Here is a 114496-nt window from a genome sequence, read left to right on the forward strand (position 1 = left end):
GTGTCAGTGGAACTTTGGCAGCAGTGCGTGGAGCTTTTGCGCGAAGAGCTGCCTGCCCAACAATTCAACACTTGGATCCGTCCACTACAGGTCGAAGCCGAAGGCGACGAGTTGCGTGTCTATGCACCGAACCGTTTCGTTCTCGACTGGGTCAACGAAAAGTACCTGGGTCGGGTCATGGAACTGCTCGACGAGCATGGCAATGGCATGGCGCCCGCGTTGTCCTTATTAATAGGCAGCAAACGCAGTTCGGCTCCACGGGCCGCGCCCAATGCGCCGCTGGCTGCCGCCGCGTCACAGGCCCAGCAGGTTGCCTCGGCGCCGGTTAACAACCATGTCGCGCCAGCGCCGGCGCCCGCCCCGAGCAAACGTAATGCGCAAAAAGTGGCTGAGGTCAGCGAAGAACCGTCCCGGGACAGCTTCGACCCCATGGCCGGGGCCAGCTCCCAGCAGGCCCCGGTGCGCGCCGAACAGCGTACGGTTCAGGTCGAGGGTGCGCTCAAGCACACCAGTTACCTGAACCGGACCTTTACCTTCGAGAATTTCGTCGAAGGCAAGTCCAACCAGTTGGCCCGGGCGGCAGCCTGGCAGGTCGCGGATAACCCCAAGCATGGTTATAACCCGCTCTTCCTTTATGGCGGCGTGGGCCTGGGTAAAACCCACTTGATGCACGCTGTGGGTAACCATCTATTAAAGAAGAACCCGAATGCCAAGGTCGTGTACCTGCATTCCGAGCGTTTCGTGGCCGACATGGTCAAGGCGCTGCAACTGAACGCGATCAACGAGTTCAAGCGTTTCTACCGTTCGGTGGACGCCTTGCTGATCGATGACATTCAGTTCTTCGCTCGCAAGGAACGTTCCCAGGAAGAGTTTTTCCACACCTTCAACGCATTGCTGGAAGGCGGGCAGCAGGTCATTCTCACCAGCGACCGCTACCCGAAAGAAATTGAAGGCCTGGAAGAACGTCTCAAGTCACGTTTCGGCTGGGGCCTGACGGTGGCCGTCGAGCCCCCGGAGCTGGAAACCCGGGTCGCGATCCTGATGAAGAAGGCCGACCAGGCCAAGGTCGAGTTGCCTCACGACGCGGCGTTTTTCATTGCCCAGCGTATCCGCTCCAACGTGCGCGAGCTCGAAGGCGCCCTCAAGCGGGTGATCGCTCACTCGCACTTCATGGGCCGCGACATCACCATCGAGCTGATTCGCGAATCGTTGAAGGATCTTCTGGCGCTCCAGGACAAGCTGGTATCTGTGGATAACATTCAGCGCACCGTTGCTGAATACTACAAAATCAAGATTTCCGATCTGCTGTCCAAACGTCGTTCGCGCTCGGTGGCACGTCCGCGCCAGGTGGCCATGGCCCTGTCCAAGGAACTGACCAACCACAGCCTGCCGGAAATCGGCGATGTGTTTGGCGGGCGCGATCACACCACCGTGTTGCACGCCTGCCGCAAGATCAATGAACTTAAGGAATCCGACGCGGACATCCGCGAGGACTACAAGAACCTGCTGCGTACACTGACCACTTGATGACCACCAGCGCAGCTTATTAAGGCAAGGGACTAGACCATGCATTTCACCATTCAACGCGAAGCCCTGTTGAAACCCCTGCAACTGGTCGCAGGCGTCGTCGAACGCCGCCAGACCTTGCCGGTACTTTCCAACGTGTTGCTGGTTGTCGAAGGCCAGCAATTGTCGCTGACCGGTACCGACCTGGAAGTCGAGCTGGTCGGTCGTGTGCAACTTGAAGAGCCGGCCGATCCGGGTTCCATTACCGTGCCGGCGCGCAAGCTGATGGACATCTGCAAAAGCCTGCCCAACGACGCGCTGATCGACATCAAGGTCGATGAGCAGAAGCTCGTGGTCAAGGCCGGCCGCAGCCGTTTCACCTTGTCTACCCTGCCTGCCAACGATTTCCCGACGGTAGAAGAAGGCCCGGGTTCGCTGACCTGCAGCCTCGAGCAAAGCAAATTGCGCCGTTTGATCGAGCGCACCAGTTTCGCCATGGCTCAGCAGGATGTGCGTTATTACCTCAACGGCATGCTCCTGGAAGTGTCTGCCGGCATCATTCGCGCTGTTGCAACTGACGGTCACCGTCTGGCGATGTGCTCGATGCAGGCCGATATCGGTCAACCGGATCGCCATCAGGTGATCGTGCCGCGCAAAGGCATCCTGGAGTTGGCCCGCCTGCTGACCGAACCGGACGGTAACGTCAGCATCGTGCTGGGCCAGCATCACATCCGCGCCACCACCGGTGAGTTCACCTTCACTTCGAAACTGGTGGATGGCAAATTCCCTGATTACGAGCGTGTGCTGCCTAAAGGCGGCGACAAACTGGTATTGGGCGACCGTCAGGCGCTGCGCGAAGCGTTCAGCCGGACCGCGATCCTGTCCAACGAGAAGTACCGTGGTATCCGCCTGCAACTGGCCAATGGTCAGCTGAAAATCCAGGCGAACAACCCGGAGCAGGAAGAAGCGGAAGAAGAAGTGGGCGTTGAGTACAACGGTGGTTCCCTGGAAATCGGCTTCAACGTCAGCTACTTGCTCGACGTGTTGGGCGTGATGACCACTGAGCAAGTGCGTCTGATCCTGTCTGACTCCAACAGCAGCGCGCTGGTGCAGGAGTCCGATAACGACGATTCGGCTTACGTTGTCATGCCGATGCGTCTGTAATCATGCTCAGCAGAAGCTAGATGTCCTTAAGTCGCGTCTCGGTCACCGCGGTGCGCAATCTGCACCCGGTGACCTTCTCCCCTTCCCCCCGCATAAATATCCTTTACGGCGCCAACGGCAGCGGCAAAACCAGCGTCCTGGAAGCCGTTCATTTGTTGGGGCTTGCCCGTTCGTTCCGCAGCAGCCGTCTGTTGCCGGTCATCCAGTACGATCAACTGGCCTGTACGGTGTTCGGGCAGGTGGAACTGGCAGAAGGCGGCCATAGCGCGCTGGGGATATCGCGGGACCGGCAAGGCGAGTTCCAGATCCGCATCGATGGGCAGAACGCTCGGAGCGCGGCACAGTTGGCCGAGATCCTGCCATTGCAGTTGATCAACCCGGATAGCTTCCGCTTGCTGGAGGGCGCACCGAAGATTCGCCGGCAATTTCTCGACTGGGGCGTGTTCCACGTGGAACCGCGCTTCATGACCACTTGGCAACGCCTGCAGAAGGCGCTGCGCCAGAGAAACTCTTGGCTGCGACATGGTACACTTGACGCCGTTTCGCAAGCGGTTTGGGACAGGGAACTGTGCCAGGCCAGCGCTGAAATTGATGAATACCGCCGCGCTTACATCAAAGCCTTGAAACCGGTCTTCGAGCAGACCTTGAGCGAGCTGGTTGAGCTTGAGGGCCTGACGCTCAGCTATTACCGAGGCTGGGACAAAGACCGGGAATTGAGCACCGTACTGGCTGGCTCGCTGCAGCGGGACCAGCAGATGGGCCATACCCAGGCCGGACCACAACGTGCTGACTTGCGTCTCAGATTGGGCGCACATAACGCCGCGGACATCTTGTCCCGGGGGCAGCAGAAGTTGGTGGTGTGTGCCTTGCGTATTGCCCAGGGGCACCTGGTCAGCCAGGCCCGTCGCGGGCAGTGTATTTATCTGGTGGATGACTTGCCGTCCGAGCTGGACGAAGCCCACCGCCGCGCGCTATGCCGCTTGCTGGAAGACTTACGCTGCCAGGTTTTCATCACCTGTGTAGACCACGAATTATTGAGGGAAGGCTGGCAGACGGAAACGCCAGTCGCCCTGTTCCACGTGGAACAGGGCCGTATCACCCAGACCCACGACCATCGGGAGTGAAGGCATTGAGCGAAGAAAATACGTACGACTCAACGAGCATTAAAGTGCTGAAAGGCCTGGATGCCGTACGCAAACGTCCCGGTATGTACATTGGTGACACCGACGATGGCAGCGGCCTGCACCACATGGTGTTCGAGGTGGTCGACAACTCCATCGACGAAGCCCTCGCCGGCCATTGCGACGACATCAGCATCATCATCCACCCGGATGAGTCCATCACCGTTCGCGACAACGGCCGTGGCATCCCGGTAGACGTACACAAAGAGGAAGGCGTTTCCGCCGCTGAGGTCATCATGACCGTCCTCCACGCTGGCGGTAAGTTCGACGATAACTCCTACAAAGTATCCGGCGGCCTGCACGGCGTAGGTGTGTCGGTGGTGAACGCGCTGTCCGAACAGCTTGTTCTCACGGTTCGCCGCAGTGGCAAGATCTGGGAACAGACCTACATTCACGGCGTGCCCCAGGCACCGATGGCGATCGTTGGCGACAGCGAAAGCACCGGCACCCAGATCCACTTCAAGGCTTCCAGCGAAACCTTCAAGAACATCCACTTCAGCTGGGACATCCTGGCCAAGCGGATTCGTGAGCTGTCCTTCCTGAACTCCGGTGTCGGCATCGTCCTCAAAGACGAGCGCAGCGGCAAGGAAGAGCTGTTCAAGTACGAAGGTGGCCTGCGTGCGTTCGTTGAGTACCTGAACACCAACAAGACCCCGGTCAACCAGGTGTTCCACTTCAACGTGCAGCGTGAAGACGGTATCGGCGTGGAAATCGCCCTGCAGTGGAACGACAGCTTCAACGAGAACCTGCTGTGCTTCACCAATAACATTCCGCAGCGCGATGGCGGTACTCACCTGGTGGGTTTCCGTTCGGCGCTGACCCGTAACCTGAACAACTACATCGAACAGGAAGGCCTGGCGAAGAAGCACAAAGTCGCCACCACCGGTGATGATGCCCGTGAAGGCCTGACCGCGATTATCTCGGTGAAGGTGCCGGATCCGAAGTTCAGCTCCCAGACCAAAGACAAGCTGGTCTCTTCCGAAGTGAAGACCGCGGTCGAGCAGGAAATGGGCAAGTACTTCTCCGACTTCCTGTTGGAAAACCCGAACGAAGCCAAGCTGGTCGTCGGCAAGATGATCGACGCCGCTCGTGCCCGTGAAGCAGCGCGCAAGGCCCGTGAGATGACTCGCCGCAAAGGCGCGCTGGACATCGCCGGCCTGCCGGGCAAACTGGCCGACTGCCAGGAAAAGGACCCTGCCCTGTCCGAACTGTACCTGGTGGAAGGTGACTCTGCTGGCGGTTCCGCCAAGCAGGGACGCAACCGCCGTACCCAGGCCATCCTGCCGCTCAAGGGTAAGATCCTGAACGTCGAGAAGGCGCGCTTCGACAAGATGATCTCTTCGCAGGAGGTCGGCACGCTGATCACTGCGCTGGGCTGTGGCATCGGCCGCGAAGAGTACAACATCGACAAGCTGCGTTATCACAACATCATCATCATGACCGATGCTGACGTCGACGGTTCGCACATCCGCACCCTGCTGCTGACGTTCTTCTTCCGTCAGTTGCCGGAGCTGATCGAGCGTGGCTACATCTATATCGCCCAGCCGCCGCTGTACAAGGTCAAGAAAGGCAAGCAAGAGCAATACATCAAAGACGACGACGCCATGGAAGAGTACATGACGCAGTCGGCCCTGGAAGATGCGAGCCTGCACCTGAACGAAGAAGCCCCTGGCATCTCCGGCGAAGCCCTTGAGCGCCTGGTCAACGATTTCCGCCTGGTGATGAAGACCCTCAAGCGCCTGTCGCGCCTGTACCCGCAGGAACTGACCGAGCACTTCATCTACCTGCCGGCCGTCAGCCTGGAGCAATTGTCCGATCACGCCGCGATGCAGGATTGGCTGGCCCAGTACGAAGTTCGCCTGCGCACTGTCGAGAAGTCCGGCCTGGTCTATAAAGCCAGCCTGCGCGAAGACCGTGAACGTAACGTCTGGCTGCCAGAGGTCGAACTGATCTCCCATGGCCTGTCGAACTACGTCACCTTCAACCGCGACTTCTTCGGCAGCAACGACTACAAGACCGTCGTCTCCCTTGGCGCGCAATTGAGCACGCTGTTGGACGAAGGCGCTTACATCCAGCGTGGCGAGCGCAAGAAAGCCGTGACCGAGTTCAAGGAAGCCCTTGAATGGCTGATGGCCGAAAGCACCAAGCGCCATACCATCCAGCGCTATAAAGGTCTGGGTGAAATGAACCCGGATCAGCTGTGGGAAACCACCATGGACCCAAGCTCGCGCCGGATGCTGAAAGTCACCATCGAAGACGCCATTGGCGCGGACCAGATCTTCAACACCCTGATGGGTGATGCGGTCGAGCCTCGTCGTGACTTCATCGAGAGCAATGCGTTGGCGGTGTCTAACCTGGATTTCTGATCCAGCCACCCTGCCCCAACGAAAAAGGCCAACGCATATGCGTTGGCCTTTTTTTATATGTGTAAAAAATCAGCAACGTTCTCTGTCAGACCTGTTGCTCAAAAAAACGGGTAACCCAGTAACACTTCTAGCAAAAGCTTTTAACCCCAATGAGTTGGGAAATGGATAAGACCCCCGGGAAACGGGGGGCAGAGAAACCCTGGCGCAGAACTTGCGTGTTAAATAACTTACACATCGTTTTTTTAAATTTACAGAAAACGATGGGACGAGGTGGTACGAATAAATCCAAATACCAAGGGTAGTCTCAATGAGCGGTACGCAAACTTCCAATCATCTGGAGCAAGGGCTTAAGCCCCGTCATGTGACGATGCTCTCCATCGCCGGCGTGATTGGCGCCGGCCTGTTCGTCGGCTCCGGCCACGCTATCGCCGCAGCCGGTCCGGCCGTGCTGCTGGCTTACGCCGCTGCCGGTGCCTTGGTGGTATTGGTGATGCGGATGCTGGGCGAAATGGCGGTGGCGTCGCCGGACACTGGCTCCTTCTCGACCTACGCCGACCGTGCGATCGGTCATTGGGCCGGTTTCACCATCGGCTGGCTCTACTGGTGGTTCTGGGTCTTGGTCATTCCGCTGGAGGCCAACGCCGCCGCGACCATCCTGCATGCCTGGTTCCCGAACGTGGCCATCTGGGCCTTCACCCTGGTCATCACCCTGCTGCTGACGGTCACCAACCTGTTCAGCGTGAAAAATTACGGGGAGTTTGAGTTCTGGTTCGCCCTGGTCAAGGTTGTAGCGATCATTGGCTTCATTGGTCTTGGCGTGATGGCGATCTTCGGCTTGCTACCCACCAGCCAGGTCAGTGGTGTTTCGCATCTGTTCGACACGCAAGGCTTCCTGCCAAACGGCATGGGCGCGGTGCTGGGGGCAATCCTGACCACCATGTTCTCGTTCATGGGTACTGAGATCGTCACCATCGCCGCCGCTGAATCGAAGAACCCTGGCCAGCAGATATCCAAGGCGACCAACTCGGTGATCTGGCGAATTGGCTTGTTCTATCTCGTCTCCATCTTCATCGTCGTTGCCTTGGTGCCCTGGAATGACCCGCTGCTCGCCAGCGTAGGTTCTTACCAGACTGTGTTGGAGCGCATGGGTATTCCCAATGCCAAGCTGATCGTCGACATTGTCGTCCTGGTGGCGGTCACCAGTTGCCTCAACTCAGCGCTTTATACGGCCTCGCGAATGATGTTCTCGTTGGGCAAGCGCGGTGATGCACCGGCCGTTTCCCAGCGCACCAACAAGAGCGGCACACCTTACTGGGCGGTGATGCTCTCGACTGGGGCCGCCTTCCTCGCTGTGTTCGCCAACTATGTGGCCCCAGCCGCGGTTTTCGAGTTTCTGCTGGCCAGTTCTGGCGCCATCGCACTGTTGGTATACCTGGTCATTGCGATTTCGCAACTGCGTATGCGCAAACAGCGCATGGCTCGCGGTGAAAACGTCGCCTTCAGTATGTGGTTGTTTCCGGGCCTGACCTACGCGGTGATCGTATTCATCGTCGGTGCCCTGACCATCATGCTGTTCCAGGAGGCCCATCGGGTGGAGATCCTCGCGACGGGTCTGTTGAGTGTGTTGGTGGTGATATCCGGTGTGCTGATACAGCGTCGTCGGATCGCAAAAGCAGGAAGCTTGGTGCCGACGATCGGGTGATATCCATCGTGGCGAGGGGATGAATTCCCTCGCCACGATGCATCCATACCTATCGGTTTTTTAACTTGCCACCGACGCCTCACTCCCTGCCGCTACACTCTCCAACCGATACCCATACCCATAAATGGTCAGCAACTGCCAACCTCGGTCCGCCGTCAGCCCGAGCTTGTTGCGCAGGCGATAGATATGGGTGTCGAGCGGACGGGACGAGGTCATTTCCTCGTGGGTCCAGAAGCGCTCGTAGAAGTACTCCCGGGACAGTGGGCGGCCCAGGTTGGCGAACAGGCAGCGGGCCAGGCGGTATTCCCGTTCGGTCAGGCTGATGGGGATACCGGCGCGAGTGACCGTCAGCTCAGCGTCGTCGAACTCCAGATCGTTGAACACCAGCACATCGCTGGCCGGGGTCCGTTGCAGGTTGTGGCGACGCAGCACGGCGGTGACCCGGGCCTTGAGTTCGTTGGGCCGGAAGGGTTTGCTTACATAATCGTCGGCACCAGCGTTGAGGGCCTGGACGATGTCGTGCTCGCCGTCGCGACTGGTGAGCATGATGGCGGCCGGTGGCGAGTCCATGTGCTCGCGTGTCCAGCGCAGCAGCGACAAGCCACTGATATCGGGCAGTTGCCAGTCGAGGACCAACAGATCGAAGGTTTCCCGGCGCAGTTGCCGCAACAGGTCTTCGCCGCGTTCAAAGCTGTGCAGGGTCCAGGCTTGCTCGCCCTTGCCGGGGATTTGTTGCAGTGTCTGTTCCACCCGGCGCAGTTCGGCCGGTTCGTCATCCAGTATGGCGACACGCATGGGACGCGATTCCTTGATCTCGGAAGTAACGGACATCTCAGGTGGCCATGCAGTGCAATGCCCCCTGTCGCTGGTTGCGACAATACCGGCTCGCAGTGCAGAGGGAAAGGCAGCAGCACGCCAACCAGCGAGTCCGTTATAGTCTTGGGCTTTGCGCCCGGCGGTTTGACGCATAACCCATGAAAAAGATCCCCGCTTCCAATCTTCAGTCAGAGTGCTTATGAGCAACCAGCGTCGCCGTGAAAGCCGTGAACCGACCCAGGTCCAGCGATTGTTTCGACAATTGGTGCGGGAATGGTTGTGGATAAGTCTTTTGCTGTTACCGCTCACTGCCCTGCTCTCGTTCAGCGCCCAGATGACTGCCAACGGCCCAGGCGCTGCGTTGTTGTCGGTGTGCCTGGTGGCTTGCGTGCTGGGGCTGCTGTTGCTGCGTCCGCGCCTGGCCTTATGGACGACGGTGGGCGGCATGAGCCTGGCACTGTTGCTCAGCGCGGTGCTGGGCGCGCGGGGCTGGTGGTGGTCGCCGATGGCCAGTGTCTTGGGCATGCTGTTTGGCTACCTGATCTGGAACTGGCGACGGCTGAGTGTGGTGTTGGCCTATTTCGGCTGGGAGTTGGCACGTTTGGACTCTGAGCCGAAGGTGTTCCCGGAACGTCGTCGGTCCCCGTACACCGGCAGTGACCGCTTGCAGGGCCAGATCATGGCGTTGGAACAAGCCATGAGTCGAACGCGTGATACTCGCCGCTTCATCGCCGATGGCCTGGAATACCTGCCCGTGGCAACGATGATCAGTGACCCCCAAGGCAAGCTGTTGCTCGGTAACCGCAAGGCCCGTGATCTGTTCGGCCATGGCCTGGCAGGCGGGGATGTGCTGGAACATCTCGCGCAACTGGGTTATCCAGGGTTGGCCGGTGGTGCGCAGCAGTGCTTATCCACATTGCCATTGGTGGAGTTTCGCGATGCCCGGGAACGCAGCTTGCGCTTGGAACGGGCCTCCCTATTACCGGTCGACGGCGACGCGCCAATTGGTTGGCTGCTGAGCCTGATTGACCTGAGCGCGGAGCGTGAAGCCGAGGAGCAGCGCAGCGTCATGTTGCGTTTTTTGTCCCATGATTTGCGCGCCCCTCACTCGGCGATCCTCGCGTTGCTCGATGTGCAGCGGCATGAGGCGGGCGGAAATAACCCCGTGTTTGACCAGATCGAGCGTCAGGTACGTCGCGCCCTGGACCTGACTGACGGCTTCGTACAATTAGCCAAGGCTGAATCCGAGGCTTATCAATTTCAGCCAACGTTGTTCGCCATGCTGGTTCTGGACGTGATCGACCAGGCATTACCCATCGCGCAGGCCAAGCGCATCCAGCTCACTCACGAAATACACCATGAAGAAGCGATGGTGAAAGCAGATCAATCTTTGCTGACCCGTGCGCTGTTCAATTTGCTGGAAAATGCCATCAAGTACAGCTCGCCCGACTCCTGTATCTCGCTGCAGGTTCATTGCACGGCGGGTTGGTTGACCTGCAATGTCGCTGACCAAGGCAAGGGTATCAGCGCTGAAGAATTGCCGGAGCTGTTCAGTCAGTACCGACGGTTTTCATCAGCACAAGGGGTGGATGGCATTGGCTTGGGACTGTCGATGGTCAAGGCGGTGGTTGACCATCATGGCGGGAAAATCGAGTGTCATAGCGTGGTGGGTAAAGGCACAACGTTTAGCTTGGGATTCCCCTTGCTGGAAGATTAAAAAAGACCGCAGCCTTCTGCAGGAGTTACCAAAGGCTGCGCTCTTCTTTGGACCGCTATAAAAACTTATGCACCTTTCTGAGCGTTTTATGTGTTTATGAAATATGTATAAAAAACATAGACCTACAACATAAAAGCAACGGTTTCAGGGAAAACGGTACACAGGTTATCCACAGATCTCAAACAGCGAGTTTATCCGTGGCGGCCGGCGCTGCGGGAAGCGAACCCATCTCCCGTTGTGCCTGCTCATTCCAGGCTTGTACACGGTCGTTAAGCTCGGCAATGGCGCGCGGCCCAGTCCCTTCGGCGTACATCGGTGCGCCGATCACCACGGTGATGACACCTGGCTTTCTGATCCAGCCCGCCTTAGGCCAGAATTTGCCGGCATTGTGTGCAATCGGCAGTACGGGTAGCTCCGCGTTCACCGCCAATGCGGTACCGCCCCGGGAGAACTTGCCGATCGTTCCGTAAGGAACACGGGTGCCTTCGGGAAAGATCAGTACCCATACGTTGTCCTTGAGCAGCTCGTCGCCCTTCTTCGCCACATGCTTGAGCGCAGCCTTGGGGTTGTCACGATCGATAGCGATCGGGCGCAGCATCGCCATGGCCCAGCCGAAGAACGGCACGAACAACAGTTCACGCTTGAGCACTTGGCTCAAGGGCTCGAAATAGGCCGAGAGAAAGAATGTCTCCCAGGTGCTCTGGTGGTTGGACTGGATCACGCAGGGCCGGTCAGGCACGTTCTCGGCACCTTTGACTTCATAGCTGATGCCCAGGAACACCTTGCTCAACCACAGTGCGCAACGGCACCAGTACACATTGATGAAACGGTAGCGCGCCCTGAACGGCAGAAAAGGCGCGATAAAAAAACTCAGGGAGCACCACAACAAAGAACTGGTACCCAGCAGCAGGTAAAAGAGAAAGGCTCTGATGGCCCGCAATATCGACATAGCGGCATTTACCGTTGCGGGCTATGCCCGCCTGTTCAAGCGCTTCCCGAACAATCCTTGATCAGGTTGTCTTGGGAGCTCTAATTGTGGATAAGTTCAGCGGCAATCGCCGCCAAGTCGTCAAAAATCAAGGTGCCCACCGGCAGGGTCTTGCCCAGAGTCTTTTCGCCTTTCCCGGTCTTTACCAAAACTGGCTGACAATCGACGGCCTTGGCCGCCTCCAGGTCACCGAGGCTGTCGCCCACGAACCATACGCCCGCCAGCGCGACGTGGTAATGCGCGGCGATGGTTTTCAACATGCCCGGCTTGGGCTTGCGGCAATCGCAGCCTTCGTCCGGCCCGTGTGGACAATAGACGATCAGCCCGACTTCGCCGCCCTGCTCGGCCACCAATTCGCGTAAACGCTCATGCATGGCCTCCAGAACAGCGACGCCGTAGTAACCGCGAGCAATGCCCGACTGGTTGGTGGCGACCGCCACCGTCCAGCCGGCCTTGCTCAACTGCGCGATAGCTTCGATCGAACCCGGGAGCGGCAACCACTCCTCCACCGATTTGATGTAAGCGTCGGAGTCGTGATTGATCACCCCATCCCGATCGAGAATCAGCAGTTTCAACAGCAGCTCCTCAACCCAGCACGGAAATGTCGGCAATATTGAGGAACAGGCTGCGCAGGCGTGCCAGCAATGCATAGCGATTCTTGCGAACGTCTTCGTTATCCGCATTCACCATCACGGCTTCAAAGAACGCATCGACAGGCTCGCGCAGCGCTGCCAGGCGCGCCAGTGCTTCGGCATACTCGCGCTTTTCCATGAGCGGTTGCACCGACGCATGGGCCTGTTGAATCGCCGAGTGGAGCGAAAACTCTGCAGCGTTATCAAAGTAACGTGCTTCCACAGCCTTGACCGAAGGCTCGGCCTTGCTCAGCAGGTTCGACACACGCTTGTTCACCGCCGCCAGCGCTGCCGCTTGCGGCAGTTGGCGGAAAGCCTGCACCGCTTGAACGCGCTGGTCGAAGTCCAGGGCCGAACCCGGCTTCAGTGCTCGCACCGACAGATAGGTGGCGACGTCGACGCCTTCGTCTTCATAACGCGCACGCAGGCGGTCGAAGATGAACTCCAGCACCGTATCGGCCAGGCCGGCAGCCTTGACCTTGCTGCCGAACGCGTTGACGGCGAATGCCACGGCGTCGTTCAGGTCCAGGTCCAATTGCTTGTCGATCAGGATCCGCAGCACACCCAGCGCCGCGCGACGCAAGGCATACGGGTCTTTGCTGCCGGTGGGCAGCATGCCGATGCCGAAAATACCCACCAGAGTGTCGAGCTTGTCGGCGATAGCCACTGCCGCACCGGTCAGGGTGGTCGGCAGTTCAGCGCCGGCACCACGGGGCATGTACTGCTCGTTCAGCGCCAGGGCCACGTCTCGCGGCTCGCCGTCGTTGAGGGCGTAGTAGTAACCGGCGACACCTTGCATCTCCGGGAACTCACCGACCATTTCTGTGGCCAGGTCGCACTTGGACAGGATGCCGGCACGGGCCGCACGCTGGGCGTCGCCGCCGATGCGCGGAGCGATGAACGCCGCCAGTTTCGACACGCGCTCGGCCTTGTCGTAGACACTGCCGAGTTTTTCCTGGAACACCACGTTTTGCAGGCGTTCGTTGAAGCTTGCCAGCGGCTGTTTCTTGTCTTGCTTGAAGAAGAACTCGGCATCGGTCAGGCGCGGGCGAACGACTTTCTCGTTACCGGCGATGATCTGCTGTGGGTCCTTGCTTTCGATGTTGGCCACCGTGATGAAGCGCGGCAGCAACTTGCCTTCGGCGTCCAGCAGGCAGAAGTACTTCTGGTTGTCCTGCATGGTGGTGATCAGCGCTTCCTGCGGCACTTCAAGGAAACGTTCCTCGAACGAGCACACCAGCGGCACCGGCCACTCCACCAACGCGGTCACTTCGTCCAACAGGTTAGGCGGCACGATGGCGGTGCCTTCCTGTTGGGTAGCCAGTTCTTCGGTGCGCTTGCTGATCAGCTCGCGGCGTTCGTTGGCATCGGCCAGTACGTAGGCGGCACGCAGGTCGGCCAGGTAGTTGGCCGGTGAGGTGATGCGCACGCTCTGCGGATGATGGAAGCGGTGACCGCGGGAATCGCGACCGGCTTTCTGGGCCAGGATCGTGCAGTCGATGACCTGGTCACCGAGCAGCATCACCAGCCATTGGGTCGGACGCACGAACTCTTCCTTGCGTGCAGCCCAGCGCATGCGCTTGGGAATCGGCAAGTCATTGAGGGAGTCTTCGACGATGGTCGGCAGCAGGCTGGCGGTCGGCTTGCCCTTGATGCTCTGGCTGTAGCGCAGCTTCGGGCCGCTCTGGTCGATTTCGCTCAGGTCTACGCCACACTTCTTGGCGAAACCGAGGGCGGCTTGGGTCGGGTTGCCGTCGGCATCGAATGCAGCCTGGCGTGGCGGGCCGTCGAGGTTGATGCTGCGGTCCGGCTGCTGGGTCGCCAGGGCGGTGATCAGCACGGCCAAGCGGCGCGGCGCGGCGTAGACGTGCTTGGCTTCGAAGTTCAGGCCAGCGGCTTGCAGGCCTTTCTCGATACCAGCCAGGAACGCATCAGCCAGGGTGTTCAGGGCTTTGGGTGGCAGTTCTTCGGTGCCCAGTTCAACCAGAAAATCTTGAGCACTCATTGTGCAGCCTCCAGCTTAGCCAACACTTCATCACGCAAATCCGGGGTCGCCATCGGGAAGCCCAGCTTGGCACGGGCCAGCAGGTAGGCTTGCGCAACGGAACGCGCCAGGGTGCGCACACGCAGGATGTATTGCTGGCGCGCGGTCACGGAAATCGCCCGGCGTGCGTCCAGCAGGTTGAAGGTATGGGAAGCCTTCAACACCATTTCATAGCTCGGCAGCGGCAGCGGCTGGTCCAGTTCGATCAGGCGCTTGGCTTCGCTTTCATAGAAATCGAACAGTTCGAACAGCTTCTCGACGTTGGCGTGTTCGAAGTTGTAGGTCGACTGCTCCACTTCGTTCTGGTGGAACACATCGCCATAGGTCACTTTGCCGAACGGGCCGTCGGCCCATACCAGGTCGTAGACCGAATCCACGCCTTGCAGGTACATCGCCAGGCGCTCGAGGCCGTAGGTGATTTCACCGGTCACCGGGTAGCACTCGATGCCACCCGCTTGCTGGAAGTAAGTGAACTGAGTCACTTCCATGCCATTGAGCCAGACTTCCCAGCCCAGGCCCCAGGCGCCCAGAGTCGGCGATTCCCAGTTGTCTTCGACGAAACGAATGTCGTGCACCAGTGGGTCCAGACCCACGTGTTTGAGGGAGCCGAGGTACAGCTCCTGGAAATTTTCCGGGTTCGGTTTCAGCACCACCTGGAACTGGTAGTAGTGCTGCAGACGGTTCGGGTTTTCGCCATAGCGGCCGTCAGTCGGGCGGCGGCTGGGCTGCACATAAGCGGCGTTCCAGGTTTCCGGGCCGATGGCGCGCAGAAACGTGGCAGTGTGGAAAGTGCCGGCGCCTACTTCCATATCGTAGGGCTGAAGTACCACGCAACCTTGCTCGGCCCAGTATTGCTGGAGGGCGAGGATCAAGTCTTGGAAGGTACGCACGGCTGGCGTAGGCTGGCTCACGAAATTCACCTGTTTCTTGGGCTGCGATTTAAAGAGCGGGAGTATACCCGATTCGTTCGTGCGCACGCCCCCTGGAGCCTTATGCCACGCTGCTTTTGGTGTTCCGAAGATCCTTTGTACATGGCTTATCACGACCAGGAGTGGGGCACGCCGCTGCGCGATGCGCAGGGTTTGTTCGAGTTGCTTTTGCTCGAAGGGTTCCAGGCCGGGCTGTCCTGGATCACCGTTTTGCGCAAACGTGAGCACTACCGGGAAGTGTTGTACGGCTTTGATGTGCAGCGCGTGGCGCAGATGAGCGACGCCGAAATCGAAGACCTGATGCTCGACCCCGGCATCATCCGCAACCGTCTCAAGCTCAAGGCCGCCCGGCGCAACGCCCAAGCCTGGCTGGCCCTGGAAGATCCGGTGGCGTTCCTCTGGTCGTTCGTCGGTGACAAACCCATCATCAACCATTTCAAGGACCGCACCGAAGTGCCGGCCATCACGCCCGAAGCCCTGGCGATGAGCAAAGGCCTGAAAAAAGCCGGCTTCACTTTCGTCGGCCCGACCATTTGCTACGCCTTGATGCAGGCCTCGGGGATGGTCATGGACCACACCCAGGACTGCGACCGCTACGCCGAGCTGGCAAACGGCGGTTAGAATAGCCGGCTCGCAACACGGCCCATACATTCAGGAGTGACCTGTGGATAAGTTGAAAGGCGCCTTGCTGGTCGGCGCTCTGCGGTTGTTTGCGCTGCTGCCCTGGCGCGCGGTGCAAGCGGTGGGCGCGGCCATTGGCTGGTTCATGTGGAAACTGCCCAACCGCTCCCGCGATGTGGTGCGGATCAACCTCGCCAAATGTTTTCCCGAGATGGACCCTGCCGAGCGCGAGCGCCTGGTGTGCCAAAGCCTCAAGGACATCGGCAAATCCCTGACCGAAAGCGCCTGCGCCTGGATCTGGCCGGCCCAGCGCTCCATCGAACTGGTGCGTGAAGTCGAAGGCCTGGAAGTATTAAAAGAAGCGCTGGCCTCCGGTAAAGGCGTGGTGGGCATCACCAGCCACCTGGGCAACTGGGAAGTGCTCAACCACTTCTATTGCAGTCAGTGCAAGCCGATCATTTTCTACCGTCCGCCCAAGCTCAAGGCGGTGGATGACCTGCTGCGCAAACAGCGCGTGCAACTGGGCAACAAAGTCGCCGCGTCGACCAAAGAAGGCATCCTCAGCGTCATCAAGGAAGTGCGCAAGGGCGGTCAAGTGGGCATCCCCGCCGACCCGGAACCGGCCGAATCCGCCGGCATCTTCGTGCCCTTCTTCGCCACCCAGGCCCTGACCAGCAAGTTTGTGCCGAACATGCTCGCCGGCGGCAAAGCGGTCGGCGTCTTCCTTCACGCCCTGCGCCTACCGGACGGCTCCGGCTACAAAGTCATCCTCGAAGCCGCCCCGGACGCGATGTACAGCACCGACACCGAAACCGCCTGCGCGGCCATGAGCCAAGTGGTGGAGCGCTATGTGCGGGCCTACCCGAGCCAGTACATGTGGAGCATGAAACGCTTCAAGAAACGCCCGCCGGGTGAGGCGCGGTGGTATTGAAGGCCTGTTGCTTGGGTGTGGTGAATGCAGGATCGTGAACACCCAAGAACCCCTGTGGGAGCCGAGCTTGCTCGCGATAGCGCCCTGACAGCCGCCACATAACTAACTGACTCCACCCTCCTGTGGCGAGAGAGTGGCCGTCGCGTCTTCGACGCTGCGCTGTCGCGCAGTGAACTAGGCCCTGTGGCGAGGGGATTTAACCCCGCTGGGCTGCAAAGCAGCCCCAACCGGGCTAACGTATTCCCCCAGGCAAACCCAACGGAGGCCGAATGGATAACGGTCCAGGCAAACGCGTCATCGTCGTTGGAGCGGGCATCGTAGGCGCGTCCCTGGCCTACCACCTGGCGACCAAAGGCGCGAAAGTCACGGTAGTCGAGGCCGAAGGCATCGCGTCAGGCGTGACCGGCAACTCATTCGCCTGGATCAACACCACACACGGTGAACCCGACCCCATCGCGCCATTGCGCGGTGCTGCCATCCAGGAATACCGCCGACTCGAAACGCAACTGCCCGGTCTGAAGATCCAATGGAGCGGCGCGCTGTCTTACGGTGCGAGCTCAGAAGCTTCGGCAAACCGGATACTTCAATCACAGATCCGTGAGCTTGAGCCAAATCTCAGGAACCCTCCTCAATCCGCTTCGTATGCAGCAGAAGAAGGAGCACTGGACGCCATAGCAACAACCCATGCGTTGATTGCCGGAGCTCAGGCGAGCGGTGCGAAAGTGCTCACCCAAACGCCGGTTCTCGGCTTTAGAACCCATGGTTCCACCGTGTTGGGTGTCGAAACCGCCGCAGGCGTCATCGAAGCCGATGTCGTTGTATTGGCAGCCGGCACAGGCGTCGCGAAGCTAGCAGACCTGCTTAAAATTTCTCTGCCGATAGAAGCCTCCCCGGCGATTTTCATCCGCTATGAATCACAGCCCAACCTGGTACGCACCCTCATCTCCAACCCCGAAATGGAAGTGAGGCAAACCCCGGAAGGTGCGTTGCTGGCGGCCGAAGACTACCTGGACGATACCCTGGAAAACCAACCAGCGGCGATAGCACTGCGAACGGCCAACGCCATCAAGAACGAACTCCAAGGCGTAGTCTCCCTGGATCTGCAATCGGCTCGAGTCGGATTCAGGCCCATGCCCGCCGATGGCATCCCCATCATTGGTTATCCTGCGCAGGTCGGCGGCGTCTACGTGTGCGTCATGCACCCCGGAGTGACCCTGGCGGCGATTGTGGGCCGTCTTGCCAGTGAAGAGATCGTCGGCGACAAGGCTTGCTCTGCCCTCAACTCCTGCCGTCCGGATCGTTTTTTTCAAGCTCCGTGAGGGTTGAATGGCCTAAGCTCGCCTACTCCCCCAATCAGCCAAGGAAGCGTCAAATTCCTGAAAGCGTTGACCAAAACCTTTCGTTCATTAGACTGGGCATCATTGATGTACTTTAATTCGCGTTCAATTGACTCCCGTAAATTCGTGTATTCCCGCCATAGCTGCTAACTCTTCTTGTGAAAGATTAATAAGTTTCGTTGACGACCGGCCTTGAATGCAGGTCCGCCATGCTCACCCTCACCATAAAGCAGTCAGTAATTAAAGCGTCATAAGCGTAATGAATAACTACTGCCAAGAGCAGTCTATTTTTGCGCTGTCTTGCTAGCCATAAGTCGAATACAGCCTTCATAAACTGAGCCTTATAGTGCGCGACGCAAAACAATCTCGATCTTGAATTAGTCCTGGATGGTTTATGTCGCTAAAAAGAGTTAAGACTAAAGCGCTTCCAATCACTGAGGAGTTATTGCAATTGCTACGTGCCACACAACACGCTCAGGTTGTATGGAGCGTCGCCGTCAATGATATTGACGCGTCATGTGATGAGGTATGGCTTGCTCGAATGTGGGAGGTCGAGGGCCTCGAAGCCCGATACAGAGCCTGCCAAGACCGGCTATTTTTTTACCTTAAGCAAGCCATCGAGATTTAAACCTTCCGTCACACACTGCACTGTTTCCGTGCTTGCACTATAAGTATGGGCCCACCAGAACCGAACGAGCATGAACATTCGACTAAAGAACTAGACAGTTTATGGGTGTTTGAAAATGCTCCCTTAGTTCGGAACAAACCTCTTCTGGAATGGCCGGCAGGCTGGGCGCTGTATCCTTTCAGCCACGCCTTAACCGGGTAGCCCCGCACAACAATATTTTTTCACGTATGAGGCTAATTGCCCTCCAGAGTACTTTTGTTGCCACTCTAAAACTAAAGCATTCAGGCTCTTGGTCGACATTCCGGACGCCATGTTCAATCAATCTGAGTTACAACTGGAGTCTCTATGTTTGGCTGGATCAGCAACATCCGTGTCAGCGCGAAATTAAGCTTGGGCTTCGGCCTGGTACTAGGGCTTGCGTTGTTACTCGCTTCGACGGGTTGGTACGCCATTACGACGTTGACCGACCGCGGGGTTAAAATCGAGAAAATTGCTCAAGTCAGCGATTACACCAAAGACCTGCGAATCAGCCGTTTACGTCTAGGTGCAAACCCTCAACCGGATGCCTATCAACCGCTGCAGAAAATTCTGGACAATCTGGCAGCCCACTTGCAAAACATCAGCACCCAGTTCACTGCCCCGATTGACCAGCAACTGATTCAACAACAGAACACATCCGTCAGAGAATACGGACAACTGCTGCTTGATCTGGCCAAACCCAATGCTGACCAAGTGTCCATCTATAAACGCATGGGGCAACTCGGTGATCTACTGCTTGATACGACGCAAAAACTCATTGATTCGCAAAATACCAAGCGCGATGCCGACGCCGCGTCTGCCAAGGTTCTGCTGGGGCTTGTCGCCGCCTTGACGTTGCTACTGGGCGCACTTGCTGCGTGGATTATTACCCAACAAATCGTTAACCCACTGCAGTACACGCTACAGGCCGTGAATCGTATTGCCCGGGGTGATTTGAGTGAGCCTGTGCAGGTCAATCGGCGTGATGAGTTGGGTCAGCTGCAATCAGGCCTTCAGCAGATGATGCTCAATCTTCATGAGCTGATCGAGGGCATTCGATCCGGCGTCATTCAGGTCGCCAGTGCTGCCGAGCAGCTGTCGGCGGTCACCGAGCAAACCAATGCGGGCGTCAATAATCAGAAAACCGAAACGGATCATGTCGCCACCGCGATGAGTGAAATGACCGCAACGGTTCAAAACGTCGCACGCAATGCTGAAGAGGCCTCAACTGCCGCGTCTGCCGCGGATCAGCAAGCCTCTGAGGGAGAGCAAATCGTGAATGAGGCCATAGTGCAGATCAAGCGCTTGGCCGAAGAGCTCAATCAGTCGGCCGATGCTGTACGTCATCTCCAGGAACAAAGTGAAAAAATCGGTGGGGTACTCGATGTGATAAAGGCGGTGGCCCAGCAAACCAATCTGCTGGCGCTGAACGCAGCCATTGAAGCTGCACGCGCCGGCGAGGCTGGCCGTGGCTTTGCGGTGGTAGCAGACGAGGTGCGCAGTCTTGCCTTACGCACCCAGCGTTCCACTGAAGAAATTGAAAGTCTGGTGGCCGGTGTACAGAGTGGTACTCATGCCGTTGCCTCAGGCATGGAAAGCAGCCAGCTGTTGAGCGAAAGCAGCGTGGAATTTACCCACCGCGCGGTAAGCGCCCTGGAAAACATCACGAGTAAAGTATCGATCATCCAGACCATGAATCAGCAAATCGCCACCGCAGCGGAGCAGCAAAGCGCAGTCGCCGAGGAAATCAATCGCAGTGTCATCAACGTTCGCGACATCTCCGAGCAGACGGCAAACACCTGCGAGGAAACAGCTTCTTCAAGTACCGAACTCGCACGGCTGGGTCATGAACTGGAAAGGCTGGTAGGACGCTTTAAAGTGTAGACGTGGCAGAGGCGGCGCCGTTTTGCACCCGCAATGCCTCAGGTATCACGGGCACCGGCGCCGGCTGTGTTCCTCGAGCTGGCGGTGAGGTCGGCTTCCTGATGGTTGATTGATCACCAGAAGGCGCAAAGCCTCAATCGTGTCCATGATTAAGGGTCTGCGATATCGACGACGTTGGGATGCAAAGCTATCCCTAAATCCGTCGGACTACCCTCCAGTCAGAAATATCGCACTTTCTTTGATTCATTCATCAAGGAGTCCCCTCATGAACATCGACTTCACCGGACGCCACGTCTTAGTCACCGGCTCCACCAGCGGTATCGGTTTTGCCACAGCCAAAGGCTTCCTTGAAGCCGGCGCCAACGTGGTCATCAACGGTCGCAGCGAGAGCAGCGTGGAGGACGCGTTGCAGCGCTTGGGCGCCCTTGCTTCAAGGGCTGATGGCTTTGTTGGCGATCTCAGCAACGCGTCTGGCTGCCAGGCTCTGATCGCCAAGTACCCACGCTTCGATATCGTCATCAACAACCTGGGCATTTTCAAACTGGAAGACTTTTTCGAAACGCCGGACAGCGAATGGCAGCGCTTCTTCGAAACCAACGTGATGTCGGGTGTGCGGGTTTCCAGGGCCTACGCGCCGGGCATGGTCGAGCGCGGTTGGGGGCGGATTGTGTTTGTCTCGTCGGAATCGGGCGTGAACATCCCCGCGGACATGATCCACTACGGCTTCACCAAGACCGCCCAGCTTTCAATCGCTCGCGGCCTGGCCAAGCGTCTCGCCGGCACGGGGGTGACGGTGAACTCGGTGCTGCCCGGGCCGACGCTTTCCGAAGGTGTTGCCCAGATGCTCCAGGCAGACGTCGAGCGCACGGGGGACAGTCTGGAAAAGGTGGCAGCGGATTTCGTCAATCAGCACCGCAGTACCTCGATCATCCAGCGCGCGGCGCGTGTCGAGGAAGTCGCCAACATGATCATCTATGCCAGCTCGGAACAAGCCTCGGCCACCACGGGAGCGGCGCTGCGTGTTGATGGTGGTGTAGTGGATAGCATCGTTTAGGATCTTATGACACGTTGCAAAAACGCCGCTTCCTCATGAGAGATAAGCGGCGTTTTTTCTTTTGGAAGCAACATGGGTTGATTCGACCGGCTTTGGAGTGGTGAAGGGATTGTTCAGCCCACCCTGTTTTCCATCAGGCGATCAGAACCGCCTTCGGCTACACGGTTTTCGATCAGTCGATCCGAGCCGCCTTCGGCTACGCGGTTTTCGATGAGTCGATCCGAGCCGCCTTCGGCTACGCGGTTTTCGATGAGTCGATCCGAGCCGCCTTCCGCTACACGGTTCTCGATCAAGCGATCGGAGCCGCCTTCGGCTACGCGGTTTTCGATCAAGCGATCGGAGCCGCCTTCGGCTACGCGGTTTTCGATCAGTCGATCCGAGCCGCCTTCCGCTACACGGTTCTCGATCAAGCGATCCGAGCCCCCTTCGGCTACGCGGTTTTCGATCAAGCGATCGGAGCCGCCTTCAGCGACACGGTTTTCGATGAGTCGATCGGAGCCGCCTTCGGCTACACGGCTCTCGATCAGGCGATCCGAACCGCCCTCAGCGAACGTAGGTTGAACAAAAGAAGTTGCGAACGCATTGCCGAGCGACAGAGCCAGAAGCGAGCCAACGAGAGTTTTGCTGAAAGTGTTCATGTCCTGATCCTTTTTATTCGTGGATGAAGTGAGTTAGACGGTGACGTGCAAACGGACGTCGACGTTGCCGCGTGTCGCGTTGGAGTACGGGCAAACCTGGTGAGCCGCGTCGACCAGCGCTTGAGCATCGGCTTGATCCAGACCTGGCAGGTCGATGTGCAGGTCGATGTCCAGACCGAAACCACCAGGGATCTGGCCGATGCCGACGTGTGCCGTGATCGAGGCGTCAGCAGGGATGCTGCGTTTGCTCTGGCTGGCGACAAACTTCAATGCGCCGATGAAGCAGGCCGAGTAGCCAGCTGCGAACAACTGCTCAGGGTTGGTGGCTTCACCACCAGCGCCGCCCAAGGCTTTTGGAGTGGCCAGTTTCACGTCGAGAATCTTGTCGCTGGAAACAGCACGGCCATCACGGCCACCGGTGGAGGTTGCGACTGCGGTATAGAGAACGTTCATGGTATTTCCTCTCTTGCTGATGGTCTGATCGAGTTTGTTTTGGTTTGCGCTAAATGTTTGCGCGCTAACCAGTTGCGATAAAGTTAACGGACAAGTAGTTAGTGCGCAAGATAAATTTTTGAAAATTTACCGATTAAGATTTAACTAATTGATATAAAAGGAAATTTATTTTTAGGCGTCGGAATGCTGCCAACCAGCGTGGGCCGCGCGGTGAGCCAAGGGGAAGGAGGTGCTAGGGGATCAGCAGGGGCAGCGCAGTTGCTGCCCTCGGGGGAGAGGGTGTTCACCAGCAGGTGATGGGGTTCTCGATCATTTCCATGAACGTGGGGGCGATCAAATTCCGACTGATGATGCAAAGCCCGCGACAGCCACTCGATTACGCCCCAACGCCTTCGCTCGATACAGGGCTTTATCTGCATCGTTCATCAAGCTGTGAAGGTCCTTATTGCAGGCCTCCGTAGACGCGACGCCGAGGCTGGCGGTTATGCAATGAACAGGTTCGATGATCAAACCCGCAATCGTATCGACGAGCCGTTCTGCAATCTGGGTGGCGACTTCGATGGAGGTGTTGGGCAGCAGAATGGCGAATTCTTCACCACCTAGGCGGCCATGGATGTCCGTTGCCCGAAACGACGAACTGATGACCTCTCCCATTTGGCGCAAAACCTGATCCCCGACCTGATGGCCATAGGTGTCGTTGATGTGCTTGAAGTGATCCATGTCCAACATGACCGCACATAACCCTTGCCGCTTGGCCTTACATTCGTTGTAAAGCTGCTGGGCATGCTCGAAGAAAGCCCGCCGACTCTTCAAACCGGTCAGCTCATCGGTTTGAGCGGCGCGGGTTGAAATGCTGTTCGCCTGTTCCATTTCACGGGTGAGTCGGAAGGCGGTTTCCAGTGCCTGGGACATTTTGTGCGTAGCGCGGGCAGCAAATGCCGCGAACACCAAAATCGAGAGGGCCATGCCGACTTGGATCGGGGATGGTTGAAACAGCAGCCAGACGGTGCACGGCAACAGCACCAAGCCGATGGATACGAGTGTCATATCACGGTAGGCCGAGTAGCACGACACCGCGCTGACAGACATCCCGACAGCAAAGAGCATGACCAGTGCCTGCGTCAAAAGATCGTCTGCCGGCATGACAGCCAATGCGCCTCCCCCCCAGATGCTGGCGGACGACACCAGCGTGATCCAGTACTTGCGCTCCCAATGTTGAGGCGTGCGCTGACTTTCGTCGCTGCGGAAATAGGCCACAAATAACGCGATACGCAACAACGTCGAAGCGGTCAGGATGGCCAGCCACCAAAGAATGACGCTGTGCTCAAACCGATCCCAGCATAGCCAACTCAGCATGATGGCCGCGAGGTAACTACCGAAAACCGCAGAAACGGATTGGCGAAACAGTTGCTGCAAGCGGTCAGTTCGCACTTGCTCGGCTATTACAAAATCCTGGCCATTGCGCAATCTTGGGCCATCCATTTGAACCACCTGGTTATAACGCAACAAAAAAACGATTGTGGCACCCTGCCATTAGCGCAAACAACTGAATTACGCTCTTGGCTCCAACCAGATCCCGATATCTCCACTGAAATTGAACCCCGTGGTGAGGGAGCTTGCTCTCGCGGGCATTGCGCATCTTCTGTTTACAAGAAATAAGCAATCAGACTGGAATCAATCCCGTCTCCTGATAGCTCAAAATCAGATCATCGAACAGACTGACATCCGCCCGTGTTCGCGCGATCAACTGAGCACCCGCAACCGCAGTGTAAATGGCGCGGGCTCGACGTTCAGACTGTTCTGTACTGCCCACTCCGGCATCTGCCAACACCTGGGCGAGCCACGTCACGTTAACGTCCGCAAACGCCCTGATCTCTCGCGACACCTCTTCGGGAAGGTCTTCGTATTCGGCTGCCATGAAGCTGGACAGACACAGCCTGTTGCCGTCCTCGAGCGACTTTCGAAAAATCGACGGGTATAGCCGCAGGCAGCGCTTCGGATCGGTATTGGCGGCCCGTATATCCTCCAACACCCGCAGCGCGTCCTGCCAGTAGCGTTCGGCGACTGCGGCACCCAGGCCTGCCTTGCTCGGAAAGTGGTAGTAAATGCTCGCATTCTTGATGCCCACTTCTTCGGCAATGCTACGGAAATTGATCCCGCTGTAACCGTGCAGCTGAGCAGCGGATTTCGCCGCCGCCAATATGGCCTCCCGAGCATTTTCGTTCACGTTGCCCCCCTCGCTTCGAGTCTTCGACTGATTCATACGCGCGGATTCTACTCACAGATCCGTTTACCTGCCAATTGACAGGTAGGGGATTGACAGCGCAAAAACATCGGCCCAGTCTTTACCTACCAATTGACAGGCAGGTGATCGGATCATGACCTCTTCGCAGCAGCACGTTGACGTTTCCACTGTTCCTTCGATGAAAATCTACGATTGGTTCAACGGCCCTTACCCCGCCCGAGTGCGCATTGCGTTGGCGGAAAAGGGCTTGCTACCGAAAATCGAATTCGTGTCGGTGAATCTCTGGACCGGTGAGCACAAGCAACCCGAGTTCCTGGCCATCAATTACCCCGGGACATTGCCTGTGCTGGAGCTGAACGATGGGACGCGGATCGCGGAGTGCACGGCGATCACCCAGTACTTGGATAGCTTGGTCGGTGAGCCGACGCTGACGGGCGAAACGCCTCTGGAAAAGGGCCTCATCCATATGATGACCAAGCGTGCCGAGAACGAGTTTCTCGATGCGGTCAGCGTGTACTTTCACCATGCAACGCCGGGCCTCGGGCCCAAGGTCGAGCTGTATCAGAATGCGGAATGGGGTCGCCGGATGGGCGACAAGGCGATCAGGGGCATGGGCTATTTCGACAACCTGCTCAAAGACCAGCCCTTTGTCGCGGGCGACAAATTCTCGATGGCCGACATTGCGGTGCTGGGCGGCATGATCTTCGCCTCGCTGGTGCAGCTCCCCGTGCCTGAAGAGTGCGTGGCGCTTCGAGCATGGCACGCCAGGATGCAGGAGCGCCCCAGCGTCCAGGCATGGCGTGCCATGGTGGAGCGTGGTGTTGAGCCGCGATAGCGAGTAACCCGCCAAAGAAAAACCCGACGCGTTACGTCGGGTTTTTCCTGGATATTCCGACCCGCAAATGAGTCACGGGGTGCAAAAGGGATGGAGCGCAATGTTGAATGAGCGCGAACAAGCCCGATGTGCTGATTGTTTACGGGTTACTCGACTTGCGACAGCTTGGCGTCGTCGCAACCGGCAGCACGGCACTCGCGCTCGACAGCTTTGAGTATGACGATACGCGCCTCGGTCTTCTCATTGGCACAGTCCAGGTAGAGCAGGCCATCGTTGGAACAGGCGCTGTCACGATTTTTGATCCACTGGATTTGAGCAGCTTTTACTTTTTTCTTTTGCTCCGGGTTCAGAGCACCCATCGTCTTCTTGTATTGCTCGTTGATTTCCTGATCCGACTGAACCATTTTCAGCGACGCGCAATAGGTTCTGTCATAGGCGTTTCTAGGGTTATCGCAACTCATCGCAAATGCCGATGCTGATGCCATTGCCAGCAATGTCCCAACCAACAAAGACTTGATCACTCACTTCTCTCCCTGAATGCCCTCTATTCATTAGAGGTCGCGGCGGGGAATTTATCATGAGGGTTGTAGAACAATGAAGCGGATCCTACCGCCTTCATGTTTTCCATGGCCCACAATCGGACGTGACTGCCTTTCGATGCAACTTTGACTTTCTCGACCAAAGATCAAGGTCGCTGCCGCACGCCGCAACGATGTAGTTCCCACGCAAGAGAATCCGAACGCCCTCACGTGGTCCGTGTAGATCACCGTGCAATCTGCTTGATGACCCTCAATCAGTGCATTTTTTAAGGGTTTGCTCAGAATAAGGCATTTCCGAGCATAAAAAACGGGGCTGCATTCACATGCAGCCCCGTTTTTTTATCACCCGATCAGATCAAAACGCCGGCAAAACCGCCCCTTTGTACTTCTCAAGAATAAAAGCCTTCACTTCCGGCGTATGCAGCGCCGCCACCAGCTTTTTCATCGCCTCACTGTCTTTGTCATCCTCACGAGCCACCAGGATGTTCACATAAGGCGAGTCGCTACCTTCAATCACCAGCGCATCCTTGGAAGGATCAAGCTTGGCCTCCAACGCATAGTTGGTATTGATCAGCGCCAGATCCACCTGAGTCAGCACCCGCGGAATGGTCGCGGCTTCCAGTTCACGGAATTTCAGATCCTTCGGGTTCTCAACAATGTCCTTGGTAGTGGACAGGATGTTGTTCGAATCCTTGAGCTTGATCACCCCAGCCTTCGCCAGCAGCAACAACGCACGACCGCCGTTGGTGGCGTCGTTCGGGATCACCACGTTGGCGCCGCCCGGCAGTTCTGTAAGGGCCTTGTACTTGCTGGAATACGCACCCAGGGGTTCCAGGTGCACGCCGGCCACGCTCACCAGGTGCGTGCCCTTGGCCTTGTTGAACTCATCCAGGTACGGCTGGTGCTGGAAGAAGTTGGCGTCCAGGCGTTTTTCCGCAACTTGTACGTTCGGCTGGATGTAGTCGGTGAAGACTTTGACCTTGAGGTCCACGCCTTCTTTGGCCAGGGCCGGTTTGACGAATTCGAGGATTTCCGCGTGCGGCACCGGGGTTGCCGCGACGGTCAGGGTGTCGGCGGCGTGGGCGGAAAACGCTGCGGCGGCAGCGAAGGCAACCAGTAGTTTCTTCATTCAGCTAACTCCTTTTGAAGCGCCTGCTCTCGGCGCCTGCCAGCGAATGGCCGGCTCATGGTTTATTGGCCGCGAGGCCTTATTTTCTAGAAAAATGCACAACCAGTTTGTCGCCCACGGTTTGCAGGACCTGAACCAGCACCAGCAGCAATACCACCGTGACTACCATCACATCGGTCTGGAAACGCTGGTAACCGAAGCGGATCGCCAGGTCGCCCAAACCACCGGCACCGACCACACCGGCCATGGCCGTGTAGGACACCAGCGTAATCGCGGTCACCGTAATCGCTGCAAAAATGCCCGGGCGGGCTTCCGGCAGCAAGGCGTTGATGATGATCTGCCGAGTCGTCGCGCCCATGGCCTGGGTGGCTTCGATGATGCCGCGATCGACTTCACGCAGGGCGGTTTCCACTAGGCGGGCGAAGAACGGCGTCGCGCCGACCACCAGCGGTGGGATCGCGCCGGCCACGCCCAGCGAAGTGCCGGTAATCAAAACCGTGAACGGAATCATCACGATCAACAGGATGATGAATGGCAGTGAACGCAGGATGTTGACGATCAGCGACAGCAGCGCATAAACGCCGCGGGCTTCGAGCAACTGACGCGGGCTGCACAGGAATAGCAGTACACCCAGCGGCAGGCCGAGCAGCACGGTAAACAACAGCGAACCGAACAGCATCAGGAAGGTGTCGCCTGTCGCCAGCCATATTTCCAGCCAGTCGATGTTGGAGAAGAACGAACTCAACAGTTCCATTAGCGCAGCACCTCCATATGGACATCGGCCGCGGTGAAGCGGGCAAACGCCGCGTCCATGTCACCGCCGGTGATGGCGAGGGTCAGTTGCCCGTAGGGGGTGTCTTTGATGCGGTCGATACGGCCGGCAAGTATGCTGTAGTCCACACCGGTTTCCCGGGCGACGGTGCCGAGCAGTGGCGCGTAGGTCGCTTCGCCCTGGAAGGTCAGACGCACGATGCGCCCGGGTACGTGGGCAAAATCGTCGCGTTGTTCGCTTTCGTCGATCTGCTCGTCTTCCTGGACGAAACGCTTGGTGGTCGCGTGCTTGGGGTGCAGGAACACCTCGGCCACCGGGCCTTGCTCGACGATCACGCCAGCGTCCATCACGGCGACTTGATCGCATACGCGGCGGATCACGTCCATTTCATGGGTGATCAGCACGATAGTCAGCTTCAGTTCGCGGTTGATCTCCGCCAGTAGTTGCAGCACCGAGGCGGTGGTCTGTGGGTCGAGCGCGCTGGTGGCCTCGTCGCACAGCAGGATCTTGGGTTTGGTCGCCAGGGCGCGGGCGATGCCGACGCGCTGCTTCTGGCCGCCGGACAGTTGCGCCGGGTATTTCCTGGCGTGGTCGGACAAGCCCACCCGCGCCAGCAATTCGGCGACGCGCTGGTCGATTTCGCTGCGGGACAATTCGCCCGCCAAGGCCAGCGGCAGCGCGACGTTGTCGGCCACGGTCTTGGAGGCCAGCAGGTTGAAGTGCTGGAAAATCATCCCGACCTGCTGCCGGAAGCGCCGTAGGCCGCTGGCGTCCAGGGCGGTGACTTCCTCGCCGTCGACGATGATCTTGCCGCCGCTGGAATCTTCCAGGCGATTGATCAGGCGCAGCAGGGTACTTTTTCCCGCACCGGAATGGCCGATCAGGCCGAAGACCTGACCGTTCTCAATCGTCAGACTGGTCGGGTGCAGGGCGGGGATATCCCTACCGGCAACCCGGTAGGTTTTATAAACGTTTTGAAACTCGATCACGTAGCGAACCTTGTGGGGCGCGTTGGAAAAGGATCAGCGGTTAGCCGGGCGCGCATTTTAGCCTGTCCGTATAGAGGTTCTTAGCATTTATTTGCGATCAGACCTGTCATTTGGCAATAACGCGATCAAAGGCCATAAAAAAGGAACACAGCCAAACGGCATCGGTCACTCATTAAGCAACTCGAAAATGCCCAGGTATCGACCTGCGGTATCGAACTCAAGAGTCCTGGCCACGGCGGGGATCGTAAAGAGGAGTTATGCCTGATGAGTATCGAAAAGCCCACGGTCAACAAGAGCCAACTGGCCGGGACCGACACGCTGGATCGCGGCAACACCAACGCCAAGCTCGAGAGCCTGGAACAGTTCCGTTCCGACGCCACTGAACAAGCGTTGCGCACCAACCAAGGCGTGAAAATCGCCGATAACCAGAACACCCTTCGCGTCGGCGCCCGCGGCCCCTCGTTGCTGGAAGACTTCATCATGCGTGAAAAAATCACGCATTTTGACCATGAACGTATCCCGGAACGTATCGTCCACGCTCGCGGTACCGGGGCTCATGGTTATTTTCAGAGCTATGATGCGCACTCGGCCTTGACCAAAGCCGGTTTCCTACAAGATCCGAGTAAGAAAACCCCGGTATTCGTGCGTTTTTCCACCGTGCAAGGTCCACGGGGTTCCGGCGACACCGTGCGGGACGTGCGTGGCTTTGCGGTGAAGTTCTTTACCGACGAAGGCAACTTCGACCTGGTGGGCAACAACATGCCGGTGTTTTTCATCCAGGACGCGATCAAGTTTCCAGACTTCGTCCACGCGGTAAAACCCGAACCCCATAACGAAATACCTACCGGCGGTTCGGCCCACGATACGTTCTGGGATTTCGTCTCGCTGGTGCCGGAATCGGCGCACATGGTGATTTGGGCGATGTCCGACCGGGCCATTCCGAAAAGCTTGCGCAGTATGCAAGGCTTCGGTGTGCACACCTTCCGCATGATCAACGCCGAAGGCAAAAGCAGCTTCGTCAAATTCCACTGGCGCCCTACGGTCGGCACCTGCTCATTGGTCTGGGACGAAGCCCAGAAACTCGCGGGTAAAGATACCGACTACCACCGTCGCGATCTCTGGGAATCGATCGAGATGGGCGACTACCCGGAATGGGAATTTGGCGTACAGATCGTCGCCGAGGAAGACGAGCATAAATTCGACTTCGACCTGCTCGACCCGACCAAGATCATCCCTGAAGAACTGGTCCCCATCACGCCCTTGGGCAAAATGGTGCTGAACCGCAACCCGGACAACTTCTTCGCCGAAGTCGAGCAGGTTGCGTTCTGCCCTGGGCATATCGTGCCGGGTATCGACTTTTCCAACGACCCGTTGCTGCAGGGTCGGCTGTTTTCCTACACCGATACGCAAATCAGCCGACTCGGTGGGCCGAATTTTCATGAGCTGCCGATCAACCGGGCGATTACCCCGGTGCACAACGGCCAGCGTGACGGCATGCATCGCAGCACCATCGACAAGGGGCGCACGTCCTACGAGCCGAACTCCATCGATGGCGGCTGGCCGAAGGAAACCCCGCCCGGCCCTGAGGACGGTGGCTTCGAAAGCTATCCAGAGCGCATCGACGCGCACAAGATCCGCCAGCGCAGCGAATCGTTTGGCGATCATTTCTCCCAGGCCCGGCTGTTCTACAACAGCATGAGCGCCCACGAGCAGGAGCACATCATCGCCGCCTACAGCTTCGAACTGGGCAAGGTGGAGCGGGAGTTCATCCGGAAACGGCAGGTCAATGAGATCCTCGCCAACATCGACTTGGATCTGGCTGGGCGAGTCGCGAAAAACCTCGGCTTGCCGGCACCGACTGCGGGTACTGTCGATGTTCCGACGCCTTCGCTGGAGCAATCCCCGGCCTTGAGCCAGGCGAACCTGCTGTCTGGCGACATCAAGACCCGGAAAGTGGCGGTGCTGGTGGCCAACGGTGTCGATGGGGCGATCATCGACGCCCTCAAACAGGCCCTGAAGGCCGAGGGCGCCCATGCCAAAGTGCTGGGGCCGACTTCGGCACCGGTGACTACGGCCGCTGGGCAAAAGCTAGCGGTGGATGCGTCCATGGAAGGCCTGCCGTCGATTGCCTTCGACGCGGTGTTCGTACCGGGCGGTGCGGAGTCGATCAAGGCCTTGAGTCGCGATGGAGTTGCGTTGCATTACGTGCTGGAGGCCTACAAGCATCTGAAAGCCATTGGGCTTCATGGTGAGGCCCGGCAGTTGTTGGTGGAGTTGAAGCTGGAGGTGGATGCGGGGTTGATCGAAGACGCGGAGGCGAGCGGTTTTTCGCGGTTTTTTGCGGCGATTGCTCAGCATCGGGTTTGGGCGCGGGAGCCTAAGGCCAAGGCGGTTCCGGCTTGAGGGTTGTCTGAAAGAGATTGTTTGCTGGTAGGACGCTATCGCGAGCAGGCTCGCTCCCACATGGGGTTTTGTGATCGACACAAAATCACTGTGGGAGCGAGCCTGCTCGCGATGCTTTTTAAGGCTTACGCGGAGTTAGAACCATCTGCGCCGGCACGCTGCGCAAAATCTGCTTTTGCAACTTCAGGTCAAACCCAGGATCAAGTTTCTTGACCCGCTTGGTCAGCAGCGTTGCCAACCACGGATAATCATCGGTACGCGGCGCCTGAATGCTGACGTCACATTGAAAATTCACCACATCAGCAGCGATGGCGTCCAGTTGACGACGCATTTGCTGTATATCGCCGATATTGAGCGCCACCGTGGTGCTTTCGCTACTCGGATCAATCACTTTGGCGACCGGTTTGGCTTCGGCGGCCTGGAGGGCGGCCTCGGCTTTTTCCAGCTCGGCCTTGCGGGCTTCGGCAATCGCGCTGTTGACCTCACCGGAAAGTGCCGGCGCCTTGGGCATCAAGGCTCGGGCGCGGCTCAGCGCGGTGGTGGCGGCGTTGACATCGCCTTTTTGCAGGTCGATCTGGCTGCGGCGCAAATACGCCTCGGCCAGTTGCCGTTGATAGGGTTCCAGCGAGGGATCGTCAGGCGTCTGGGCCTGCAAGGCGGCCAACTGATCTTCAGCGGTGGCCAGTTCATTGCTGGCCAGGCTTTGTTCAAGCTGCGCGATGGCCGGGCCCCGCGTATCGGGGGCCTCGATGACCGGCGGCGAACTCTGGCAAGCGCCCAGTAGCAGGGAAAATGCGACAAGGAGCAGATAACGGGAGGCGAACGGCTTCATTCCTGCGACTCTCTATTTGCGCAAAAAGCGAGCAAGTCTACACCCCTCGGCGGGGCAGGACAAAACTCAGCAGAAACAGCGCTGCGGCGCTGACCACGATCGACGGCCCTGCCGGAGTGTCCTTGAACCACGACAACGCCAGCCCACCGCACACCGCGAGCATGCCCAGCAGGCTCGCGCCCAGGGCCATCTGCTCCGGGGAGCGGGCGTGACGTTGTGCCGCAGCCGCCGGAATGATCAGCAATGAGGTAATCAGCAACACCCCGACGATCTTCATCGCCACGGCGATGACCACCGCAATCAGCAACATCAGCGCCAGCCGCAAACCCACCACAGGCAGGCCCTCGACGCGCGCCAGTTCCTCGTGCACGGTGACGGCCAGCAGTGGCCGCCAGAGCGCAACCAGCAACAGCAGCACCGCCGCGCTGCCGCCCAGGATCCACGACAGGTCCGCAGGGCTGATGGCCAACAAATCACCGAACAGGTAGGCCATCAGGTCAATCCGCACGTCATGCATGAAGCTTAGTACCACCAGCCCGAGGGAAAGGGTACTGGGTGCGAGAATTCCCAGCAGCGTGTCGGACGCCAGCGGTTGGCGCTGTTGCAATGTCACCAATAGCACCGCCAACAACAGGCAGCCAACGGTCACCGCCACCGCCGGGCTGACGTCCAGCAGAAACCCCAGGGCCACGCCGAGCAACGCCGCGTGGGACAAGGTGTCGCCGAAATAGGCCATGCGCCGCCAGACCACGAACGAACCCAGGGGGCCGGCCACCAGCGCGAGGGCCAGACCTGCGAGCAGGGCGTACAACAGAAAGTCAGCCATGCTTGCAGCCATCTCCATGAACATGGGTAGAAACAGACGAGTCGCTGACCACTGAACCATGCAGGTCATGGGCGTGGTCATGATGGTGGTGATAAATCGCCAGGCTTTGTGCGTTCTTTCCGAACAGCTCGACGAAGGCCGGATCGCCACTGACCTGCTCAGGATGCCCGGAACAGCAGACGTGGCGGTTGAGGCAGACCACTTGGTCGGTGGTGCTCATTACCAGGTGCAAATCGTGGGACACCATCAGCACGCCGCAACCATGACGGTCGCGCAAGCGCGTGATCAGGCTGTACAGCTCGGCCTGCCCCGCTACATCGACGCCTTGCACCGGCTCGTCGAGCACCAGCAGTTCAGGCTCGCGCAGCAGGGCGCGGGCCAGCAGCACGCGCTGCATTTCGCCACCGGAAACACTTTGGACCGGGCTATCGATCACCTGTTCGGCGCCGACTTCGTTGAGCGCCGCCAAGGCCCGTGCGCGGTCCACGCCAGGCACCAGGCGCAGGAAGCGCAACACCGACAACGGTAGGGTCGGGTCTACGTGGAGTTTTTGCGGCATGTAGCCGATCCGCAGCTTTGGCTTGCGCCAGACACTGCCGCTGTCCGGCTTGAGCAAACCCAGCACGGCACGCACCAGGGTGGTCTTGCCGGCGCCGTTGGGGCCGATCAAGGTAACGATCTGCCCCGGCTCGACGCTTAGTTGGATGTTATCCAGCACGCTTTGCCCGGCAAACGTCACGGCCACCTGTTCGAGGCGGATCAACGCGTTGCTCATCAAGCCCCCTGGCAGCCGGAGCAGAGACCGACCACTTCGACGGTCTGGCTGTCGACCACGAAGCCCACCTCTTTGGCGCTGGCGATGATCGCATCGCTGATGGACTTCTGTTCCAGCTCGATGGCGGCGTGGCATTCGCGACAGATCAGGAACTGGCCCTGATGAGCGTGCTCCGGATGGTTGCAGCCGACGAACGCGTTCAGCGACGAAATGCGATGCACCAGGCCGTTTTCCAAGAGGAAATCCAGCGCCCGATAGACCGTCGGCGGCGCCGCGCGGCGGCCATCCTGCTCGCTGAGCACGGCCAGGATGTCGTAGGCGCCCAGCGGCTTGTGGCTTTGCCAGACCAGCTCGAGCACGCGTCGACGCAAGGCGGTCAGGCGCAACCCCTGGCGTGCGCAGATGGCATCGGCCTCGGACAGCGCGCTGTGCACGCAGTGGGAGTGATCGTGGGGGCGACTGGCAAGGGGTGTGATAGGCATGGGCAGCGACGAGTTCAGTGAGAGACGTTATTATGTTACCCGTTCTCGCCTCTTCGAGTGGTCATCGTGTCCCGAATTTTTTCGCTCTTTGTCGCTTTTGTCGCAAGTTTCCTACTGATCGGCCCGGCCCAGGCCGAAGTCAAAGTCCTGACCAGCATCAAGCCATTGCAGCTGATTGCCGCTGCGGTGCAGGACGGCGTGGCAGTTCCCGAAGTGTTGCTGCCTCCCGGCGCATCGCCGCATCACTATGCCTTGCGGCCATCCGACGTACGGAAGGTGCAAGCCGTGGATCTGCTGTATTGGATCGGCCCGGACATGGAAAGCTTCCTACCGCGGGTGCTGAACGGTCGTACGTTACCTTCTGTCGCCGTACAGGATTTGCCAGGGCTCAAGCTTCGTCACTTCGCCCAGGACAGCCAGTCCCACGAGGATGAGCACGATGGCGACGAGCATGATCATGACCACCGCCCCGGCTCTGTCGACGCCCATCTATGGCTTTCGCCGGCCAACGCGCGGGTGATCGCCGCGAAGATGGCGGCTGACCTGAGCGCGGCCGACCCCGCCAATGCCGCCCGTTATCAAAGCAACCTAAAGGGTTTCAACCAGCGTCTGGACGCCTTGGATACACGCTTGAAGGCGCGCCTGGCCGGGGTCGCGGGCAAGCCGTATTTCGTGTTCCACGAAGCGTTCGACTATTTCGAAGACAACTACGGCCTCAAGCACGCCGGCGTGTTCGCCGTGGCCGCCGAAGTCCAGCCCGGTGCCCAGCATGTGGCGGCGATGCGCACGCGCTTGCAGGCCGTGGGCAAGACCTGCGTGTTCAGTGAACCGCCCCTGCGCCCGCGCCTGGCCGAAACCCTGGTGGCCGGGTTGCCGGTGAAGCTGGCGGAGCTGGATGCACTGGGCGGCTATACCCCGGCGACGGCGCAAGGGTATGAGCAGTTGTTGGAAAAGTTGGGGAATGATTTGGCGGGTTGCCTGGAGTCACTGTAACGCTTGGATTGGCGGCGTTCCCATCGCGGGCAAGCCTTGCACCCACAGAAAAATCGCTTACACCTGTGGGAGCAAGGCTTGCCCGCGATGCTGTTTAAAGGGCGAAAGGCAACGGAGTGTGGACTGTCTGCCGCTGCGCCAAGCGCTGCTGGAACTCCATCGGATCGTGGATCAACACATCCTGCCCGGCGAAGGATTCGGCGGCGATCAACCGCGATAGCCAGAACCGTACGCACGCCACGCGCAGCATGGTTGGCCATAGCTCGGCCTCGGCGGGAGTGAACGGTCGCAGCGCCGCATAGGCCCCCAACAACGCCCGCGCCCGCGCGCCATCAAGCACACCGTCGTCGTCCGAGCACCAGTCGTTCAAGGCAATGGCAACGTCATACAGCATCGGCCCGGAGCAGGCATTGTAGAAGTCGATCAGCCCGGTCAGGTGCGTGCCTTCGAACATCGCGTTGTCGCGGAACAGATCCGCGTGGATATTGGCCCGGGGCAGCGCCAGGATGCCCACCTTCTGCAGGGCAATCTCATCCAGCGCGGCCTCAAGCAGCCGGCGGGGCTCGGTGTCGAGGTGCGACAGCAGCTTGGCGCCCTCCTCCTGCATCCAGTCCAGGCCGCGGTCGGTCTTGCGCTTGATCATCTTGTCCCGGGTCGCCAGGTGCAGGTGCGCCAGCAACTCGCCGACCTGGGCGCAATGTTGCGCGTTGGCCTGCTTGATGTGCTTGCCCGCCAGGCGCGGTTGCAACAGTGCCGGCTTGCCCGCCAGTTCCCGCAGCGCCACGCCATCGGTGGTGCGCAAGGCGTAAGGTATCGGCAGGTCGGCGTCATGCAGCACGTCCAGCAGTTCGATGAAGAACGGCATTTCCTGCACCGGGCCGCGTTCGACCAGGGTCAGGACGAACTCGCCCTGCTCCAGGCTGATGAAGAAATTGGTGTTTTCGCTGCCAGCGGCGATCCCCTGGAAATCAAGCAGACGGCCAAGCCCATAAGGGGCGAGAAAGGTTTCCAGCTCGGGCCGAGCCAGGGGGGTGAACACAGACATGGTTAAAACTGCCAGTACGGGCGCCCTTCAGCGGGCGCCGGTTGAAGTGCAGAGCGGTATTACCACTCAAAGATTTTCCACGACGGAATCAGCATATCCGGCTGGTCCGAGCGGATGAAGTTTGCATCGCTACCATCGGCGCGCACCAGGAAATAAGGCTTGCCGTGCTTGGGCGTGACCTTGATCGCGTACAAGAAGCCGTTTTGCCGGTACTCCTGAATGGTTTTATCACCTTCGGTGCGGATGGTGACATCCGGGTCCGCCGAGGGCGCGTCGTCCGCCGCCATGACGGCCAACGGGGTGATTGCAAACAAGCCAGCCAGTAACAGGCGATTTAGTGTACGCATGATAACCTTGTCCCTTTGTCGTCAACGGTCCCGCTATTCTAGCCCCGGACCCGCCGAAAAGGTTGATCCTGCTCATGAGCCAAGCCCCCCTCGTCCTGGTGGACGGTTCTTCTTATCTGTACCGCGCCTTTCACGCGCTGCCACCGCTGACCACCTCCAAAGGCCTGCCGACCGGTGCGGTCAAGGGCGTGCTGAACATGCTCAAGAGCCTGCGCAAGCAGTATCCGGACAGTCCATTCGCCGTGGTATTCGACGCCAAGGGTGGGACTTTTCGCGATGCGCTGTATGCCGAATACAAGGCTAACCGCCCGAGCATGCCCGATGACATGCGCGTGCAGATCGAGCCGCTGCATGCCAGCGTCAAGGCCCTGGGCTTCCCGCTGCTGTGCGTGGACAACGTCGAGGCCGATGACGTGATCGGCACCCTGGCCCGCAGCAGCGCCGCGGCCGACCGTCCGGTGGTGATCTCCACCGGCGACAAAGACATGGCGCAACTGGTCGACGGTCACATTACCTTGGTCAATACCATGACCGGTAGTGCACTGGACGTGGCTGGCGTGAAGGAGAAGTTTGGCGTCGCTCCGGAGCAGATCATCGATTACCTGGCATTGATGGGCGATTCATCCGACAACATTCCGGGTGTTCCGGGCATCGGACCGAAGACCGCGTCCGGCTTGCTGGTGGGTGTCAATGGCGGCCTGACCGAGCTGTATGCGCAATTGGACATCGTTGCCACCTTGCCCATCCGTGGCGCCAAGACCCTGGCCGCCAAGCTCGAAGAGCACAAGGAAATGGCGCTGCTTTCCTATGAGCTGGCGACCATCAAGACGGACGTACCTTTGGAGATCGGCCTCGACGATCTGAAAATGGGCGCGCCGGACCACGAGAAACTCGCCGAACTGTACACACTGCTGGAATTCAAAAGCTGGTTTGAAGAAAACCAGCGTGACGCCAAACGTGCGGGCCAGGAGATCGTCGAAGTCAGCGACGAACAACCCGGCGCTGTCGAGGCCAAGTATGAAGTCATCCTCGATCAGGCGCGCTTCGATGCCTGGCTGGCCAAACTCGACAAAGCGCCGCTGTTTGCCTTCGTCACCGAAACCAACGGTGGCGACGCCCAGCATTCGCAACTGGTGGGATTGTCGTTCGCCGTTGCGCCGTTCGAGGCCGCCTACATCCCGTTGACCCATTCCTACATGGGCGTGCCGGAGCAGTTGGACCGCGATACGGTGCTCAAGGCCCTCAAGCCCCTGCTGGAAAACCCGAACAAGCTCAAGGTCGGCCAGCACGCCAAGTTCGAAACCAACATCCTGGCCAACTGCGCCATCGGTGGCGACCAGGACAATGGCATCCTGGTCCAGGGCATCGCCTTCGACACCATGCTTGAATCCTATGTGCTGGATTCCACGGCGACCCGCCATGACATGGACAGCCTGGCGCTCAAGTACCTGGGCCAAAGCAAGACCGATTTCCAGGATATCGCTGGAAAAGGTGTTAAACAGCTGACTTTTGATCAAATCTCCCTGGAACTGGCCGGTCCTTACGCCGCCGAAGATGCAGACGTGACCTTGCGCCTGCACCAGGCCTTGCAGGAAAAGCTGGCCGCCACGCCAAGCCTGGGCAAAGTGCTCACGGAAATTGAAATGCCGTTGATGCCGGTCCTGGCGCGCATCGAACGCCAGGGTGCGCTGGTCGATGCCAACCTGCTGGGCGTGCAGAGTGTCGAGTTGGGCGAGAAACTGGTGGCGCTGGAGCGTGAGGCGTTTGCGATCGCCGGTGAGGAATTCAACCTGGGTTCGCCGAAACAATTGGGCGTGATCCTGTACGAAAAACTCGGCTTGCCGGTGCTCAGCAAAACGGCCAAGGGCCAGGCGTCCACCGCCGAGGCGGTGCTCGCCGAACTGGCGGAGCAGGATTACCCGTTGCCCAAGGTGCTGATGCAATACCGCTCGCTGAGCAAGCTCAAGAGCACCTACACCGATCGGCTGCCGGAGCAGATCAACAGCCGCACGGGCCGCGTCCATACCAATTATCAGCAAGCTGTCGCCGCTACCGGACGCCTGTCCTCGATCGACCCGAACCTGCAGAACATTCCGATTCGTACCGCCGAAGGCCGGCGGATTCGTCAGGCCTTCATCGCGCCGAAAGGCTACAAGCTGTTGGCGGCGGACTACTCGCAGATCGAATTGCGGATCATGGCGCACCTGGCCAAGGATGAGGGCCTGCTCTACGCGTTTCGCCATAATCTGGACGTGCACCGGGCTACGGCCGCCGAGGTTTTCGGGGTCGAGCTGGAGGCGGTCACTCATGATCAGCGCCGCAGTGCCAAAGCGATCAACTTCGGTTTGATCTATGGCATGAGTGCATTTGGCCTGGCCAAGCAGATTGGCGTCGATCGCAAGCAGTCCCAGGCTTACATCGACCGCTACTTCGCCCGTTACCCAGGTGTGCTGGCGTATATGGAGCGCACCCGTGCCCAGGCGGCCGAGCAGGGTTTCGTCGAAACCATTTTCGGCCGCCGGTTGTACCTGCCGGACATCAATGCGAAAAACCCTGCGTTGCGCAAAGGTGCCGAGCGCACGGCGATCAACGCGCCGATGCAAGGCACGGCCGCAGACATCATCAAGAAAGCCATGGTGGCAGTGGATCGCTGGCTGAGCGCATCAGGGCTGGATGCCAAGGTCATCCTGCAGGTACACGACGAATTGGTGCTGGAGGTGCGTGAAGACCTGGTCGACCAGGTGCGCGAGGAAATTCGCCAGCACATGAGCGCCGCCGCCACCCTGGACGTGCCGCTGCTGGTGGAAGTGGGCGTGGGCAATAACTGGGATGAGGCGCACTGATTCCCAAACCCCGAGGCTCAAGGGTTTTTTGTGGCGAGGGAGCTTGCTCCCTCGCCACAGTGCATCACCGCACGTCTTGGGCGGCCTTCTAATTAGTTCGGAAAATTCCTAAGGCTATTTCCAAAAATAATCTGAACTAAACCGGTGAATTGCTACTCAGAGATTCTGAATGGCTGGTGAAGCCCTTCAATGCTCCTATGTTGTGTTAAGTGTTGGCAGATATCTGGACCCCGCCCTAGCGGTCCGGAACTTGGACCCCGAACTTCCCCCTCCCCATACGAAGTCCGGGGTTTTTTTTGCCTGCGATTTGGCTTATTCCGCCTGTTCGCTGCCCTTGTCTGCCAATTCCATCCAGTCGGCCAATACAGTGTAGGCCTCTTCCAGGCCCATGCGCTTGGGGGCCGAGAACAGCTGGATGGTGATCGTATCGCCCCACCCTTTGCGAATTTCCGACTGCACTTTGAGCAGGGTGTTCTTGGCCGCGCCGTAGGTGAGCTTGTCCGCCTTGGTCAGCAGGATGTGCATCGGCATGCCGCTGGCGACAGCCCAGTCGAGCATCAGCAGGTCGAAGTCGGTCATCGGATGCCGGATGTCCATCATCAGAATCAGGCCTTTCAAACTCTCGCGGCTGCCCAGGTAGGCTTCCAGATGGCGCTGCCAGTGTTGCTTGAGCGGGATCGGTACTTTCGCGTAGCCGTAACCGGGCAGGTCGACCAAACGGCGTTCATCGTCTAGCTTGAAGAAGTTCAAGAGCTGCGTGCGACCCGGGGTTTTCGAGGTGCGTGCCAGGCTGGCATGGGTCAAGGTGTTCAGCGCGCTGGATTTACCGGCATTGGAACGCCCGGCGAAAGCCACTTCAAAGCCTTCATCGTCGGGGCATTGATCGACTTTGGCGGCGCTGAGCATGAAGGTGGACTGTTGGCACAGGCCAAGGATGGGGTTCTTCAGTTGCATGGGATTTCCGATGTGGGCGGCGTCGGGAATGGACGCGGCAAGCTGTGTCGTTTCCGTTTCAGTGACGCCAGTATATAATGCCGCAGATTTTGTGTGCGCTTTGTCCCAGCGTAGGATGAAGCTCACGGGAGCGATCGACCGAAATTGCGCACTAGAACGCAGCTCGCTCCCAACCCTGAAAAGGTCGTTTTATGACGAAATGGCTGCTAGCTGCCGGTGTCTTGATGCCGCTTTACAGCGCTCAGGCTACACAGGATCCGGAAGCTGTGTACAACCGTGTTTGTGGTGCCTGTCATTCCGGCCAACTCCCCATGGCGCCCCGCAAGGGCGATCAGGAAGCTTGGACGCCGAGGTTGGCGAAAGGTATGGAGACGCTGGTGCAACACGTGACCCAGGGTTTCAAGGCGATGCCGCCGCGTGGTTTGTGCATGGACTGCAGTGCCGAGGATTACCGAGCCATCATCCAGTGGATGAGCGAGTAAACCCGGTCCATAACTCTTTAACCCTTAGCCGTAGTTGGATTAGCTGATGAACAAACTGATCGTGAGTCTGCTGTTGACCTTGGGGATATCCGGCGTAGCCCACGCCGCTGGCGATGCCGCTGCCGGTCAGGCGAAAGCGGCCGTATGCGGGGCCTGCCATGGCCCAGATGGCAATAGCATGGCGCCCAACTTTCCGAAACTGGCGGGCCAGGGCGAACGTTATCTGAACAAGCAGTTGCACGACATCAAGTCCAATAAGCGCACGGTGCTGGAAATGACCGGCCTGCTGACCAACCTGAGCGATCAGGACCTGGCGGACATCGCGGCTTATTTCGCCAGCCAGAAGGGCAGCGTCGGCGCTGCCGATCCGAAGCTCGTGGCCCGTGGTGAAGCACTGTTCCGTGGTGGCGACCTGAACAAGGGGCTTCCAGCCTGCACCGGTTGCCACTCGCCTGACGGCAAAGGCAACGCTGCAGCCGGCTTCCCGCACTTGGGCGGCCAGCATGCCCAGTACGTAGGCAAGCAATTGACCGAATTCAGAAAGGAAGAAGGTGGCCGGACCAACGACGGCGATACCAAGCCGATGCAGAGCATTGCGAAAAAGCTGAGCGACGAAGATATCGCGGCGGTATCCAGCTACATCCAAGGCCTGCACTGAGGCCTTTGGCTGGCGTCGCGAGGGATGTACATCCCTTGCAACGTTAACGCTCGATTAATCTCTCGATGCGAGCATCAAAAGGGTGGCTTTGGCCGCCCTTTTTTGTGGCCGCTGCCGTTACACTAGCGAACTAGAACCCGCCACGATCTGTCCTAGAAGCAGGTCTTGCGAGGCCACCTCATTGTCCAGGAGTAAAGCATGCGTAATCTGATCATCAGCGCCGCGCTCGTCGCCGCCAGCCTGTTCGGCGTGACTGCCCAAGCGGCTGAAAAGCCCGCCGCACCCTATGTCGAATTGACCAACCCCGTTGCGGTGGCGGTGCCTGGCAAGATCGAAGTGGTGGAACTGTTCTGGTACGGCTGCCCGCATTGCTACGCTTTTGAGCCGGTTATCAACCCATGGGTCGAGAAACTGCCTTCGGACGTTAACTTCGTACGCATCCCCGCCATGTTCGGCGGCCCATGGGACGCCCACGGCCAGATGTTCCTGACCCTCGAAGCCATGGGCGTCGAGCACAAGGTTCACGCCGCCGTTTTCAACGCGATCCAGAAAGAACACAAGAAGCTGACCGACAAGGAAGACATGGCGGACTTCCTGGCGACCCAGGGTGTGGACAAGGATAAATTCCTAGCCACCTTCGACTCCTTCGCCATCAAGGGCCAGATCAACAAGGCCAAGGAACTGGCAAAGAAATATGAGATCACTGGCGTACCGACCATGATCGTCAACGGTAAATACCGCTTTGACATCGGTTCCGCCGGCGGTGCCGAACAAGCGCTGCAACTGGCCGACCAACTGATCGCCAAAGAGCGAGCGGCCACCAAGGCTGCCGCCAACTAAGCGCGGCTCACGGCCATGGCCCGCTGGAGTACCGAACGCATCGTTGGCCTGCATGAGCCGCGGGTCAACGAGCACCACGTCATGTCCACGGGCTTGCCTGCCGATAACCGCCTGCGGCTGCTCAGCTTCAATATCCAGGTGGGTATCAGCACCGAGCGCTACCGGCATTACCTGACCCGGGGCTGGCAACATTTGCTGCCGCACACCGGACGCGCCGATAACCTGCAAAAAATCGGCGACCTGCTGAAGGATTTCGACCTGGTGGCCCTGCAAGAGGCTGATGGCGGGAGCCTGCGGTCAGGTTACGTCAATCAGGTGGAACATCTGGCCCAACTGGGCGCCTTTCCCTACTGGTACCAGCAACTCAACCGTAACCTCGGTCGTCTCGGCCAACACAGCAATGGCGTGTTGAGTCGCTTGCGACCGTGGGCGATCGAAGACCATCCGCTGCCGGGGCCCAAGGGGCGCGGGGCGATCCTCGCGCGTTTTGGCGAGGGGCCGGAGGCTTTGGTCGTGGTCATGATGCACCTGGCTCTCGGCGCGCGTACCCGGACCATGCAGTTGGCCTACATCCGCGAGCTGATCGGCGGCTACAAGCATCAGGTACTGATGGGCGACATGAACACTCACGCCAATGATTTGCTGCAAACTTCGCCCCTGCGTGACCTGGGTCTGCTCGCGCCGCAACTGGAAGCGACGTTTCCCAGCTGGCGCCCCCAGCGTTGCCTGGACCATATCCTGCTGAGCCCGACCCTGACCCTCGAACGCGTCGAGGTGCTGGCCCAGCCCATTTCCGATCACCTGCCGGTCGCGGTCGAAATTCGTTTGCCGGGTTCGCTCACGGCTGATGCCTTTCCCGCGCTGAGTCCTGCCCCTCGCGGATCCGATGAATGAGCGACGAAGCCGAACGCTGGAGAGAGAAGTACCTCAAGAGTATCGAACAGCAGGAAAAGCTCGAGCGCCGTTGGGATGCCCGGCTCGACTTGCTGCGTCGGGGCCTGGTGCGCAGCACCCTGGCTGCCGAGGGCACTGACCGGGCGGTTGATCAATGCATGAAAGAGATGCGCGAGGTGGTGCGTACCGATGACATGGATGCCGGCCTCGCCGCACTGCTGCCGCGCCTGGAGAAAGCCGTACTCGATTCCGAGCAGCGCCGCGAGACCCGGATCGAACAGATGAGCAGCGCCTTGACGGCCCTGGTCGCCCAGTTGCAAACCCTGCCGCTGCCAAAGGAAGTCAGCCGGCCGCTGAAGAAATTTTCCAAGCAGTTGGAGGACCGTGTCAGCCAGGCCCGGGAGATTCCACTGCTGCTCAGCGAGCTGAGCAGCTTGCAGGGCAAAGCGTTGAGTGCGCTGGATGCACCTGCCGAAGCGCATCGTCCAGGCTTGCTGCAACGATTGTTCGGCGGACATGGCCACGAAGAAGCGCCGCAGTCGCCCGATCCGGCTCAGGGTCAGGGTAGCGCGGCGCCTGTGTCAGAAACGATCTTGCCGGCTCCCACAGCGGTGGCAATTGAAGCAGCATCTGTCGCACCGGCACCGGCACCGGCACCGGCACCGGCACCGGCACCGGAGCAAGTGCCTGAGCGGGATCGGGAGCAAGCCCAGGCCCAGCCCCAGCCCCAGGCATTGGAGACAGCGCCTGACCCAGATGCCGTCCTGGTGCCGATGGTCGCACCCGATCCGGCGCCCGCGCCGACACTGGTATCCCAAGCGCCTCCCTCCGTCATCGAACTGAGTGAAGCCGCCGAGCCGGCAGTGATCGCCGATGAGCTTACGAAACCGGAGCCCACGCTCGAAAATCCCGACGAATTGCAATCAAAAGAGCCGGCGAAGACGCTGTCCGAAGCACCGCTCCCTGCTGTCGAGGCAGATGAGCCAGCAGAACCAACTGACCCGACCGAGGCCCTGGTTACTGTCGATCCGGTCACCACCGACCCGGATGAAGCCCACTACGCCCTGCCCGACTCGCCGGAGCCCTCCTACAGCTCGGTGGCCAGGCATATCGAAGACACGCTGCTGGGGCTGTTGGGCGACCTGACCCTGCCCGAGCGTCATAGACCCCAAGCCGAGGCCATGCGTGAGCGCCTGCAAAATGGCTTGAACTGGTATGAGTTGCTGCCGATCCTCGATGATCTGGCGGTACTCATGCTGGCAATCACTGACAGCGGTCAACATGAGTTCGAGGCTTACCTGCAGCGGCTCAACGATCGGCTTGAGTCATTCCAGAACAGCCTGCGGGCCGCCAGTGAAGACCATGCCGATAATCAGTCGGCCTCCAGGGAAATGGACACCCAGATTCGTGAACAGGTTGATGGCCTGCAAAGCAGCGTCCAGCAAGCCGATGACCTGGAAGGTCTCAAGCAAGTGCTGGAAAACCACCTGGAAGGCCTGCTCGGCACAATGGACCTGCACCAGAAGCAGCGCGATCTGCGCGAGCAGGAAGTCTCGGCGCGTCTGAAAAGCCTCGCCGAGCGTGTCGCGTTGATGGAGCAGGATGCCCAGGTCGTGCGCGATAATCTCGAAGAGCAGCGGCAAAAAGCGCTCGTCGATCCGCTCACCGGGTTACCTAACCGTGCCGCCTGGTCCGAGCGCCTCGATCATGAGGTTTCCCAGTGGCAGCAGCGCGGTAATAGCCTGTTACTGGCTATGCTCGACCTCGATCATTTCAAGCGAATCAACGATAACTACGGCCATTTGGCTGGTGACCGAGTATTGAAGCTCATCGCCTCGGTACTGCGTAGACGCCTGCGCGGTGGTGACTTCATTGCCCGCTTTGGCGGCGAGGAGTTTGTCCTGTTGGTGCCCGACACCTCCCTGGCCGCGGGCGCCAAGTTGGCAGAGGCCTTGCGCGCTGCCATCGAAGTCTGTCCGTTCCACTTCAAAGGTGAGCCGGTGACGGTCACGGTGTCCATAGGCATGACGGCATTCAAACCCGGAGAACGCAGCGATCTTGTCATCAAAAGAGCCGACCAGGCGCTATATCGGGCGAAAAACTCCGGACGCAATCGCGTGGAGCTGGGCTGAAACCCAATTGTTCCATTTTGTTTAATATCGGTGCGTGAGCCCGATCATTCGCGAGGCGATACGTTACACTGTTGCATTACTTCCAGCGCGTAATGCATTCCGCCATGAAATTGTTTTCGCTCATTGTCTCCTTACTGGTTCTGGCCGGTTGCACCAGCGGCCCCCGGTTAGATACCCGTCACCCTTCTGTCAATCAGGACAGCCGAATCCAATTCGTGGTGGTGCATTACACTTCGGCCTCCCTCGAGCGATCCCTGGCGCTGCTGACTCATGGTGAAGTCAGCGCCCATTACCTGATTGGCGACGATAAACCCGCGACCATCTATAAGCTGGTGGATGAAAACCGTCGCGCCTGGCACGCCGGGGAGAGCGAATGGCAAGGTCGGACCTGGCTCAACTCCAGCTCCATCGGCATTGAGATCGTCAATCCAGGCTTCATCGACACGCCCACAGGGCGCCTTTGGTATCCCTACAGCGAAGCCCAGGTCCAAGCCCTGATCGTATTGCTCAAGGACATCATCCAGCGTAACGCGATCAGCCCGCGCAACATCATCGGGCACAGCGATATCGCGCCTTTGCGCAAGCTCGATCCGGGGCCGTTGTTCCCTTGGAAGCGCCTGGCCGAAGCGGGCCTGGGCTTCTGGCCAGACGAACAGGCCGTGGCCCGCCAGCAAGCGATATTCGCCGCCGCGCAGTTACCGAGCGCCAGCTGGTTCCAGGCCGAGCTGGCCCGCCTCGGCTACCCGACGCCCCAGACGGGCGAATGGGACGTGGCCACCCACCATGTGCTGGCCGCCTTCCAGCTGCACTACCGGCCGACGCGGTTCGATGGCACACCGGATGCGCAAAGCGCGGCGATTCTGCAGGTGCTCAACCAGACAAAATAATGACGCCCGTCTGACTAGCAGCGCTAAATCCAAATCAGAAGCTATAACTCATTGGTAACTTTCGGATTGCCCATGATGACGGCTGCCCGCGAAACCCTGCAGAGCTGGCTCCATCGCCCTCTTTTCCTGGCGATGATGGCGGCTGCCTTGAGTACGGTGCTGTTGCTGGCGGGGAGTCTGGCTGTGGTGATGCAGCAGATCCAGCAGCGTGAAAGCGATCAGATGAATGCCCAGGGCGAGCGCTTTCTGCAACGCTTGGAGCAGCTTTTCGGCCAACTGCGCGAAAGTCTCGATGATCTGCAAAACCAGCCGTTGCGCGGATGTGACGATGACATGATCGCGACATTGCGTCAGGTCAGCTTCAACTACCGTTTCGTCTACGAGGCGGTGTATATCGATGGCAGCGGCGTCTGTTCCAACCGTCCACGCCAGAGCGGGTTGTCGGTGACCCGCCCGCCCGACATCCGCGGGCCGACCTACAATTACTGGCTCAACACCACCACAGAACCCGATGAAGACCGCGCGGCATTGATGCTGGGGCGCGGCAACTTTCGGGTGGCTACGTCTCGCGGGCATTTGACCGATGTGGTCGATTTGCCACCGGGCAGCAGCCTGCTGGTCGTCCTGGATCACGGCGAGCGGGCCATTCCGGTGCTCGGGACTGACCAATACTGGCCGCCAACCGAGCCCTGGCCGCCAAAAAGCCACAATGCCTTGCAAGTGACGCAGAACCGCTTGATCTATCGGATGCCGACCGACAGTCCGGAATATCAGTTAGTGCTGATCGCTCAGCGCAACGGTTTTCAGGTTCCAGCCAATGCCTGGTGGATGCTGCCCATCAGTCTGATGCTGGGCGTGGGTATCGGGTTCCAGGTGTTTCTGCTGGCACGCCAGCGTCAATCCATGGATGCCGAATTGCACGGAGCCATCCGGCGTGGTGAGTTGCAGGTGCTGTACCAGCCGATTTTCGACCTGAGCAGCCGCAACTGCGTGGGTGCCGAAGCCTTGCTGCGCTGGCGACGACCGGACGGCACCCTGACCAGTCCGGATTTGTTTATCCCGATGGCGGAAAACACCGGGCAGATCCGCCAGATCACCGATTTCGTGCTGCAGCGGCTGTTTGATCAATTGGGCCAGCTGTTGCGGGCTAATCCGCAACTGTACATCTCAGTAAATCTGGCGGCGTGCGATGTGATGGTGCCGCGTATCGGCGAAGTGATTGCCCGCCTGCTGGCGCTGCATCGGGTATCCGCCCGGCAGATTGCCTTCGAAGTGACCGAGCGCGGACTGATCGATGTATTGGTTGCCCGGGATAACCTACAGTCGTTGCGCGACGTCGGGCATCAGGTGTTGATCGACGATTTCGGCACCGGTTATTGCAGCCTGGCCTACCTGCAGACCCTGCCGGTGGATTGCCTGAAAATCGACAAGGCGTTCATTGATGCCTTGGGCCATGATGCCGCCAGCAGCGGTGTGGCCCCGCACATCATTCGCATGGCTCACGCGCTGGAGCTCAAGGTGATCGCCGAAGGTATCGAGCATGAAGCCCAAGCCTCCTATTTGAGTAGCGAAGGCGTGAAGTTCGGTCAGGGCTGGCTGTTTGCCCATGCACTCAGTGCGGTGCAGCTCATCGAACTGATTACCCGCGGTCGGCGCCTGCTCAGCCGACGCCTGGACGATGAAGCCTGAGCCTCCTCAGACCGCCAGCGCCATGTAGAACTGTGTGCCCTGCCCCGGCCTTGAATAGACACCCATGCGCCCGCCATGGAGCTGGACGATCTCCTTGCACAACGCCAGGCCAAGGCCAGCACCGCCCTTCTTGCGTCCGACCTGGACGAAAGGTTCGAAGATCCGTCCCTGCTGACTGTAGGCAATGCCTTCACCGTTGTCTTCGACGCTGATGATCACTCGCTCGCCGTGGCGCCGGGCCTGCAGGCGGATCTGGCCGTTGTTGCCAGTGTGACGCAAGGCATTGTCGATCAGGTTATCCAGCACCCGATCCAATTGCGCAGCGTCGGCATGCAGGTGTGGCAGCGGGCCCTGGATCGCCACGAGCAATTCGATGCCCTTGGCCTCGGCCTGCGCGGCGAACCGCAATCGGGCCGCTTCGAGTAAATCTTCGATGGAACAAGGTCCCAGGGTCAGCTTTTGCAGACCATTCTGGTAGCGAGAGAAGTTCAGCAAGTCATTGATGAGTTGCATCAGCCGCTGCATTTCTTCATTGACGGTGTTGAGCAGGTCGGCCTCGCGGGAGTCTTCAGCGAAATGCACACGCTCCTGCAACAGGCCGAATGCCATGTGCATGCCGGTGACGGGGGTGCGCAGTTCGTGGGAAGCGCGCAACACGAATTCACTGCGCACCCGCTCAAAAGCGCGCTGTTCGGTGACATCGTGCAGCACCATCACCGCTCCGAGGATGTGACCCTGGGTATGGCTGACCGGTGTGAGGCTGTAAGTCAGCACCCGCGACTCACCGTCTACCTCGATGCTCAGGTCGTCTGGCGCCCGCTCCTGGGTTCCGCCGCGCAGGACCACGTGCAGCTCTTCATCCAGTTCAAGGCGTCCCAGCGCCTCGCCCAAGCCCAGGCCCAGGCGTTCCTCATCCCAGCCCAGTTGACGCTGGGCCACGGGGTTGAGGTGCTCCAGCCGGCCCTGGCGGTCGATCATAAGCAGGCCGTCGTCAATGCTGTCCAGTACGGCTTGCAAACGTTGTTGGCCGGCGAGCAGTTCATCGACGTTGGTGGCCTGATGTTCGCGCAACGCCTGGGCCATGATTCCGAAGCGACGTGTCAGAAGATTCAACTCGGCGGCGGAAGAAATGGGCAACGTCACCTCGAAATTGCCCTGGCCGATGTCATCCGCTGCTGCCGCCAGCGCCTCGATCGGCGCCCCGAAACGCCGGGCGATACCGTGGGCCGTGATAAAACCGATGATCAGCACCGCCAACCCCACCAGCCCCAGCAGTCCGGAAATCAACAGCGCACGTTCGCGGGCGCGGTTCTGGGTTTCGCTGATGTTGTTCAAGGCTTGCCGATATCCCTCGATCAAGCCACTGCGCAGCACATTGAATTTTTCGGTGAGGTCCTGGATGGCGGTAATTTGGGCCGGTTGTTGGCGAGACGCGGTAAAGGCTTCAAGAAAACGGATGTAGTCGGCTTTGGCCTTGGTGAAGTTGTCGATCGAGCTGGCCAGCCCCTGTTCATGGGCGATGCCCTCTTCGAGTAAACCGAAATATTGCCGCTTGGACGCTTCCAGCGCAGCCAGATCGGGTTTGTCGTCGAGCATGATCATCAACTGGTCGCCCAGTGTCTGGCGCAGCTTGAGGCCCAGGTCCAGCAAGATGAAGTTGTCGCGTACCGATTGTTCCTGGGTGTTGGCCATTTGCATCACGCTGACCAGGCCGAGCACCAGTCCCAGCAATGCCACGGTAATCAGGGCCGAGATGCTCAGAAACAGTCGGGTGCGCAGCTTCATCGCCAGCTTCATAAGGTATCGCTCACAGGTTGTACTGCTTGCGTTTGCGATACAGCGTGGAAGCATCGATCCCCAGGGTCTTGGCCGCCTGGTCGAGGGTGTCGGCGGTGGCCAGTACTGCGCCGATGTGAGCCTTCTCCAATTCGTCGAGACTCAGCGCGGCGCCGATTCGTGGCGCATTGTTGACCGGTTGCTCGGCCATGCCCAAGTGACTGATCTCGACTTTTTCCTGTGGGCAGATAATGCTGGCGCGCTCGACCACGTTACGCAGTTCCCGGATATTGCCTGGCCATCGATAGCTTAGCAGCGCTTCGCGCGCCTCGTCGCTGAAGCCCCGGGCCGGGCGCGCGTATTCCTTGACGAAGCGCGCCAGGAAGCGGTCGGCCAGGGTCAGGATGTCTTCGGCACGCTCACGCAGCGGTGGTAGATGCAGGGTAATGACGTTCAGGCGATACAGCAGGTCTTCGCGAAAGCGCCCGTCGCGCACCATGTCTTCGAGGTTGAGGTTGGTCGCGGCGAGAATCCGTACGTCGGCGCGGCGTGTCACCGGGTCCCCTACCCGTTCATATTCTTTATCTTGGATGAATCGCAGCAACTTGGGTTGCAATGTCAGGGGAAAATCGCCGATCTCGTCGAGAAACAGCGTCCCGCCGTCAGCCTGGTTGACGCGTCCCAAGGTGCTCTCGCTGGCGCCGGTGAACGCGCCGCGGCTGTGACCGAACAATTCGCTTTCCATCAACTCAGTGGTCAGCGACGGGCAGTTGATGGTCACGCAGGACTTCTTCGCACGCTTGCTCCAGCCGTGGATCGCCCGGGCCAACTCACCCTTACCCGTGCCGGACTCGCCAAGAATCAGGATGTTGGCGTCGGTGTTGGCGACCTGGCGGGCTGTTTCCAGAACGACTTTCATCGCCGGACTGTGGGAATCGAGGCCGTCCTTGGGTTTGCGCACTTCCCCTTCGAGGGCTTCGAGCCTTGCCGATAATTGGCGCACTTCCAGTTGCTTGGCGGTGGCCAGCCGTAATTGATCCGGGCTGCACGGCTTGACCAGATAATCGGCGGCACCGGCCTGGATCGCGTCGACGGCGGTGTCGACCGCCGAGTGGGCGGTGACAATCACCACTCGCATCCAGGGCGCCTGAATACGCATTTGCGCCAGGACGTCGAGGCCGTTGTCCTCGCCCAGGCGCAGGTCGAGAAAGCACAGGTCGAACACCTGGCGCTGCAACAGGGTGTCGGCCTGGGCGGCGCTGTTGGCGGTCGCGACGGTATAGCCTTCGTCTTCCAGGCAGTAACGGAACGTACGCAGGATGGCGGACTCATCGTCTACCAGCAGAATGCGGCCTTGATGCTCAGTGGCGGATTCCATTTTCCTACGCTCCTTAATGAATGATGTTGGTTAGTGTCAGAAAAATCGGGCAAGTTGCATGGTCGTTTCTGAGGGGATATTACCCACCGAGAGTGGCCCTGTGGACGTCTGACTCCTAAAAGATTGATTTGGGTTCCTTTTTTTGTCTGACATCCGTCTCGGACGGTTCGGCTTGCTCATTCCGACATCTGTTTTCGACGGGCAATTCAAAAAGAATCTAACCCCCCCTTCGCTTCGTTCGTGCAATACGCACGACTCTCTGTGGCGGCATCGTGCAGGATGCGCCCTGGATGTTTTGCGTACCAGATATAACTATTTGATTTTAAATGGATTTTTTTTGACAAAATTCTGGCACGCCGACTGCAATGGTCCGATCAAGCGTGGCGCTAAGGGCGCCTCAACCAGATCACCACTCGGGTGGGGAGGAATTTCAGGATGAATCGTCAAAGTGCCGCCCAGTTTCGAATCTCTTCCCTGCACGTTCAGCAGATTCTGTGGGGTGTTGTAGCCCTGCTGATCACCCTAGTGGCAGGCCAGCAATGGCTGTTCTGGCAGCAGAGCCAACAACCGGAGGCGCCGCTGGTTTCCATTCAGCGCGCCCCTCAAACCCATTTCAGCGCCGTTGGCAGCCTCTCGGAAGTTTCCGCTTCCATGCGAATGATGGACGTCGACCAGGCACAGCCTGCCGCCGAACTACCTCGCCAGGAGCGCTGGGTGTTTTAACTGATGGACCGGTCGTCCACCGCGCCGGAACCATCGCCGTCAGACCCTAACTAAATAGAAAAGCGTAAGGAGAATCACCATGTTGAGCTGGGCAATTACTTTCCTGATCATTGCCATCATCGCCGCAGTACTGGGTTTTGGTGGTATCGCAGGCACCGCCACGGGCATCGCCAAGATTCTCTTTGTCGTATTCCTGGTGATGTTCATCGCTTCCTTCTTCTTTGGTCGTCGCGGTCGAGGCTGACCATGAGCGCTTCCTTCAAGGGACTGGCCGCCGCCCTGCTGTTGGGCGGCAGTGCCATGGCAATGGCTGCCAATGATGGACAGATGCGGGCCAATGAATTGCTTGAAGCAGACCCGCAGTACCGCGAAACGTGGCAGCACGTTGTCAAAAAAGCAGAGCGCCTGCCGGAGTGGGTGATGAACCTGTCTGGCGATGCTGAGCAGATGAACGCCGTCGAGGAAGATGGCGACAAGTATCTGGTCGGTCCGCTGTGCGAAACCCAGGCTACGTGCCGCAGCAAACGCCTGATCGTCGCCTTCAGTTTCGATAAGGACGAGGCCTACGCCATGTTGGTCGAGGTCCCCGCCGGGCTACCCGCCGACAAGTCGCCGACCCGTCACGCTGACTACCGTTTCCTCGGCAATCCCGATGAAGGTATGCAGAAACTGTTAATGGAACAACTCAAGAAAGATCCCAACTGGTATTGAGTTTTGAAAATGAGAAAAGCAGCCCTGTTTTTCTCTTCTGCACCGCCCGAGGAGGGCCGATGCATGACCAGGGGGCCGGGACGTTCTGACCATTGAGGGTCGGAGTGACCTACGGGCACAAGGAGTGCCTGCGAAAGGGCCGGGTCAGGTAAAAGCTGCGACGCAGGTTCGCAAAGTCGTCAAGGCTTGGCGAACTTGCGCAGCGCTTATGCCCGAAAGGCCTATGCCAGAGCGGCTTGTTGATTTGGCGCGGTGGGCAGGCCCATGGATGCGGCATTTTGTCTCCTTTGCATAACTTATCCCCCCTTGCCTGACCGTATATCGGAGAATGCCCACACGAATTTCCTCGTGGGTCGCGATTCGAATCGCCGCCGTTGCATCGCTTGCACCTGCTTGTGAGAGCAAGCCCGGCTACGCTGAAATGGCCGGTTCACGGCACTTATGCCTGCCGAAATGTCGTATTCGAACCGGCTGTGACGTGCATTTGTTTTTCAAAATCTCATGCCGATTCGGCATGGGGTAGGCGTTTACGGCATTAGACGGGCTTCCCTCGCATCGCAATAGTTGCGCCTTTTTTCGCCTGCCAGTAAGCCGCAAGCGCGTGCTCGGGGTGACCTTATACGGGGGCAGAGGTGCGATTTCGCAGCGTCGTTGGCGTTTCGGTTCGTGCCTCTGTCCGAGTCCAACTGAAGTAAGGGTAACGATATGAAGAAGGCAAAACTAAGCCTCGCCTGGCAGATCCTCATCGGTCTGGTGCTCGGGATTGCATTGGGCGCGCTGCTCAACCATTTCAGTGCCGAGAAGGCCTGGTGGATCAGCAACGTGCTGCAACCGGCGGGCGATATCTTTATCCGTCTGATCAAGATGATCGTGATCCCGATCGTGATTTCTTCGCTGATCGTCGGCATTGCCGGGGTCGGTGACGCCAAGAAGCTGGGGCGTATCGGTCTCAAGACCATCCTTTACTTCGAAATCGTCACCACCATCGCCATCGTCGTCGGCCTGTTGCTGGCCAACTTCTTCCAGCCGGGCAGCGGCATCGACATGAGCACCCTGGGCACCGTGGATATTTCCAAGTACCAGGCCACCGCCGCTGAAGTCCAGCATGAACACGCCTTCGTCCAGACCATCCTGAACCTGATCCCGTCCAACATCTTTGCAGCGGTCGCCCGTGGCGAGATGCTGCCGATCATTTTCTTCTCCGTGCTGTTTGGCCTCGGTCTGTCCAGCCTGCAATCGGACCTGCGCGAACCGCTGGTGAAAATGTTCCAGGGCGTGTCGGAAAGCATGTTCAAGGTCACCCACATGATCATGCAATACGCCCCGATTGGCGTGTTCGCGCTGATCGCGGTGACGGTCGCCAACTTCGGTTTCGCGTCGCTGCTGCCGCTGGCAAAACTGGTGATCCTGGTTTACGTCGCCATCGCCTTCTTCGCCTTTGTGGTGCTGGGCCTGATCGCGCGGCTGTTTGGCTTCTCGGTGCTCAAGCTGATGCGCATCTTCAAGGACGAGCTGGTGCTGGCCTACTCCACCGCCAGCTCCGAAACCGTGCTGCCGCGCGTGATCGAGAAGATGGAAGCCTACGGCGCACCAAAAGCCATTTGCAGTTTCGTAGTGCCCACCGGTTACTCGTTCAACCTTGATGGCTCAACCCTGTACCAGAGCATCGCGGCGATTTTCATCGCCCAGCTGTACGGCATCGACCTGTCCATCAGCCAGCAATTGCTGCTGGTGCTGACCCTGATGGTCACCTCCAAAGGCATCGCCGGTGTGCCGGGCGTATCCTTCGTGGTGTTGCTGGCCACCCTGGGCAGTGTGGGTATTCCGCTGGAAGGCCTGGCCTTCATCGCCGGTGTCGACCGCATCATGGACATGGCCCGTACCGCGCTGAACGTGATCGGTAACGCCTTGGCCGTGCTGGTCATCTCCCGCTGGGAAGGCATGTACGACGATGCCAAGGGCCAGCGCTACTGGAACTCCCTGCCGCACTGGCGCAGCAAAGAACCGCTGCCGGCGGGGGAAGTTTCCAGCCGCTGACACACATGACCCCTGTGGGAGCGAGCTTGCTCGCGATTGCGATATGTCAGCCAACATCAATGCTGATTGATCCGACGCCATCGCGAGCAAGCTCGCTCCCACATTCATCACCTGTGCAGTGACTAGCGAACCCCGGAGAAATCCGGGGTTTGTCGTTTCTGCCAGCCCCGCTATCATTCGCCGCATCTTCCGGGGGATTTAACCGATGCTCAATGGCCTGTGGCTTGGCTTCTTTATCGTGGCAGCCGTGTCGGCGCTGGCGCAGTGGTTGATCGGCGGCAACGCCGGGATCTTCGCGACCATGGTGGAAAGCATTTTCGCCATGGCCAAGCTGTCGGTGGAGGTGATGGTCCTGTTGTTCGGCACCTTGACCCTGTGGCTGGGCTTCCTGCGCATCGCCGAAAAGGCTGGCATCGTCGATTGGCTGGCCAAGGCACTCGGCCCGCTGTTCTTGCGCCTGATGCCGGAAGTCCCGGCCGGCCATCCGGCAATTGGCCTGATCACCCTCAACTTCGCCGCCAACGGCCTAGGGCTGGATAACGCCGCTACGCCCATCGGCCTGAAGGCCATGCGTGCCCTGCAGGACCTCAATCCCAGCACGACCATCGCCAGCAATGCGCAAATTCTGTTTCTGGTGCTCAACGCTTCGTCGCTGACGCTGCTGCCGGTGACGATCTTCATGTACCGCGCGCAGCAAGGCGCGCCGGACCCGACCCTGGTGTTCCTGCCGATCCTGCTTGCCACCAGCGCCTCGACCTTGATGGGGCTGCTGTCGGTGGCGTTCATGCAGCGCCTGCGGTTGTGGGACCCGGTCGTGCTGGCTTATCTGATCCCGGGTGCGTTGGTGCTGGGTGGCTTCATGGCCCTGCTGGCAACGCTCTCGGCCACGGCTCTGGCGGGGCTGTCATCGATCCTCGGCAATCTGACGCTGTTCGGCTTGATCATTGTGTTCCTGGTGGTGGGCGCCCTGCGCAAGGTCAAGGTGTATGAAGCCTTCATCGAGGGCGCCAAGGAAGGTTTCGACGTGGCCAAGACATTACTGCCGTATTTGGTGGCGATGTTGTGCGCCGTGGGGGTGTTGCGGGCCTCGGGGGCATTGGATTTTGGCCTCGACGGTATTCGGCACCTGGTGCAGTGGGCCGGTTGGGACACGCGTTTTGTCGATGCCTTGCCGACCGCCATGGTCAAGCCATTCTCCGGCAGCGCCGCCCGGGCGATGTTGATCGAGACCATGAAGACCTCTGGCGTGGACAGTTTCCCGGCGTTGGTGGCAGCGACCATCCAGGGCAGCACCGAAACCACGTTCTATGTGTTGGCGGTGTATTTCGGTGCGGTGGGCATCCAGCGGGCGCGGCATGCGGTGGGCTGTGCGCTGCTGGCCGAATTCTCCGGAGTCGTGGCGGCGATCGGGGTGTGCTACTGGTTCTTTGGCTGAACCAGAGTTCCACCCCCAGAAGCCGTCAGAGGGGTGGGGGCGTAGCGAAGCGCTGGCCTTGCTCCAGGGTCCAGTTCACTACCTCAGCCGTCAGCCGATCACTGGCGTGGCCAAAACCTTCCACCACCGCCGGCACTTTCACGTCGTTCAGCGGCTGGCGTACTTCAAAGCGGCGACTGGCCAGGATGCGTTGGTCGAAGCCGCGCACCAGCAGCGCATCCAGGCGGATCACCACGCTGGCCGCGCTACCTTGGTACTCGGTCTGGAAGGCCTGTAGTTGGCCGCCCAGCTCCAGGTCCGCCTGCAAATTGCTGTCGGTGACACTCAACAACCCGACGCGTCGATCCTGGGCGAAGCCATCGAGCAAGCGGTTACGCAACAGCACCGGCGCCGGATCGCTCCAGCGCGAGGCGGCGTAGCTGCTGAGCAGGTTGCCGTGGGGAATGACCGCGATGTTCGGGCTGTTGAGCACCTCGCTGGCCTGGGGGCTGGCCAGGCGCAGCGACCAGCTCACTGCCGTGCCCGCAGATGCCGGGGCCTGGGTGACGGGCAAGCGGTACACATCCGAAGGCTCAGCCTTGGGCAAAATCGAGCAACCGCCCACCAGGAGCAATCCTGCCAGCAAGAGGATAGGGCGGATAAACCGGTTGCACGGCTTCATGGCGTGAACTCCTTGTTCTTGTCATTGCCCAGCAAATAGCCGCTGGGGTTGGCATCCAGGCGTCGGGAGATCCCCCGCAGGGCGCTCAGGGTTTCGCGCAGCTCACGCACGGCTGGCGCCAGGGCATTGAGGCCCTGCATGCCGTTATTCAACGAGTCGCGGTTGTCGTTCAACAGTTTGTCCAGGGTCGCGGTACTGCGAGCCAGGGACTGCATAGCCAGGCCGGCGCTGCCGAACGCCTGTTTGCCCTGGTCGTTGAGCAAACCATTGGCGTTGCGCATCAGCGCGGTGGTCTGTTCCAACGTGGCGCTGGCCTGTTTGCCGATGGCCGCCAGTTGCTGCATGGCCTGGCGAATGTCGCCGCGCTGCTCGGCAATGACCCCGGTGGTCTGTTCCAGGTGTTCGAGGGTCTTGCCCAGGCGCTGGACGTTGTCCGAGGAAAACACTTCATTGGCGTTGTGCAGCAGCAGGTTGATGCTGGTCATCAAGTCATCGCTGTTGTTCAGCAGGCGGGCGATAGGCGAGGGCGCGGCGACAATCACCGGCGGCTCACCATCGTGCCCGGTCAGCGGCGGGCTCTGGGGGGTGCCACCGCTGAGCTGGATAATCGAGGTGCCGGTGATGCCGGTCAGGGCCAACTTGGCCTGGGTGTCCTGCTTGATCGGTGTTTCACCGCTCAAGCGCACCCGCGCCAGCACCCGGCGCGGGTCGTTCGGGTCCAGGCGCAGATTGACCACATCCCCGACCTTGATGCCGCTGTACTCCACCGAACTGCCCCTGGACAGCCCACTGACCGCCTCGTTGAACACCACTTCGTAATACTTGAATTCGCTGTCCACGCTGGACTTGGCCAGCCACAGGCCAAACAGCAGGGCGCCGACCACCACGATTACGGTGAACAGGCCGATCAATACATGATGGGCTCGGGTTTCCATGTCAGACCTCGTTCAATTGTGTAGCGGCCGATAACGCCGCGCGACCGCGTGGGCCATGGAAGTATTGGTGAATCCAGGCATCGTCGGTTTCCGACACCTTATCGATGACATCGGCCACCAATACTTTTTTCTGGGCCAGTACCGCCACCCGATCGGTAATGGTGTAGAGGGTGTCCAGGTCATGGGTGACCAGGAACACGCTCAAGCCCAGGGCATCGCGCAACGTCAGGATCAATTGGTCGAACGCTGCCGCGCCGATGGGGTCGAGACCGGCGGTGGGTTCATCGAGAAACAGAATGTCCGGGTCCAGGGCCAGCGCCCGGGCCAAGGCTGCACGCTTGATCATGCCGCCGGACAGCGAGGCGGGGTATTTGTCGGCGGCCGATAGCGGCAGCCCGGCCAGCGCCAGTTTGACTGCGGCCAGATGCTCGGCATCGGCTCGGCTGAGCCCGGCGTGTTCGATCAGCGGCAGGGCGACATTTTCTGTCACGGTCAGGGACGAAAACAGCGCGCCTTTCTGGAACAACACGCCAAAGCGCCGCTCCACCCGCGAGCGTTGCGCCGGCGGCAGGCTTGGCAAGTCCTGGCCGAACACCCGCACTGACCCTTCGCTGGGCCGGCGCAAGCCGACGATGCTGCGCAACAGCACTGATTTGCCGCTGCCGGAGCCGCCGACCACGGCGAGAATCTCGCCCTTGTACACGTCCAGGTCGAGGTTTTCATGCACGCTCTGGCGGCCAAAGCGATTGCACAAACCGCGCACTTGAATCACCGCCTCGGTGGGCGGCCTTGAGGGTCGGCTCACCATTTCATCTCCATGAAGAACAGCGCGGCCACGGCATCGAGCACGATCACCACGAAAATCGACTGCACCACACTGGAGGTGGTGTGAGCCCCGACCGACTCGGCGCTGCCACTGACCTTGAAGCCTTCCAGGCAACCCACGGCGGCGATCAGAAAGGCAAAGATCGGCGCCTTGACCATCCCCACCACGAAATGCTGCACGCCGATGTCCGACTGCAACAGCGTCAGGAACATGGCCGGGGAAATACCCAGCGACAAGGCGCACACGACACCGCCACCGACAATGCCCGAGAGCATCGCCACAAAGGTCAGCATCGGCAGGGCCACCAGCAACGCCAGCACCCGCGGCACCACCAGCAACTCGACGGGATCGAGGCCAAGGGTGCGGATCGCGTCGATTTCTTCGTTGGCCTTCATCGAGCCGATTTGCGCGGTGAACGCGCTGGCGGTGCGGCCCGCCATGAGAATCGCCGTCAGCAACACGCCGAATTCGCGCAAAAACGAGAACGCCACCAGGTCCACGGTGAAGATACTGGCGCCGAAATCGGCCAGTACCGTCGCCCCTAGGAACGCCACTACCGCACCCACCAGGAACGTCAGCAAGGCGACGATGGGCGCCGCATCCAGGCCGGTCTGTTCGATGTGAACGACCATCGGGGTAATGCGCCAACGCCTGGGGTGGAACAGGCCGCGGCCCAGGGTTTCCAGGATCAAGCCGACAAAGCCCAACAGTTGCAGGGTGTCCTGCCAGACCTTCTCCACGGCGCGACCAATGCGCGTGAGCAACTGAGTCACGACGCTGACGCTCGGCTCTTTGTCCGGTACGCAGAAGTCCGTCAACGAGCAATAGACGGTCTGCAACAGCGCTCGCTCGGCGGCCGGCAGACTGCAATCGGGGTGCTCAGTGGTCTTGCCCAGCCGTTCGGAGCCCAGCAGTTCCACCAGCAACGAGGCCCCAGCGGTGTCGAGGGCGCCGAGACCGTTGAGGTCGATCTGGGTGTTCTCATCGTACTGACCGCGCAACGAGTCGCTCAAGCGCTTGAGTTGCGTGTAATGGGCCAGGGTCCAGTCGCCGCTGACCAACAGCTTCGCCGCAGAGTCGGACGTATCCAGTCGGGCAGTGCCAGTGTGGGGGCTAGGGGTCATAAGCTCCATGCTCGTTGGGTTTCAACCAGCGCTACCTAATACCACGACCGCAATCATTTTGCTTGGGCCGCAGCGGCGCTCACATTGAAACGCAGCACCCCGATCATCTGGCCGTTTTCCGTCAGCACCCGTACCTGCCATTTGCCTGTCGGGTCGTCCGGGAAATTCTGTTTGTGAGTCCAGGCGCGATAGCCTTCCTTGCGTCCGCCATGGATGTCCAGGGCGATGCGGTCGACTTCTTTGCCGTTGAACTGCCAGACATGGTAGATCCGCTCATCGAGCCCCCGTGGCGCGTTGATGGCGGTGTAGGCGTACAGGCCGTTGCTGCGAATCTGCGCGGCGCTGACTTCCTTGAGGCTGGCGCCCGGCGTGCGGTCCTCCAGTTGGGTGCTGATCGCCACTTCGGTCATCCACAGCGTCGCGGGCGGCACCCAGGAGCGCAGCACCCAGCCGGCGGCGCCAATCCCTGCGGTGATGCATAAAATCGCCAGGGCGTTGCGCACGGTGCGGATTGGAAAGATCGACGCCAGGCTCGGGAACGACAGCAGCATGGCAGTGCCCAGCGCCAGCTTGAAGCTTTGGTCGGTGGTCAGGTGCAGGATGACGGGCAGTGCGGTGAGCAGGGCGGCGAACAGCGTCAGCGTGTGCAGTGCCAGGAACGCCCAGCGCCGGGGGGCCAGCCATTTGTAGTACAAAGGGTCGATGATCGAGATCAGCGCCGCCGCTGTGAGCAGGCCGGTGAAAATCAGCTGGCTGCTGTTCCAGGTGGTGGTGATGAAGAAAAACGGCAGGACGAAAAACAGGCTTTCCTGATGAATCATCTGCGTGGCGTAACGCAACAGCGGCTGGGGGATTTCCCGTTTGAAAATCCGCGTGAACAGCCGGGTCATGCTGTTCTCGACCATCAGCCAGAGCCAGCTCACCAACATCATGATGGCGATCCAGGTCGCCAGGCCCTGCTGGCGGTCCACCAGCATGAAGCTGCCGAGCCCGGAAATGAAGCCTCCAAGCGCAATGACCCCTGGATAGCGCTTCATCAATTCAAGGAGGCGCTGGATGTAGAGAGTCAGCTTCTGCATTCGGTGGTTTCACAGTAAGTCGTAGGAAATATCCCTGACAGAGTATCGCCAGGACAACGATGTGACGAGTGCTCTTGTGGCGAGGGGATTTATCCCCGCTGGGCTGCGAAGCAGCCCCACAGACCCCTTGAGTGAAATCGAACCGCCTTTGATCGCGACTGCTTCGCAGTCGAACGGGGATAAATCCCCTTGCCACAAAGTGCCACCACAAGATCATTCTTCGTTCGGTCGGGCCCTGCGGCGCACCTGCCACACTACCAACCCGAGCAACAACAACCCCAGCGCACCGCCCAATCCCCACACGAGCTCATCATCGCTGAGCAACGGTTTCTCGATGCGCAGGTAACCCGGGTCCTTGAGCAGCTCGCGCAGGGCCTGGTTTGCCTGTTCCAGGCTCACCCCCTGCAAGCGCAGAGCCGGGTTGGCGAAGCGGCCGTCTTCATAATCGCCCAGGGCACCCCAATAGTAATCGGCCAGGGCACTGTTACCTTGAACCGCCCAGGTCTGATGCGCGATGGCCGCGCGTTTGATGCGCATGAAACTGTCGGGGTCGAGGCCATCCTTGAGCAGCGTATTACGCAGTTCCTCGAGCGCCTGTTCCGCTTGGGGTAGATCCTCGCGGGCCAGGTCCGCGTTCAGGCTGAAGAAGCCGACGCCACCGAACACTTCCCGCTCTGTCCACGGCCCATAGGACAGGCCGCGGGCCAGGCGCAACTGGCGATACAGCGCCCAGTCCAGGTAATCCTTGAGCAGGTCGAAGGTTTCATCGTGTTGCTGTTCCAGCACCGGCTCCGGAAACAACCAATGAAGCTTGGCGCCATTGCCGACCAGGCCTCGGATGAGGTTGCGCTTGGTGACCGCGCTGTAGCGGATCTGCGGCAGCGGTTCGTGCGTACTGGGTTCCACCGCTTCGAGTTCGCCAAAGGTGCGTTCCAGGTAGGCCGGCAGCAACCGGTCAAGATCGCCGACCACGATCAGCGTCATGTTGTTCGGCGCGTACCAGGCCTCGCGCACATGTTCGATCTTGGCGAGGGTGAGGCGTTCGACCTCGGCCCGTTCCGCACAACGCAAGCCCAACTCCACCGCCAGTTGATTGCTGGCCTTGTGGCTCAGGTCCTGGCGGTCGAGCCAGCGTTGCAGGTGCGTGTAGTGGCCGCCGTCTTCGCGTTCGACCACTCGTTTGGCCGCCTCCAGGGCTTTGTCGTCGATGCGGGTGCGGGTCAACAGCGCCAGCAGCAGGTCCAGGACCTTGCGTTGATTGCTGGCCGGCGCCTCGATGACGAACGTGGTGTCGGCATTGCTGGTAAAGGCGTTCCACTCGCCGCCTAGCGCCTGCATGCGTTCTTCCAGGCCGCCTTCGCCGCTGTCATCGACACCACTGAACAGCAAGTGCTCGAGCAAATGCGGCAGCTCTTTGTCGGCGCAGTTGAAATCGTCCAGGCCCACGCCAACCACCAAGCGGATCGCCACATGCCCGCGTTCACTGCCGGGTTTGAGCAATAGCTGCATACCGTTGGGCAGCGTATAGCCTTCGACCTGGAATCGATCCAGAGCGACCACTGGCAGCGAGCCGAGCAAAAGAAAGGCGAACAACAGACAACGCATAAGGGCTTCCTGGCGGCTGAGGGGAGGTCCATGGTGCCGGGCAGGCCGTCACCGTTGGATCGCCGCCCGGAGCAAACGCGCTCCCACCTCGAATCTATGCAGTTTTCATGACAGTGGGAGCAGGGCGGCTCGCGAATGACTTCAAGCCCAAGCCTTTGTTACTGACTGACCAATGCGCCAGTCGTTCAAGGTGAATGGGTGATGTCAGAAATTTCATCGGCGGCCAGCGCGCCGATTTCGGACGTCTCCAGGACGACGTAGGCGCTGCCGCAGAACAGCGAATTGAGGCGTCGCATGTCAGCGATCAACTCCAGGTGCAACGAACTGGTCTCGATACTTTGCACGACTTTGCGCTGCAGACGACTGACATGGGCATGGGCCATCCGCCGTTCCTGCGCGCGAAAGCGCCGTTTCTCACGCAGCAACTGGCGGGCACTTTCCCGATCGGCACTGAGAAACACCGACAGTCCCAGCCGAAGGTTGGCGATCAAATGGCTATGCAGCCCGGCCAATTCCTCCAGGCCGACGTCGGAAAAGGAGCGGCGTTGAGAGGTCTTCTGTTGCTGGACCTTGCGCAACATGCGCTCGATCAGATCGCTGGCCAGCTTCAGGTTGATTGCCAGCTCGATGATCTCCGCCCAGCGGCGGCTGTCCTGTTCACTGAGGTCCTCCCGGGGCATTTGCGCCATGTACAACTTGATGGCGCTGCACAACGCCTCGACGTCGTCGCTCATGCGCCGTACTTCCTGGGTGACCGCCGTCTGCTCACCGCGCAGCACGTCGAGCATGGCTTCGAGCATGTTTTCGATCAGGTCGCCGATGCGCAGGGTTTCCCGGGCGGCGTTCGCCAGCGCCAGGCTCGGGGTAGCGAGGGCCGCGAGGTCCAGGTGCCGGGGCTTGGCGGTGCCGTTGGTGTCTGGACGTTCCGGCAGCAGCCAGGTGCAGAGCCTGGCCATCGGCGCGACGCTGGGTAGCAGCACCAGGCAGCGCACGGTGTTGTAGAGCAGGTGAAAGCCGATGACCGTTTCCTGGGGGCTGAAATCCAGGCTGTCGAGCCAACCCACCAGTGGATCGAGTACCGGAATGATCAGCAACAGGCCGATCAGCTTGTACAGCAGGCTGCCCAGCGCCACCTGGCGCCCGGCGGCGTTCTGCATGCTGGTGCTGAGGAAGGCCAGGACGCCGCTGCCGATGTTGGCGCCGATCACCAGGCCGATGGCCACCGGCAAGCTGATCACCGCGGCGCCGGCCAGTGTCGCGGTCAGCAGCACGGCAGCCAGGCTGGAATAGGAGATCATCGCAAACAGCGCGCCGACCAGCGCATCGAGCAGGAGGTCGCCGGTCAGCGAGGCGAAGATCACTTTCACCCCTTGGGCGTGGGTGATGGGCGCGGCGGCTTCGACGATCAACTGCAACGCCAGGATGATCAGGCCAAGGCCGATGCCCACTCGGCCCATTTGTCCGACGCGGGTCTGTTTGCGCGACAGGAAAAAAATCACCCCGAGGAAAATCAGCAGTGGTGACAGCCACGATAGGTCCAGGGTCAGCACCCGTGCCATCAGCGCGGTACCGACATCGGCACCGAGCATGGTTGCCAGGGCGGGGGTCAGCCCCATCAGGCCTTGGCCGACGAACGAGGTGACGAGCATGGCCGTGGCGTTGCTGCTCTGGACCATGGCCGTGACCATGATGCCGGCGACGAACGCCAACCAGCGTCTGGACATGTTCTGGCCGATGACGTGGCGCAGGTTCGAGCCATAGACCCGCAGGATGCCGGTACGGACGATGTGCGTGCCCCAGATCAGCAGGGCCACGGCGGAGAGCAAATTGAGCAGGGTCAGCATGAGGAGCCCCCTGTTAGCGTCCCAAAGGGACAAATTGACAGTGCCACATAGTTCTTTGTTGTACTTAAGCTGTAGTTGGCGAACGGTTCGAGCGCCAGCATTGCACAGCTAAAGATGGGTTTGAAACAAAACTGTCATAAAAAACCATTCACCAAAGACACCACGAAACCCTGTGGGAGCGAGCCTGCTCGCGATAGCGGTCTGTTAGCCAATGAAGATATTGAATGTTGCGGCCTCATCGCGAGCAGGCTCGCTCCCACAGGTTTTGCATCCGGTTACCTTCCGGCAGGCATGAAAAAGGGGCTCGAAAGCCCCTTCATTCATTGCCCCGGCAGCCTTACTGGCCCGGAACATCCTTACGCAGTTTCACCGGATCCTGCTGCTTGCGCTTGCGGGCAATCGCCGTGCGCATCTTGATGTTGATGGCTTCCACCGCCAGGGAGAACGCCATCGCGAAGTAGACGTAGCCTTTTGGCACATGCACGTCGAACGATTCGGCGATCAGCACGGTACCCACCACCAGCAGGAACGACAGCGCGAGCATTTTCAGCGACGGGTGCTTGTCGATGAACTCACTGATGGTGCCCGAGGCCGCCATCATCACCAGCACGGCCACGATGATTGCCGCCACCATCACCGGTACATGGGAGACCATGCCGACTGCGGTAATGACCGAGTCCAAGGAGAACACGATGTCGATGATCGCGATCTGGATGATGGTGTAGATGAAGTTACCACCCTTGCCCGAAGGCTCTTCGTTGGTTTCATCTTCGCCTTCCAGCGCGTGGTACATCTCCTGGGAGCTTTTCCACAGCAGGAACAGGCCACCGAAGAACAGGATCAGGTCACGACCGGAGATGCCCTGGCCGAACACTTCGAACAAATCAGCAGTCAGGCGCATGACCCAGGTGATGGACAGCAGCAACAGGATCCGCGTGACCATGGCCAGCGCCAGGCCGAAGATCCGGGTGCGCGCCTGCATATGCTTGGGCATGCGGCTGACCAGGATCGAGATCATGATGATGTTGTCGATGCCCAGGACGATTTCCAGGGCGGTCAAGGTAAAGAAGGCAACCCAGATTTCCGGGTTGGTCAGCCATTCCATGTGAGTTCCTTTGAGCGAGTGTTAGGCCACGCCACCGAAGGCAGCGCAGCGGGCATTGCTTTTATAGAGTGCTGAACAGCGGAAAAATCCCCATCAGCAACGCGGCGAACATTATGCACAGGCAAACCAGCACTGCCCACTTCAAGGTGAAGCGCTGGTGATCGCCGAACTCGATCCCGGCCAGGGCCACCAGCAGGTAAGTGGACGGCACCAGCGGGCTCAACAGGTGGACGGGCTGGCCGACGATGGAGGCACGGGCCATTTCCACTGCCGTGATGCCGTAGTGACTGGCCGCTTCGGAGAGCACCGGCAACACACCATAGTAAAACGCGTCGTTCGACATGAAGAACGTGAATGGCATGCTTACCAGCGCCGTGATCACCGCCAGGTACGGGCCGAGGAAATCAGGGATCACCGCCAGCAGGCTTTTGGACATGGCATCGACCATGCCAGTGCCGGACAGGATACCAGTGAAGATACCCGCCGCGAAAATCAGACCGACCACCGCCAACACGCTACCGGCGTGGGCCGCGACGCGGTCTTTCTGCTGCTGCAGGCAAGGGTAGTTGACGATCATCGCGATACTGAAGGCCACCATGAACAGCACCGGCAGCGGCAACAGGCCTGCGATCAGGGTGCACATCAGGCCCAGGGTCAACGCGCCGTTGAACCAGATCAGCTTCGGACGACGGGCGTCCGGGAACTGGGAAACGCTGATTTCGCTGTGGTCGATTTCATCACCGGCCAGGTGCAGTTCACCCAGGCGTGCACGCTCACGTTTGCCGTACATGTAGGCAATCACCAGGATCGCCACCACACCGGCGGTCATCGCAGGAATCATCGGCACGAAAATATCGGACGGATCGACATGCAGCGCACTGGCCGCGCGGGCCGTCGGGCCGCCCCAGGGGGTCATGTTCATCACGCCACCGGCGAGGATGATCAGGCCAGCCATGATCCGTGGGCTCATGCCGATGCGGCTGTAGAGCGGCAGCATCGCGGCCACGCAGATCATATAAGTGGTCGCGCCGTCACCATCGAGGGAAACGACGAGCGCCAGAACGGCGGTACCGACCGAAACTTTCAACGGGTCGCCCTTGACCAGCTTGAGGATCTTGCGCACGGCCGGGTCGAACAGGCCGGAGTCGATCATCAGGGCAAAATACAGAATCGCGAACATCAGCATCACCCCGGTCGGGGCGAGCTTGGTGATGCCTTCGAGCATCATCGGGCCGATCTTCGGCGCGAAGCCACCGAACAGCGCAAACAGGATCGGGATGATGATCAAGGCGATCAGCGCGGACAGGCGCTTGGTCATGATCAGGAACATGAACGTGATGACCATGGCGAAGCCAAGGAAAGTCAGCATAGGAAGTACTCCAGGCGTGGCGCGGCGGGCAAAGGCGAACCGGACAGGTCAGCGCAGGATGCAAGGCTCAAGGCGGACGGATGGAGTGGGTGTAGCGGGACGGATAGCAGCGGACATCAGAATCACCATTGTTGTTGTTAAAAGGGCCGAGCGAGCTTTTCAGTACTCGCTTCTGGCCACCGGTCTTTTGCCGGTAGTGGGGGCGATCCTAATCGCGCAAGCTTTCAGCCAGCTTTCGCGGCTGGTGATGGCTGATGAGTTGTCGATGATGTTTCCACGGGCGCTATTGCCTTGGGGCGAGGGGATAGCAAATCAGGGGGTTGCTTTAAACGCTGAAAGATCCAACGGCCGCACCGCCCCCATCCAGATCGCGTGTTCGGTGTGATCCATCAAGTCATCGCCGGTATCCGGGTGCATGAAAATCACCAGGCCTTTGCGATTGAGGGCCAGCCACGGCAGGACCACGCCGATGTACTGCGGATCGAACGCCAGCTGACAGCTCCAGTCCGGGTGTGGGCCGACTGGGCGCTGGTGGACGCGGCCCATTTTCAAAGGGAACAGCCGCGATGCTTCTTCGCACAGTGCTCTGGCCTGGTCGATGGTATTGGCGTCGAAATACACGTGGGCGTGGTAACCCTTGATCCGCTGCATCTGTCACTCCTTGATGAAGAGGCCGAACCCTTGCCGTTTTCCGCGGGTCAGAGGCCTTATACGCGGAAAAAAAGGAAAAACAGCCATGAAAAATGCCGAAACCCCGGCCGTCAAAGTGGTGCTCTATGGTGCCATGAGCAGCCTCGGCAGTGCGTTGATGGCTGAAATGCTGCGCCGCCAGCATGAAGTCATCGCCATTCTCGACGATCTCACTGCCCTGGCTCCACGCCCAGGCCTGCGGACCAAGACCGGCGACCTCTACGATCCCGAGCGGGTCAAGCAAAGCGTGGCCGGTGCCAGCGCCGTGGTGTGCCTGCTCAATGCACCGGGGTTGCCGATGAACAGCGAACAAGTGGAGCGCACATTGATTCCGGGGCCCGTGGAGCAAGTATTGGCCGCCGACGCACTGATCGCCGGAATGCAGGCGGCGAATATTTCCCGGCTGTTTCTGGTGGGCGACTTCGCCAGTCTCGACGAGGAGCTGGCGGACGACGATTTGCAGCGCCATGCCGCCGAAGAAGTGCTCGATGCCCTGAAGAACAGCACCTTGCAATGGACCTTGATCAACGCGCCTTACGCCGCGCCAGGCTTGGGTATCGAGCATTTCAGCCAAGTCAGCACGAGCCTGGAACCCGGCATGGCCGAATCCCTGGAGCGGCTCAACCGAGTGGCGGTCGGCATTGCCGATGAGCTGCGCTTGAACCTGCACGTGGGCCAGCATGTCAGCTTCGTGGCCGCCAACTAGCCGTGGACTTCGCCCCTCGTGGCGAGGGAGCTTGCTCCCGCTGGGCTGCGAAGCGGCCCCACAAGGACGTTACGCTCTCAAGTCCCCGCCACGGACTCAAACAGCAATCGATGGCAACGGCAACCCGGTGAGCGATTCGGCGCTGTTGGCCTGTTCCTCCATCAACCAGTCCACAAACAGCCGGATAAGCCCGCCGCGCCGTTTACGCTGGGGCAAGACCACGTAATACCCCAACCGCGACAGCACCGTTTCAGCGATTGGGCGGCATAGCAGGCCTTGAGCCAATAAGTTATCCACAAGGTGGCGCCAGCCGATGGCCACGCCTTGGCCGCCAATCGCCGCCTGGATAAGCAAGGTGTAGTTGTCGAACCGCAGCTGGCCGGGCGCCGGTGGCGAGGTGATGCCCAGCTCACGGAATACGCCACTCCAGTCGAACCAGTTGCTGCTGTTTTCCCCACGCAGATGCAGCAGCGCGAATTCCGACAAGGCGTGGGCCGGCAAGGGCAGGGGGCGCTCCTTGAGCAAGAGCGGGCTGCACACCGGAAAGACTTCTTCGCTGAACAGCCAGCGACTTTCGCCCTGTTTGAAGCGACCGTCGCCGAACAGTACGGCAACGTCGATATCCGTGCGCAACATGTTGTGGTTGCGCTCACTGGTCACCAGGCTGACGTCCACTTGCGGGTTGGCCGCGTGAAACCTATGCAGTCGCGGCATCAGCCAATAGGCGGCGAACGCGAAGTCCGTGGCGACTTGCAGCACCTCGTGCTGATGCTGTGCGGTGATCGCGCTCAGCCCGGCATCGATACTCTGCAAACCGGCCTGTACTTGCTCGAACAGGATAGTCCCGGCCTCGGTCAGTTCGATGCCACGGTAGATGCGGTCGAACAACCGCGTGCCCAGTTGTTCTTCCAGGCGTTTGATCTGCTGGCTGATGGCCGGTTGCGTGGTGCCCAGCTCAACCGCCGCCGCCGTAAAGCTGCGATGGCGGGCCGCCGCTTCAAAGGCACGGAACAGGTCCAAGGACAGGTCACCCAAGGCTTCATACATAAGCTGTGCTTATCCTAGTCATTACTTTGCATGGGCTTTACCCCAAAAGGTGGGGGCTCCATGCTCAATCTCAGCAATATCGCATAACTGTCTACTATGGAATGCCGCGAATACATGAAGCGCAAGAACATTCTTTTCATCATGGCCGATCAAATGGCCGCGCCAATGTTGCCGATCTACGGTCCTTCGCCGATCAAGCTGCCCAACCTGTCGCGCCTGGCCGACCAAGGCGTGGTGTTCGACGCTGCTTATTGCAATAGCCCGCTCTGCGCGCCGTCACGCTTCACCCTGGTGAGCGGCCAGTTGCCCAGCAAGATCGGCGCCTATGACAACGCTGCGGATTTCCCTGCGGACGTCCCGACGTATGCCCACTACCTGCGGCGCCTTGGCTACCGCACGGCGCTGTCCGGCAAGATGCACTTTTGCGGGCCGGACCAGTTGCACGGCTACGAAGAACGCCTGACCAGTGACATTTATCCGGCCGATTACGGTTGGGCGGTGAATTGGGATGAGCCACATGTGCGGCCGAGCTGGTACCACAACATGTCTTCGGTGTTGCAGGCCGGGCCCTGTGTGCGCACCAATCAGTTGGATTTCGATGAAGAAGTGGTGTTCAAGGCCCAACAGTACCTGTTCGACCACATCCGGGAGGACGGGGACCAGCCGTTCTGCCTGACGGTCTCCATGACCCACCCACATGACCCGTACACGATTCCCAAGGCGTTCTGGGATTTGTATGACGACAACGACATCCCGTTGCCGCAGACCCCGGCGCAAACCGAACTCGACCCGCATTCCCAGCGCCTGCTGAAGGTCTACGACCTGTGGGACAAGCCGCTGCCTGTGGATAAGATTCGCGATGCCCGTCGCGCGTACTTCGGCGCCTGTAGCTACATCGACAGCAATGTCGGCAAGCTGCTGCAAACCCTGGAAGACACTGGTTTGCTGGACGACACGATCATCGTGTTTTCCGGCGACCATGGGGACATGCTCGGCGAAAAGGGCCTCTGGTACAAAATGCACTGGTTCGAAATGGCTGCCCGCGTGCCATTGCTGATCAGTGCGCCGGGGCAGTTCGCCAGCGGCCGGGTGAGCGCAGCCGTGTCCACCGCCGACTTGCTGCCGACCCTGGTGGAGCTGGCCGGCGGCACGCTGGAGCCGGGCTTGCCGCTGGATGGCCGTTCACTGGTGCCGCATCTGCAAGGGCAGGGTGGGCATGACGAAGTCTTCGGTGAATACATGGCCGAAGGCACTATCAGCCCATTGATGATGATCCGCCGCGGCCCATGGAAGTTCATCTACAGCGAAGATGACCCGTGCCTGCTGTTCGATGTGCGCAACGATCCCAAGGAGCTGGAAAATCTCAGCCTATCCTCTGAGCATCAATCGCTGTTCGCCGATTTTCTCGCTGAGGCGCGCGCCAAGTGGGACATTCCGACGATTCACCAACAGGTGCTCGCCAGCCAGCGACGCCGCCGTTTCGTCGCCCAGGCCCTGGCCTTGGGCAAACTCAAGAGCTGGGACCACCAGCCGCTGGTGGACGCCAGCCAGCAGTACATGCGTAACCACATCGACCTCGACGATCTGGAGCGCAAGGCCCGTTATCCACAACCCTGCCAAAACCAATAACGTAAGGGGAAGCGCATGCAAAAGTTATCCACAGTACTGACCGCTGGGCTGTTGGCGTTGAGCAGTGCTTCGGCGTGGGCCGAGCAGAGCTGCGAAACCGTGAAGATGGCCGACCCGGGCTGGAGTGACATCGCCGCCACCAATGCCATCACCGGTTTCCTGCTGGACGGGATGGGCTACAAGGCCAAGGTCGACACCCTCGCGGTGCCGATCACTTTCGGCGGCCTCAAGGATGGCCAGGTGGATGTGTTCCTGGGTAACTGGATGCCAGCACAGCAGGGCTTCTACGATAAATTCGTGGCCACCGGTGATGTCACGCAACTGGCCAAAAACCTGGACGGTACGGAATTCACCCTGGCGGTACCGGACTATGCCTGGGACGCGGGTGTGCATAACTTTGCCGACCTGAACAAATTTGCCGACAAGTTCGACAAAAAGATCTACGGCATCGGTTCCGGCGCCCCGGCCAACCTCTCCTTGAAAGAAATCATCAAGACCAATGACTTCGGCATGGGCGAATGGAAACTGGTGGAGTCCAGCGAACAGGCGATGCTGGCGGAGGTCTCCCGGGCGGTGAAGAAACAGAAGTTCGTGACCTTCCTCGGCTGGACACCACACCCGATGAACGTGCAGCTGAAAATGCACTACCTCAAGGGCGGCGAGAAGTACTTCGGCGACACCGGCAGTGTGTATACGCTGACGCGCAAGGGTTATGCACAAGCGTGCCCGAACGTTGGCAAGCTGTTGACCAACCTGAGCTTCACCCAGGAAATGGAAAACAGCATCATGGCCGAGGTGGTGAACAACAAAGTCAGCAACGCCGATGCGGCCAAGGCCTGGATCAAGGCCAACCCGGCGGTGTTGGATAAATGGCTGGACGGCGTGAAGACCCTGGATGGCAAGGATGCGTTGGCGGCGGTGAAGGCCAAGTTATAACGCTGTAACGGGCTCTTGTGGCGACGGAGCGTGCTCCCTCGCCACGGGTGTTCGCCAGCCTGATACTCTTGCGCCAAACCCCATCCTTGAGGCCCCATGGCTATCCCCACTCGCCATTCACTCTTTCCTTTCCTGAGCTGGCTGCCGCGCCAGACCCGCGCCAGTGTCGGTCGCGATCTGATTGTCGGCCTGAGCGGTGCGATTCTGGCCTTGCCGCAATCCATTGCCTACGCGCTGATTGCCGGTTTACCACCTGAATACGGCTTGTACGCGGCGATTGTCCCGGTGTTGATCGCTTGCCTGTGGGGTTCGTCCTGGCACCTGATCTGCGGACCTACGGCGGCGATTTCCATCGTCCTGTATGCCAGCGTCAGTCCTCTGGCCGTGCCCGCCACTGACGACTACGTGACCTTGATCCTGTTGTTGACGGTGTTGGCCGGTATCTTCCAGTGGCTGCTGGGCTTGTTGCGTTTCGGTGCGCTGGTGAATTTTGTTTCGCACTCGGTGGTGCTGGGGTTCACCCTGGGGGCGGCAGTGGTGATTGCGCTGGGGCAGTTGCCGAACCTGCTGGGCCTCGATCTGCCGAACGAAGCGACGGCGTTGAAAGGTTTGCTGATGTTGCTCGGCCACATCCAGGCTGTGGATAAACCTTCGTTGCTGCTGGGAATCGGCACGTTGGTGCTGGGTGTGGTGCTCAAGCGCTTGCTGCCGCGTTGGCCGAGCCTGTTGATAACCTTGGTGATCAGCAGCCTGGTGGTCTGGCTGTGGCCGGCGATGTTCGGGCATGTGGCGCTGGTCAGTGCCTTTGCCGGGCGCTTGCCACCTTTCACGCCGCTGCCGCTGGACCTGGAACTGATCCTGCGATTGTTGCCCGGCGCCGTCGCGGTGGGCATGCTCGGACTGGTCACCAGCCTGTCCATTGCTCGCTCGCTGTCGGTACGCTCCGGGCAATTGCTCGATGCGAATCAGGAGGTGAGGGCGCAGGGGCTTTCCAACATAATTGGCGGATTTTTCTCCGGATCTCTGTCGGCCGGTTCCTTTACCCGCTCCGGCCTCAGCTATGACGCCGGGGCCTGCTCGCCCTTGGCCGGGGTATTCTCGGCCCTATGGGTGGCGCTGTTTGCGGTCGCTGGCGCGAAATTGATCGCGCATATCCCGATTCCGGCCATGGCCGGCAGCATTCTGTTGATCGCCTGGGGGCTGGTGGATCATCGCGGCATCCGCGCGTTGTACCGCGTGAGCCGCGCCGAATTCGTGGTAATGAGCCTGACCTGCCTGGCCACGTTGCTGCTGGAGCTGCAAACCGCCATCTATGCCGGTGTGTTGGCCTCGCTGTTCTTTTACCTCAAGCGCACTTCACAGCCACGAGTACAACATTCCCATGAAGGGGAAGCAGACATCCTACGGGTTGGCGGCTCGATCTTTTTTGGTGCCAGTCATTACTTGCAAGTGCGCTTGCAACGGCTGCAAGCGCAGCGGGTGGTGATTGATGCCCAGCAGATCAACTTCATCGATTATTCCGGGGTGGAAATGCTCCACCAGGAAGCCCGGCGCCTGCGCAGTCAGGGGCGTAGCCTGACGTTGCGCAAGGCCAGGCCGCATGTGGTGGAGGAGTTGAAGAAGCTGGAGGGGCCGCAGAACTGCCCGATACTTTTCGAGGATTGACCGTGGCGAGGGAGCAAGCTCCCTCGCCACGGTTCAGAGCGCCAGTTGACGGCGCAGCTCGGCCAGCACCGGCGCAGTATCCGGGCGTACGCCGCGCCACAGGTGGAACGCTTCGCCCGCCTGTTCGGCCAGCATGCCCAGGCCGTCCATCGCCATCGCCGCGCCTTGTTCGCTGGCCCAGCGGCAGAACGAGGTCGGCTCCTTGCCGTACATCATGTCGTAGCAAACCGTCTTGCCCGGCTCGATCAAACTACCGGCAATTGGCGGCACATCCCCTGATAGGCTCGCCGACGTAGCGTTGATGATCAGGTCCACCGGCTCTTGCAGCCAGTCGAAACCACTGGCCGATACCGGGCCCAGGTCGGCGAACAACTCAGCCAGTAATTCGGCCTTTTCCACCGTACGATTGGCGATGATCACCGAGGCTGGCGCTTCGGCCAGCAACGGTTCCAAGGCGCCACGCACCGCACCGCCGGCCCCGAGTAACAGGATGCGCTTGCCCTTGAGGCTAAAACCCGCGTTGACGGTCAGGTCCCGTACCAGCCCGGCGCCATCAGTGTTGTCGCCCAACAGGCGACCGTCGGCCAGCTTGCTCAACGTGTTGACTGCCCCAGCCCGCTGGGCTCGCTCAGTCAGGCTGTCGGCCAGGCGGTAGGCATCTTCCTTGAACGGCACAGTGACGTTTGCCCCACGACCCTCGCGGAAAAATTCCCGTGCGTAACCGACGAAGTCATCCAGGGGCACCAGCAGCGTGCTGTAGTCCAGCGCTTGCCCGGTCTGCTCGGCAAACAGGCGATGGATCAACGGCGACTTGCTGTGGCCGATAGGGTTACCCATTACAACGTAGCGATCCATGGATAATCCCCGTTCAGGCTGTCGCCAGCCAATCGCGATCCTGCAGGAAAAATTCGGTCAGCCGTGCTTCTTCGCTGCCCGGTTCGGCTTTCCAGTCGTAGCCCCAGCGCACTTGCGGTGGCAAGGACATCAGGATCGACTCGGTGCGCCCGCCCGATTGCAGCCCGAACAGGGTGCCGCGGTCGTAGACCAGGTTGAATTCCACGTAGCGTCCACGGCGAAACTCCTGGAATTCCCGTTGCTTGGCGGTGAACGGGTCTTGCTTGCGCCGGCGCACGATCGGAAGGTACGCATCGATGTAGGCGTCGCCGATGGCGCGAATGAAGGCGAAGCAGGTGTCGAAATCCCATTCGTTCAGGTCATCGAAAAACAGGCCGCCAATGCCCCGAGGCTCGTTGCGATGCTTGATATGGAAATAGCTGTCGCACCAGGCCTTGTAGCGCGGGTACACCTGCGGGCCGAAGGGGGCACAGGCCTGCTCGGCAATACGATGCCAATGCACGCAGTCTTCCTCTACGCCGTAGTACGGCGTCAGGTCGAAGCCACCACCGAACCACCAGACCGGCTCCTCACCTTCCTTTTCGGCGATGAAGAAACGCACGTTGGCGTGGGAAGTCGGCACATGGGGGTTGTGCGGGTGAATCACCAGCGACACGCCCAGGGCTTCGAAACCACGCCCGGCCAACTCCGGCCGATGGGCGCTGGCCGAGGGTGGCAGGCCACTGCCGAAGACGTGGGAAAAGTTGACGCCGCCCTTTTCGATCACTGTGCCGTTTTCGATCACCCGCGTGCGACCGCCACCACCGGCCGGCCGGGTCCAGGCATCTTCGACAAAGCGAGTACCACCGTCCTCGGTTTCCAGGGCTGCGCAGATGCGGTCTTGCAGGTCGAGCAGGTAGGCTTTCACGGCCTCGGTGCGAGTGGTCATGACATCACCTTGATCAGGGCTACGCTACGCGGCGGGCTACGGGCCGGTGGCAAATGGGCGCACAGGATACCACCGCGCTTGCCCACGCCACAGTTGACGAAGGTCAAGCTTAGGAGTCCGATAGCAGGCTTGGTAAAAAGTCACGCGACAAGGAGAGAGTGAAGATGGCCAAACGTATCCAGTTCAGTTCCCACGGCGGCCCCGAAGTGCTTGAGTACGTGGACTACCAGCCCGCCGAGCCAGGCCCGCAGCAAGTGCGCGTCAGCAACAAGGCGATCGGCCTGAACTTCATCGACACCTACTACCGCAGTGGCCTTTATCCGCCGCCGACCTTGCCATCGGGCCTGGGCGCCGAAGGCGCGGGGGTGGTCGAGGCGGTCGGCGCGGATGTCACGCGGTTCAAGGTCGGGGACCGGGTGGCCTATGGCAGCGGTCCGTTGGGTGCCTACAGCGATGTGCATGTATTGCCCGAAGCCAACCTGGTGCATTTGCCCGACTCCATCAGTTTCGAACAGGCCGCCGGGGTGATGCTCAAGGGCCTGACTGTGCAATACCTGTTGCGCCAGACCTATGAACTCAAGGGGGGCGAAACCATCCTGTTTCACGCCGCCGCCGGTGGCGTGGGCTCCTTGGCCTGCCAATGGGCCAAGGCCTTGGGCGTGAAGTTGATCGGTACCGTCAGCTCGCCGGAAAAAGCCGCCATTGCCAAAGCCCACGGCGCATGGGAAACCATCGATTACAGCAAGGAAAACGTCGTACAGCGTGTGCTGGAGTTGACCGACGGTAAAAAAGTACCTGTGGTGTACGACGGGGTCGGCAAGGACACCTGGCTGACCTCCCTGGACTGCGTGTCCCCCCGGGGTCTGGTGGTGAGCTTCGGCAATGCCTCCGGTGCGGTGGACGGCGTGAACCTGGGGATACTCTCGGCCAAGGGCTCGCTGTACGTCACCCGCCCGACCCTGGCCACATACGCCAATAACGCCGAAAACCTGCAACGCATGGCCGATGAGCTGTTCGGAATGATCAATAGCGGCAAGATCACGGTGGACATCAACCAGCGTTATCCACTGGCGGAAGCGGCCAAGGCCCAGGCCGAGCTGTCGGCGCGGCGCACGACCGGCTCGACCATTCTCCTGCCCTGATCTAGAGGTTGCTGAAGAACCTGTGGGAGCGAGCCTGCTCGCGATAGCGGATAGTCAGCCAACATCAATGCTGGCTGACCTGACGCCATCGCGAGCAAGCTCGCTCCCACAGTGGTTTTGTGCAGGATGCCGAAGGTGTGTTCGGGCTAGTCCGGCCGCACCACTTTCCCGGTCGCCAGGTCGCGAATCACGCTGGGGTTCTTGCGCCCGCCCAGGTTACCGCCCAGCACCAGATCGATTTGCCCACGGAAATACTGCTCGACGCGAATCCGCGTGCGTGCCGCCGGGCGCCCTTGCGGGTTGGCCGAGGTGGACACCAGTGGCCCCACCAACGAACACAAGTCGCGCACGGTGGGATGATCGCTGACCCGCAGCGCGACAGTGTCGTGCACCCCGGTGATCCATTCCGGCAACAGGTTCTGGTGCGGTACCAGCCAGGTATTGGGCCCCGGCCAGGTGCTGGCCATGCGGTCCATCCAGGTTTCGGGGAAGTCTTCGAACAGAAAGTCGAACTGGTGAATATTGTCAGCCACCAGAATCAGCCCCTTGTCGGGCAGCCGCGACTTGATCGCCAGCAGGCGCTCCACCGCTTCCTCGTTCCACGGGTCGCAGCCCAGGCCCCAGACCGCCTCGGTTGGATAGGCAATCACCGCCCCGGCGCGAATTTCTCGCGCGGCTTGTTGCACACGCCAACTGTTGACCATGAAAGATTCTCCGCAACACAAATAAGGCTGTGCGCAGTTTACCGATCTTCCCCATAAAACCTAGCGTGCAAACCAACGCCCGTTGTCACAGGTGGCGCGTCCTTCCATTTCCAGCTCGGTCAGCGCCGCCAGCACTTTGGGCAAGCCCCAGCCACTGGCCTCGGCCAAGGCTTCACTGGTGAGCGGTGCGGCATGGAGCAGGCGCAGTAGCGGATGTGTCGAAGGCGCGGGTTCCGGGGTTAGCGGTAACTGCTGCCAACCCCGCAGAGCTTCGAGGATATGCTCGACAGTTTCCACCAGCACCGCGCCGTCGCGGATCAATTGGTGGCAGCCCCGCGCGCCGGGGTGGTGGATCGATCCCGGAATGGCGTACACCTCACGGCCCTGATCCGCCGCCAAGCGTGCGGTGATCAACGAACCGCTGGCGACACTGGCCTCGACCACCAGCACACCCAGGGACAAACCGCTGATGATTCGGTTGCGGCGCGGAAAGTTGTTGGCGTGGGGTGGTGCGTCCAGCGGGAACTCCGACACCACCGCGCTGCCTTGGGCGATCATCGCGTCCGCCAGCCGGCGATTTCGCTGTGGATAAAAATTTTCCAGCCCGGTGCCCAACACGCCGACGGTTTGTCCGCCGACGTCCAGCGCTGCTTGATGAGCCGCTGCATCGATGCCCAAGGCCAAGCCGCTGGTGATGACAAAACCGGCCCCAGCCAGGCTTCGGGAAAAAGCGGCGGCGGTGTCCATGCCCGGACGCGATGCCCGGCGGCTACCGACCATCGCCAACTGTGGTTTTTCCAGGAAACCGGCGTCGCCGGCAACGAACAGCAGCGGTGGCGCATCGCTGATCTGCGCCAGTAGTGCCGGATAGTCAGGCTGGTCCCACATCAGTAAATGCTGGGCCGAACCCTTTAGCCAGGCCAGTGCGTGGGCGGCGCCATCACGCACATCCGGGTTGCGGCGAGCCTCGGCGCACGCCGCGGGCAACCCCAGCGCGCGCCATGCGCTGGCCGGTGCGCTGATGGCTTTGGAGGCTGAGCCAAAGGCTTGCATCAGGGTCATGAAACGTTTGGGTCCCAGTTCCGGCAAGCGGTGCAGGCGAAGTCGGGCCTCCAGTTCCGCAGGGGAAACTGAAGCAGATTCAGGCAGTGGCATGTGATCATCCTTGATCGTTATAAGCCCCGTGCAAACGGGAACAAGCTGTGGATAACTCTGTTGGTAACTTGTGAGACCCGTTATGGATTGCGCACCTTGTCGAGCACCGCCAACGAGCGCGAGGCATACAGCACCAAGCCGTAGCTGAGCTTGTCATAGGTACGGAAAACCATCAGCAGGCCGGCACGCTCATCGGGGATCTTCACCGATTGGCCGCTGATGCGATCGCGTACGGTTTCACCGGTCTTCATCACCGCCAATACGTTGCCTTCGACCAGCCCGTCGCGACGGCCCTTGTTCAGGGTAACCACATCCAGCGCGCCGATCTGGGTCACGCCTCGAGGCACATCGAGGATCAGCCCGTTGATCTGCGATTTAGGCGCGCTGGGCATGAACGTCGAATTGATCGAGCGTTCTTCGCCACTGAACAGGCGGTCACCGAGGCGCACTTCCTGGGTGGTGCGTTGCAGGACCAGGGTGGTGACATCGCCTTCGGTGGCAATCACCTCACCGCCGCCGATGTCGTCGGCGTTGATGCCCAGGAATTCCTTGGTCTGTGGGTCGGTATAGACCTTGCCCTGACGGAAGATGCCGTAGGCCGACTGGTTCGCGTCGAACGAGCCACGGGCAAAGACCCGATCCCCCATGCCGCTGAGTACCCGTTCGGCATTGCCGGCGACAATGTACGGCGCTGTGTTGAAGTCCTCGGCCTTGTCGACGATGCGGTTGCTCAGCAGAAAGCTGTTGATGGCTTGCAGCGGGATGCTCGGAATGGCATCGGCCACGGGCGAGCTGCGGATGCGTGGCGACAGCTTGATGGTGCCCCGCGAGGCGCCGCGACTGAGGGTCAGGCGCGGCTGACCATTGACGTAGACCAGCGACAGGGTATCGCCGGGATAAATCAGGTTGGGGTTTTCGATTTGCGGGTTGGCCTGCCAGAGCTCCGGCCATTTCCAGGGTTCGCGCAGGTACTTGCCGGAAATGTCCCACAGCGTGTCCCCCGTCACCACCGTGTATTGCTGGGGAAAACCTTCCCGAAGTTGCACTTGCCCGTGCGCGATACCGGCCGAGGCCAGGAGCAGCAGGGCGAGTAGTGATTTCCTCATGCGGTGAATCCCTTTATTATGTGCGTTCGCGTAAAACGCCAGAGCCCCCGTGGCTCGCTCCGTTCATACAGAGCAACGTTTTACAACGGTAGCCTGCATCCCAAGACACGCCAGGCCAGCCACCCGACTTTACCTCACACGTGCATTTATCAAGCTTATGGCCATTTTGAACATTCTCGAATTCCCGGACCCGCGCCTGCGCACTATCGCCAAACCGGTGGCCGTAGTGGACGACGAAGTGCGTCAGTTGGTCGATGACATGTTTGAAACAATGTATGAGGCGCCAGGTATCGGCCTCGCCGCGACCCAGGTCAACGTGCACAAGCGTATCGTCGTGATGGACCTCTCCGAAGACCGCAGCGAGCCGCGGGTGTTCATCAACCCAGAGTTCGAAACCCTGACCGACGAGATGGACCAATACCAGGAAGGCTGCCTTTCGGTGCCGGGCTTCTACGAAAACGTCGACCGCCCGCAGAAGGTCAAGATCAAGGCCCTGGATCGCGACGGCCAACCTTACGAACTGATCGCCGAAGGCTTGCTGGCGGTGTGCATCCAGCACGAGTGTGACCACCTCAACGGCAAGTTGTTCGTCGATTACCTGTCTACCCTCAAGCGTGACCGGATCAAGAAAAAACTGGAAAAACTTCATCGCCAGAATGCTTGATGCCCCCTTTCAAAGGCTTGCCGCGGCAAGCCTTTTTCTTTTTGCGACTGCTTTGAAATTGAGAGCTTCCCATGACTGAGCCACTGCGCATCGTCTTTGCCGGCACCCCCGAGTTCGCCGCCGAACACCTCAAGGCCCTGCTGGCCAGCCCTCATGACATCGTCGCGGTCTACACCCAGCCGGATCGGCCGGCCGGTCGCGGGCAAAAACTGATGCCCAGCCCGGTCAAGCAGTTGGCCTTGGAAAACGGTCTCCAGGTGTTGCAGCCGCCGACCCTGCGTGACGCCCAGGCCCAGGCCGAACTGGCGGCGCTGAAGCCGGATCTGATGGTGGTGGTCGCCTACGGCCTGATCCTGCCCCAAGTGGTGTTGGATATCCCGCGCCTGGGTTGCATCAACAGCCACGCCTCGCTGCTGCCACGCTGGCGCGGTGCGGCGCCGATCCAGCGCGCCGTGGAAGCCGGCGACGCGATGAGCGGCGTCACGGTGATGCGCATGGAGGCCGGCCTGGATACCGGGCCGATGCTGCTCAAGGTCAGCACCCCCATCAGCGCCGAAGACACCGGCGGCAGCCTGCACGACCGCCTCGCACTGATCGGCCCGCCGGCGGTAGTCCAGGCCATCGCCGGCCTGGCCGCCGGCACGCTGGAAGGCGAAGTGCAGGATGACAGCCTCGCCACCTATGCGCACAAACTGAACAAGGACGAAGCCCGCATCGACTGGAGCCGCCCGGCCATCGAGCTGGAGCGCTTGGTACGGGCTTTCAACCCATGGCCGATCTGCCACAGCACCTTGAACGGCGAAGCCCTGAAAGTGCTGGCCGCCAGCCGCGCCGAAGGCAAGGGCACACCGGGTGAAATCCTCAGTGCCAGCAAGGACGGCCTGGTGGTGGCCTGCGGTGAGCAGGCGTTGTGCCTGACACGTCTGCAACTGCCTGGCGGCAAGGCGCTGAACTTCAGCGACTTGTTCAACAGCCGCCGTGAGAAATTTGCCGTCGGCACCGTGCTGGGCCAAGCGGTGGAGGCCTCATGAACCCGCGTCTGGCCGCCGCCAAGGCACTGGCTGCCGTCCTCAACGGAAAAGCCTCGCTCAACAGTTCCTTGCCGACCCAGCTGGACAAGGTCGAAGACCGTGATCGCGGCTTCACCCAGGACCTGGCGTTCGGCACCGCCCGCTGGCAGCCACGCTTGTCGGCCCTGGCGGCCAAGCTGTTGCAGAAGCCGTTCAAAGCGGCGGATGCCGACGTCGAAGCCTTGTTGCTGGTGGGGCTTTATCAGTTGCTCTACACCCGCGTTCCCGCTCATGCCGCCATCGGCGAAACCGTGGGTTGCGCCGACAAGCTGAAAAAACCCTGGGCCAAGGCCCTGCTCAATGCCGTGTTGCGCCGTGCCCAACGGGAAAGCGAAACCCTGCTGGCTGAGCTGGAACATGATCCAGTGGTGCGCACCGCCCACCCGCGCTGGTTGCAGAAATCCCTGAAAGCTTTCTGGCCCGAGCAATGGGAAGCCATCTGCGCGGCCAACAACGCCCATCCGCCGATGATCCTGCGGGTCAACCGTCGTCACCATACCCGCGATGCCTACCTGGCCTTGCTGGGCGAGGCGGGCATCCCGGCCATCCCGTGCCAGTACAGCCGCGACGGTATCGTGCTGGAAACCCCCGGCGATGTGCGCGCGCTGCCGGGCTTCGCCGAGGGCTGGATCAGCGTCCAGGACGAAGCTGCCCAACTGGCCGCCGACCTGCTGGAGCTGGCGCCCGGTCAACGGGTGCTGGACGCCTGCTGCGCACCGGGTGGCAAGACCTGTCACATCCTCGAGGCCGAGCCGAAGCTGGCCGGCGTGGTGGCGGTGGACCTGGAAGCCAAGCGTTTAGTGCGGGTGAAGGAAAACCTTGAGCGCCTGGGTCTGGACGCCGAACTGATCGCCGCCGACGGCCGCGACACTGCGACCTGGTGGGACGGCAAGCCGTTCCAGCGCATCCTGCTGGACGCGCCGTGCTCGGCCACCGGCGTGATCCGCCGCCATCCGGATATCAAGCTGACCCGCCAGCCGGACGACATCGCCGCACTGGCGGTGTTGCAGGGTGAATTGCTCGACGCCCTGTGGATAACCCTGGAAGTCGGCGGCATATTGCTCTACGCCACCTGTTCGACCTTGCCGACCGAGAACACCGAAGTGATCGAAGCCTTCCTGGCCCGCACCCCGGGCGCCCGGGAGCTGGACATCGCCAGCCAGGCCGGCCTCAAGCAGCCCCATGGCCGCCAGTTGCTGGCCCAGGAGGGCGGGCATGACGGGTTCTACTACGCCAAACTGATCAAGATCGCCGCCGCACGCGGTTAAAACCGATTCGATAGGGAGTGACTGGATGAAAATCATCATCCTCGGCGCAGGACAGGTCGGTGGTTCGCTGGCGGAACACCTGGCCAGCGAGGCCAACGACATCACTGTGGTCGACACCGACGGCGAACGCCTGCGCGACCTCGGCGACCGCCTCGACATCCGTACCGTACAAGGCCGCGGCTCGTTACCTACCGTGCTACGCCAGGCCGGCGCCGACGATGCCGACATGCTGGTGGCGGTGACCAACAGCGATGAAACCAACATGGTCGCCTGTCAGGTCGCCCATACGTTGTTTCACACCCCGACCAAGATCGCCCGGGTGCGCGAAGCGTCCTACCTGACCCGCGCCGACCTGTTCGACAACGAAGCGATCCCGGTGGACGTGCTGATCAGCCCCGAGCAGGTGGTGACCAACTACATCAAGCGCCTGATCCAACACCCGGGCGCCTTGCAAGTGATCGACTTTGCCGAAGGCAAGGCGCAACTGGTGGCGGTCAAGGCCTACTACGGCGGCCCGCTGGTGGGGCAGCAATTGCGCCAGCTGCGTGAGCACATGCCGAATGTGGAGACGCGGGTCGCGGCGATCTTCCGCCGTGACCGACCGATCCTGCCCCAGGGCGACACGGTGATCGAAGCGGACGACGAGGTGTTCTTCATCGCCGCCAAGGCGAATATTCGCGCGGTCATGAGCGAAATGCGCCGCCTGGACGAGAACTACAAGCGCATCGTCATCGCCGGTGGCGGGCAGATCGGCGAACGCCTGGCCGAAGCCATCGAAAGCCGCTACCAGGTCAAGATCATCGAGATGAATCCGGCCCGCTGCCGCTACCTCTCGGACACCCTCGACAGCACCGTGGTGCTGCAAGGCAGTGCCTCGGACCGCGACCTGCTGCTGGAAGAAAACATCGCCGACGCCGACATCTTCCTGGCCCTGACCAACGACGACGAAGCCAACATCATGTCGTCGCTATTGGCCAAGCGCCTGGGGGCGAAGAAGGTCATGACCATCATCAACAACCCGGCCTACGTCGACCTGATCCAGGGCGGTGACATCGACATCGCCATCAGCCCGCAACTGGCGACCATCGGCACCTTGCTCGCCCACGTGCGCCGCGGCGACATCGTCAGCGTGCACTCCCTGCGCCGCGGCGCCGCCGAAGCCATCGAGGCGATTGCCCACGGCGATGCCAAGTCCAGCAAAGTGATCGGCAAGGCCATTCGCGACATCGGCCTGCCACCCGGCACCACCATCGGCGCAATCATCCGCGACGAAGAAGTACTGATCGCCCACGACGACACCACCATCCAGACCGGCGACCATGTGATCCTGTTCCTGGTGGATAAAAAGCACATTCGTGATGTCGAGAAGCTGTTCCATGTGGGGTTGAGCTTCTTCTGATCCAGGCTTTGCGGTGGCAGCAATGGCCCCATCGCGAGCAAGCTCGCTCCCACAGAGGAACTCCAGTGCTCACAAATATCGCGAGCAACCCCAACCCCTGTGGGAGCGAGCTTGCTCGCGATAGCTATCTAGCAGCCGACTGATCAACCCCTGACACACCAGATAAGGACGCCGCCATGCTCGACTCCCTGGAAAAAATGCTCGCCAAGGGTGTGGATAACTCCCTGCTGCGCTTCGGCTTGGGCAAGGGCTATCTCGATCTTGGCGAATTCGCCCGGGCCGCCGAACACTTTCAGCGCTGCGTCGAATTCGACCCCAAGTATTCAGCAGCGTGGAAACTACTGGGCAAGGCCCACCAAGGCCAAGGCGACCTACCGTTAGCCCGCCAGGCCTGGGAGCAAGGCCTGGAAGCCGCCCGGGCCCATGGCGACAAACAGGCGGAGAAGGAAATGACGGTGTTCCTCAAAAAACTGGATCGCCACCCCTGAACTCACACATAACCCCTGCGGTGAGGGAGTTTATCCCCGCGGGGCCATGCGTCCGGCCAAGTCACCTTCTGAACTCCAGCATTAAGGGGCTATATCGCCCCCGGATAACGACTATCAGGCACCTGCTGTGACCGGGCTCGTGTGCCCTTGGGCAAAGCGAGTCGCCGATGTTTGCAGCAATAGAACAATGGACAAGGTAATCATCAGAAACGGTATCAGCCACGCGCTCTCGATTAGTGCCAGCTGCAGGCTGAGGATTAACAGCAAGACCGGCGTTGCGAGGGCGTTCGCCCGGCTAACACACGCACCAACGGCAGCCTCGCTGTAGCGATAGGCGATAGCTGCTCGGATATGCACCCGCGCACCGCCAAAGGCCATGCCGAGGATCAGCAGGCTCAGAGCCTTGAGCACCAGGGTATCTGGCACCATAAACCATACCGCTGCGGAAATGACGGCCAGCCCGATCAGCCCCGAGAGAAATACCGACAGATTGCGACCGGTATTACTCAGAATGATCAGCACCCCCACCAACGCCATCCCCATGCCAAACACTGCGTCGAGCACACCCAGCTCAAATAGCGCCCAGCCATGGCTCGACACATACACTGGAAGCATGAAGTTGAAGGCACCGAGGATTGGCCAGATCAGTACCATTGGCACAAACAGGGTGAGTGGAAGCTTGGCTGGCGCAACCGTCTCGCCAGTTTCTTGTGCCACCACCGAGAGACCATGGCGGACGTAACAAATCGCTGATACCAGCAGGAATCCAGCGCCCAGAAAAATGAAGAACCCCATACCCGGCAGGATTGGCATCAAGCCGGCTGCCAACAACGGCCCAATCATCAGGGCCGCTTGACCGGTTGCAGTGGTTGCACCACTGATTCGTCTGACAGAGGCTTCATCCATACCGCGCTGAACCTGGGTGAACCACATGTCCAAGCTGGCTTCGAGCAGCATGAAAATCAGCCAGACAAACAGGTTGGCGGCTAGCAGAGCGATGGTGATATCTCGGCTTGCCCCTACCACCAGGCTGAGACCGGCCAGGCAAAACGTAAACCAGCTGCTCATTTTTCGCCCATTCATTCGCGCCGACAGCCGCTTGATAATCACCGGCGTGATGAAGGCCGGAATGAAGGAGCAAAAAATCGCCAACGCCAAAGGCAAATAACCACCTTCGTTCTGGTTGAGGATGGTCCACGTCAGGGAGACCACCAATGCCCCGGAGCATAGGCGGTAAGCCGTTGAGCAGACTAAAAAAACAGCTAATTCTTTTGAAAAACTCTTCATGAAGATTTCCCTATCGTAAGCGTTTCGGCATGACGGAAGTGAACGGCATCCTTGAGCGTTGTGAACGACCGCTTGGACCATGATAAATACTGGCCATAGCGTTTTAGTGCACGCTAAATCCCGCTTTTAAGACGCTTTGAAAAGTTAAACTTTGCAGATACATCAATGAGCAAAAAAGCGCTTTAAGATGACAAGTGAAATGCACTCTTTTTGGGCGGTTTGGCCGAGGCGGCATTGAAGTGGTGCATATGTTCGTGCGGCAAATGTAAAGCAAGGAAGATCGTGTCATCTTTGGATGGCGGTCTTGTTGAACAACTGCTCAATGCTATGCCGCAGGTTGAACAAGATCACGCCGCAGAAAACCAAGCCTATCGATAGAATAACGGTTCCGTTTATCGGGTAGCTAAAAAACAGGTAGGAAATGATGATGGCGAAAAACGGAACCAGCAAGCCAATCGGGGCCACGGTGGATCCGGAATATTTTCTTATGTTGTAGTTCCATATCCAGTACCCCAACAGGGTAGTCACATAGGACTGCGAGATCAGCGACACGATGACTTTATAGTTTATCGCATCCTTCAGGCTATAGAATGAGTCGGCACCTTCAAAATACAAGGCAAGAATAAATAGAATGGGAAGGCTAAACAAGAAGCTCCAAATCATAAAAGGTAGCAGGTCTTTAGGTTTGTACTTTTGAATAATGAAAGTACACAAACTAAAGCAAAAAGCTGCGAGCAAGCAGATAGCAACACCCAACGGACCTGAACCCTGATTGTTTTTGATTAGCATCAAGAAAAGACCAGAGAGTGATATTGCGAGGGCAATAATGCTGATGTTGGAAGCTCTTTCCTTAAAGGCAATCAGGCCAATGATAAATGTAATGAATGCACTGAGCTGAATGATGAGGGATACCGTGCCGGGGGAGGTGCCTGTATAGATGGCAATGTTGGCGCACCCCCATATTCCGCCCCCAAACAATATTCCATACGCGGCGAGTACATAAGCTGGAATCTTAGGTCTTGGCATGAAAAATACAAACGGGAAAACGCAAAGCGAAAACCTGATGAAGGTCATCACGAATGGTTTGATCTGTTCCAGCCCTACTTTGATCAAGGCGAAGTTTCCCCCCCAGATCAGCGCCACTAGCAATAAAAATGCGTAATCATAGGGGGCGATTTTTTTAAAGCTGTTCATTGATCAGAATCCATTTTCCAGCATGTCATCATAAACATTTCGAAAAGGTGATATTTTGGTGATTTCCTGCAAGCACTCATCGAAAATCTGTTGCCCCATGGGCGTCAACACCCCGTCCCGCTTGATCTGAGCTGCGGTCGCGAAAAATCTCTTCTCAGCCACCCGCCCTTTCTCAAGCGCCTCCTCGGCTAGTTTTCCAGGCGCTATTTTTCCCAAGCCAGACATCGCGAGTGCAATTCTGGCCAGTACGAAAAGTGCGTGAAATATACCTAGCATGGGACGTGCATCAGGCCTGAATGGCGCTGTGTATAATTCACTCTCTGGGTTCAAGACAAACCGGTCATCTGTACTTTTTAAAAACAGTCTTAAATGGGCAGCCTCATGGACTACCTGTTGTGCGTAATAGATGGGGCTATGGACTTCATCGGCCCAGATCAAAACCAGCCCTAATAAATTGAAACTGCTGGCCGATCTGACATGGTATTCATCACCAGGGCCAGTCAAGACTATTTCGTCTATCAGGATCTCAGCTTCATTGTACAGATCCATCGATTGGGCCTTGAGAAGCTCTATGCCTGCAATTAACTTGGCTTTCTCAACCTCAGCAACATCCGCGTTGATGAAACCAATGCTGATTTTGCCAGACGCCTCTTCTCGTATTTCATCGACAACCAAGTCAATTTCTTCTTTTCGGCTGTTTTCAGAGAACCCTGAAACCCTGAATCTTTCTGATCCTTGCCTTTCGTTTTGCTTGGCTTCTTGAAAAAAATGTAAGCCTGAATCCGCATCATTGGCTTGCAAGCTTTTGATGCACTTATTGTAGAACGCAAAAGACTTCCAAGACAGCTTGGTCACGGATTCGGATTTTTGATAATTATCATTGAACACGCTTGCCAAGTAGGACATCGACTCTTTGTATTGATTGAGCAATGCGTAGGAGTCTTGGCGATACTCTTCATTTGTGATTAAGGTGCTCAATTGTTTCCTCCTTGAAAGCGGGCTCTCCATAAAAAGAAGGACCGCCATAGCGATATGGCAGTCCTTCTAATAAATCACCGTCGAAATATTACTCGCCGATAGATTTGTTTACGCTCGACAGCGCAACCATTGCAGTCAGGCTCAGTGCGGATTGAGATACGATCAGTTTGGACATATCGAGTTTCATAAAAAGCTCCATTTTTCTGAAAGATTATGCCGTTCGCATTTCATTGCAAGGCAAAGCGAAACTAACATAACCATTTTGATAAATGACACTATTATTTTTTTTCGCCATATACTCATTTGCTATATTGGATCCAATTTTCAGGAATATAAGTTGTCGCTTGGCGTCGAAGAGCAAAATGGCAACTTGACTGAGCCGTGCCTATAGTTTTTGGCGCCATATCGATCGGAGGCCTGGACATGAATCAGAGCATTTCGCCCGTCGCTTCAGCTGCGCAGAACACCGGCATGGTCGCCACGACCTTATGGGGCTCGGACAAAATCGCCGGTATCACGGTCGATCCGGACGGTGCTATCTGGCTTGGCGCTTATAGTCGCCTGGGGCTAGGAGGCGAAGAGGATTCAGGCTTCACCGGCAGCCTGGTCCGGTTCAATGCCAACGGTAGCCTGGACCGCGACTTCAGCGGCGACGGTAAATCCCTCCTCCCTGTGTCGCTCGACATCGAGGACGGCGGTAATGCCGCCGTGCAGCCGGGCGGGGGCTACCTGGTGGCGCGCTACGTGAAAGTAGGCGACGCCTGGGTTTCGGGCATCAGTCGTACCTTGGCGGACGGCAGCCTCGACACGAGTTTCGGGAACGGCGGCACCGCGACAGTGCCTTTCTATTGGAATGAAGATCTAGGCCAGCAAGCGTCGTTCTCCGTGCAACGCGACGGCAGCTTTTTCGCCAGCGCTGGGTATCCCTCTGGAGAGATCTACATCGCCCGCTTCGACGCGATGGGGGCCTTGGTCTCGTCTTTTGGAGAGGCTGGGGTCATGTACCTGCCAGCATCCGTCGGCATTCATCCCAGCGGCACGCTCGACGTTTCGCTGCAGGGAGACGGGAAGGTATTGGTCACGGGGCAAGACACCCTGACCCGCCTCAACCCGGACGGTACGCTGGATAGCAGCTTTGCGAACGGCGGCAGCCTGGCCCTGGATGTTCACGCGGACGCCCTGGTCATCCAGGATGACGGAAAAATCCTGCTGGCAGGCGCCTCGGGCGGCGTGGCGACCGTCATCCGACTCAACGCCGACGGCTCACTCGACAGCGATTTCGGTGATCAGGGTCAGGTACGTTGGGGCTCAGAAAGCGCTCCGTTCGCAGTCGCCGACATGATCGTGCTGGCCGACGGCAAGCTATTGATAGGTGGAAGCCAAGGTACCAGCGCGGACGGCTATCTGGCCGCCTTGGTCCAGTTGAACCCCGACGGCAGCCTGGACCACAGCTTTGGCAACCCCGACGACGGCTATTACCACCTTGACGGTGGCGGCGACGATGACTTCTTACTCGGCACCGCCTCGTTCGACGATGCCATCTTTGGCGGGGCTGGAAACGATCTGCTCGACGGTCAGCAAGGTCGTGACCTGCTGACGGGCGGTGCCGGGGCGGATACGTTCCGTTACCAGTCAGTCACAGACAGCTACCGCACCGCAACCGCAGCCCATAGCGACCGCATCACCGACTTCGACCCCAGCACCGATACCCTCGACCTCTCCTCCCTGGGCTTCCTCGGGCTGGGCAATGGACATAACGGAACGCTGGCGATACGCGTCAATGAAAGCGGGACGCGGACCTACCTCAAGAGTTTCGAGGCCAACGCGGAGGGGGAACGCTTCGAAGTGGTCTTCGACGGTAACTTGGGCCAAACGCTGAATGAAACCAACCTCCTGTTTCAGCAAGCCAGCTTGATGGGAACCGAAGGGGGTGATCGTTTACAAGGCAACGCTCGAGGCGAAATCATCGAAGGGTTCGCGGGCGATGATCGCCTTTATGGCGCGCTAGGGAATGATGTGTTGGTTGGCGGAGAGGGTCGGGACCTATTGGTGGGTGGCGGTAACAATGATGTGTTCCGCTTCGGCGGACTGAGCGACAGCTACCGTACCGCCACCGAAAACCACACCGATCGCTTAATCGACTATACCGCGGGTGAAGATACGATCGACTTGTCTGCCTTGGGCTTTACCCGGCTGGGAGATGGTTACAACGGCACGTTGGATGTGGTGGTCAATGAAGCCAAGAACCTGACTTACTTGAAGAGCTACGAAGCCGACGCGTCCGGGGCTCGATTTGAGTTGAGCTTGGTAGGGGATCACTCCGGTTATCGTGACTTGAACATTGTCTTTGCCGAGCCTTTGGAGGCGGAGGCTATTCAATTGATTGGAGTGGCTAACGACTTCTGGGTTTAAAACGCACTCCCTGCTGTGCTTCGGCCTGGATAAGGGCTACCTGGACCTAGGCGGCGTTAAACCACGCAAAGCAGCGTTCTGTGGCGAGGGAGCTTGCTCCCGCTTGAGTGCGAGGCACTCATAAAAGTCGACCACATCTTCAATAACAGCCCGCCAAACAGCCAACACACAAAACCCTGTGGCGAGGGGATTTATCCCCGCTGGGCTGCGAAGCAGACCCAAAAAAGCCAACGGAATCAGCCTGACACACTGCGATTCCTACGCATGACCAACACACCCTGCCGGCAAAGCGGAATGATTTGAATCCAGTCCGCTCCTTGTAGAGAATCGCCACCTTTACCCCAAAGGATATGGGCGATGAAGTTCGAAGGGACTTTCCAATACATGGGCAATCGCGGGATCGTCTTCAACGTCTCGCAGATCACCCTCACCGACAGCGAACGCGGACGCTTGCGCGAGCTGCATTTTGGCGAAGCGAAAAGTGCTCACTATGAGGTCAACAGCAAGGTCGTCGAGGTGTACGACAAGATGTTGGCCAAAAACCTGCCGTGCGTGATGATGATCGGCATCTCCAAACCGCTCACCCGGCAACAGGGCGACGCCCTCAACGCCCAGCGCACCACGATCGCCACCCTTGCAGCCGCAGCCTTCGCTTCCGCCGCCAAGGCTGTGGCCCCCTCTTACGTGGCGGCATCTGTAGGGGCCGGTGTGCGCAGGTATGCCAATGAAATCCTGCCCACCTACCATGCTGGCGACGTACTGGTGAGCATCGAGGCGCAGGTCAACGGCGGCATCGGCCCGCAACGCACCCTCTCGACATTGATCATCAAGGCCTGACCGGAGACGTACATGTCCGAAATTACTCAGTTGGTCATTGCCTTGGTGTTGTCCTTTCTGCTTGATCGATTCCTCAAACCCTATCTGCTACGCAAGTGGCTAGGCGTGGTGTTGGTGGCGGCGGGTGCGGTTGGCTGTGTTTTGGCCGGTCAGACCCGCGTGTTGGGGTTTGATCTGGGGTTGCTGTCGGTTTTTGCCGTGGCGATAGGGATGGGGTTGTTCATGAAGCGGCGGCGGTTTGAGTAGGTTGGCTGAAGAGAAGAAGGGGATTTTATATCAGAAAATATATCCATCCCCTTATCCAGCTGATCAGGGCTTGTAGAGATCAGTCTCAAGCTCTACTCGATAGGTATCGTCCAGGTTTACCTCATAGGTCTTCTGGGTGACGATGTACGTGAAGTCGGGGAGGACTTCGAATCTGAGCAGGTCGCCTCGATTTAAGGAGTCGTCCAGGGTTATTTCCTTGACGGAGACTCCCTTGGAAAGTTTGTGTTCGGGTAGTTTGATCCGATATGAATGAGCCATTGGATAATTCCTTTTACTTGTTCGGGAAGACCATTCAATGCTTATCGAACCTTCTTCACTACTGTCATAAATGACAGTTGCGACAAATGGTAAAAGGAAACGAAAGCACTACCGGCAAGCGAGTCCAAGGCTTTGCTCCGTGTCGTGGTCAGGGCACGCGCCGGTGATATTTAGAAGGCCATCGTTCAGCTCTACAGGGAGAGCGTTGGCGAGTCCCCCAAGCTTTGAATGCTAGGCTTAGTCTCTGAGATATCTTGTGGCGTATTGCTGCTATGGGTGTCTAAGCGCCATGGTTGCTTCTGGCCGAGATATAGCGCCAACCCCGCTGGGGTTTTCCCACGTTTCGTTAGCGAGCCTCCAAGCCCTTGTGTATGCGCATTGTAGTGCTGGCCCTGGTCCTCACGCTGTTCGGCTGCGCTACCGCGTCGGCCCCGCCGAAGGGCGAGGGTGGCGATTGGCGGTCCTTCTATGTAGTGAATCATGGCCTGCATACCGGGTTGATAATTGCGCGCCCCGATCTACTTCAGGTGCTTCCCGCATTGGCCGAAGCGTTCAGCGACGGCGACTTCGTGGAGTTCGGTTGGGGTGACGAGGATTTTTACCGAGCCCCGCAGGCCACCTTGAGCCTCGCCTTGCGAGCCTTGTTCGGGTCGAAGGCAACCGTGCTGCATGCGGTCAAGATTGACGGGGATCCCAGGCGGCGTTTCGCCGCAAGCGAGGTCATCGAGGTGCGGGTGACGGAGGACAGCTACCGACAACTGCTCGCGTTCGTGGCCGGGACCTTCACCCACTCAGCGACGGGCACCTTGGTGGTGCTCGGGCCTGGCCTGTATGGAGAGAGCTGGTTCTACCAGGCCGAGGGTAGCTATTCGCTGTTTTATACCTGCAATACCTGGGTCGCAGAGGCGCTGGCCGCGAGCAGTTGCCCAATGTCGCCTACGGCGGTGATTACGGCGGGGAACGTCGTGTCGCAGTTGCGCCGGGCGACAGCGGTTGGTGCATCCTGCCTGGCTACCCGCTAACCCGCGCCTGGCGGCGGGTGTGTATTAGAGAACGGCCGTTTTCGGCCACTCTAGGGGGACGGAAGCAAAAAAAGCCCGGCGCAAAACGCCGGGTTTTTTCGTTGGAAACGTTTACCTACTGCCGCGGCTCCACGTTATCCAACACCCGATTCGCCAGCAACGAACTCAGCTCAATCAACTGCTGAATACCAAGCGCAATATGACGCCGCGATCCATCCAACTCAAACGCCAAGTCATTAACCATCGCATCAGCCGAAGCCAGGGTTTCACTGAGATTAGCGAGCAAGCATTCGTTATCGAGGCCTTTCACGATGGTGAATACTTGCCCAGGTTTGGGGTCGTCTTGAGATTTGTCCGGTTTCGGTAGCAAGTAGTGATCGAGCACGCGTTTGGTGGTTTCGTCTTGCTTCTTGGCTTTGGATTTTGCGGATGTAGAGGTGGAATCTGCTTCTGGCGGATTCGGGGATATTTTGAACATACGCTTCGGTTCCTGATGTGGTGCCGACACCCCGAAGCTACTAAACAATGGGGTGGCAGCTGTACGCAGGTTAGTAGACCGGGGAACCGAAGAAGCCGGCGCGCCTAAGCGCCCTGCGTACAGCCACCATCAAGAACAGGGGTTGGGCCCTGTTTGAGAAGCGCTTGTACAACTTCGATTACCTCGGGCTACTAAACCCGACCACTGATGGGCAGTGGCAGGAAAGACAATAGAACCCAGGGACAAGGCGCACAAGCGGGCGGATTCTGGCGTAGTTGTAGGCAAAGGCGCAAGGATGCGTAGCTTGATAGAGGGGTGTGGGTGGGGGCTGTAGGAGGGAGGATTTTTGGGGATTCGGGTGGGGTGTTCGGCTCTGGAACTGGGGCGATTTCATCGCGAGCAAGCTCGCTCCCACAGGAGAATGGCGGTGGGAGCAAGCGTTCTTGTCGTGGCGTTATTTGCGCTTGAGCATCTCCGGCAACTGCGCCACCAACTTCTGGTTATTCAACGGCGCACGAATAAACCCACGCTGGGTGCCGTCCGGCCCAATGACCGCGAGGTTGCCGCTGTGATCAACCGTGTAGTTGGGTTTGCTGGTATCCGCCGGAATGAACGGAATGCTCACCGCATTCGCCAGTTTCTGCAGGTCTTCAATCGATGAAGCGGTCAGCCCTTTGAACTGCGGATCGAAGTAACCCAGGTACTGCTTGAGTTGCTTGGGCGTGTCGCGGTTCGGGTCGACGCTCACCAGTACGATCTGCAACTTATCCACAGCCTCGGGCGGCAGTTCGCTTTTGATCTGGCGCAGTTGGGCGAGGGTGGTCGGGCAGATGTCCGGGCAGAAGGTGTAGCCGAAGAACAGCAGGCTCCATTTGTCTTTCAACCCGTCCATCGCCACGGGCTGGCCGTCCTGGTCGGTCATTTTCACGTCCGGCAGGTTGCGGCTCTGGGGCAGCAGGATGATGCCGGCGTCGATCAGCGCGGTCGGGTCGCCCTGGCCTTTGCCGGACAGCACCTTGTTGATGGTAAGGCCGAGGATCAGCGCGATCACGGCCACGAGAATGAAGACGGTTTTCTGGGTTCGAGTCATAGGCTCAACAGTAAGTAATGATCTACAAGCAGGGCGATGAACAGCAGGAACAAGTAGTAAATAGAGTACTTGAAGGTGTTGATCGCCGCGTGCGGCCGACTGCCACGGTACAACACCACGGCCCATTGCAGGAACCTGGCCCCCAGTACCAGCGCGCAAATCAGGTACAGCATCCCGCTCATCTGGATCACGAACGGCATCAGGCTCACCGCCAGCAGCACCAGGGTGTACAGCAGGATATGCACCTTGGTGTAGTGCTCGCCGTGGGTCACCGGCAACATCGGGATGTCCGCCTTGGCGTATTCCTCCTTGCGGTGAATTGCCAGGGCCCAGAAATGCGGTGGGGTCCAGGCGAAGATGATCAGCACCAGCAACAGCGGTTCGGCGCTGACATGCCCGGTCGCCGCTACCCAGCCCAGCAGCGGTGGCGCCGCGCCGGCCAGGCCGCCGATGACGATGTTCTGCGGTGTCGCCCGTTTCAGGAAGCCGGTGTAGACCACCGCGTAACCGAGCAACGAGGCCAGGGTCAGCCAGGCCGTCAGCGGGTTGGTGAACGCCAGCAGCATGGCCTGGCCGGCCACGGCCAGCGCCAGGGCGAAGGTCAGTGCGGCGGTTGGGGAGATGCGCCCTTCGGCCAATGGCCGTTTGTGGGTGCGGGCCATCACCGCGTCGATGCGCCGGTCCACCACATGGTTGACCGCCGCCGCGCCGCCAGCACACAGGGCGATGCCCAGGTTACCGAATACCAGCACCGTCCACGGCACCCCGGCACGAGTGGCGAGGAACATGCCGACCAGCGAGGTGATCAGCATCAACACCACTACTTTGGGTTTGGTCAGCTCCAGGTAATCGCGCCAGATCGCTTGGCTGTGGCGTTCACCGGTCAAGGTTGCCATGGCATCTCTCCTTTTATTGTTATGGGGCTGGGGCTGTGTTTATGCGGGTTGAACCGCCAGCGCAGCGGGACTTGATGCTTGACCCGAACCAGGCTGGTGCGGGCGTGATAATTGACCAGCACCAGGGTCAGCAGCAGTGCGGCGCCCCCAGCGTTGTGGGCAACGGCCACCGGCAACGGCAGATGGAACAGCACGTTGCTGATGCCCAGGGTGATTTGCGCCGCCAGTGCGGCCAGCACCAGGCCGGCGAGACGGGTCATGCCGACCGCTTTCAGTTGCCAGGCCAGCCCCAGCAGCACCACGGTCACCAGCAACGCGCCGATGCGGTGGGTCAGGTGGATGGCGGTGCGGGCGTCGCTGTCCAGTTGCCCGCCCAGGTAGTTGGGGCCGATGTGCTGGGTCAGGTGGAAGCCGTTGGCGAAATCGGCCGGTGGCAGCCATTGGCCGTGGCAGGTGGGGAAGTCGATGCAGGCCACAGCGGCGTAGTTGGAGCTGACCCAGCCGCCGAGGGCGATCTGGCCGATCACCAACAGCAGCCCGGCCGTCGCCCAGTGTTGCAGGCGCTTGGGCACGGTCAGCGCCGGCAATACGCCGGACAACCTCAATGTGAGCAGAAACAGCAGGCTCAACGTCGCGAACCCGCCCAGCAAATGCCCGGTCACCACCTGCGGCCACAGCTTGAGGGTCACGGTCCACATGCCGAATGCCGCTTGCGCGAAGACCACGGCCAGCAGGAACAGTGGCAACTTCAACGGCTGGCCGGGGCGGTGGCGGTTCATCCAGGCCCGGGCGGCCAGTACGGTAATCAGCAAGCCCAGGGTTCCGGCAAAGTAGCGATGGACCATCTCGTTCCAGCCTTTATGGGCTTCCACCGGGGCGTCGGGAAAATGCAGCTCGGCATGGGCCAGTTGGGCTTCGCTCTTGGGCACGCTGATGAAACCGTAGCAACCGGGCCAGTCCGGGCAGCCGAGGCCGGCGTGGGTGAGCCGGGTGTAGGCGCCCAGCAGTACGACGATCAGTGCCAGCAGCGTGGCGAACAGCGCGAGGCGAAATCCAGGTTTGGCCATGTCGATGCCCTCATCCGATGTTCGACAGTTTCAACAGGTGGCGCAGATCGTTGAGCAAGTCCTTGCCCTTGACCCGGGCGTCGTAGCGCAGCACCAGGTTGCTGTGGGGATCGATGATCCACAACTGGGCGCCGCCAGAGCCCTGGGCACCTTTCTGATAGGTCGGCAGGTCCAGTGGATAGCGTTGCAATTGCGGATATTCACGCTGCAGTTGCGCGTCATAGTCCGCGTCCAGCGGTTGTGCGATGGCCAAGGCGTGGCTGGCGCGGGACGCGTCGCGGCCGAGGCCGATCTGTACCTGGCGGGCCAGATACACCAGTTGCCGGCAATCCACCGAGCATTCCTGCGGTGCCGTGACCAGGATCTGCCAGCGCTGTTCATCGGCTTGTACGCCAATTTCTGCGCGGGTCTGGCCGGTGCCGATCATCTCGCCGTGGTAGCTGCGGCTTTGCGGCACCCAGAACTGGAATTTGTACATGCCGGTGGCCAGGATCATCGGGCCGATCACCCCGAGCACAATCAGCAGCAGTTGCAGCCGGCCCTTGCGACGGTTCTGCGCCGTGGTTGCCTCAGACGTGTTGGTTGGATTCATGGCGGTTCCCATGGTGTCTCCCTGCGTTGTGCCATCCGAGATAAAGGAAAAGGCCGAACAGTGCCGCCGCCATGGCGAACCACTGCACGGCATAACCGAGGTGTTTTTCCGGCCCCATGGCCACTACGGGCCAATCGGTCCGGTAGGCGCCGGGGCCGCTTTGTTGGCGTAATTCATAGGTGAAACCGCTGCGGCCCAGTTCGGCCCAGAGCTTGTCCGGCTCGATGGTGGTGACCAGTCGTGGCCATGCGGCGCCAGCCGGGTCGGCGTGCAGTTGGAACGTGGTGCCTGGTGCAACGTAGACCCAGGCTTGAAGGCTCATAGGTGCTTCTGGTGTGTTGAAGACCGGCGGGGTGCGTCGGTCCGGCCAGGGCAGCCAGCCGCGATTGACCAGCAACCACAGCCCGGTCCGGTGGTCGAGGAACGGTTGCAGCAACTCGACACCGACCTTGCCGTCGTGCTGGCGGTTATCCAGCAGGATGCTGTGCTCGGCGTCGAACTGGCCCTGCAGCGTGACCGGGCGAAAGGCCGGATCGCTGGTGTGCGCAAGCTCGGTGCTGTCCATCGGCGACGCCACGCGGCGCTCGGCATAATTTTCCATGAGCACGCGCTTCTGTTCGCCCCGGCTCAATTGCCAGAACCCCAGGCACACCATCACGGGCACCAGAATGGCGACCACCAGCGACGGCACGATGCCCGGCCGGAAGTGTTTCATGGCACCGTCCGAAAGCCGTCGAACGGGATAGCTATACTCACGTGCATCGCGTCCCCCCGGAGTGTTCCTGATGCTAAAAGCAGCCATCGTCCTGATGCTGATTGCCACGATCGCCAGCCTGTTCAGCGGTCTGTTTTTTCTGGTCAAGGACGACAGCAGTTCCAATCGCCTGGTCATCGCCCTGGCGATTCGGGTCAGCCTGGCCGCCGCCACCGTCGGCTTGATTGCCTGGGGTTTTTTCAGCGGCCAGTTGGTCTCCCACGCGCCCTGGTAAGGCAGGTTTCAGAGCACGTAGACGAAGATGAACAAGCCGATCCACACCACGTCGACGAAGTGCCAGTACCAACTCGCCGCTTCGAAGCCGAACTGGTGCTCGTTGTCGAAATGCCCGCGCATGATCCGCATCAGCATGACGAACAGGATGATCGTGCCGATGGTGACGTGGGCGCCGTGGAACCCGGTGAGCATGAAGAACGTTGCGCCGTAGACACCGGAGCCCAGGGTCAGGCCCAGTTCCTTATAAGCGTGAATGTATTCCTCGGCCTGGAAGCCCAGGAACGCGCAACCCAGCAACACGGTGATCGCCAGCCAGAGTTTCAGCGCGCCGCGATGGCCTTTTTTCAGGGCGTGGTGGGCGATGGTGACGGTGACACTGGAACTGACCAGCAGCACGGTGTTGAGCAGCGGCAAGCCCCAGGGGCTGATGACCTCCTTGGGCGCCGGGAAGAGTTTCGGGTCGGGGTTGTTCAGCAGCGGCCAGGCGAACTCGAAGCTTGGCCAGAGCATGTGTGACAGGCCCTTGGTGCCTTCGCCCGCCAGGCCGGGCGCCGAGATGTTGCGCACATAGAACAGCGCACCGAAGAAGGCGATGAAGAACATCACTTCGGAAAAGATGAACCAGCTCATGCCCCAGCGGAACGAGCGGTCGAGTTGTGCGCTGTACAACCCGGCGCGGCTTTCCTTGACCACCGCGCCGAACCAGCCGAACAGCATGTAGGCCACCAACAGGCCGCCGACGAAAAAGATCAGCGGGCCATGGGACTCCGGCCGTGCCGCTTTCAGGTCGTTGAACCAGGTCGCCAGGCCGTACACCGTGACGAACATCCCGACCGTGGCGATGATCGGCCATTTGCTCTGGGCCGGAACGTAATAGTGTTCGTGAGTTGCCATTTATTGTTCTCCTTATCGGGCACGCTATCGGTCAGTGTTTACAGCCACCGGTGGATGACGAGCGGTGATATCGAACAGCGTGTAGGACAGCGTCAGGTGCTTCACTTCCTTGGGCATGTCCCGGTCAACGATGAAGCGCATGGGCATTTCGATGCGTTCGCCGGGTTGCAGCACTTGCTGGGTAAAACAAAAACACTCGGTCTTGTGGAAATACGCCGCTGCGTTGCTCGGCGCGATGCTCGGAACCGCCTGGGCACTCATCGGCCGGTTGGTGGGGTTGTGGGCGACGAAGACCATCTCGTTCACCGCCCCTGGCCGGACCACCAGTTCATTGCCCTTGGGATAGAAGTCCCAGACCATGTCCACCGAATTGGTCGACAGGAACTGCACGCGAACCTGCCGAGACTCATCGACGGTTTGCTCGCCTTCATACTGCCCGGCGGTCTTGCCGTTGATGCCAAACGCCTTGCACATCACGTCGTAGATCGGCACCAGGGCAAAGCCGAAGATGAACATGGCCACCACCACCAGCAGCAGGCGAGTGACCAGTTTTTTCAGCGAAATCGACTCAGCCATGATTTCCAATCCTTACCGAGAACCCTGTGGGAGCGAGCTTGCTCGCGATAGCGGTGGGTCTGACACACCGAGTCGCCGCCATCGCGAGCAAGCTCGCTCCCACACAAGGCCCCGGTGTCATCTATTTAACTTCCGGCGGCGTAGTAAAGGTGTGATACGGCGCCGGCGACGGCACGCTCCACTCCAACCCTTCGGCCCCGTCCCATGGTTTGGCCGGTGCGGGTGGGCCGCCGCGGATGGTCTTGATCACGATGAATAGGAAGAAGATCTGCGTAGCGCCGAACATGAATGCGCCGATGGACGAAACCATGTTGAAGTCGGCGAACTGCAGGTTGTAGTCGGGAATCCGCCGGGGCATGCCCGCCAGGCCGACGAAGTGCATCGGGAAGAACGCCATGTTCATCCCCACGAACGACAGCCAGAAGTGCAGCTTGCCAAGGGTTTCGTCATACATGTGGCCGGTCCATTTCGGCAGCCAGTAGTAGGCCGAGGCGAAGATCCCGAAGATCGCGCCGGGCACCAGTACGTAGTGGAAGTGCGCGACCACGAAGTAGGTGTCCTGGTACTGGAAGTCCGCCGGGGCGATGGCCAGCATCAGCCCGGAGAAACCGCCGATGGAAAACAGGATCACGAACGCCACGGCAAACAGCATCGGCGTCTCGAAGGTCAGCGAGCCTTGCCACATGGTGCTGGCCCAGTTGAACACCTTCACCCCGGTGGGCACCGCGATCAGCAGGGTGGCGTACATGAAGAACAGCTCGCCCACCAGCGGAATGCCCACCACGAACATGTGGTGCGCCCAGACGATGAACGACAGGAACGCAATGGCTGCCGTGGCATAGACCATCGAGGTGTAACCGAACAACGGCTTGCGCGAGAAGGCCGGGATGATCGAGCTGACGGCGCCGAAGGCCGGCAGGATCATGATGTACACCTCGGGGTGGCCAAAGAACCAGAACACGTGCTGGAACAGCACCGGGTCGCCGCCGCCGGCGGCACTGAAGAAGCTGGTACCGAAGTGGATGTCCATCAGCATCATCGTCACGCAGCCGGCCAGCACCGGCATCACTGCGATCAGCAGGAACGCGGTGATCAGCCAGGTCCAGACGAACAGCGGCATTTTCATCAGGGTCATGCCGGGGGCGCGCAGGTTGAGGATGGTAGCGATCACGTTGATCGCGCCCATGATCGAACTGATACCCATCAGGTGGATGGCGAAGATGAAGAACGTCACGCTTTCCGGCGCATAGGTGGTGGACAGCGGCGCGTAGAAGGTCCAGCCGAAGTTCGGCCCGCCGCCGGGTGTGAACAACGTCGACACCAGCAGCAGGAACGCCGCCGGCAACAGCCAGAAGCTGAAGTTGTTCATGCGTGGCAAGGCCATGTCCGGCGCGCCGATCATCAGCGGGATCATCCAGTTGGCGAGGCCGACGAACGCCGGCATCACCGCGCCGAAGACCATCACCAGGCCATGCATGGTGGTCATCTGGTTGAAGAACGCCGGCTCCACGATCTGCAGGCCCGGCTGGAACAGTTCGGCGCGGATCACCATGGCGAACGAGCCGCCCAGCAGGAACATGGAGAACGCGAACCACAGGTACAGCGTGCCGATATCCTTGTGGTTGGTGGTCAGCACCCAGCGCATCAGGCCCTTGGCGGGGCCATGGGCGTGGTCGGCGCCGGCATGACCGTGGTCATCGATCACAGCACTCATGTCCTGTCTCCTTCGAACGAGTGGGCTGGACGGCGCGGGGCGTTGAGCCCCGACCGGTTGCGGGAACAAGCGTCAGGCCGGCTCATTTGCTTTCCGCCTGTTTGAGTTCCAGCACTTCTTTAGGCGTAACCATGTCGCCCTTGTTGTTGCCCCAGGCGTTACGTTCATAGGTCACGACCGCAGCGATATCGACTTCCGACAACTGCTTGCCGAATGCGGCCATGGCGGTGCCGGGTTTGCCGTGGAAGACGATGCTCAGGTGATCAGCCTTGGGCCCGGTGGCAATCTTCGAGCCCTTGAGCGCCGGGAACATCGGCGGCAGGCCCTGGCCTTCAGCCTGGTGACAGGCCACGCAGGTGGTGTGGTAGATCTTGTCGCCGCGTTCCTTGAGCTCGTCCAGGGTCCATTCCTTGCTGGTCAGCTCTTTGAGCTGCGCAGCTTCGGCCTTGCGTTCGCCCAGCCACTTTTCGTAGTCGGGCTTGCTCTTGACCTCCACCACGATCGGCATGAAACCGTGGTCCTTGCCGCACAGCTCGGCGCATTGGCCGCGATACAGGCCGGGCTTGTCGACGCGGGTCCAGGCTTCGTTGACGAACCCGGGAATCGCATCGCGCTTGACCGCAAAGGCCGGCACCCACCAAGAGTGGATCACGTCGGCGGAGGTCACCAGAAAGCGCACCTTGGCATCGACCGGCAGCACCAGCGGCTTGTCGACTTCCAGCAGGTAATGCTCGCCCTTGGCGCTCTGGTTATGGATTTGTTCGGCGGGGGTGGCCAGGTTGCTGAAGAACTCGACGTCCTGGCCCAGGTATTTGTAGTGCCATTTCCATTGATAGCCGGTGATCTGGATATCGATGTCCGACTCGCTGGAGTCGTACATCTTGATCAGGGTGGCCGTGGCAGGAATCGCCATGGCTACCAGGATCAGGAAGGGCACGATGGTCCAGAGGATTTCGACGCGGGTGTTTTCGTGGAAATGCGCGGCATTCTGGCCGGTTGAGCGGCGGTGCATCATCATCGACCAGAACATGGCGCCGAAGACGATGATGCCGATGACCACACAGATCCAGAAGATGGTCATGTGCAAGTCGAACACTGCATTGCTGATCTGTGTCGCTCCAGGCGCCATATTCACAGTCCAGGCCGCTTGCGCCTGGCTGAAAATCGACCACAACAGGAGGCCCATCCATACGTGTGGATGTCGCGTCATTGCGGGTTCCCCTTATCGTTCTTGTTATCCCGTAGGCTTAACGCCTGCGGCAAGGGAGAGCGGCTACATCAGACTGCGAACTCGACCGCCGTGCCTTGCTGCATATGCATCGGGTGTCATCAGCTAACTCCATTCCAACCCGAGTATAGACAGCGACTGCAACCTCGCAACGCGATGGCGTAAATCGTTTGAAACAGACAGGGCTTGCGCTAGAGCCCGCGAATGGAGAAGGATGCGAACCTGAGTGATGGCAAACCGATATAACTTATGATGTATCAAGGATGAGACGGTTATGAAAAATAGGTCTTAGGAGTGTTTTTGCGCCAGCTAAGTTATGTCTTCCCTATTTCATTGCCTTGTTTCCTGGAGTTTTCATGAACACCGCCGCATTGCGCGAGCAGATCGAAAAAGCCCAACAACACGAAGCCGAGACCGGCCAATTGACCCGTCAGCTGGAAGCCCAGTTGCCGAACCTGCACGCCGCCATTCAACTGCCGGACATTGATGCCAAGGGCGTCATGACTCGCTTTGTCACCGCTTATATCGAGCAGGTGCCGGACCTGCTGGATGCCGCCAACGAGGTGGCTCGCGAGGCCGGCATCGAATCGCAGATCAAGCCGGTGCTGAAAATCGCCGAGCAGTTTTTCCTCCAGCCGCCCAAGTTGATGGAAGGCCACGTCGGCCTGGACGGCCTGTTGGATGAGGCCTACCTGGCTCACCGGCTGGTGGAGGAGGTCAACGATTTGTACATCAAGCATTTCAGCCAACCGCTGATCCCGCTGGACATGACGGTCGCCAACCTGATCGCTCACCATTTGATCGGCGAACCGTTCGCCAACCAGTTGGATGAAGCCGTGCACCACGCGGTGGATGAAATGCTCGACGAAGACAGCTTTGCGCTGGAGTCGGTGGAGACTTACCGTGACAAGCTGGGCAGCCCGGACACCGGCGCTGCCTGGAAGCGCTGGCCGTGCCTGTCGCGCCAGTTGGGCGTTGGGCTGGAGCTGGATCAGCCAGCGGCTTGATTCCGCAGAGACACAGATCCCTGTGGGTGTTCACAATAATTGTGTTCACCGCAAAACCCTGTGGGAGCGAGCTTGCTCGCGATTGCATTGGACCAGCAACATCGAAGTTGGCTGATACACCGCTATCGCGAGCAAGCTCGCTCCCACATTTGGACTTGAGTGTCAGGCAGAGGCTGCGCCAACTCCTACCGTGGTACGCAACCGCCCTTCCAACCTGCGCTTGAGCCCGCGGGATTCGATCAGCAGCTTCGAACCCTTGCTGGCATTCGCCCGGCCCCACTCTTCCAGCAACTCCAGGCATGAATGGTCGATGTAGCTCAGGTTATTGAGCGGCACATGCACGGTCGCGCCTGTCGGTATGGTGCCCAGCACCTGGGTCAGTGCCGGGACCTTGAGGAAGGTCGCCGCGCCTACCAGCCGCAGCTCCATCTCACCGTCCTTGGGGAGGTCGATCAGGCTGATTTTCAGGCGCGAGGCTTTCCAGGCCAGTTTTGCCAGGGTCAGGCCGAAACCGATCAGCACGCCAGTCAGCAGGTCGGTAAAGATGATTGCCAGGGCCGTCGCGGCATAAGTGAACATCGGCATTCGGCCATAGCGGCCCAGGCTGCGAAATGCCTTGAGGTCCACCAGTTTGAAACCGGTGTACACCAACACACCCGCCAGGCTTGCCACTGGAATGCTCTGCAGCACGCTGGACAGCAATAGCACGAAGAGCAACAACCAAAGGCCGTGGAAAATCGTCGACATCCGAGTGGTGGCCCCGGCCTGGACGTTGGCCGAGCTGCGCACGATCACCCCGGTCATCGGCAAGGCGCCGAGCAGGCCGCAAAGCATATTACCGATACCCTGGGCCGACAGTTCGCGGTCAAAGTCCGCACGTTCACCGCTGTGCATGCGGTCCACGGCAGCGGCCGACAACAGGGTTTCGGCGCTGGCAATGAAGGCCACGGCGAACGCGGCGATCAGCAACGTGGGATCGGCCAGGTTCAGCAGGTCCGCCGGGCGCAGCCAATCAATGGCTTCGGCGAGATTTTCCGGGACTTCCACACGCTTGACCTGCAAGGCCAGCATCAGGCTGGCGATGGTCGCCAAGCCTACACCGAGCAGCGCGCCGGGGATGAAGCGCAGGCTGTGGGGGCGAAACTTTTCCCACAACCACATCACCGCAATCGTCGACAGACCGAGCAGCCCGGCCTGCCAGCCGAAGGACGGCAACGCCTGAGCCACTGCCGCCGGGAACGCCGTCAGGTTATCCAGCCCTGAAGGTTTGGGCGCCGCGTCGAGCATCACATGGACCTGGGACAATACGATCAGCACGCCGATACCCGCCAGCATCCCGTACACCACCGCAGGCGCGGTCACCCGGAACCAGCAGCCCAGGCGAAAGCGCCCGGCCAGCAGTTGCAGAAGCCCCGCCAACAGCAGGATCGGCCCGAGCATCGCCACGCCATGCTGGCGCACCAGCTCGAAGACCAGCACCGCCAAGCCGGCGGCCGGGCCACTGACTTGCAGCTTTGAGCCGGCCAGAAAACCCACTACCAGGCCACCGATGATGCCGGTGATCAGGCCTTTGGCCGGCGGCAGGCCGGACGCAATGGCGATGCCCATGCACAAGGGCAGCGCCACCAGAAACACCACCACCGAAGCCAACAGCTCCCGTGGCAGAACAGCTTTTAATTGAGCAGCACGCATGGCGACTCTCCCGCAGTTTTCTTCAGGCATGGCAAGGCCCTACCGCTCAAACAGCGGCAAGGCTTGAACCACACAAGGATGTTTAGGAGTGGTTAGAAGCGCGCTTTGGGCGTCGCCACCGGTATCGGATGGCTGCCATCGAGCGGCAGGAAACGTCCCTGGTCCGCGTCGTAGGCTTTGATCTCGCTGGTTTCGATGTTGTACACCCAGCCGTGGATGAACAACTGACCGTTAGCCATGCGCGAGGCCACCGAAGGGTGGGTTCGCAAGTGTTGCAACTGCGCGATCACGTTCTCTTCGGTGAGGATGGGCATGGTCTGCTTTTCATCACCGCACGGGCAGTTGTCGTGGACCATGGTCTTGGCCACTTCGGCGTGGCGCAGCCAGGCTTTTACCGTGGGCATTTTTTCCAGGGTGTCAGGGTTGAGCACTGCACGCATGGCGCCGCAATCGGAATGGCCACATACAATGATGTGCTGCACACCGAGGGCCAGCACGGCGTATTCGATGGCGGTGGAAACACCACCGTTCATCTGCCCGTAAGGCGGAACGACGTTGCCGACGTTGCGGGTCACGAACAGGTCGCCTGGGGAGCTATGGGTGATCAATTCGGGCACGATGCGCGAATCGGCGCAGGTGATGAACATCGCCCGGGGTTTTTGGGCGGTGGCGAGTTTCTTGAAGAGTTCTTCCTGTTGCGGAAAGATCTCGTGATGGAAATGCAAAAAGCCGTCAACAATATGCTGCAGCGCTGCATCGGCGGTTTCCGCCTCCGGTTGGGCTGAAGCCGACGCAGCCAACGGCTGTTTATCCTTGTCACTCATGATTCATCCTCTTTGAGACGCCAGTGGCTGGTTAAAAAACGTCCAGGTCGAAATCCCCGACCTGTCAGTCACTCGATGAACAAGGTAGCGGCCGAAACTTAACTCAAACTGAATCGAAGGCTCTAGGACGTATCTTCCGAGGTATGAACAATGCACGTGAAGCGCCTGAACGCTCGGTGTTCGAAACCCAATTTACGGTCAACTGTATTTAAATCAAGGACATCTGTCGGCCCGGCGGACAAAAGGCCTGGCAATCGAGATTGTAGCCTTCGCGACGATCGAGCCCCAGGCGCTTGATCGCTTTGCTGAAGCGCTGGGCCAGGAGGTCGGCGAAAGGGCCTTCACCGCGCATTCGAGTACCGAACTGGCTGTCGTAGAGCTCGCCGCCACGGCTCTGGCGGACCAGGCTCAGCACATGGGCGGCGCGCTGCGGGTAGTGCGCTTGCAACCATTGTTCGAACAGCGGCGCCACTTCCAACGGCAGGCGCAACATGATGTAGGCGGCACTCTGTGCGCCAGCGGCATGAGCCTCGGCCAGCAGGCTTTCGATCTCGCTGTCATTGATCATCGGGATCATCGGCGAACACAGCACGCCCACAGTAATACCCGCCTCGCGCATGACCTTGATCGCCCGCAGCCGCGCCTTGGGTGCCGCCGCACGGGGTTCGAGAATGCGCTTGAGTTCATCGTCCAGGGTGGTAAGGCTGATCATCACCGCCACCAGGCGCTGCTGCGCCAGTTCGGTCAGCAGGTCCAGGTCGCGCAGGATCAGCGAGCCCTTGGTCACGATAGTCACTGGATGACGGTAGCGCAGCAGCACCTCCAGGATTCTGCGGGTGATTCGCTGTTCGCGTTCGATGGGCTGGTAAGGGTCGGTATTGGAGCCCAGGTTGATCGGCGCACATTGATAGCCGCGCTTGGACAGCTGTTGCTCCAGCACATCGGCGGCGTTGGTCTTGGCGATCAGCTTCGTTTCGAAATCCAGCCCGGGCGACATGTCCCAGTAAGCATGGCTGGGCCGCGCATAGCAGTAGATGCAGCCGTGTTCACAGCCACGGTAGGGATTGATGGAGCGATCGAAAGGAATATCCGGCGAGGTGTTGCGGGTGATGATGGTCTTGGCTAGCTCAATGCGCACTTCGGTGCCTTGGGTGGGCGGGACTTCCTGATACCAGCCGTCATCTTCGGCCACCGAGCGATTCGGGGCAAAGCGGTTATGCGGGTTGGTCGCGGTGCCGCGGCCGCGGGGTGGAAGGGAGGCTGTCATGGGCATACTCCGAATTGCTGTATGTGCATACAGTATTCGTTGTATTCGATTAAGGCCAGTGCCATTCAGCGGCCCGGCCTGCGCTGCAATAAGCCCTGGCTGAGCGTTCACAACGCTTTGACGTTCTCCTCACAGGCTTTTAACCGGGGCGAGACGAAACTGAACGCTTCGATTTTTTCGTTTCCGGTCCACACATGCCCAAGCGTCCTTTCCGTTCACTGCTCTGCCTGACGTTACTCATGCTGTTTGCTGACTCTGTGGTCCAGGCGGCTGACTTCGCAGAGTCCAGACCTGCTGACTGGGCCCAGCCGGTGGAAAAGCATTACAACCTTTACCAGATGTCGCCGACGCTTTATCGCAGCTCCTTGCCGGACGGTGGTGCCTTGCCTCTGCTGACGAAACTCAAGATCGGTACGGTCATCACGTTTTTGCCGGATTCGGATGCAAGCTGGTTATCCGTCCCCGGTATCCAGCAAGTGCAGTTGCCTTATCGCACCAATCATGTCGACGACAGCGACATACTCAAGGCCCTGCGCGCCGTTCAGGCGGCCGAAGCCAAGGGGCCGGTGCTGATGCACTGCAAGCACGGGTCAGACCGCACCGGGCTGGTGGCAGCCATGTACCGGGTGGTCGTGCAGGGTTGGAGCAAAGAGGACGCCTTGAACGAAATGACGGAAGGCGGCTTCGGTGACAGCCATCACTTCAAGGATGGGGTTCGCTACGTGGTGCAGGCCGACGTCGAAAAACTTCGTGCTGCATTGGCCAACGGCGATTGCAGCACCAGCGTCTTTGCACTTTGCTCGCTGAAAAGCTGGGTCAATTCGACCACGACGGCCCGTCACCTTGACCCCCAGATGAGCCTTCCCGAGCAATGATTGGCGGCGTGCCTGAAAAGGCCGCGATGGATTCGGACAGCGGTCGTGAATCGCCCGGCCCGAAGATTGTTTCGCGCAAAGCCTGACCGGTTGCCGCGTTGAACACCCCGTCGCGCTTGAATCGCTGGAACACGGTGAGCGCTAATTCCTTCGACCAGGCATAGGCGTAAATCCTGGCCGCATAGCCGGTCACCATGTAATCCAGGCCATTGGGCCAGCGTTCGTTCGCGGACACGGGCAAATGCCCGAAGTGCGCGTTGATCTGATCGAACACCTGCTGGACGGTGCGCCCATCGCCATGGCTCTGGTGCAGTTCCATATCGAACAGTGCGTTGCGCAGCAGCAGGGCGGTTTCCCAACTGGCCTGGGTGTTGGCGAAGGTCAACAATTGATCAGCGATCTTGTCAGGCATCGCCGCACCCGTCTGGTAGTGCTTCGACACGCGGACCAGGCATTGCTTGGAGAAGCACCACTGTTCGAACAACATGCCGGCAAACTCGGACGTATCGCGGGACAGGTCGGTGATGCCGGAAACGTCGCGGTACTCTGCCCGGGTCAGTACATGCTGCAGGCAATGGCCGAACTCATGGAACAGAATGCGCAACTGCAGGTGGTCGAGCACGGCCGGCTGGTCGCCTGAGCCGCGTGGCAGCCAGCCATGCAGGATGGCGATAGGGTGCCGAGGGCGTCCCTCGGCGGTGACGTAGCGGTTTCGCAGGGTGGTGGTATTGGGATAACCGTTGCGGGTCGCATCGCCGAACGGATCGAAATACAGGTAGCCAATGACCAGCTCCCATTCGCGGACTTCGAAAAGACGCACCTCGGGATGCCAGGTTGCTACATCCTGACGCTCGATGAAATCCACCCCGAACAGCTCCTTGGCGATCAGCAGTAGCTGGGCAAACGTCGACTCCAGGGGAAACCAGGCGCTGAGGGCATGCCGGGAGGTTCCCGTCACCTGCTGGCGAAGCTTTTCCGCCAGGTAAGGACAATCCCAGGGCTGGAGCTCACTGAAACCCTGCTGGCGGGCAAATGCCTTGAGCTGTTCTGCGTCGTTGGCAAAAGCGCCTTGGTGCAGGGCCAGCTGCCCTCGCAGGAATGTCGTGACCTGTTCGGCGGACTCGGCTTGCTCTGGTTCGACAGCCATCTGAGCGAAATTCCCGTAGCCGAGTGAGGTCGCGTAGCGGTGGCGGTCCTCCAGCAATTGCTTGAGCACCTTGCCGTTGTCGAACTGGCCGGCCTGGGGGCCCTGGTCCGATGCGCGGGTGCTGTAGGCCACATACAGCTCTTGGCGCAAAAGGCGATTGTCGGCATAGGCCGTGACGATGCCAAATGACTCGTCGTTGAGCGTCAGCAACCATCCCGCGCGCCCGGCTTCGCGCGCCTGGCGGGCCATTTGCTGCTTGAAAGCGCTGGGCAGGCCACTCAATTGGGCCTCATCGTCGAAGGTTTTACTCCAGGCGTTATTGGCTTTGTGCAGGTTTTCCAGAAACAGCTGTTGAGCCCCTTGGATGCGACGCTTCAAGGCGACCAGGCCGGCCTGAGCAGTGGGTGCCAGAAAATTCTGGCGAAACTGTCGCAGGATTTTTTCCAGGACGCGTTTACGTGCCGGTTCGAAATGCCGGGCAATCTGGCTGTCTGCCAGGCGCTGATAAAGCTGGAACAGTTGCGGATGCTGTCTCAGCCAGCGCTGGAAATCATGCAGCCGCTCCGTGCAGTCCAGTGAAGCCTGTGCCCATTCGTCTCCCGTCCTGGTCGAGGCCAGAAGATCCAGCAGCGCGTCGAAACCTTCCAGCCGCGTGTGGATTTCATCCATGGCCAGCACCAGGTCGTCCCAGGTGGGAAACGCTGCCTGGGTCTTGATGATATGGGCCACCTGGACGCGGCTTTCGGCAAGGATCCGGTCGAGGGCCGGTGAGAAATGCCTGGCTTGGATCCGGGCAAAAGGCGGCAGGTCATAGGCCTGCAACAGCGGGTTGTCAGCGTGGGGCATGGAAGCCTTCCTGTCTGTGGACTTGATGAACAAGTCTGGGCAGGAAGGCCGCAAGCGCGGCGGTATATATGTATCGCTTCCGGGCCAGGCGGCCCGGAAGGTGATGCCGAAGATTTCAGTCGGGTTTTTTCTTCAACTTGGGGTTGGGGAAAAACTGTACCGCCTGAACCTTGGCATCCGGCACCTTAAGCGCCGACGTATTGACCCGGGTGCCCAATTCCTTGGGCACCGACAGACCTTGTTCGTTGAGCGTGTCGGAATAACCGCAGGCCACACATTCGCGGTGCGGCACGCCGTCTTCACTCCACATCATCAACTTGTCCGGCTCACTGCACGCCGGGCAGACCGCCCCGGCGATAAAGCGTCTCTTGGTAATCACAGGCCCCTCGCTCATGCTGCCGCGTCCTCGGTCAGGCCGCTGTGGCGCAAGAGTGCGTCAATCGACGGCTCACGGCCACGGAAGTCGACGAACAGCACCATCGGCTCCTGGGAGCCACCACGGGCCAGGATTGCCTCACGGAAGGCACGACCGGTGTCGGCGTTGAGCACGCCGTCCTCTTCGAACTTGGAGAACGCATCGGCCGACAACACTTCTGCCCATTTGTAGCTGTAATAACCCGCCGCGTACCCGCCCGCGAAAATGTGCGCGAAGCTGTTGGGAAAGCGGTTGTAGGCCGGCGGACGCATGACCGACACCTCATCGCGCACCCCTTCAAGCACTTGCGCCACGCTGCGACCGTCGCCGTGGGTAGCGTGCAGTTCGAAGTCGAACAGAGAGAACTCCAACTGGCGGACCATCATCAGGCCGGACTGGAAGTTTTTCGCCGCGAGCATTTTTTCCAGCAGGTCCTGGGGCAGCGGCTCACCGGTTTCGTAGTGGCCGGAAATCAGCGCCAGGCCTTCAGGCTCCCAGCACCAGTTCTCCATGAACTGGCTCGGCAGCTCCACGGCATCCCAGGCCACGCCGTTGATGCCGGACACGCCAGCGTGCTCGACGCGGGTCAGCAAGTGGTGCAGGCCATGGCCGAACTCGTGGAACAGGGTGGTGACTTCGTCGTGGGTCAGCAGCGCCGGTTTGCCGCTGTCGGCCGGGGTGAAGTTGCACACCAGGTTCGCCACAGGGCTTTGCAACACGCCATCGATCGTACGGCGACGGTCGCGGGCGCCGTCCATCCAGGCGCCGCCACGCTTGTTGGCGCGGGCGTAGAGGTCGAAGAAGAAACGCCCGACGTGCTGGCCGTTTTCCTTGATTTCGAACAGGCGCACGTCTGGATGCCAGGTGTCGAAGCCTTTGAGTTCAGTGATCTCGATGCCGTAGAGGCGTTGCACGATGGCGAACAGACCGCCCAGCACCTTATCGATCGGGAAATACGCACGCAGGGCTTCCTGGGCCACGCTGTAACGCTGCTGGCGCAGTTTTTCACCGTAGAAACCGCTGTCCCAGCTTTGCAGGTCGGGGCAGCCCTGTTCGGCGGCGAAGGCCTTCAGTTGTTCCAGGTCCAGGGCGGCAAACGGTTTGCTGCGCTTGGCCAGGTCCCGCAGGAAACTGAGCACCTGGTCGCTGGATTCAGCCATTTTGGTCGCCAGGCTCAATTCGGCGAAGTTGGCGAAACCCAGCAGTTGGGCCAGTTCCTGGCGCAGGTCGAGGATCTGCTCCATCACCGGGCCGTTGTCGTTCTGGCCGGCATTCGGGCCTTGGTCGGAGGCGCGGGTGCAGTACGCTGCGTAGACTTCTTCACGCAGGGCGCGGTCTTCGGCGTAGGTCATCACTGCGTAGTAGCTGGGGAATTCCAGGTTGATCAGCCAACCGTCCAGCTCTTTGGCCTGGGCGGCCGCAGCCATTTGCGCCTTGGCCGAATCGGTCAGGCCGGCGAGGGTGGCTTCGTCGGTGACGTGCTTGGTCCAGGCCTGGGTCGCGTCCAGCAGTTGGTTGGAGAAACGGCTGCCCAGTTCGGACAGTTTGCTCTGCACCTCGGCGTAGCGCTTCTGCTGCTCGGGTGGCAGGTCGATGCCCGACAGGCGGAAGTCACGCAGGGAATGTTCCAGGATGGTTTTCTGCGCGACGTCGAAACCTGCGGCTTCAGGGCTGCTCGCCAGGGCTTCGAACGCCTGGAACAGCTCGCGGTTCTGGCCCAGCTCCGTGGAGTAAGCACTCAGCGCCGGCAGGCAGGCCTCGTAGGCTTCACGCAGTTCGGGGCTGTTGCGCACGGCGTTCAAATGGCTCACCGGGCTCCAGGCGGCGCCCAGGCGATCATTGAGCTCGTCCATCGCCAGCACCAGGCCGGCCCAGGTCGGCTGCGTGCCCTGGGTCTTGAGGATCTCGGCGATGGCGGCACGGTTGTCAGCCAGGATCTGCTCGATGGCCGGTTGCACGTGCTCGGCACGGATCGTCGAGAATGGCGGCAGGTCGTAGGACTGCAAAAGAGGGTTGTTCACGCTCACGGTTGACACCTTGGCTGGAAGAAACATGGGCCCATCTTAATTACAATCGACGTTCACCGCAGCTAGCAGCGCCTATCACCGGATAAGAGAGAGCCTATCGTGACCCTTCGCACGTACCAGAATCACCGCCCACGGCTTGCCCGCGGCGCTTTTGTCGACAGCACCGCAGTGGTGATCGGCGACGTCGAAATCGGCGAAGACAGCTCCGTCTGGCCGCTGACGGTCATTCGCGGCGACATGCACCGCATCCGCATCGGTGCCCGCACCAGCGTCCAGGATGGTTGCGTGCTGCACATCACCCACGCCGGCCCCTTCAATCCCGATGGCTTCCCGCTGTTGATCGGCGACGACGTGACTATCGCCCACAAAGTCATGCTCCATGGCTGCACCGTGGGCAGCCGCATCCTGATCGGCATGGGCAGCATCGTCATGGACGGCGCGGTGGTCGAAGATGATGTGATCATCGGCGCCGGCAGCCTCGTACCACCGGGCAAACGCCTGGAAAGCGGCTTCCTGTACGTGGGCAGCCCGGTGAAACAGGCCCGGCCACTGACCGACAAGGAACGCGCCTTCTTCACCTACAGCGCGGCGAACTACGTGAAGCTCAAGGACCTGCACCTGGCCGAAGGCTACGACCAGCCCTGAATCGTTGGTCATCGCCCCCTACTTGTCTGATTCATCGTGGCGAGGGAGCTTGCTCCCGCTTGACCGGGCTGGCGCTCCAGTGCGAGGCACCCACAACGTCGCGATACCGTCCCAGGAACTGCCATGCATTACCAGACCGTACTGTTCGACCTCGACGGCACCCTCACCGACCCTCGCGAGGGCATCACCCGTTCGATCCAATTCGCCTTGAGCAAACTGGGCATCGACGAACCCGACCTGACCCGCCTCGAACACTTCATCGGGCCGCCGCTGTTGCAGGCTTTCATGCAGTTCTACGATTTCGACGAAGCGAAAGCCTGGGAGGCGGTGAATTTCTATCGCGAGCGGTTCAAGGTCACCGGGCTGTACGAAAACCGGGTCTTCGAAGGCGTGATGCCTCTGCTGGAAACCTTGGGCGACCAAGGGCGGCAACTGTACATCGCCACCTCCAAGCCCTGGGTTTTCGCCCGGGAAATCGCCCGGCACTTCGACTTCGCCCGGCACTTCAAGGTGATCTATGGCAGCGAACTGGACGGCACCCGCACCAACAAGGTCGAGCTGATCGCCCACCTGATGGCTGAAGAGGAGCTCGAACCGACCAGTACGTTGATGATCGGCGACCGCAAACACGACTTGATTGGAGCTCGCAGCAATGGCTTGGATGCGGCAGCGGTGGGGTATGGGTTTGGCAGCCATGAGGAGCTGAGTGCCGAGCGCCCGGCGTATCACTTCCAGACGTTGGATGAGTTGCATCAGGCGTTTTTGCGGGGTTAGTCACATTGCTATCGCGGGCAAGCCTTGCTCCCACAAGGGGGTATGTCACTGAGGTCTATTGTGGGAGAGAGCCTGCTCGCGATGAGGCCGGGTCAGTCAACAGACGTCTTCGATTCTGCCAGCGCCTTCAATGCCGCTTTGCGCTTATCAGCAGGCAACTTGCCTAGCTTTTCCACAGCGGCATAAAACGCAGTCCAGTCCTTGCGCTCTTGCTGGAACAGCGCCGCAAACGCCGGCACCCACTGGTCATACAAACCAAACGGTAATAACCGTGCATTGTTCAGTGGCGCATAGACCCAGGCGTCATAGCGTTTGTCGCCTGCCCACTGGCTGTCGCGCAGTTGCTGATAGTCGGCGCGCAGGCGGTCGAATTCCTCTGCTTTGCGTTGGCGCATCTGTTCGGCCGGCAGGGGCAGGGTGTAGAGCTTTTCCAGGCGCTGGCGGGTGTCGAGGATCAGTTGGATGAACTGGTCACGCTGGCGCAGCTGTTTGCCGTTATCCGGCGCTAGCCCGCGGCTGGCGCGCCATTGCCGGGTGCCCTCCTGTTCGACGAAGGTGGCGAAGGATTCGTTGAATTCAGTGTCGTCCTTTACATAGAACCGCTGGTGCGCCAGTTCATGAAAGATCAACGTCGCCAGGCGTTCGTCGCCCCAATGCATCATCGAACTCAGGATCGGGTCGTTGAACCAGCCCAGCGTCGAATAAGCCTCTACGCCGCCTATCGACACATCCATGCCCTGCAAGCGCTGCAATGCGGCCTCGCCACGGGCGGCGCCCTGGCTGTAGTAGCCGCGATACGCCACGCAACCGGCAATCGGGAAGCAGTGGTTTTGCGGTGCCAGGGAAAACTCTGGCGTGGCGAAGACATTCCAGACGACGAAGGGGCGGCCAATGTCCGCATACAGGCGGTAGCTTCTATTGTCCGGCAGGTGCAGG

At 59.8% G+C, this 114496-nt stretch carries 105 protein-coding genes (1 of these 105 cut by a window edge); 46 read left to right on the forward strand and 59 right to left on the reverse strand.

Features of this window, described 5'->3' with window-relative positions:
• From dnaA to gabP, 5 genes are all read left to right on the forward strand, one after another.
• Nucleotides 1-1527, forward strand: coding sequence for a chromosomal replication initiator protein DnaA (dnaA, locus tag SGN16_RS00005; RefSeq protein ID WP_210642148.1), 1527 nt, complete (start codon nt 1-3; stop codon nt 1525-1527).
• Nucleotides 1528-1566: 39 nt separating this feature from the next.
• Nucleotides 1567-2670 (forward strand): DNA polymerase III subunit beta, encoded by a 1104-nt coding sequence (gene dnaN, locus SGN16_RS00010; RefSeq protein ID WP_007903001.1) that lies wholly within the window; start codon nt 1567-1569, stop codon nt 2668-2670.
• A 20-nt stretch (nt 2671-2690) separates the two neighbouring features.
• On the forward strand, nt 2691-3794 hold the full coding sequence (gene recF / locus SGN16_RS00015; RefSeq protein WP_046063378.1) for a DNA replication/repair protein RecF: 1104 nt from the start codon (nt 2691-2693) through the stop codon (nt 3792-3794).
• Between the two features lie 5 nt (nt 3795-3799).
• Nucleotides 3800-6217, forward strand: a complete 2418-nt coding sequence (gyrB, locus tag SGN16_RS00020) for a DNA topoisomerase (ATP-hydrolyzing) subunit B (protein WP_210642149.1) — start codon at nt 3800-3802, stop codon at nt 6215-6217.
• A 307-nt stretch (nt 6218-6524) separates the two neighbouring features.
• Nucleotides 6525-7919 (forward strand): GABA permease, encoded by a 1395-nt coding sequence (gene gabP / locus SGN16_RS00025; RefSeq protein WP_335945004.1) that lies wholly within the window; start codon nt 6525-6527, stop codon nt 7917-7919.
• A gap of 60 nt (nt 7920-7979) precedes the next feature.
• On the opposite strand, the gene SGN16_RS00030 is transcribed toward gabP, so the two are convergent.
• A complete protein-coding gene (locus tag SGN16_RS00030; RefSeq protein ID WP_210642151.1) occupies nt 7980-8714 on the reverse strand; it encodes a response regulator transcription factor in 735 nt (244 codons plus the stop codon).
• A gap of 220 nt (nt 8715-8934) precedes the next feature.
• Between SGN16_RS00030 and SGN16_RS00035 the strand changes: the two genes are divergently transcribed.
• Nucleotides 8935-10452: a PAS domain-containing sensor histidine kinase gene (locus SGN16_RS00035; RefSeq protein ID WP_210642152.1), complete on the forward strand. Its 1518-nt coding sequence runs from the start codon at nt 8935-8937 to the stop codon at nt 10450-10452.
• A gap of 178 nt (nt 10453-10630) precedes the next feature.
• Here the strand turns inward: SGN16_RS00035 and SGN16_RS00040 are convergent, their stop codons facing one another.
• The 4 genes from SGN16_RS00040 to glyQ form a co-directional block, all read right to left on the reverse strand.
• The gene (locus SGN16_RS00040) at nt 10631-11401 is read right to left on the reverse strand and encodes a lysophospholipid acyltransferase family protein (RefSeq protein ID WP_210642153.1); all 771 of its coding nucleotides are present in this window, start codon (nt 11399-11401) and stop codon (nt 10631-10633) included.
• Nucleotides 11402-11481: 80 nt separating this feature from the next.
• Complete coding sequence (gmhB, locus tag SGN16_RS00045; protein ID WP_210645059.1) at nt 11482-12021, reverse strand: D-glycero-beta-D-manno-heptose 1,7-bisphosphate 7-phosphatase; 540 nt, start codon at nt 12019-12021, stop codon at nt 11482-11484.
• A 4-nt stretch (nt 12022-12025) separates the two neighbouring features.
• Nucleotides 12026-14077 carry a glycine--tRNA ligase subunit beta gene (gene glyS, locus SGN16_RS00050; protein ID WP_335945005.1) on the reverse strand — a complete coding sequence of 684 codons (2052 nt, stop codon included), beginning with the start codon at nt 14075-14077 and terminating at the stop codon, nt 12026-12028.
• Nucleotides 14074-15027: a glycine--tRNA ligase subunit alpha gene (glyQ, locus tag SGN16_RS00055; RefSeq protein WP_003177094.1), complete on the reverse strand. Its 954-nt coding sequence runs from the start codon at nt 15025-15027 to the stop codon at nt 14074-14076. Before glyQ ends, glyS begins: the two co-directional genes overlap by 4 nt.
• 81 nt (nt 15028-15108) lie before the next feature.
• Here glyQ and SGN16_RS00060 point away from each other — a divergent pair, with 81 nt between their 5' ends.
• From SGN16_RS00060 to SGN16_RS00080, 5 genes are all read left to right on the forward strand, one after another.
• The gene (locus SGN16_RS00060) at nt 15109-15666 is read left to right on the forward strand and encodes a DNA-3-methyladenine glycosylase I (protein WP_210642155.1); all 558 of its coding nucleotides are present in this window, start codon (nt 15109-15111) and stop codon (nt 15664-15666) included.
• A gap of 43 nt (nt 15667-15709) precedes the next feature.
• A complete protein-coding gene (locus SGN16_RS00065) occupies nt 15710-16597 on the forward strand; it encodes a lysophospholipid acyltransferase (RefSeq protein WP_335945006.1) in 888 nt (295 codons plus the stop codon).
• Between the two features lie 269 nt (nt 16598-16866).
• Nucleotides 16867-17916: an FAD-binding oxidoreductase gene (locus tag SGN16_RS00070; protein ID WP_335945007.1), complete on the forward strand. Its 1050-nt coding sequence runs from the start codon at nt 16867-16869 to the stop codon at nt 17914-17916.
• A gap of 991 nt (nt 17917-18907) precedes the next feature.
• Nucleotides 18908-20464 carry a methyl-accepting chemotaxis protein gene (locus tag SGN16_RS00075; RefSeq protein WP_335945008.1) on the forward strand — a complete coding sequence of 519 codons (1557 nt, stop codon included), beginning with the start codon at nt 18908-18910 and terminating at the stop codon, nt 20462-20464.
• Between the two features lie 265 nt (nt 20465-20729).
• Nucleotides 20730-21518: an SDR family oxidoreductase gene (locus tag SGN16_RS00080; protein WP_335945009.1), complete on the forward strand. Its 789-nt coding sequence runs from the start codon at nt 20730-20732 to the stop codon at nt 21516-21518.
• Between the two features lie 113 nt (nt 21519-21631).
• Here SGN16_RS00080 and SGN16_RS00085 read toward each other — a convergent pair whose 3' ends face one another.
• From SGN16_RS00085 to SGN16_RS00100, 4 genes are all read right to left on the reverse strand, one after another.
• Entirely contained in the window at nt 21632-22156 is a 525-nt protein-coding gene (locus SGN16_RS00085) for a phage infection protein (RefSeq protein ID WP_335945010.1), read from the reverse strand.
• A gap of 33 nt (nt 22157-22189) precedes the next feature.
• Nucleotides 22190-22609: an organic hydroperoxide resistance protein gene (locus SGN16_RS00090; RefSeq protein WP_210642160.1), complete on the reverse strand. Its 420-nt coding sequence runs from the start codon at nt 22607-22609 to the stop codon at nt 22190-22192.
• Nucleotides 22610-22942: 333 nt separating this feature from the next.
• Complete coding sequence (locus tag SGN16_RS00095; protein ID WP_335945011.1) at nt 22943-24091, reverse strand: GGDEF domain-containing protein; 1149 nt, start codon at nt 24089-24091, stop codon at nt 22943-22945.
• A gap of 181 nt (nt 24092-24272) precedes the next feature.
• The gene (locus tag SGN16_RS00100; protein ID WP_335945012.1) at nt 24273-24836 is read right to left on the reverse strand and encodes a TetR/AcrR family transcriptional regulator; all 564 of its coding nucleotides are present in this window, start codon (nt 24834-24836) and stop codon (nt 24273-24275) included.
• A gap of 196 nt (nt 24837-25032) precedes the next feature.
• Here SGN16_RS00100 and SGN16_RS00105 point away from each other — a divergent pair, with 196 nt between their 5' ends.
• Nucleotides 25033-25689, forward strand: a complete 657-nt coding sequence (locus SGN16_RS00105) for a glutathione S-transferase (protein WP_335945013.1) — start codon at nt 25033-25035, stop codon at nt 25687-25689.
• A gap of 146 nt (nt 25690-25835) precedes the next feature.
• Here the strand turns inward: SGN16_RS00105 and SGN16_RS00110 are convergent, their stop codons facing one another.
• The 4 genes from SGN16_RS00110 to SGN16_RS00125 form a co-directional block, all read right to left on the reverse strand.
• Nucleotides 25836-26210, reverse strand: coding sequence for a lysozyme inhibitor LprI family protein (locus tag SGN16_RS00110; RefSeq protein WP_210642164.1), 375 nt, complete (start codon nt 26208-26210; stop codon nt 25836-25838).
• Nucleotides 26211-26583: 373 nt separating this feature from the next.
• A complete protein-coding gene (locus SGN16_RS00115) occupies nt 26584-27357 on the reverse strand; it encodes a MetQ/NlpA family ABC transporter substrate-binding protein (protein WP_063323628.1) in 774 nt (257 codons plus the stop codon).
• A 79-nt stretch (nt 27358-27436) separates the two neighbouring features.
• Nucleotides 27437-28111, reverse strand: coding sequence for a methionine ABC transporter permease (locus SGN16_RS00120; protein ID WP_210642165.1), 675 nt, complete (start codon nt 28109-28111; stop codon nt 27437-27439).
• Entirely contained in the window at nt 28111-29118 is a 1008-nt protein-coding gene (locus SGN16_RS00125; RefSeq protein ID WP_335945014.1) for a methionine ABC transporter ATP-binding protein, read from the reverse strand. The genes SGN16_RS00120 and SGN16_RS00125 overlap by 1 nt, the downstream gene beginning before the upstream one ends.
• 264 nt (nt 29119-29382) lie before the next feature.
• On the opposite strand from SGN16_RS00125, the gene katE reads away from it, so the two are divergent.
• On the forward strand, nt 29383-31521 hold the full coding sequence (katE, locus tag SGN16_RS00130) for a catalase HPII (RefSeq protein ID WP_335945015.1): 2139 nt from the start codon (nt 29383-29385) through the stop codon (nt 31519-31521).
• 118 nt (nt 31522-31639) lie between these two features.
• On the opposite strand, the gene SGN16_RS00135 is transcribed toward katE, so the two are convergent.
• Genes SGN16_RS00135 through zur form a run of 4 tightly spaced genes read right to left on the reverse strand, consistent with a single transcriptional unit; the run spans nt 31640 to nt 34436 of the window.
• Complete coding sequence (locus SGN16_RS00135; RefSeq protein ID WP_210642168.1) at nt 31640-32353, reverse strand: PA5502 family lipoprotein; 714 nt, start codon at nt 32351-32353, stop codon at nt 31640-31642.
• A 37-nt stretch (nt 32354-32390) separates the two neighbouring features.
• Entirely contained in the window at nt 32391-33179 is a 789-nt protein-coding gene (gene znuB, locus SGN16_RS00140) for a zinc ABC transporter permease subunit ZnuB (protein WP_210642169.1), read from the reverse strand.
• Nucleotides 33172-33954, reverse strand: a complete 783-nt coding sequence (gene znuC, locus SGN16_RS00145; RefSeq protein WP_210642170.1) for a zinc ABC transporter ATP-binding protein ZnuC — start codon at nt 33952-33954, stop codon at nt 33172-33174. The genes znuB and znuC overlap by 8 nt, the downstream gene beginning before the upstream one ends.
• Nucleotides 33954-34436 (reverse strand): zinc uptake transcriptional repressor Zur, encoded by a 483-nt coding sequence (gene zur / locus SGN16_RS00150; RefSeq protein ID WP_210642171.1) that lies wholly within the window; start codon nt 34434-34436, stop codon nt 33954-33956. The genes znuC and zur overlap by 1 nt, the downstream gene beginning before the upstream one ends.
• A gap of 66 nt (nt 34437-34502) precedes the next feature.
• Here zur and znuA point away from each other — a divergent pair, with 66 nt between their 5' ends.
• Nucleotides 34503-35429, forward strand: coding sequence for a zinc ABC transporter substrate-binding protein ZnuA (gene znuA / locus SGN16_RS00155; RefSeq protein ID WP_210642172.1), 927 nt, complete (start codon nt 34503-34505; stop codon nt 35427-35429).
• A gap of 94 nt (nt 35430-35523) precedes the next feature.
• Here znuA and SGN16_RS00160 read toward each other — a convergent pair whose 3' ends face one another.
• Nucleotides 35524-36474, reverse strand: coding sequence for a homoserine kinase (locus SGN16_RS00160; protein ID WP_339101924.1), 951 nt, complete (start codon nt 36472-36474; stop codon nt 35524-35526).
• Between the two features lie 59 nt (nt 36475-36533).
• The gene (locus SGN16_RS00165; protein WP_063323620.1) at nt 36534-36821 is read right to left on the reverse strand and encodes a DUF2782 domain-containing protein; all 288 of its coding nucleotides are present in this window, start codon (nt 36819-36821) and stop codon (nt 36534-36536) included.
• A 74-nt stretch (nt 36822-36895) separates the two neighbouring features.
• On the opposite strand from SGN16_RS00165, the gene polA reads away from it, so the two are divergent.
• The gene (polA, locus tag SGN16_RS00170; RefSeq protein ID WP_210642174.1) at nt 36896-39664 is read left to right on the forward strand and encodes a DNA polymerase I; all 2769 of its coding nucleotides are present in this window, start codon (nt 36896-36898) and stop codon (nt 39662-39664) included.
• A gap of 312 nt (nt 39665-39976) precedes the next feature.
• Here the strand turns inward: polA and yihA are convergent, their stop codons facing one another.
• Nucleotides 39977-40618 (reverse strand): ribosome biogenesis GTP-binding protein YihA/YsxC, encoded by a 642-nt coding sequence (gene yihA / locus SGN16_RS00175; protein WP_210642175.1) that lies wholly within the window; start codon nt 40616-40618, stop codon nt 39977-39979.
• 191 nt (nt 40619-40809) lie between these two features.
• Here yihA and SGN16_RS00180 point away from each other — a divergent pair, with 191 nt between their 5' ends.
• The 7 genes from SGN16_RS00180 to SGN16_RS00210 all read left to right on the forward strand — a co-directional run bounded on the left by SGN16_RS00180 (nt 40810) and on the right by SGN16_RS00210 (nt 48200).
• Complete coding sequence (locus tag SGN16_RS00180; protein ID WP_003196231.1) at nt 40810-41100, forward strand: c-type cytochrome; 291 nt, start codon at nt 40810-40812, stop codon at nt 41098-41100.
• 46 nt (nt 41101-41146) lie between these two features.
• Nucleotides 41147-41758, forward strand: coding sequence for a c-type cytochrome (locus SGN16_RS00185; protein WP_210642176.1), 612 nt, complete (start codon nt 41147-41149; stop codon nt 41756-41758).
• 198 nt (nt 41759-41956) lie between these two features.
• Nucleotides 41957-42598, forward strand: a complete 642-nt coding sequence (locus SGN16_RS00190) for a thiol:disulfide interchange protein DsbA/DsbL (RefSeq protein WP_210642177.1) — start codon at nt 41957-41959, stop codon at nt 42596-42598.
• Between the two features lie 15 nt (nt 42599-42613).
• A complete protein-coding gene (locus SGN16_RS00195; protein WP_210642178.1) occupies nt 42614-43492 on the forward strand; it encodes an endonuclease/exonuclease/phosphatase family protein in 879 nt (292 codons plus the stop codon).
• Complete coding sequence (locus SGN16_RS00200) at nt 43489-45624, forward strand: diguanylate cyclase (protein ID WP_335945018.1); 2136 nt, start codon at nt 43489-43491, stop codon at nt 45622-45624. The genes SGN16_RS00195 and SGN16_RS00200 overlap by 4 nt, the downstream gene beginning before the upstream one ends.
• A 104-nt stretch (nt 45625-45728) precedes the next feature.
• Nucleotides 45729-46511, forward strand: coding sequence for an N-acetylmuramoyl-L-alanine amidase (locus SGN16_RS00205; RefSeq protein ID WP_210642180.1), 783 nt, complete (start codon nt 45729-45731; stop codon nt 46509-46511).
• A 75-nt stretch (nt 46512-46586) separates the two neighbouring features.
• Nucleotides 46587-48200, forward strand: coding sequence for an EAL domain-containing protein (locus tag SGN16_RS00210; protein WP_210645061.1), 1614 nt, complete (start codon nt 46587-46589; stop codon nt 48198-48200).
• 6 nt (nt 48201-48206) lie between these two features.
• On the opposite strand, the gene SGN16_RS00215 is transcribed toward SGN16_RS00210, so the two are convergent.
• Together SGN16_RS00215 and algB are read right to left on the reverse strand one after the other, a co-directional pair.
• Complete coding sequence (locus tag SGN16_RS00215; protein ID WP_210642181.1) at nt 48207-49997, reverse strand: ATP-binding protein; 1791 nt, start codon at nt 49995-49997, stop codon at nt 48207-48209.
• Between the two features lie 10 nt (nt 49998-50007).
• The gene (gene algB / locus SGN16_RS00220) at nt 50008-51354 is read right to left on the reverse strand and encodes a sigma-54-dependent response regulator transcription factor AlgB (protein WP_210642182.1); all 1347 of its coding nucleotides are present in this window, start codon (nt 51352-51354) and stop codon (nt 50008-50010) included.
• A gap of 435 nt (nt 51355-51789) precedes the next feature.
• On the opposite strand from algB, the gene SGN16_RS00225 reads away from it, so the two are divergent.
• The 5 genes from SGN16_RS00225 (at nt 51790) to SGN16_RS00245 (ending at nt 56260) form a co-directional block, all read left to right on the forward strand.
• Nucleotides 51790-52077 carry a hypothetical protein gene (locus SGN16_RS00225; protein ID WP_210642183.1) on the forward strand — a complete coding sequence of 96 codons (288 nt, stop codon included), beginning with the start codon at nt 51790-51792 and terminating at the stop codon, nt 52075-52077.
• Between the two features lie 79 nt (nt 52078-52156).
• On the forward strand, nt 52157-52321 hold the full coding sequence (locus SGN16_RS00230; protein WP_003177151.1) for a DUF1328 domain-containing protein: 165 nt from the start codon (nt 52157-52159) through the stop codon (nt 52319-52321).
• 2 nt (nt 52322-52323) lie between these two features.
• On the forward strand, nt 52324-52788 hold the full coding sequence (locus SGN16_RS00235) for an inhibitor of vertebrate lysozyme family protein (protein ID WP_210642184.1): 465 nt from the start codon (nt 52324-52326) through the stop codon (nt 52786-52788).
• A 705-nt stretch (nt 52789-53493) separates the two neighbouring features.
• Nucleotides 53494-54825, forward strand: a complete 1332-nt coding sequence (gene gltP, locus SGN16_RS00240; RefSeq protein WP_210642185.1) for a glutamate/aspartate:proton symporter GltP — start codon at nt 53494-53496, stop codon at nt 54823-54825.
• Nucleotides 54826-55030: 205 nt separating this feature from the next.
• Nucleotides 55031-56260, forward strand: coding sequence for a nucleoside recognition domain-containing protein (locus tag SGN16_RS00245; protein WP_335945019.1), 1230 nt, complete (start codon nt 55031-55033; stop codon nt 56258-56260).
• Between the two features lie 25 nt (nt 56261-56285).
• Here SGN16_RS00245 and SGN16_RS00250 read toward each other — a convergent pair whose 3' ends face one another.
• The 10 genes from SGN16_RS00250 to SGN16_RS00295 form a co-directional block, all read right to left on the reverse strand.
• Nucleotides 56286-56921: an ABC-type transport auxiliary lipoprotein family protein gene (locus SGN16_RS00250; protein WP_335945020.1), complete on the reverse strand. Its 636-nt coding sequence runs from the start codon at nt 56919-56921 to the stop codon at nt 56286-56288.
• Nucleotides 56918-57856 carry an MlaD family protein gene (locus tag SGN16_RS00255; protein ID WP_210642188.1) on the reverse strand — a complete coding sequence of 313 codons (939 nt, stop codon included), beginning with the start codon at nt 57854-57856 and terminating at the stop codon, nt 56918-56920. The genes SGN16_RS00250 and SGN16_RS00255 overlap by 4 nt, the downstream gene beginning before the upstream one ends.
• A gap of 1 nt (nt 57857) precedes the next feature.
• On the reverse strand, nt 57858-58664 hold the full coding sequence (locus tag SGN16_RS00260) for an ATP-binding cassette domain-containing protein (protein ID WP_335945021.1): 807 nt from the start codon (nt 58662-58664) through the stop codon (nt 57858-57860).
• Entirely contained in the window at nt 58658-59806 is a 1149-nt protein-coding gene (locus tag SGN16_RS00265) for an ABC transporter permease (protein WP_210642190.1), read from the reverse strand. The genes SGN16_RS00260 and SGN16_RS00265 overlap by 7 nt, the downstream gene beginning before the upstream one ends.
• 53 nt (nt 59807-59859) lie before the next feature.
• Entirely contained in the window at nt 59860-60885 is a 1026-nt protein-coding gene (locus SGN16_RS00270) for a DUF5924 family protein (protein WP_210642191.1), read from the reverse strand.
• 213 nt (nt 60886-61098) lie between these two features.
• A complete protein-coding gene (locus SGN16_RS00275; RefSeq protein ID WP_210642192.1) occupies nt 61099-62490 on the reverse strand; it encodes an insulinase family protein in 1392 nt (463 codons plus the stop codon).
• Nucleotides 62491-62675: 185 nt separating this feature from the next.
• Entirely contained in the window at nt 62676-64334 is a 1659-nt protein-coding gene (locus SGN16_RS00280; protein WP_335945022.1) for a Na/Pi cotransporter family protein, read from the reverse strand.
• 337 nt (nt 64335-64671) lie between these two features.
• Nucleotides 64672-65439 carry a TerC family protein gene (locus SGN16_RS00285; protein ID WP_210642194.1) on the reverse strand — a complete coding sequence of 256 codons (768 nt, stop codon included), beginning with the start codon at nt 65437-65439 and terminating at the stop codon, nt 64672-64674.
• Nucleotides 65440-65500: 61 nt separating this feature from the next.
• Nucleotides 65501-66808, reverse strand: coding sequence for a CitMHS family transporter (locus SGN16_RS00290; RefSeq protein WP_335945023.1), 1308 nt, complete (start codon nt 66806-66808; stop codon nt 65501-65503).
• Between the two features lie 312 nt (nt 66809-67120).
• Nucleotides 67121-67459: a DOPA 4,5-dioxygenase family protein gene (locus SGN16_RS00295; RefSeq protein ID WP_210642196.1), complete on the reverse strand. Its 339-nt coding sequence runs from the start codon at nt 67457-67459 to the stop codon at nt 67121-67123.
• An 85-nt stretch (nt 67460-67544) separates the two neighbouring features.
• Between SGN16_RS00295 and SGN16_RS00300 the strand changes: the two genes are divergently transcribed.
• Nucleotides 67545-68204: an NAD(P)H-binding protein gene (locus tag SGN16_RS00300; protein ID WP_335945024.1), complete on the forward strand. Its 660-nt coding sequence runs from the start codon at nt 67545-67547 to the stop codon at nt 68202-68204.
• A 96-nt stretch (nt 68205-68300) separates the two neighbouring features.
• On the opposite strand, the gene SGN16_RS00305 is transcribed toward SGN16_RS00300, so the two are convergent.
• Nucleotides 68301-69251, reverse strand: coding sequence for a LysR family transcriptional regulator (locus tag SGN16_RS00305; RefSeq protein WP_210642198.1), 951 nt, complete (start codon nt 69249-69251; stop codon nt 68301-68303).
• A gap of 114 nt (nt 69252-69365) precedes the next feature.
• Between SGN16_RS00305 and betC the strand changes: the two genes are divergently transcribed.
• From betC to SGN16_RS00320, 3 genes are all read left to right on the forward strand, one after another.
• Nucleotides 69366-70880: a choline-sulfatase gene (betC, locus tag SGN16_RS00310; RefSeq protein ID WP_335945025.1), complete on the forward strand. Its 1515-nt coding sequence runs from the start codon at nt 69366-69368 to the stop codon at nt 70878-70880.
• A gap of 15 nt (nt 70881-70895) precedes the next feature.
• Nucleotides 70896-71816, forward strand: a complete 921-nt coding sequence (gene choX / locus SGN16_RS00315) for a choline ABC transporter substrate-binding protein (protein WP_335945026.1) — start codon at nt 70896-70898, stop codon at nt 71814-71816.
• Between the two features lie 96 nt (nt 71817-71912).
• Entirely contained in the window at nt 71913-73481 is a 1569-nt protein-coding gene (locus SGN16_RS00320) for a SulP family inorganic anion transporter (protein WP_335945027.1), read from the forward strand.
• A 33-nt stretch (nt 73482-73514) separates the two neighbouring features.
• Here SGN16_RS00320 and aroE read toward each other — a convergent pair whose 3' ends face one another.
• Together aroE and hemF are read right to left on the reverse strand one after the other, a co-directional pair.
• A complete protein-coding gene (aroE, locus tag SGN16_RS00325) occupies nt 73515-74336 on the reverse strand; it encodes a shikimate dehydrogenase (protein ID WP_335945028.1) in 822 nt (273 codons plus the stop codon).
• Between the two features lie 13 nt (nt 74337-74349).
• Complete coding sequence (gene hemF, locus SGN16_RS00330; protein WP_210642203.1) at nt 74350-75264, reverse strand: oxygen-dependent coproporphyrinogen oxidase; 915 nt, start codon at nt 75262-75264, stop codon at nt 74350-74352.
• Nucleotides 75265-75428: 164 nt separating this feature from the next.
• Between hemF and SGN16_RS00335 the strand changes: the two genes are divergently transcribed.
• The gene (locus SGN16_RS00335) at nt 75429-76406 is read left to right on the forward strand and encodes an NADPH:quinone reductase (RefSeq protein WP_335945029.1); all 978 of its coding nucleotides are present in this window, start codon (nt 75429-75431) and stop codon (nt 76404-76406) included.
• Nucleotides 76407-76552: 146 nt separating this feature from the next.
• Here SGN16_RS00335 and SGN16_RS00340 read toward each other — a convergent pair whose 3' ends face one another.
• From SGN16_RS00340 to SGN16_RS00350, 3 genes are all read right to left on the reverse strand, one after another.
• Nucleotides 76553-77110, reverse strand: coding sequence for an L-threonylcarbamoyladenylate synthase (locus tag SGN16_RS00340; RefSeq protein ID WP_014335849.1), 558 nt, complete (start codon nt 77108-77110; stop codon nt 76553-76555).
• Nucleotides 77111-77170: 60 nt separating this feature from the next.
• Entirely contained in the window at nt 77171-78265 is a 1095-nt protein-coding gene (gene dprA / locus SGN16_RS00345) for a DNA-processing protein DprA (protein WP_335945030.1), read from the reverse strand.
• An 80-nt stretch (nt 78266-78345) separates the two neighbouring features.
• A complete protein-coding gene (locus SGN16_RS00350; protein WP_210642207.1) occupies nt 78346-79371 on the reverse strand; it encodes a LysM domain-containing protein in 1026 nt (341 codons plus the stop codon).
• Between the two features lie 157 nt (nt 79372-79528).
• Here SGN16_RS00350 and def point away from each other — a divergent pair, with 157 nt between their 5' ends.
• The 5 genes from def to SGN16_RS00375 all read left to right on the forward strand — a co-directional run bounded on the left by def (nt 79529) and on the right by SGN16_RS00375 (nt 84260).
• Nucleotides 79529-80035 (forward strand): peptide deformylase, encoded by a 507-nt coding sequence (def, locus tag SGN16_RS00355; RefSeq protein WP_003196300.1) that lies wholly within the window; start codon nt 79529-79531, stop codon nt 80033-80035.
• Between the two features lie 71 nt (nt 80036-80106).
• Entirely contained in the window at nt 80107-81066 is a 960-nt protein-coding gene (gene fmt / locus SGN16_RS00360) for a methionyl-tRNA formyltransferase (protein WP_335945031.1), read from the forward strand.
• On the forward strand, nt 81063-82373 hold the full coding sequence (gene rsmB / locus SGN16_RS00365) for a 16S rRNA (cytosine(967)-C(5))-methyltransferase RsmB (protein WP_210642209.1): 1311 nt from the start codon (nt 81063-81065) through the stop codon (nt 82371-82373). Before fmt ends, rsmB begins: the two co-directional genes overlap by 4 nt.
• Before the next feature lie 25 nt (nt 82374-82398).
• Complete coding sequence (trkA, locus tag SGN16_RS00370) at nt 82399-83772, forward strand: Trk system potassium transporter TrkA (RefSeq protein ID WP_210642210.1); 1374 nt, start codon at nt 82399-82401, stop codon at nt 83770-83772.
• 176 nt (nt 83773-83948) lie between these two features.
• Entirely contained in the window at nt 83949-84260 is a 312-nt protein-coding gene (locus SGN16_RS00375) for a tetratricopeptide repeat protein (protein WP_335945032.1), read from the forward strand.
• 114 nt (nt 84261-84374) lie between these two features.
• Here the strand turns inward: SGN16_RS00375 and SGN16_RS00380 are convergent, their stop codons facing one another.
• The 3 genes from SGN16_RS00380 to SGN16_RS00390 all read right to left on the reverse strand — a co-directional run bounded on the left by SGN16_RS00380 (nt 84375) and on the right by SGN16_RS00390 (nt 87719).
• Nucleotides 84375-85547 (reverse strand): hypothetical protein, encoded by a 1173-nt coding sequence (locus tag SGN16_RS00380; RefSeq protein ID WP_335945033.1) that lies wholly within the window; start codon nt 85545-85547, stop codon nt 84375-84377.
• A gap of 285 nt (nt 85548-85832) precedes the next feature.
• Nucleotides 85833-86741 carry an EamA family transporter gene (locus SGN16_RS00385; RefSeq protein ID WP_335945034.1) on the reverse strand — a complete coding sequence of 303 codons (909 nt, stop codon included), beginning with the start codon at nt 86739-86741 and terminating at the stop codon, nt 85833-85835.
• Between the two features lie 3 nt (nt 86742-86744).
• On the reverse strand, nt 86745-87719 hold the full coding sequence (locus tag SGN16_RS00390) for an HEXXH motif-containing putative peptide modification protein (protein ID WP_335945035.1): 975 nt from the start codon (nt 87717-87719) through the stop codon (nt 86745-86747).
• A gap of 423 nt (nt 87720-88142) precedes the next feature.
• Here SGN16_RS00390 and SGN16_RS00395 point away from each other — a divergent pair, with 423 nt between their 5' ends.
• From SGN16_RS00395 to SGN16_RS00405, 3 genes are all read left to right on the forward strand, one after another.
• Nucleotides 88143-90131 (forward strand): M10 family metallopeptidase C-terminal domain-containing protein, encoded by a 1989-nt coding sequence (locus SGN16_RS00395; RefSeq protein WP_335945036.1) that lies wholly within the window; start codon nt 88143-88145, stop codon nt 90129-90131.
• Nucleotides 90132-90488: 357 nt separating this feature from the next.
• Nucleotides 90489-90968 (forward strand): hypothetical protein, encoded by a 480-nt coding sequence (locus SGN16_RS00400; protein WP_335945037.1) that lies wholly within the window; start codon nt 90489-90491, stop codon nt 90966-90968.
• Nucleotides 90969-90980: 12 nt separating this feature from the next.
• On the forward strand, nt 90981-91214 hold the full coding sequence (locus tag SGN16_RS00405) for a hypothetical protein (RefSeq protein ID WP_335945038.1): 234 nt from the start codon (nt 90981-90983) through the stop codon (nt 91212-91214).
• 63 nt (nt 91215-91277) lie between these two features.
• Here the strand turns inward: SGN16_RS00405 and SGN16_RS00410 are convergent, their stop codons facing one another.
• The gene (locus tag SGN16_RS00410; protein ID WP_335945039.1) at nt 91278-91493 is read right to left on the reverse strand and encodes a hypothetical protein; all 216 of its coding nucleotides are present in this window, start codon (nt 91491-91493) and stop codon (nt 91278-91280) included.
• Between the two features lie 383 nt (nt 91494-91876).
• On the opposite strand from SGN16_RS00410, the gene SGN16_RS00415 reads away from it, so the two are divergent.
• On the forward strand, nt 91877-92515 hold the full coding sequence (locus SGN16_RS00415; protein ID WP_339101931.1) for a DUF2459 domain-containing protein: 639 nt from the start codon (nt 91877-91879) through the stop codon (nt 92513-92515).
• 115 nt (nt 92516-92630) lie between these two features.
• Here SGN16_RS00415 and SGN16_RS00420 read toward each other — a convergent pair whose 3' ends face one another.
• From SGN16_RS00420 to SGN16_RS00445, 6 genes are all read right to left on the reverse strand, one after another.
• Nucleotides 92631-92993, reverse strand: a complete 363-nt coding sequence (locus SGN16_RS00420) for a DUF6124 family protein (RefSeq protein ID WP_335945040.1) — start codon at nt 92991-92993, stop codon at nt 92631-92633.
• Between the two features lie 454 nt (nt 92994-93447).
• Nucleotides 93448-94083 (reverse strand): SCO family protein, encoded by a 636-nt coding sequence (locus SGN16_RS00425; RefSeq protein ID WP_163855935.1) that lies wholly within the window; start codon nt 94081-94083, stop codon nt 93448-93450.
• Entirely contained in the window at nt 94080-94979 is a 900-nt protein-coding gene (cyoE, locus tag SGN16_RS00430) for a heme o synthase (protein WP_335945041.1), read from the reverse strand. Before cyoE ends, SGN16_RS00425 begins: the two co-directional genes overlap by 4 nt.
• Nucleotides 94967-96046, reverse strand: a complete 1080-nt coding sequence (locus SGN16_RS00435; RefSeq protein WP_210642217.1) for a COX15/CtaA family protein — start codon at nt 96044-96046, stop codon at nt 94967-94969. Before SGN16_RS00435 ends, cyoE begins: the two co-directional genes overlap by 13 nt.
• 10 nt (nt 96047-96056) lie before the next feature.
• Nucleotides 96057-96650: a hypothetical protein gene (locus tag SGN16_RS00440; RefSeq protein ID WP_210642218.1), complete on the reverse strand. Its 594-nt coding sequence runs from the start codon at nt 96648-96650 to the stop codon at nt 96057-96059.
• On the reverse strand, nt 96616-97353 hold the full coding sequence (locus SGN16_RS00445; protein ID WP_335945042.1) for an SURF1 family protein: 738 nt from the start codon (nt 97351-97353) through the stop codon (nt 96616-96618). Before SGN16_RS00445 ends, SGN16_RS00440 begins: the two co-directional genes overlap by 35 nt.
• 70 nt (nt 97354-97423) lie before the next feature.
• Here SGN16_RS00445 and SGN16_RS00450 point away from each other — a divergent pair, with 70 nt between their 5' ends.
• Nucleotides 97424-97627: a twin transmembrane helix small protein gene (locus SGN16_RS00450; protein WP_014335867.1), complete on the forward strand. Its 204-nt coding sequence runs from the start codon at nt 97424-97426 to the stop codon at nt 97625-97627.
• A gap of 8 nt (nt 97628-97635) precedes the next feature.
• Here the strand turns inward: SGN16_RS00450 and SGN16_RS00455 are convergent, their stop codons facing one another.
• From SGN16_RS00455 to coxB, 4 genes are all read right to left on the reverse strand, one after another.
• Nucleotides 97636-98523 (reverse strand): cytochrome c oxidase subunit 3, encoded by an 888-nt coding sequence (locus SGN16_RS00455; protein WP_210642220.1) that lies wholly within the window; start codon nt 98521-98523, stop codon nt 97636-97638.
• Nucleotides 98524-98547: 24 nt separating this feature from the next.
• Entirely contained in the window at nt 98548-99099 is a 552-nt protein-coding gene (locus tag SGN16_RS00460; protein ID WP_335945043.1) for a cytochrome c oxidase assembly protein, read from the reverse strand.
• Nucleotides 99100-99220: 121 nt separating this feature from the next.
• Nucleotides 99221-100813, reverse strand: a complete 1593-nt coding sequence (ctaD, locus tag SGN16_RS00465; protein WP_210642222.1) for a cytochrome c oxidase subunit I — start codon at nt 100811-100813, stop codon at nt 99221-99223.
• A gap of 82 nt (nt 100814-100895) precedes the next feature.
• Nucleotides 100896-102023, reverse strand: a complete 1128-nt coding sequence (coxB, locus tag SGN16_RS00470; RefSeq protein ID WP_134922248.1) for a cytochrome c oxidase subunit II — start codon at nt 102021-102023, stop codon at nt 100896-100898.
• A gap of 374 nt (nt 102024-102397) precedes the next feature.
• Here coxB and SGN16_RS00475 point away from each other — a divergent pair, with 374 nt between their 5' ends.
• The gene (locus tag SGN16_RS00475) at nt 102398-103048 is read left to right on the forward strand and encodes a hypothetical protein (protein WP_210642223.1); all 651 of its coding nucleotides are present in this window, start codon (nt 102398-102400) and stop codon (nt 103046-103048) included.
• Nucleotides 103049-103210: 162 nt separating this feature from the next.
• Here SGN16_RS00475 and SGN16_RS00480 read toward each other — a convergent pair whose 3' ends face one another.
• The 3 genes from SGN16_RS00480 to SGN16_RS00490 all read right to left on the reverse strand — a co-directional run bounded on the left by SGN16_RS00480 (nt 103211) and on the right by SGN16_RS00490 (nt 106831).
• Nucleotides 103211-104740 (reverse strand): SulP family inorganic anion transporter, encoded by a 1530-nt coding sequence (locus SGN16_RS00480; protein ID WP_210642224.1) that lies wholly within the window; start codon nt 104738-104740, stop codon nt 103211-103213.
• A 92-nt stretch (nt 104741-104832) separates the two neighbouring features.
• The gene (locus SGN16_RS00485) at nt 104833-105564 is read right to left on the reverse strand and encodes a carbonic anhydrase (protein ID WP_063323564.1); all 732 of its coding nucleotides are present in this window, start codon (nt 105562-105564) and stop codon (nt 104833-104835) included.
• A 208-nt stretch (nt 105565-105772) separates the two neighbouring features.
• Nucleotides 105773-106831, reverse strand: coding sequence for a PA0069 family radical SAM protein (locus SGN16_RS00490; protein ID WP_335945044.1), 1059 nt, complete (start codon nt 106829-106831; stop codon nt 105773-105775).
• 194 nt (nt 106832-107025) lie between these two features.
• On the opposite strand from SGN16_RS00490, the gene SGN16_RS00495 reads away from it, so the two are divergent.
• Complete coding sequence (locus tag SGN16_RS00495; RefSeq protein ID WP_335945045.1) at nt 107026-107706, forward strand: tyrosine-protein phosphatase; 681 nt, start codon at nt 107026-107028, stop codon at nt 107704-107706.
• Here the strand turns inward: SGN16_RS00495 and SGN16_RS00500 are convergent.
• The 3 genes from SGN16_RS00500 to prlC form a co-directional block, all read right to left on the reverse strand.
• Entirely contained in the window at nt 107648-109699 is a 2052-nt protein-coding gene (locus SGN16_RS00500) for a M3 family metallopeptidase (protein WP_335945046.1), read from the reverse strand. The two genes, SGN16_RS00495 and SGN16_RS00500, sit on opposite strands and share 59 nt — an antisense overlap.
• A gap of 115 nt (nt 109700-109814) precedes the next feature.
• Nucleotides 109815-110093 carry a YheV family putative zinc ribbon protein gene (locus SGN16_RS00505; protein WP_210642228.1) on the reverse strand — a complete coding sequence of 93 codons (279 nt, stop codon included), beginning with the start codon at nt 110091-110093 and terminating at the stop codon, nt 109815-109817.
• Entirely contained in the window at nt 110090-112141 is a 2052-nt protein-coding gene (prlC, locus tag SGN16_RS00510) for an oligopeptidase A (protein WP_335945047.1), read from the reverse strand. The genes SGN16_RS00505 and prlC overlap by 4 nt, the downstream gene beginning before the upstream one ends.
• A 99-nt stretch (nt 112142-112240) precedes the next feature.
• Between prlC and SGN16_RS00515 the strand changes: the two genes are divergently transcribed.
• Nucleotides 112241-112786: a gamma carbonic anhydrase family protein gene (locus SGN16_RS00515; protein WP_210642230.1), complete on the forward strand. Its 546-nt coding sequence runs from the start codon at nt 112241-112243 to the stop codon at nt 112784-112786.
• Between the two features lie 123 nt (nt 112787-112909).
• Nucleotides 112910-113560, forward strand: a complete 651-nt coding sequence (locus SGN16_RS00520; protein WP_335945048.1) for an HAD family hydrolase — start codon at nt 112910-112912, stop codon at nt 113558-113560.
• Between the two features lie 92 nt (nt 113561-113652).
• Here SGN16_RS00520 and SGN16_RS00525 read toward each other — a convergent pair whose 3' ends face one another.
• Nucleotides 113653-114496, reverse strand: partial view of an aminopeptidase gene (locus tag SGN16_RS00525; RefSeq protein ID WP_335945049.1) — the 3' portion only. 248 nt of this gene lie beyond the right edge of the window; the window shows 844 of its 1092 coding nt (coding positions 249-1092); the start codon falls outside the window, past its right edge — the gene reads right to left on this strand; the stop codon is at nt 113653-113655.

Origin of the sequence: Pseudomonas sp. G166 (genome assembly GCF_037027455.2) — a bacterium.
In the GTDB taxonomy this organism is placed as follows: Bacteria; Pseudomonadota; Gammaproteobacteria; order Pseudomonadales; family Pseudomonadaceae; genus Aquipseudomonas.

Bases quoted from the DNA above. Each gene is read 5' to 3' on its own strand.
- SGN16_RS00060 (WP_210642155.1), top strand. From the start codon at position 15,109: ATGCCACGCTGCTTTTGGTGTTCCGAAGATCCTTTGTACATGGCTTAT.
- SGN16_RS00490 (WP_335945044.1), bottom strand. From the start codon at position 106,831: ATGACAGCCTCCCTTCCACCCCGCGGCCGCGGCACCGCGACCAACCCG.
- yihA (WP_210642175.1), bottom strand. From the start codon at position 40,618: ATGCAACTGAAGAACCCCATCCTTGGCCTGTGCCAACAGTCCACCTTC.
- def (WP_003196300.1), top strand. From the start codon at position 79,529: ATGGCCATTTTGAACATTCTCGAATTCCCGGACCCGCGCCTGCGCACT.
- SGN16_RS00290 (WP_335945023.1), bottom strand. From the start codon at position 66,808: ATGCTGACTTTCCTTGGCTTCGCCATGGTCATCACGTTCATGTTCCTG.
- SGN16_RS00385 (WP_335945034.1), bottom strand. From the start codon at position 86,741: ATGAACAGCTTTAAAAAAATCGCCCCCTATGATTACGCATTTTTATTG.
- SGN16_RS00260 (WP_335945021.1), bottom strand. From the start codon at position 58,664: ATGGTGAGCCGACCCTCAAGGCCGCCCACCGAGGCGGTGATTCAAGTG.
- SGN16_RS00265 (WP_210642190.1), bottom strand. From the start codon at position 59,806: ATGACCCCTAGCCCCCACACTGGCACTGCCCGACTGGATACGTCCGAC.
- algB (WP_210642182.1), bottom strand. From the start codon at position 51,354: ATGGAATCCGCCACTGAGCATCAAGGCCGCATTCTGCTGGTAGACGAT.
- SGN16_RS00115 (WP_063323628.1), bottom strand. From the start codon at position 27,357: ATGAAGAAACTACTGGTTGCCTTCGCTGCCGCCGCAGCGTTTTCCGCC.
- choX (WP_335945026.1), top strand. From the start codon at position 70,896: ATGCAAAAGTTATCCACAGTACTGACCGCTGGGCTGTTGGCGTTGAGC.
- SGN16_RS00400 (WP_335945037.1), top strand. From the start codon at position 90,489: ATGAAGTTCGAAGGGACTTTCCAATACATGGGCAATCGCGGGATCGTC.
- SGN16_RS00445 (WP_335945042.1), bottom strand. From the start codon at position 97,353: ATGAAACACTTCCGGCCGGGCATCGTGCCGTCGCTGGTGGTCGCCATT.
- SGN16_RS00075 (WP_335945008.1), top strand. From the start codon at position 18,908: ATGTTTGGCTGGATCAGCAACATCCGTGTCAGCGCGAAATTAAGCTTG.
- gabP (WP_335945004.1), top strand. From the start codon at position 6,525: ATGAGCGGTACGCAAACTTCCAATCATCTGGAGCAAGGGCTTAAGCCC.
- aroE (WP_335945028.1), bottom strand. From the start codon at position 74,336: ATGGATCGCTACGTTGTAATGGGTAACCCTATCGGCCACAGCAAGTCG.
- SGN16_RS00250 (WP_335945020.1), bottom strand. From the start codon at position 56,921: ATGAAGCCGTGCAACCGGTTTATCCGCCCTATCCTCTTGCTGGCAGGA.
- SGN16_RS00425 (WP_163855935.1), bottom strand. From the start codon at position 94,083: ATGACTCGAACCCAGAAAACCGTCTTCATTCTCGTGGCCGTGATCGCG.
- coxB (WP_134922248.1), bottom strand. From the start codon at position 102,023: ATGACGCGACATCCACACGTATGGATGGGCCTCCTGTTGTGGTCGATT.
- SGN16_RS00480 (WP_210642224.1), bottom strand. From the start codon at position 104,740: ATGCGTGCTGCTCAATTAAAAGCTGTTCTGCCACGGGAGCTGTTGGCT.
- SGN16_RS00210 (WP_210645061.1), top strand. From the start codon at position 46,587: ATGACGGCTGCCCGCGAAACCCTGCAGAGCTGGCTCCATCGCCCTCTT.
- SGN16_RS00505 (WP_210642228.1), bottom strand. From the start codon at position 110,093: ATGAGCGAGGGGCCTGTGATTACCAAGAGACGCTTTATCGCCGGGGCG.
- SGN16_RS00395 (WP_335945036.1), top strand. From the start codon at position 88,143: ATGAATCAGAGCATTTCGCCCGTCGCTTCAGCTGCGCAGAACACCGGC.
- SGN16_RS00035 (WP_210642152.1), top strand. From the start codon at position 8,935: ATGAGCAACCAGCGTCGCCGTGAAAGCCGTGAACCGACCCAGGTCCAG.
- SGN16_RS00030 (WP_210642151.1), bottom strand. From the start codon at position 8,714: ATGCGTGTCGCCATACTGGATGACGAACCGGCCGAACTGCGCCGGGTG.
- SGN16_RS00455 (WP_210642220.1), bottom strand. From the start codon at position 98,523: ATGGCAACTCACGAACACTATTACGTTCCGGCCCAGAGCAAATGGCCG.
- fmt (WP_335945031.1), top strand. From the start codon at position 80,107: ATGACTGAGCCACTGCGCATCGTCTTTGCCGGCACCCCCGAGTTCGCC.
- katE (WP_335945015.1), top strand. From the start codon at position 29,383: ATGAGTATCGAAAAGCCCACGGTCAACAAGAGCCAACTGGCCGGGACC.
- SGN16_RS00520 (WP_335945048.1), top strand. From the start codon at position 112,910: ATGCATTACCAGACCGTACTGTTCGACCTCGACGGCACCCTCACCGAC.
- SGN16_RS00135 (WP_210642168.1), bottom strand. From the start codon at position 32,353: ATGAAGCCGTTCGCCTCCCGTTATCTGCTCCTTGTCGCATTTTCCCTG.
- SGN16_RS00420 (WP_335945040.1), bottom strand. From the start codon at position 92,993: ATGTTCAAAATATCCCCGAATCCGCCAGAAGCAGATTCCACCTCTACA.
- SGN16_RS00105 (WP_335945013.1), top strand. From the start codon at position 25,033: ATGAAAATCTACGATTGGTTCAACGGCCCTTACCCCGCCCGAGTGCGC.
- SGN16_RS00185 (WP_210642176.1), top strand. From the start codon at position 41,147: ATGAACAAACTGATCGTGAGTCTGCTGTTGACCTTGGGGATATCCGGC.
- SGN16_RS00285 (WP_210642194.1), bottom strand. From the start codon at position 65,439: ATGGAATGGCTGACCAACCCGGAAATCTGGGTTGCCTTCTTTACCTTG.
- SGN16_RS00300 (WP_335945024.1), top strand. From the start codon at position 67,545: ATGAAAAATGCCGAAACCCCGGCCGTCAAAGTGGTGCTCTATGGTGCC.
- SGN16_RS00255 (WP_210642188.1), bottom strand. From the start codon at position 57,856: ATGGAAACCCGAGCCCATCATGTATTGATCGGCCTGTTCACCGTAATC.
- SGN16_RS00410 (WP_335945039.1), bottom strand. From the start codon at position 91,493: ATGGCTCATTCATATCGGATCAAACTACCCGAACACAAACTTTCCAAG.
- SGN16_RS00275 (WP_210642192.1), bottom strand. From the start codon at position 62,490: ATGCGTTGTCTGTTGTTCGCCTTTCTTTTGCTCGGCTCGCTGCCAGTG.
- dnaN (WP_007903001.1), top strand. From the start codon at position 1,567: ATGCATTTCACCATTCAACGCGAAGCCCTGTTGAAACCCCTGCAACTG.
- SGN16_RS00080 (WP_335945009.1), top strand. From the start codon at position 20,730: ATGAACATCGACTTCACCGGACGCCACGTCTTAGTCACCGGCTCCACC.
- SGN16_RS00500 (WP_335945046.1), bottom strand. From the start codon at position 109,699: ATGCCCCACGCTGACAACCCGCTGTTGCAGGCCTATGACCTGCCGCCT.
- SGN16_RS00485 (WP_063323564.1), bottom strand. From the start codon at position 105,564: ATGAGTGACAAGGATAAACAGCCGTTGGCTGCGTCGGCTTCAGCCCAA.
- polA (WP_210642174.1), top strand. From the start codon at position 36,896: ATGAGCCAAGCCCCCCTCGTCCTGGTGGACGGTTCTTCTTATCTGTAC.
- cyoE (WP_335945041.1), bottom strand. From the start codon at position 94,979: ATGGCAACCTTGACCGGTGAACGCCACAGCCAAGCGATCTGGCGCGAT.
- znuB (WP_210642169.1), bottom strand. From the start codon at position 33,179: ATGGCTGACTTTCTGTTGTACGCCCTGCTCGCAGGTCTGGCCCTCGCG.
- zur (WP_210642171.1), bottom strand. From the start codon at position 34,436: ATGCCTATCACACCCCTTGCCAGTCGCCCCCACGATCACTCCCACTGC.
- SGN16_RS00200 (WP_335945018.1), top strand. From the start codon at position 43,489: ATGAGCGACGAAGCCGAACGCTGGAGAGAGAAGTACCTCAAGAGTATC.
- SGN16_RS00475 (WP_210642223.1), top strand. From the start codon at position 102,398: ATGAACACCGCCGCATTGCGCGAGCAGATCGAAAAAGCCCAACAACAC.
- SGN16_RS00085 (WP_335945010.1), bottom strand. From the start codon at position 22,156: ATGAACACTTTCAGCAAAACTCTCGTTGGCTCGCTTCTGGCTCTGTCG.
- SGN16_RS00320 (WP_335945027.1), top strand. From the start codon at position 71,913: ATGGCTATCCCCACTCGCCATTCACTCTTTCCTTTCCTGAGCTGGCTG.
- SGN16_RS00235 (WP_210642184.1), top strand. From the start codon at position 52,324: ATGAGCGCTTCCTTCAAGGGACTGGCCGCCGCCCTGCTGTTGGGCGGC.
- SGN16_RS00230 (WP_003177151.1), top strand. From the start codon at position 52,157: ATGTTGAGCTGGGCAATTACTTTCCTGATCATTGCCATCATCGCCGCA.
- SGN16_RS00070 (WP_335945007.1), top strand. From the start codon at position 16,867: ATGGATAACGGTCCAGGCAAACGCGTCATCGTCGTTGGAGCGGGCATC.
- SGN16_RS00280 (WP_335945022.1), bottom strand. From the start codon at position 64,334: ATGCTGACCCTGCTCAATTTGCTCTCCGCCGTGGCCCTGCTGATCTGG.
- SGN16_RS00215 (WP_210642181.1), bottom strand. From the start codon at position 49,997: ATGAAGCTGGCGATGAAGCTGCGCACCCGACTGTTTCTGAGCATCTCG.
- recF (WP_046063378.1), top strand. From the start codon at position 2,691: ATGTCCTTAAGTCGCGTCTCGGTCACCGCGGTGCGCAATCTGCACCCG.
- rsmB (WP_210642209.1), top strand. From the start codon at position 81,063: ATGAACCCGCGTCTGGCCGCCGCCAAGGCACTGGCTGCCGTCCTCAAC.
- SGN16_RS00165 (WP_063323620.1), bottom strand. From the start codon at position 36,821: ATGCGTACACTAAATCGCCTGTTACTGGCTGGCTTGTTTGCAATCACC.
- SGN16_RS00335 (WP_335945029.1), top strand. From the start codon at position 75,429: ATGGCCAAACGTATCCAGTTCAGTTCCCACGGCGGCCCCGAAGTGCTT.
- SGN16_RS00405 (WP_335945038.1), top strand. From the start codon at position 90,981: ATGTCCGAAATTACTCAGTTGGTCATTGCCTTGGTGTTGTCCTTTCTG.
- SGN16_RS00375 (WP_335945032.1), top strand. From the start codon at position 83,949: ATGCTCGACTCCCTGGAAAAAATGCTCGCCAAGGGTGTGGATAACTCC.
- SGN16_RS00245 (WP_335945019.1), top strand. From the start codon at position 55,031: ATGCTCAATGGCCTGTGGCTTGGCTTCTTTATCGTGGCAGCCGTGTCG.
- SGN16_RS00460 (WP_335945043.1), bottom strand. From the start codon at position 99,099: ATGGCTGAGTCGATTTCGCTGAAAAAACTGGTCACTCGCCTGCTGCTG.
- SGN16_RS00435 (WP_210642217.1), bottom strand. From the start codon at position 96,046: ATGGCCAAACCTGGATTTCGCCTCGCGCTGTTCGCCACGCTGCTGGCA.
- SGN16_RS00295 (WP_210642196.1), bottom strand. From the start codon at position 67,459: ATGCAGCGGATCAAGGGTTACCACGCCCACGTGTATTTCGACGCCAAT.
- hemF (WP_210642203.1), bottom strand. From the start codon at position 75,264: ATGACCACTCGCACCGAGGCCGTGAAAGCCTACCTGCTCGACCTGCAA.
- betC (WP_335945025.1), top strand. From the start codon at position 69,366: ATGAAGCGCAAGAACATTCTTTTCATCATGGCCGATCAAATGGCCGCG.
- SGN16_RS00090 (WP_210642160.1), bottom strand. From the start codon at position 22,609: ATGAACGTTCTCTATACCGCAGTCGCAACCTCCACCGGTGGCCGTGAT.
- SGN16_RS00160 (WP_339101924.1), bottom strand. From the start codon at position 36,474: ATGTCTGTGTTCACCCCCCTGGCTCGGCCCGAGCTGGAAACCTTTCTC.
- SGN16_RS00340 (WP_014335849.1), bottom strand. From the start codon at position 77,110: ATGGTCAACAGTTGGCGTGTGCAACAAGCCGCGCGAGAAATTCGCGCC.
- SGN16_RS00495 (WP_335945045.1), top strand. From the start codon at position 107,026: ATGCCCAAGCGTCCTTTCCGTTCACTGCTCTGCCTGACGTTACTCATG.
- SGN16_RS00195 (WP_210642178.1), top strand. From the start codon at position 42,614: ATGGCCCGCTGGAGTACCGAACGCATCGTTGGCCTGCATGAGCCGCGG.
- SGN16_RS00380 (WP_335945033.1), bottom strand. From the start codon at position 85,547: ATGAAGAGTTTTTCAAAAGAATTAGCTGTTTTTTTAGTCTGCTCAACG.
- SGN16_RS00180 (WP_003196231.1), top strand. From the start codon at position 40,810: ATGACGAAATGGCTGCTAGCTGCCGGTGTCTTGATGCCGCTTTACAGC.
- dprA (WP_335945030.1), bottom strand. From the start codon at position 78,265: ATGCCACTGCCTGAATCTGCTTCAGTTTCCCCTGCGGAACTGGAGGCC.
- SGN16_RS00205 (WP_210642180.1), top strand. From the start codon at position 45,729: ATGAAATTGTTTTCGCTCATTGTCTCCTTACTGGTTCTGGCCGGTTGC.
- SGN16_RS00190 (WP_210642177.1), top strand. From the start codon at position 41,957: ATGCGTAATCTGATCATCAGCGCCGCGCTCGTCGCCGCCAGCCTGTTC.
- gltP (WP_210642185.1), top strand. From the start codon at position 53,494: ATGAAGAAGGCAAAACTAAGCCTCGCCTGGCAGATCCTCATCGGTCTG.
- znuC (WP_210642170.1), bottom strand. From the start codon at position 33,954: ATGAGCAACGCGTTGATCCGCCTCGAACAGGTGGCCGTGACGTTTGCC.
- SGN16_RS00450 (WP_014335867.1), top strand. From the start codon at position 97,424: ATGCTAAAAGCAGCCATCGTCCTGATGCTGATTGCCACGATCGCCAGC.
- SGN16_RS00440 (WP_210642218.1), bottom strand. From the start codon at position 96,650: ATGGGAACCGCCATGAATCCAACCAACACGTCTGAGGCAACCACGGCG.
- SGN16_RS00270 (WP_210642191.1), bottom strand. From the start codon at position 60,885: ATGCAGAAGCTGACTCTCTACATCCAGCGCCTCCTTGAATTGATGAAG.
- glyS (WP_335945005.1), bottom strand. From the start codon at position 14,077: ATGAGTGCTCAAGATTTTCTGGTTGAACTGGGCACCGAAGAACTGCCA.
- SGN16_RS00305 (WP_210642198.1), bottom strand. From the start codon at position 69,251: ATGTATGAAGCCTTGGGTGACCTGTCCTTGGACCTGTTCCGTGCCTTT.
- SGN16_RS00225 (WP_210642183.1), top strand. From the start codon at position 51,790: ATGAATCGTCAAAGTGCCGCCCAGTTTCGAATCTCTTCCCTGCACGTT.
- trkA (WP_210642210.1), top strand. From the start codon at position 82,399: ATGAAAATCATCATCCTCGGCGCAGGACAGGTCGGTGGTTCGCTGGCG.
- SGN16_RS00040 (WP_210642153.1), bottom strand. From the start codon at position 11,401: ATGTCGATATTGCGGGCCATCAGAGCCTTTCTCTTTTACCTGCTGCTG.
- ctaD (WP_210642222.1), bottom strand. From the start codon at position 100,813: ATGAGTGCTGTGATCGATGACCACGGTCATGCCGGCGCCGACCACGCC.
- SGN16_RS00095 (WP_335945011.1), bottom strand. From the start codon at position 24,091: ATGGATGGCCCAAGATTGCGCAATGGCCAGGATTTTGTAATAGCCGAG.
- SGN16_RS00120 (WP_210642165.1), bottom strand. From the start codon at position 28,111: ATGGAACTGTTGAGTTCGTTCTTCTCCAACATCGACTGGCTGGAAATA.
- SGN16_RS00350 (WP_210642207.1), bottom strand. From the start codon at position 79,371: ATGAGGAAATCACTACTCGCCCTGCTGCTCCTGGCCTCGGCCGGTATC.